The following is a 115,343-nucleotide window of genomic DNA, read 5'->3' on the forward strand; positions in this document are numbered from 1 at the left end:
CATGGTCTGCATCTGTTCCCGTTGTGCTGCGGTCATCTCCCCCTGACAGGTGCCGGTGAAAATCAGCACCTGTTTTGGGGTATTCAACAACATCATTAATTGATGTACCGGACCACTTGGGGCACGCCAGCGAAATTCGAAAATCTCGGTCTCAAAACCGTTCAGTTCACAGGATTCATGGGTTATCGCTTCATAATCTTTCAGTTGCTTGCTGATGGCGGTCATTTCCCGTTCGGCAAACTGACTGAATGCCAGCCCCCACGGCAGATTGTCACGGGAAATGGTGAAACTGGTGCCATTTTTTTCATCGGTACTGTTCAATACCAGAATACTGGCATCCTGCCAGCTGGCGGGCAGCATAATCGTGCCCTGATTGAAGTGGAAAGGCGCGAGATCAAGTTGGTTGTTCATGGAAGTTCCTTTTTACTTTCTGCAAGTTAAAAATCAAAATGCGTTATTTGTTGATGTTAACCTGACCGCCTAATACGGTGACCCCGCTGTCATTCAGCTCAATACTGGCGCCCCCGAACGAAATTTTAATGTTGGTTTTCGTCATTTGGATGGTACCGCTGGCGACTTTCAGCGTGATATCATCCTCGGCTTCATACAATTGCATCCCCGCCCCGGCTTTGCCCGCATTGGCTTTCACCTGCACCACATTGGCTTGTGTACTGCGTTTCTGGCAGATGTTCTCGGTCAGATTACCTTGCTGGACGGTTTTATGTTCATCCCCCGTCTGGATGAGCAGGCTCCGGTTACCGGCTTCCACGACCAGGCTCTGGTCATTTTTTACCGTCGTCTGCATATCCTTCTGCGCATGCAGGACCAGTCGCTCGCTGCCTTTGGCATCTTCAAACAGCAGTTCGTTGTAACCTTCGCCTTTGTGGGTTTTGGAGCGAAAGGCCATCTGGGTTTTGCTGCCCGGCAATCCGCCCGGCGGGATATTGCTGGCATGGTAGGTGCGTCCGGTGACGATGGGTTGGTCAGGGTCGCCGTGCAGAAAATCCACCACCACTTCCTGCCCGATACGCGGGATAGCGAGCATCCCCCAGCCCTGACCGGCCCACGGCTGGGTGACCCGTATCCAGCAAGAACTCTGGTCATCACTCTTGCCGTAGCGATCCCACGGGAACTGGAGGCGGATACGCCCGTACTGGTCACAGAAGATTTCTTCTCCCGCAGGTCCCACGACGTTGGCAATCTGTGGGCCGTCGATGACCGGTTTCGGTAACGGTGCCGGACGCCAGTGCTGGTTATGGCGGATAAAGTGGAACTGGCTGTTCAGGGTGGTGCCTGTGCCGCTGTTGGTAGTTTCGAGTGCCTGGGGCTGGCTACCGGCATGACTGGCGCCCACCACCTGCCAGGACTGGTTCAGATCTTCACGCGGGTGGTTGTACAGGGTGAATAACCGTCCCGGTTGGATCGCAATGGCATGACCACGGCCTTGTCCTGTCACGGCATTGTTGCGAAGTCCCTCCAGACGGTAGCGGGTAAAATCCTTACCGTGTGCCTCATCCTTAAAACGCCCCGGATAGTCGTAATGTTCGTAATACACCTGCTGGAGCGTGTCTTCCTTCATCTGCTGGCTGAATTCGGCCGGCCACGCCGGATTTTTGAAGGTGTAGTCTTTGAGCTGCACCTGAGCCGGGCGGACCTGTGCCCGGTGTGTCAGGTGGCTCACTGCCGGCTCGCCCAGCGTACTGGTGTCACCCGGCTGGTAGGGCAGGACAATGCCCGGCGGCACAGAGCCGGCATCATCGGCAAACACCAGCGTATTGCGCCCGTTGCCGCATTCAAAAAAGTAGAAGATACCTTCTTCTGCGGTCAGGCGTTGCAGGAAGGCAAAGTCACTTTCCTGATATTGCACACAAAATTCCCGTTCCGGGTGGGCATGGCGCAGGCTGAAGACCACATCGCGGATACCGTGCTCTTTCAGAATATTGGTGATAATGGATTCAATGTTCAGTTGCTGGAAAATACGCGAATTCTGACGCAGGGTGGTGCGCCACAGGTCCGGGCGAATACTCATCTGGTAGGTGGTCTGGTGCAACCCGGTATTGCCCTGTTCAAAGCCGGCAACGATACCGGTGATACTCCGGCTTTCAACCCCATCCTGTGTGATTGTCAGCGTGGCAGCGCGGTCGAGTACCGCAGGAAAGTCGATGGCAGGGTCAGCACTCGCCAGTCCGACTTCCAGCTGGAACGGCTGAGAAAAATGCTCATTCAGGGTAAAATCAGTGACGACAAAGGTTTCTGGTGCCAGACCGCCCGCCGTCAGGGTAAATTGCAGACCGCTGGGGGCACCATCACTGAGAAACTGACTGGCTTTTTGCAGGGCTTTGGTGGCGGCGCTGTGACCCCCGGCGGCTTTCTTTGCCAACCCCGGTTCGTGCCCAACGAAGCTCCCGGTTGTCTGCTGAGCCAGCCGGGTGGCTTGTTGCCCCTGCTCAAACAGGGCCTTTCCCTGCTGAAGTTTTGCGATGTGCTTTTTCACTGACATAGGTGTCTCCCTGAGGTGATGACGGATAACGTGATAACCATCGGCCATCACGTCCGGGCACAACATTGAAATTCGTCCGGCGTTGTCTCTGACAAATAGGATAATGAAAGGATCAACCGACTGTTTTTACACCGTGACCCTGAGATAATTTGAAGAAACTGTGATACCGGACTATTTTGGTTAATGCATGAAAAATAATAATGAGGAGAAATGATAAATAAGGGATAAGTGAAAACCAAATGGAATCAAGTGAAATAAAAAAACGCCCCCAACAATCACAGTGTAAAAAATTAAAATAATTGCGTCACTAGCGTAATACACTCTGCTTTTATCAATAGTGAATTCATTGTGTTGGGAGGGATCGCTGACAGATTGAGTATCGATTCGATAGTGATATGATTTATTTATAAAAATAAAATAGCAAGGGCTTTGGAAAGCATGATCATTTTCATTTTATGACTATGATCACAAAAGTCATTGTTTAAAATAATTCAGGCCGTTTTAACGCCAATATTAAGTAACACGCCATAATAAAAATAACTATTTCAGGCTTGTTAGAATACAGTACCAATAATTATTTTACAATTTTACATAGGCATCAATATCACAATGAGATAATTTTTATCTCAGCAATATGAAACGGTCTTTTTATTTATTTTAGAAAGATCCTGTTCACACAGGCTAAAAATATGCCGTGGAAAAGTGACCTAAAACACTGTTTGACCCCGCCTGAGACAATCGCTACTATCGTTCTGTTATCTGATGATCTTCCGCCTGTAAGGATCAGCGTGAAGCGGCGACATTAAAACTCCCGTAGCCTGCAAGGGAGAGCATACCATGCGGTACATCTGCGCACTTTTGGAAGCAGATATCCCCGGACACCTAACCCTCCGTCTGAGGATGAAAGTTTCCCGGTGTGATTCATCACCGGCTACTCACACAACAAAGCAAAACAGGCTCTGTCTTACGTCAAACGATACCGTTTTCACCGGTACAACATTCATTCACATTGTCTATTCATCACGATCAGCGTCCCGAATATTGCGCGGCGTCACTTGTGTTGAAGCGCAGCGATTACCAAGTGACGCCGCAAAGCGGCAAACGTCCATAGCCCATCCGGTCTGGTTTTACGACCGATTTGAACCCCGCATTACTCAGTGAAACCACGCAAAACAGACGATTAACCACCCTGTTAAACGATTGTCCTATCGGATTTTCAACCCACTGCCTGATTGCAGGCTGATGCAGTAAAGATTAAGGAGAATGAATCACGTCAAGATAATGAGGCGTTCATCCTGAGCTGATCAGGTACTGAACGGGGAGCATGTCATCGCAGTGCTGAGCACATCGCGAGCTCCTGCAATAACTCAACACAATCCCGCCCTGCTACACATTGTCTGACGCACCACGGAACGGTGAACCTGAACCGACACGCAGGGAATTGTTTTAAAAACGACTAAAAATGAATAAAACAAATGCAAAGTAGCAGAAGAGGCGAGAATGGCGCAGGGATCGACACGTTCAAAGGTTGAGCAGTTCAGAAAAGCCTTTATCACGCATGCCCGACAGGCGGGCGGAAGTTTTGTTACGGTGGCGGATCGTGAACGGATTGCCCGGTACTTCCTTGATTATTTGAAAAACAATGGCATCAAACTCCGGCAAGTGGATAGCCTGAAGGTGAAATATATTGAGCGCTACATCGCTGAACGCAAAGCCAACAATCTCAGTCACCGGACACTGCAAAATGAAATGTCGGTGCTGCGAGCCATTTTAGCGCAGGCGGGAAAGCATAAGTTGGCTGATCCCGATAATACCCGCCTGAGTAACCGGGCATTGGGTATCGCGGATACCAGCCGCATGGGAACGAAAATGGCGCTGGCTCCGGCTGCATTCCGGGACATTTTTCAGCAGGTGGAGCAAAAAGACCGGCGTGTCGCGGCTGTTATGCAACTGGCGTATGTGCTGGGACTGCGTACCAAAGAAGCGGTGGAAGCCTACAAATCGTTAGCGACCTGGAAGAAAGCACTGGAAAACGGGCATACGTCTGTGCGGGTGGTGTTCGGTACTAAAGGTGGACGCCCCAGACAGACGGTCATACTGGATCGGGAAGCCCTGCAACACGCGATTGCTTATGCTGAACGCGAGCAGGCCGGGCGTGGCGGCAAACTGATTGATAAGCCGACGATCACGCAGGCTATCGACCGTTACCGCTATATTGTCAGACGTGCAGGGCTGAGCGGCAATAAAGCGCCGCATAGTATGCGTTATCATTTTGCTCAGCAATCCGGGGAGCATTATATAGCGCAAGGATTCAGCGAGCGGGAAGCGCTGGCACTGGTCTCAATGGATTTAGGGCATGGCGATGGGCGAGGGCGTTATATTAAGCAGGTGTACTACCAGAATATTGAGGGCGAATAAGTTGTATTGGAGCACACATGCTCTGTTGCTCTGGTCATTGGAATATGAGCAAAGCAATCTTGAGTCTTAGGCGATTATTCCTATGTTATCGCTAACTCATTTTTGTCGGATAGACGGCATCTGTTACCAAGTGCCGTCCTCCTAATACTACAGCCGTGATCCGTATTGTGTCATGATGATTCTCTTCTTCCTAACACGAGGTCATGCTCCCAATAGTTAGATCTGTTATGTGACCACAAAATGGGCTTGTCTACAATAAAGAAGAACCCCGACTGACTTTCGAAGGCATTCTTTACCGGATGAGAACGGGTATCCCATTGAGTGCAGCATAAAACTGCGCCAATGACACCGTGCAAGTCATCTCCAGCGAGCGTTAATCACGCTCAGTCCAAACTTTCTCCATTTCAGCCAGATTCAGCATCAGCCTCTCTCCAGACATTAAACCGGAGGTACTGCTATTCCAGTCACTGCCGCGGATAAAGGTCAGCCCGTTATCACTCAGTTCGTGACGCAAGGATTCCTGAGCCATCAGACAGAATGATTGGGTAATATCGAAGAACTGATAGTAGATAGCGTTCAGCTTACCACGCATCCAGTTATACAATTCCCGATTGGTGAATTTACGCTGTAACAACTCCAGCTGTTCGCAGGTATGCTGGTGCTGAGTTTGCAACGAGTTGACCTGCATCACGGCCGCCTGCCGACGGATGCTCATGCCCTCAAGCCGTGCAGCAATCTGGTTGATTTCTCTCTGTGCACTGTCACGTTGGATTTCCCATTCCTGACGACGGCGGTACATCTCCGACCGGATGACTTTGTCATGGGCCTGACTTATGGCTGACGAATTCAGTGATATCTTAGCGGCGGAGGCATGGCTCTCTCCCCCCCAACGACTACCCCTATACGCAGGGCCGAAGATGTTCGGTGACCTATCAGCCCCCTCTTCGATCATTGACACCGTCTGGGCGGCCATTGAGAGACCGGCTGCATTGTCTGCCAGAGTCATGGCCTGACGTTCCCCGGCGGACTCATCCTCGTTATATAGAGCCGTATATTTATCCAGACGAGATTGCGCCCCTTGCAGCATTTCATTCAGTTCATCTGTGTCAGTGTCAATTTCCTCCACCGTCCGCTGCTGAATCGTAATACTCTGCAACATTAGCTCCATTCCCTGTTGTAGCAGAAGTGCATACAACTTGTCGGCATCAGCATGCTCGGCCATGTTTAGCAGTGATAACCCGAATTGGGTCAGTTGGCCCGTCAGGTTACGTGCCCGCTCCAGCATAACCGGGAAATGGTAAAGTCGCTGCGTGCTATAAGGCAGAGCGCGTTCCTCCGTAGAATTCTGCACTAAACTCACCTTCAAGGCTTCCGGGTCTGTCGGTTCGGCATAAATAGACAAGGACAGCGGCTGACCATCAATGCTGAGGTTGTGATGCAGGTTAAATAAGCGTTGGCGCAGCGTCGGGTTGAACTTAGGCAGAAAAAGATTAGTCTGTGAGTTGGCGGTACATTCTTGTCTTGAAGATATTTCTCCTTTATCAAGCTGGCTCAATGCAGTCTGCATTATCATCAGGAGCTCCTCGTCAGCAGCCTCTTCCAATGCTGGTACATTCCATAACGCTTCACCTGAGTCCTTTGATTCTTTGCTCATGGCTTCCAGCGCAAAGATATACCATATTTTGGCTTCGTTGAGCGCATCCGATGTCAGTTCGCGATAGCACATATCCCCTTGGGTGATCAACATCTCCACCAAGGTGGCAACTTTGTAGTGGCTCGGGTCATTCTGAGCAACTGCATCGGGATCAATGGAATCCAACGGGTTGGCGTTCAAGGAGGTGGTTTCTACGCTTTTTGTCAAGCCCTTTTTAATCGCGAAAGTTAACTGAGGATAGGTCTGAGTGGATACTCTGGCCTCAAGCAACAAATTGCGTTTCTTCTGTTCCTGCACCTTGCGATAAAGATATTGCAATTCTCCCTTGGAAAGCAGGTCTTCATACTGTGTATGTAGCTCAGAAAAAGAGAGGGGAATAAGTGAAGAAAGCGTGATAGTTGCTGGCGAGCGGGAATGAGAAAGCCGGCTCAATAACTCATCAATATTATACATTATGACCTCATAGCTATCGGTGGTTGGATCGACGCAGGTCTATCCCATGTGGTAAAGACGACCGAAAATCTAGCCGTTATTCACATCCTCATCATACAACTGGCTGTAACTGTCAAAGTGACTCTGTATGCCGAGGCCGCTTTTCTGCAATCTTTTTTCGGTTTATTCTCAGTAAGGAGTCATTTTCATTACCGATTGGATGATTATTACTTATATTTATTACTAATAATGATGATGAATAACTTTATTTTTCATTAAAATTAATTTCATAGTTGTGATTGACACTACAACCCAAGGTAATGATTCCAATATATGGATTTTCTCATAGTGGCAATGGTCGCGATCCAGCTACATGCAAGGAAACAACATGCATGGATTCAGGGTACAATCAACATGTAGGCAGCATCACCCAACCTAAAAATAATGATAACGAATAAACATGTCTAAAGAGAGGACATAACAGCCGGTGGGGTACTTATTATTTATTCCATTCAGTATGAAAATTATATCGAAGAAGAAGGGATAACAGCAGTTATTCCCTACTGAAAAAATAACTGAAGTTACATATGGAAATATAATATAAACACATTAATTAACAATTTATTTCTATCGAGAGTAAAACATGAATAAACAACAACTGACCGCCAAGATTTGGGAATCGACTAACCAAATGCATTCTAAAATCGAAGCAAACGACTACAAAGATTATATCTTAGTACTACAGTCGTAACTGTTCCGTGACCAAATGTCCTTCTCGGCGGCGGTAATGAAATTGTTGCGCACGGTATTGATGTCGTCGTCGCCAGTTTGACCAATAGAGGATCTGTTCTACGGTTTCCCCGGCCTTGACCATCAGTTTTGACAGCAGCTTACGCAGTTCCGACACACTCAGGGCTATCAGTCCCTGCGGTGTTTTTTTTCTCCTGTATCCGCAAAACTGCCAAGACCGCATGGGCCAGTAAAGACAGCGTAATATGCCGATACCCACTGTGCCACTGCCGCACTTCGTCATGATCGAGCCCACATTCCCCTTTGGTTTCGTCAAAGCCACTTTCAATTTCCCAGCGGTGTCCTGCTACCTGAACCAGCGTTTTCAGATCAGCCTCTTCTTTGTGCGCATACACCACATAATACGCGTGTTCTTGTTTATCATCCCGGCTACGCCGGACCAGCAGATAATGACCATAACGCCGTTCTTCTTTACTTATTTGCAAACGCCAGAGCGGGATCTGTGCCCAGTCATACCAACGCGCTCCTTTTGTTCCTAACCCCGCGGACTGGGTTTCCCAATCGTCAGGCATCAGACTGGCGGCAATCACGTCCGCCCTGATATCGTGCGGGCCTTGCCACCAAAGCCATTCATTCTTGGGGATCGCTAATACAAACGGTTGATGCCGGGACTCCAGCCAGCATCGCAGGCGGCGGTCATGCCCATACACGGCATCGGCAGTCACCCAGCGACAGGGCACGCCAGCATCCAATGCCCGCGCCAGCATGTGTCGGGCAAGTTGGGGTTTAGTGGCAAAGCTCACGGCGTCAGGGATGCCCGCAGCCGTACAGCGGGGCCGGTCCTCAGTCCACTGTTCGGGCAGGTATAAGGCCCTATCAAGAAAGGCATGGCCGCCTTTACCGGCGTAACACAGGAAAACACCTATCTGACTGTTTTCAATGCGTCCAGCGGTGCCGCTGTATTGACGCTGTACCCCGGCAGAGTGGGTTCCTTTTTTAATAAAACCGGTTTCATCAATAATGAGGATACCTTGCTCATCGCCGAGATGGTCAGTCACATAGTCGCGTAAGATATCGCGGGCCGCCTCCGCCTCCCAATGGGCGCGTTCCAGAAAATATTGAATGTCATCGGGCGAGTGTTCGCCCAGCCATTTTTGCGCTCTACATCACTGAGCAGTCCGCGAAGATAATCCAGACAACGGTGTTGAGAGCCGACAGAGTGAAACAGGAAAGCCAGACGGGAATGCACGCCCCGTAGCGCTTGTTCCCAGAGTTGACAGGTGAGGTCATAGGACACCTCCCTTGGTGTTAGGAAGATAGAGAGTCATCATGACACAATATGGATCACGGCTGTAGTACTAAGAACCGTACGTGCAACTTTCACTGCAACGGCTCAAGCCTTCACTAAGACATATTACGTTACCCAGCAACCTAAATTGTAGTCAGAACAGGGTCGTACCAAGAATGATGACTTTCCTTTTTCGATTTCCTCTTAACCAAATAGGTTTGGTATTGAGGATCGAATGGCGTAGCCACACTCCTAATCTTCACATGCCTTTTTATCAGCGTTTAAGCTATTTGAACCAGATTAAAATGGCAGTCCATATTGGCTATTTTCTGCCAGCCATGAAATTACCCTTCTCCTTGGTGGTTCATGTCGTATTTTCGACTTACCCAATTTTTAGATTTAGTTGGATGACGTTTGATCGCCCACTGCCATCATAACCAGAAGGCACTGTATAAGGTTTTCAGGCAACTCAACAAAGCGCGGGTGCGCTGAGTCAGATGAAAGTTCAAAGCTCTGAGCAGATATAAAACCCAAGACTCAAAACGTCTTCAAAGGATTGCAAAGGAGCATAGGGGGGGTTTGCCCATTGTCGGGCAGGAATGACAGGTGTGTTTACCTGAAGAGAGCGGTATGAGTCGAGAGGCTCACGTACTGTTCTGCGAGAGGCTGCGGGAGCAGTTCCCGTGGCCTACTCATCCGGTGAATGACGAATTGAAAAATATTTCTCAGATGGAACATTCAAAGCACTGAAGCGTAGTCGGCTTTTTACTGAAAATAGTCTCAGGACTGATTGCTTATATATTTCAGCCGAAAAAGCCGCGCTTAGGTTTACGTGACCATGAAATTGCGATGCTTAAGAAACGTTGAGATTAATTAAAACTCTCGCCTTATCTTTATCACTATTTCTTGTTATCGATTGTTTAATTTATTTCAAATTAATCATGGTTATTGTTTTTCGTTTTTTGATAAAAATAATTGCTGTAAGAATGTTCTGAATGTCATTTCACCGCTTTTTATTTTTTTACCTTTATTTGGATTATAATTTCATTATATGTGTGTTTATCTGTCAAAAGGCAGTTATTTACTTCAAATAAATTCATTTATTATTTTTTTAATCTAATCAGGTGGAATTTATTTTGCATTGTTGTTTGGTTGAAAAGTGATCAAATCTCCGCATAATTGCTCTTCACATATTTTTGTTAATTCTCGATTGAAAATAAAAATGCGCCAATTTTTATTGGAAAAAATATGCCAAATAAACTTTTCAGTAATCTATGCTTCGGGTTGGCCGGATCCAGTGTCTTGGCAATATTCCCTGCTCAGGCACAACCGGATGACCAGACCTTAATTCATCAACAACAGCAACAGCAGGCACAAGAACAACGGCTGGAAGCCCGGCCGCCTCGGGTCAATCTGGCTGAGGAGGCAACCACAGTTGCCGCGTCTCCTCTGGCGTTTCCCAACGAATCTCCCTGTTTTGATATTCGTAAAGTGACGCTATCGGGGAACGAGGCACTGCCGCATTGGGTGCCCTTGCAGCGTTTGGCGGATCAGGCCATTGGCCAGTGTCTGGGGGCACAGGGCATCGGATTGCTGATGAGCACGATGCAGAACCGGCTGATTTCACACGGTTGGGTAACAACACGGATACTGGCACCCGAACAAGATCTCCGTCAGGGAGACCTGAAATTGATGGTCGTCCCGGGAAAAATCCGCCAGATCCGGTATGCGGAGGGGGCGGACACCTACGCTTCTCTGTTGACAGCGATACCGGCTCGGGAAGGGGCGTTGTTAGACTTACGGGCGATTGAACAAGGCATGGAAAACCTCCAGCGTATACCTAATGTTCAAGCCTCCATGGAACTGGTGCCGGGAGACGCTCCCGGTGAAACGGATATCATGATTCAGCGCCAGCAGTCTCGTTTCTGGCATGTGGGGGCCTGGCTGGATAACAGCGGCACGAAAACCACCGGACAGAATCAGGGCGGACTGATGTTGGCGCTTGATAATCCTACCTCTCTGAGTGACCTGTTTTATGTGGCGGTGACCCGGGATTTGGCGTTTTCTGACCGAAAACAGTCGGCCAATTACACGGCGCATTATTCCGTGCCGTTTGGCTACTGGCTGTTTGCAGTTACCGGCAGTAAATACAATTATGCCCAAACGGTGCCTCATCGCACGGAAGCAGCGAAGTACCGGGGAAGAAGTCACAGCCTGAATGCGCAGTTAAGCCGTGTTCTGCACCGTAATGCCAATTCAAAGACAACGTTAACCTACGGGGTGAATGTACGTCAGACCCGGAACTTCATCAAACAAACGGAAATTACCGGACAAAAGCGCCGGACCAGCCACTGGCGATTGGCATTGGATCATCGCCATTATCTGGGGCCCGCTGTGTTGGATGCCGGGATCAGTTACCAGCACGGAACGCGCTGGTTTGGTGCACGGCCCGCACCGGAAGAGGAACTCAATCCACGGGGCAGTGAGCATTATGCCACCGCGCAAGCCCGCATCATTCAGGTGTCAGCATCACTGAACACCCCATTTTCATTGGTCGGGGAGGCATTCCAGCACCGGGTGGAATACCTGCGTCAGTGGAGCCAGACCCCGTTAACACCTCAGGATCGGTTCAGTATCGGCAGCCGCTGGACGGTACGGGGCTTTGACGGAGAGCGTTCACTGAGTGCGGATGCGGGCTGGACCTTGCGCAATACCCTGTCCTGGCAGACACCATTGCCGGAGCAGCAACTGTATCTGGGCGCGGATTATGGCCGGATAGGAGGCAATGGTGCGGACTTTAACGTCGGGCGCACACTGGCCGGGGGGGTAGTGGGGCTGAAAGGTCCGATCCGACCGGCAAATCTGGTTTACGACATCGCTGTGGGGACGCCTTTTTCGAAGCCGGACGGGTTTAAGACCGATCCGGTTTATGTGGCGTTCAGCCTGAACTGGCAGTACTGAGGGGAAACAGGATGCGGATTGGTGATTATGATGTTTATGCTCCGCTGATGTTAGGGGAGCCCGCCAACGCTATCGAAATGTTCGGGGCCGTGGCGCTCCTGTGGATGCAATCTGCCGAACAGCGGTCAGCCTATGTGGGAGAGCTGGAGACGCAGGTCTTACCTTTTCTCACCACCGAACAATATATTCTGGTGTATCACCAAGCCCGGCCCATTTTCTACCTCAGTTTTGCCCTGTTTAATGCCCAGACTGAATTACGGTATCTGACACTGGACTATGCCGGCTACGGTGACGATGGCCGGGCCTTGCCCCTGTGCAACGGTAACCGGTTCTGGATCCTGGACTGGCTGGCCCCGTTGGGGCACAGCCGTGAAATGGCGGCGCTAATGCAGCGTGAGGTTCTGCTCAACCATTGCTGTCGTGCCCTGTACCACAAAGGGGATCGGCTTGGCCCACAGGTGCTCCGGTTCAGAGGACGCGGGGTCAGCCGCCAACAGGCGGCTCAGTGGTGGCAGAAATATCCCCTTGTACGGGACTTACCTGAAAGAGGTTTCACACTATGAACAAACTTTGTTATCGCGTGATTTTCAGTAAAACCCGACAAATGTTAATGGTGGTTTCCGAACTGGCCAACAGCCATACCGCCGGAAAGGTGCGGGAAGAAAACTCGGCGCAGACTTCGCCTTCATCCCGCCGGGTTTCCCTGCTGCCGTTGATCCTGAGTGTGTCACTGGCCTTGGGGCTGGTCAGCCAGCCGGGCTATGCGAACATTGTGGCCGACCCTCATGCGCCCGGAAAAGAGCAGCCTACCGTGATTTCATCGGCTAACGGCGTGCCGCAGGTCAATATTCAGACTCCCAACCCGGATGGGGTCTCCCGTAACCAATACCGTCAGTTCGATGTAGAACAAAAGGGAGCCATTCTCAATAACAGTGCCGTGAATACCAAGACAGATCTGGCGGGACATATTACCGGTAACCCGTGGCTGGCTCAGGGGGAAGCGAAGATCATTCTCAATGAAGTGAACAGTCGTGATCCCAGCCAACTGAATGGATTCGTCGAAGTGGCCGGTAAACGCGCGGATGTGATCATTGCGAACCCCGCCGGGATCACCTGCCGAGGCTGTGGTTTTATCAATGCCCAGCAAACAACTCTGGCCGCCGGGCAGACCGTGCTGGAGAATGGCCGCCTGAAAGGCTTTGAGGTGAATAACGGCCGGATTACGGTGGACGGGAAAGGGCTGAATGATACCCAAAGTGATCATACCCGCCTGATCGCCCGGGCTGTAGATATGAACGCCAAACTGCACGCCCGGCACTTAACCGTGACAACCGGGAAAAATCGGGTGGATGCTCAGGGGAATGTGGTCCAGACACGAGGCAGCCCAGCACAGGAAAAACCTGAATTCAGTCTGGATGTGTCAGCGATTGGCGGGATGTACGCGAACAAAATCAAACTGGTGGGCACTGAACAAGGGGTTGGGGTGCGTAATGCCGGGCATTTGGGCGCACAGGCCGGGGAGCTGGTACTGGACAGCAACGGCAAACTCACTAACACCGGTTCAATCACTGCCGCTACCGCAGTCACGCTCCGCAATCAGGGCAATTTTGTCAATCAGGGTAAAGTTCAAGCCCACGATCTGGCGATCCACAGTGACGGGCACCTGACCAACAGTGGTGTGATGGGTGCCGAAAAAAGCATCAGCCTGACCAATCAGGGCCGGTTAGCGAATCAGGGTGAGATAAGTGCCGGACAGGATATGACGGTTCAGGCGCGTGATCAGCTCGATAATCAGGGCAAAATACTGTCAGGCCGTCATCTGGCTATCCAAAGTACCGCCTTTGATAGCGGAGAAAAAAGCGTCCTGATGGCTGGCGTGCATAAAGACGGTCGACTGGCTCAGCCGGGAAAATTGACTATAGACAGTCACGGCCCACTCACTAACAAAGGCGTAATGGCCGCTTCAGAAGACGCGACTTTCACAACGCAGGGAGACTGGCTCAATCAGGGACAGGTACAGGCTAAATCACTGACAGTCCGCAGTGACGGACACCTGACTAATCACGGCGTGATACATGCGAAAAAAGCGGTCAGTCTGACCAATCAGGGGCAGTTAGCGAATCAGGGCGACATCACGGCCGGAGAAGGTATGACCCTCACCGCCCGTGACTCACTCACCAATCAGGGCAAACTGCGGGCAGGGCATCGGCTGACGATCCAAAGTGCCGGAGTTGACAATCAGAAGAGCGGGGTACTGCGGGCGGGCGTCAATAAAGCCAGTCAGCTGACCATGGACAGCCGAGGTCGGTTCACCAATCAGGGGCGGATAACCGCGTCTGAGGATATCGACCTCCAGAGCCAGACGGAGGCGGACAATCAGGGGGAGATCACCGCTGACCGGGATATGACCCTCCGTACACCCGGGCAGGTTACCAATGCGGGCAAAATGTTGGCCGGCCGGCATCTGGCTGTCCACGGTAGCACCTTTGACAATCAGGTAGCCGGCGCATTGGCGGCGGGGGTCGATACAGCAGGCAAACTGACTCAGCCGGGTACACTGAATATCCAGACTGAGGGAGCGATTAACAATCAGGGGCTCGTAACGGCAGCAGAGGGTATTACCCTGCAAAACCACAACACCTTACACAATCAGGGTGAGATGACAGCCGGGCGTGACCTCTCAGTGAAGATCCGTGATCAGTTCAGTAATCAGGGAAAAATGCGGGCAGACCGGCACCTGACGGTCCACAGTGCCACACTGGATAACGGCAAAAAAGGGGTACTGGCCGCTGGCATGGATAAAAACGGCCCGCAGACTCAGTCGGGACAGCTGACTCTCAACAGTTTCGGTCCGTTCATCAACAAAGGTGTGATAGCGGCATCAGGGGCAGCCACCTTCACAACGCAGGGAGACTGGCTCAATCAGGGGCAGGTGCAGGCCACCGCGCTGACGGTGAGCAGTGACGGGCACCTGACTAATCACGGCGTGATAAACGCGAAAAAAGCGGTCAGTCTGACCAATCAGGGACGGTTGGCGAATCAGGGCGACATCACGGCCGGAGAAGACATGGCCCTCACCGCCCGTGATCAACTCACCAATCAGGGCAAACTGCGGGCAGGGCATCGGCTGACGATCCAAAGTGCCGGGGTTGACAATCAGCAGCACGGGGTACTGCGGGCGGGCGTCAATAAAGCCAGTCAGCTGACCATGGACAGCCGAGGTCGGTTCACCAATCAGGGGCGGATAACCGCGTCTGAGGATATCGACCTTCAGAGCCTGACAGAGGCGGACAATCAGGGGGAGATCACCGCTGACCGGGATATGACCCTCCGTACGCCCGGCCAGGTTGTCAATGCGGGCAAAATGTTGGCCGGCCGGCATCTGGCTGTCCACGGTAGCACCTTTGACAATCAGGTAGCCGGCGCATTGGCGGCGGGGGTCGATACAGCAGGCAAACTGACTCAACCGGGTACACTGAATATCCAGACTGAGGGAGCCATAAATAATGATGGGATATTAACGGCGTCAGAGGAAGTTGACCTCCTAAACAACAACAGCTTACACAATCAGGGCGATATCAGGGCCGGCCAAAACCTCGCGGTGACTATCCGGGATCAACTCGGTAATCAGGGGAAAATGCAGGCAGGTCGGCACCTGACAGTTCACAGTACCGCACTGGATAACGGCGAAAAAGGGATACTGGCCGCCGGGCTCGATAACGATGACAAACTGACCCAGCCGGGTAATCTGACTCTCAATAGTCGCGGCAAACTTACCAATCTGGGGATCATGGCGGCTTCAGAAGAGGCGACTTTCACCACACAGGGAGACTGGCTCAATCAGGGGCTGGTACAGGCCACCTCGCTGACGATCCGCAGTGACGGGCATCTGAGTAACCCCGGAAAGATCGCCGTGTCCAAGGATGCCACCTTCCAGAATCAGGGCAGTCTGACAAATCAGGGCAATATCGCCGCAGGCCGGGATATCACCATCACCACCCGTGAGCAGGTCAATAATCAGGGACACATGCTGTCTGGTCGTCACCTGACCAGCCAAAGTACCACCTTTATGAGCCAAACGGGCAGTACACTGGCCGCAGGGGTTGATGATGAAGGTAAACTGACCCGACCGGGACACCTGACAATCAGTGCCCACGATGCGGCATCATTACACGGTCAGCATCTGGCGCACAATGATTTGGCCGTCACTGCTCATGATATCGACATGTCGGGCAGTCAGGCAGGGGCAAAACACTTGCAATTGACCTCAGCAAAGCGACTGAACTTACAGGCGGCCACACTCAGTGCGCAACACAACCTGACGCTCACGGCCCCCGAATTGATTGACAATCAGCGGGGCGAACTGAGCGCAGACACACTGGTGCTGAACAGCCGACAATTAAAAAATACGCGGGGGAAAATCACCCAAACCGGCGACGCTTCGCTGGTACTGGATCATCAGGACGGCATTGACAATACCGGTGGGGTGATTACCGCCAACGGGCAGGATCTGGTCCTGAAAAGTCAAACTATTGCCAGTGAAAAAGGCACATTGCACCATGCTGGTGCTGGCGAGTTGTCCATTGAGACACCACAGTTTCAGGGGCGCGCCAGTCGCCTGCTTTCCGGGGGAAAACTGACGCTGACCGGCGGGGATTACGCGCTGGCGCAAAGTCAGACCTCAGCCCGACACATCACCGCTGACATTCAGTCACTGGATCACCGTCTGGGGGAGATGACGCAGCACGGTAATGCCTTACTGTCATTGAACGTGAAGCAGGGGCTGGATAATGCCAGCGGCCGGATTGCCGCCAACGGGTCGGTGGCACTCCGTGCGGATAGCCTGAATAACAGCACACTGACCGACAATCAACTGAGCCGCCAGAAACAAGGTTCACCGGGCAGCGGGCTGGAAAATCAGGCGCTGACGTACCAACCGGGTTATATCATCGCGGCTGAAGACGGCCAGCTGGATGTGACGGTGGCAAACCACCTGAACAATCAGACAGGACAGTTGCTGGCTTCCCACGATATCCACCTGTCGGGCCAGTCCATCGATAATCAGCAGGGACATATCACGTCCTCAACCGGCGGGATCCAACTGACTACATCTCAGTTGGACAACCAGTCTGGCCGGATTGTCGGCCAACACATACTGCGCCTGAAAACACAGGGAATTAATAATGAAAAAGGGCAGATCCAGGGCGGCACAGTCGATATTGAGACGGCACAACAGCGGCTGAATAATCAGTCGGGCCGGGTGGTGGCCGAGCACGATCTGGTTTTAAGCACGGGGGAGGTGTTGAATCGTCATGGCCTGATACAAAGCGGCCAGCATCTGCGTCTCAATACACACGGTCACACGCTGGATAACCGTGACAGCGGGCAAGCATCGGGCCTCATCAGCCGCCGGGGCGAGATGCTACTGACAACCGGTGACATCCATAACCAGTCCGGTTATATCGGCAGCCACGATCGCCTGAGCGTGACAGGAAACTATGTTACTAATCAGGACGGGCAGATACTGGGCGGAAAAGCCACCTCGCTCACTGCAACGGCACTGAATAATGAGCAGGGCCTGCTGCAAAGCGGCGGTACGCTGGCCCTGAACACTCAGTCACTCATTAATCGCCAGAGCGGCAGCCAGCACGGTATCACCAGTAAACAGGCCATGACGCTGGAAACCGACACGTTGGATAATTTGCAGGGTGTGATCGTGTCGGCAGACAGCCTGAACATCAAGGCCGGTCAGGTCAATAACTCACAAGGCCAGCTGGCGGCGAAAAAGGCGCTGGATCTGCACAGTCTGGCGCTGAATAACTCGTCCGGTCGTATTCAGGCCGATGAGGCCCTGTCGGTCGATACCGGCGGAAAGGGACTGAATAATACGGATGGGGTATTGGACAGCCAACAGACACTGACGGTCAGGAGTGGTGATCTGACGAATCATGGCGGGATGCTGCACGGAAAATCTGCCGTCCGGTTAGGTGCCACGCAACTGGATAACCGGCACGGCGGTAAAGTGCTGAGTGAACAGACGCTGGATATTGATGCCCAAACGCTGCGCAATACGCAGGGACATCTACTGGCCCTGCGTCATTTAAACGCCACTGCCACAGAGCAGATTGATAACACCGACGGATTGATACGCAGTGGTGGGGATATTCGCCTGAACGCGGCCAGAATAGAGAATGCCAATACCCGTCGGGCCGACAAAGGAATTGACGGCCAGCATGTCACGCTCACGGGACGCGGGCTGAACAACCGTCAGGGGCAACTCACGGCGCTGCGTAATGCGACACTGACACTGACGCATTCTCTGGATAACACCAGAGGGCAGTTACAGGCCCATCAGCACCTGAGCGCCCGGGGTGATAGGCTGGCTCTGACCAATACCGGAGGAGACATCCGGGCGGGTCAGACGTTGTCGGTCAGTGGGGTATCGGCCACCGGCGACGGCAAACTGCATTCACTGGGGGATATCACGTTAAACGTGCAGAACGGCTTTATCCACACCGGCGAAACCATTGCCAATGGGCGTCTGCAATTAGATACACAGGGCGACGTGGTTAACCACAGCCTGATCAGTGCGGATACCTTGCATGGTCGGGCGGCGAAGCTCACCAACCACGCCCCCGGGGAGATTTTAGCCAATCACCACCAATGGCTCGTCAAGGGGAATTTGTACAACGCTGGTTTGATGGACGGCACGAAAACTATCCTGAAAGCCGATACCCTGACCAATCAGGCCTCCGGGCGCATTTACGGGGATCAGGTGGCCATTGAGGCCAAGACGCTGAATAACTTGCCGGCGGCCGGGATCGTCGATGCGCTGGAAAAATGGAGAAACCAAAAAAACACCGGGAAAAAACCGGCAACCCGTTATGAAAACCTCGTTGCCAACAGCCAATCGGCCGTTATTGCGGCCCGTCAGCGGCTGGATATCGGGGTGGAGACCCTGAACAACCAGACACACAGTCTGATTTACAGTGACGGTGAGCTGGCCGTGGGCGGTGGGCTGGATAACCAGCAACGTCCAACAGGGCAAGGTCGGCTGTTAAATAATCTCAGTGCCAGTATCGAGTCCGCCGGGAATATGCGCTTAGCGATGAACACGATCAACAACGTGAATGATCACCAGGAAACCGAATTGGCGCTGGTGTCGCAAACCCCGGAAGTGATCTATCAGATGCGTGGCAATCGCTATAACCCCAAAGATTATCCGATGTATATCGGACGTGAGGAAGTGGCGCTGCTGTGTTTCAACGGTGAGCATTGCTCTACCGATAATGATGTGTTCCAGACGCTCAGCTATACCCGCACGGTACAGGAATCGCGGGTTACTGCCACCGATCCGGCGAAAATTCTGGCCGGCAAAAATTTAACCCTTGAAACCGCAAAAATACCGAATGGACAACCCCGCCTGAAAAATCACCACAGCCAGATTGTGGCCGGAGGTGCACTGACTGTCACCGGCGGTGAAGTGGAAAATACCCAAACGCCGGGTCAGCGGCATATCACCGATCAGGGACAGGTCGAATCGTTCTGGCGTATCAGGAAAAAGGGCCGCGATAAGCAGGGGTGGGAGGCCCAGCCGTATCAGCGTTCACAGGTACAGGATATTCAGTTAAAAACCAGTACCCTCGACGCCAATCAAGGGCAAATAGCGATGAACGGGCAGTCACCCGGGCACTATCAGGGACGCACTACGCAGATGGCCCCGGCCGATCAGCGCCAGATTGAGGCGTTCTTTGTCAGCGGAGAAGCCAAAACGCCGGAGATCGTTCAACGGCCGGGCCAGCAACTGGATGTGGTGAGCCAGCAGCCGGCTTCCGCCGGCGAAAAACCGTGGCGGGTACGCACGGAAACGCCGGATTACCGCTTGCCGAACAACAGCCTGTTTAAACTGAATCTATCATCCGACGGTCAGTCTTCAACCCTGACTCGAACCGCGCCGACAGATGAGACACAACCGGTGTTAGCACTGGATTTGTCATCGCTTACGCCACTGACCCGGACGCCGTCATCAGGTAGTCAACAGCCTGAACTGCCTCTGGCTCCGCCTTCAGGCCGTCATTCACTGACACCGCCTCCGGTTCCGGAGGCACAGGTACTGATTGAAACCGATCCCCGGTTCACGCAATACAAACGCTGGCTGGGCACGGACTATATGCAGAACAGTCTGCGCTGGGATCACAATAATATGCACAAGCGACTGGGCGATGGTTTTTATGAACAACGCCTGATCCGGGATCAAATCATCAATTTGACGGGGCAGCGTTACCTGTCGGGGTATCAGAACGATGAAGAGCAGTTTAAGGCGTTGATGAATGCTGGTATCCGTGCCCAGAAGGCGTTTAATCTGACTCCCGGTGTGGCGCTCAGCGCAGGCCAAATGGCCCGGTTAACGGAAAACATGGTGTGGCTGGTGAAAACCCCGGTGAGATTACCAGACGGCAGTCAGCAAATGGTGTTAGCCCCGCAGGTTTATGTGCGTACTCAGGGCAGCCAGCTGGATGGTAGCGGGGCATTAATGAGCGGTCAGCAGGTGAATATGCAGCTCAGCGGTAACTGGCTCAATCAGGGAAACGTGACCGGGCAGCAACTCCATGTGCTGGCTGACACTATCCGTCATCAGGGCGGGTCTCTGCAAGGCGATAAAGTGTCATTGCAGGCCCGTACGGATGTGATCCAGCGCGGCGGAGTGGTGACCGCCAATGACCTCCGTATACAGGCTAACCGCAATATTGATATTGCCAGTACGACCCGTTCGGGTGAGCAACGGGCCGGGAGCAGCCGGTATGGCGACACTTATGTCAATCATCAGGCCGGGATTTATGTGGAAGGGGCGGATGGCAAACTGCGCCTTCAGGCCGGACAGGATGTGAAACTGACGGCGGCGCAACTGACGGCACAGCATCAAAACAGCCAGATACAGCTGAACGCGGGCCGGGATATCGAACTGGGGGCCGTGAAAACCGCGCAGGATGAGCAGGTGATCTTCAGCAGCAATAACCGTATTACCCGACATGCATCACAGGATGTCGGTACCGTGATCGACGGTGCGGGACAGGTTGAGCTGCGTGCCGGGCGGGATATGTCGCTGAAAGCCGGGGAGGTCACCGCCGGTGATCGCTTACACGCCAACGCGGGCCGGGATATCCGTTTACTGGCGGGTGAGCAACAGCAGCGTCACGATGAATACCTGAAAGTAAAAGGCAGCAACAGCTGGCTGGCTTCCGGCACAACCACTACGCAACACCAGTTTGATCGCCAGCAGGCCCTGAGTAGCCAACTGAGCGGGGAGTCGGTGACTATGCAGGCCGGTCAGGATGTCCTGATTGGCGGCAGTAATGTGATCGGAACACAGGATGTGGACATCAGGACTGACCGCCATTTGACCGTCACAACCGCACAGGAGCATAACCGTGAACTGTCCCGTCAGGAAGAGAAAAAATCCGGTCTGATGGGCACGGGGGGAATTGGTTTTATGATCGGCAGCCAGTCAATGAAACAGTCCAGTGCCCGTGAAGATCTGTTACACAGGGGCAGCACCGTCGGCAGCAGTGATGGTCATGTGGATCTGAGGGCGAAAAAGCAGGTGACGATACAGGGTAGTGACATCGTTGCGGGGAAAAATCTGTCTGTTCAGGGTCAGGACGTGGCCATGACTGCCGTGCAGAACCGCCATACGGCGGTCAGTCAAACGGAACAGCAGCAAAGTGGCCTGACTGTTTCACTCGGCGGCACGGTGGGCAGCGCCTTGAATACCGCCGTCCAAACGGCCCAGGAGGCGCGGGACAGCAAGAATAATCAGGACCGCCGGCTACAGGCGCTGAAAAACACCCAAGCCACCTTATCCGGGGCACAGGCGCTTCAGGCGTGGCAGTTGAGCGAAGCGCAGTCTGCCAAAGCAGAGGCAATCAATCAGGCAGGCGGCAAGGCAGAGAAATCCACCGATGTGGTCGGGGTACAACTGTCGCTGGGCAGCCAGTCGTCGAAATCGGAAACCCAGCGAGCACAGACGGTGGCACAGGGCAGTACCCTGAATGCCGGGCAGGATATCCGTATCACGGCCACCGGCGAAACAGAAAAACCCCGCGCCAGCGGGGATATTCAGGCACAGGGCAGTACCCTGAACGCCGGGCAGGATATCACCCTGACAGCGAACCGGGACATCGCCCTGACCTCAGCGGAAAATACCCAGACGCTCCGGGGGCAGAACAGCAGTAAAGGCGGCAATATCGGGCTTGGCCTCACCGCCGGGCAGGGTGGCACCGGCCTGAAATTCTCGGCTGGGGTCAATACCGGTAAAGGACATGAAACCGGGGATACGCTCACCCATACGGAAACCCAGTTCACAGCGGGCAATCAGGTAGCCCTGAATGCCGGACAGGATACCTTGCTGAAAGGGGCGCAGGTGAGCGGTAATAAAGTCACGGCCAATGTGGGCCGTAACCTGCATCTGGCGAGTGAACAGGATAGGGACAACTACCACAGCAAACAGCAGAACGTCAGTGCCGGGGCGAGCTTCACCTACGGTTCGATGACAGGGTCTGCCAGTGCCAACGCCAGCCGGGAAAAAATGGACAGCGACTATCAATCCGTCAAAGAGCAGACTGGGATTTTTGCCGGGCAGGGCGGGTTTGATATTCAGGTGGGGAACCATACCCAGTTGGACGGGGCTGTGATGGCCAGCACGGCCGGCAAAGATAAGAACCGGCTGGAAACGGGCACACTGGGCTTTGGGGATATTCAGAATAAAGCAGCATTTAAGACCGAACAGCAAAGTACCGGGATGAGCACAGGCGGGGCCGTCGGCAACCAGTTGGTGTCGAACATGGCCTCGAATATGCTTTCCGGCACCGGCAATCAGGGCAGCAAAACGTCCACCACGCAGGCGGCGGTGAGTGAAGGCACGCTGATTGTCCGTGACAGCGGAAAACAGCACCAGGATGTGAACAGTCTCCGCCGTGACCCGGAAAACGCGGCCAACAGTCTCGCCCCCATTTTCGATAAGGAGAAAGAGCAGCAACGGCTGGCACAGGCGCAGGCCATCGCCAATATCGGCACACAGGTGCTGGATATTTACAATACTCAGGAAGCCATTGCAGCCACTCAAAAAGCCACCGCTGACTTGAAAAACCCGCAAAACCAGCAACACTGGAAAGCACAGGCCAGAAAACAACTGGAGCAGGAAAACGTGCCCGTCACCGCTGAGGCACTGGCAGACCGGACCTATCAACTGGCTTACAATGAGGCTCTCCAGAAACAGGGGGCCGATATTGGCGGTAATCGCCGTCAGGCGGTTTCGGCAGTTGTCTCGGTCCTTCAGGGACTGGCGGGGGGCGATATCAAGGCGGCGATGGCCGGCGGGGCCGCACCGTATCTGGCCAATGCGGTGAAAGCCGCGACCTACGGCAACACCGGGTATGAAAAACTCACGCCGGAGCAGAAAGCCACCAACCTATTGGCGCACGCGATACTGGGCGGTGTTATTGCTGAAATGAAAAGCGGTTCAGCCATAGCGGGCGCGACAGGGGCGGTCGGTGGTGAACTGGCGGCATCGGCAATCGCCCATGCCCTGTATCCGGGCAAGAAATTCAATGAACTGACCCCGGATGAAAAGGAAAAAATCAGTAACCTGTCTACCTTAGCCGGCGGGATCGCAGCAGGACTGGCCACGAACTCCACGGCAGGTGGGATTGATGGGGCGCAGACGGCGAAGAATGCGGTAGACAATAATAATTTACTCAGAGCGGCCTGGTGGTTAATCAGACCAAATACCATAGGTGCACCGGTTACCCTGACCGCACCTCAAATACTTATGAGTGAATTGAGATTAACTGAAGCGGAGGCACAAGGATTCTTGAATGGTTTGGATGAACAACAACGTAATGCTATTCGTCTTGCGATTGTTGATCCAGCGGGCAATGAAAACCTGATAAGGGCTGTATTGGAAACGTATCGACTGCATCATGCAGCAGTGAGTGCAGCCGGGAATTTAAACCTACCAACGAATACGGGGGGAAATCAGTTACCTGAAATCTTGCCACATCATACCGGTAATAACAGTGGCCAGGTGAATACGGGACCGAATCACACGGGTAACAATGATGGTCAAATTAATACTGGGGCCACTCATACAGGGAATAATGCAGGTAAACCCAATACTGGCGGTAATATATTAACAACGCCAGTACCTGAACAGCCCAGTATTGATGACTTAGCCTATCTGGCGGCGAAAGGTAAACAGCCTTATCAACCTAATCAGGGGGCTGTTGGAAATATGGGGGAGTTCTTTGGACAAGCAGGCTTTGGTAGCGAAACTAAGAAAAATTCGCAGAAAACCAACCAAATTTATCAAGGCCAAAGTGTGTATCAGGCCTCAGGTAAGGTTGGTGAATATATCAAAAAAGGCGATAAATTTTATTTAGATGGTGACCATAAAAATCACTTGGAGGTTTTTGATAGCAGAGGAAAAGCCAAGGTGGTGTTAAATCTTGATGGTTCATATAACCAATCAAAAACAGAAGCTGCTCTAAAAGAAGGCCGGAGATTGAAATGACGCATGATGAATTTTTGGATGATATGAAGGAAAACTTCATCTCCCTATTTGACGAAAAATCCACGGAACCTGTGGATTACGATAATTTATTTATCGATTATAAAGAATCACTTGAGCAGAATTTTGAAAGGTATTTGCAACTTTTTAAATCACAAGTGGTTATATTGTCACAAGCCAGAAAAAAAGGGGATGAGTTAGCGATGCAATCGGCATTGTTAATATTACGAACTCATGCAATGAGTTTAACGAGTTTCTTTGATGCTATTGTAGAAGATGCTGAGTCATTACTTCGGACAGGCGAATGGTCAAAAATACCAGAAGGTTACAAACTGCCTGAGTGCTATAACAAAGAGTAAGTAAAAGATCCCAGCCCAAGCGCTGGGATCTTACTTTTAGCCGTCAGTTTTTTTCAATCAGCCGTCCAGACAAGCTGGTCAGCGTTCTCCCATTGCCGAAAAAGGGGTCGTGCTTCCAATGGTTAGATACGTATTTTTTTGAAGAGGAACATTAGTTCGTAATTCACTAATTCATTTGCAGTTTGCTATCTTTTGAAAGCCATAGAGTATATGTCAATCTAACTATTGGAGTCATGACCCTCTCCCTGACGCCCCAAAAACTCCGTCGTGCTCCTGACATTATTTTTTGTCCCGGGAAATGAATTACCCATTGACCGGATGATTTCTGTTGATTAGCGTAGTCAGACTTATCCATGATCCGGTCGCTTGTGAGGATCACCTTCGGGCAGCGACAGCAACACTCCTGTAGCCTGCAAGGGAGTACACTACGGTGTGGTACATCTGCGCCCCTTTGGAAGCAGATATCGTCAGTCTGATGGCGATGAAGGTCGCTTAATCTTATTCATGATGGCCAACCGGCCAGTCACCTAACGGGGAACCCCTTTCCCGTTGGGTCAGGAGTTCTCCGTTGTTTTTATCAGGAGAATACCATGCAACAACCTACCCCCCCGGCCACAGTGCCCGCGGCGGAATCATCCCCTTTTGCTGACATTTTTCCGCACACCGGTTCACTGGAACTGATGCTGCTGGAGCACACGTTCATTAAAGCCGCTGCCGGGCTGTGTGACGATGACCGGTGTGACCGATGGCAGTACCGGAAGGTGTCAGACCGTATCGCCTATATCGTGCCGGTACTGTCGGATACGTCGGTGGTCAATGTGAGTACGACGGACTTTAAGGGCGACGTCTCCGCCGATGCCTTTGGACTGATGGTGACCCTGAACGTATTGGGTTATCTGACGGACCGGATGAAGCTGGACGGATATGCTGAGCGGTTTTGCGCCCTGCGTGAATATGCGCGGCAACATCCTCAGGCTCAGTGTATCCGGGCGGCTCTGGGCTTAAAGGGAGCACGTGATGCCGGATAATGAACTGATGCTGCTGGACAGTCTGTCCCTGTCGGTCGTGTTTCCCGACAAAACGCCACTGGAACGGTTGTTTCTGGGATTCCTGCTGGCGAATACCGCCTCACAGTTGTGTGGTGAATATCGTCCTGAGCAATGGCGCAGCCGGAACGTGTCTGATTCCCTGACGTATATGATCCCCACCGCGGCAAAAACCTATTCGGTTTATCTGCCGGAGACGACATTGACGGCCACGTTATCTGCGGATGCGTTTGGTCTGGCCGTCACCGCGATTGTGTTTGCCCGTATTGCTGAGTTGGATGAACCGAATGCCGATGCGTTCCGGTTCTGTGAACTGCGGGAATACGCGCTGCACCATCCGGAAACCGGGCTGCTACGTGCGGTACTGGCGATGCAGCCCAAAGAGGACATCATCAGCTTGTCACTTATCCATAACAACCATAATCACCACTGACGTTATCAGCCCATGAGGTTGTTAACCCTTTTCTTTAGCGCCTGACCGGGGAGCCGACAACACCTTCCCGTATTGGATGGGTGTTGTCTTTTATTGACATCCAATCAAGGAGAGCCACACCATGAACCCGATTTTTTTACCTGCGCCGGAGAGCACGACACCGGCGTCGCAGGAAGCTATTTTTACCGTGCAGGTCACCGGCCTGATACAGCATCCTCACCGACCGCAATCGCTGCAAGAGGAAATCCTGACCGTGTGTGAAACTGCCTCCATCACCGAAGCGGTACAACGATTGAAAGTCATCCATTTGCTGGGTGACTGGCCGATACCGGAAATCTCATCGGGTCAGTATCGACGCGCCTTTTTTCCCCTGACCGTGATGATATATGACGCCAAAGATAACAGTGTGCTCGGGGGGCGCTTTGATGACGAGATCGTCTGGGCACAGCCGGTTACACTGACGTCAGAACGTTTGTCACTGGAACGAAAACAACAGCAGTTATGTCAGGCGGCCACCGTTGAGCTGAGCTGGCAGGATCCGCAGGCAGCCCATGTTTTGTGGCAGGAGGCGAATTTATTGTCACTGCATATGATTTCACCCGATTACCACTATCATCACGAAGTGCAGGATATTCTCCGGCATAGCGCAACGGTCAGCGTTTGATGGTGTCACCCGGGAAGCCTGACGTTTAACCGTCTGGCAGATGATTGCCGCCGCGTTGCTGAAACGTCATTCTGGCCTGAGCCTGAATGATACGGCATTGTGTGAAACCGAAACGGTAACCGAATTTATCGCCAGTGGCATCCGGCCGTCTGATGCCATCAATGAACGGGGGATAAATACGATTTAACCCGCATGAATGCGTCTGAAATATCAGGCAGTACACCATCTCTGGGGATGCATGATGAACTGACGGTCATTGTCGACAGTCAGGTTGCCGGTATCTTCAGACGGGATTTCAACTGACACTTTTTTTCAATCACCCATCGGGGGAACTGACTCCCGTGGGGGAACAGTTTCGCCGGTTTTTAAACTTAAAAATCAAAGGAACTTAACCATGGCAGAATGGGTTACTAATCAACTGGAAATTACGGGAAAATCCGTGTGTCTCGATGTGATGCAACAATGGGTCTGCGGAGAAGAAGTTCCCCGTTACCGGCAGGCGGTCTTGCAGAGTCTGCGCCTGTTTCTGGCGGGCTGTGCGGGGATATTAAAACCCACCAAGCCCATCACTTACACCCCGTATCCGGAACTGATTCGGGGAACGGCAGCGCCGACCGCGCAGAATCTGGCGTTTGAACAGTGGCTGGCGTTGTTGCAGGACAATGTGCTGCTAACCACAGAAAACATGAAGCGGATTGACAGTATCTACCGCCAGTCGGGCTTAAGCCTGCTGCGCTGGGAGACTATACCGGCGTCAGCGCGTGACATGATTGCCCGCCTGCTGACCCGCCAGTACACCGACTGGTTTGGTGTGGTGGGCTGGTCAGACAACCTTGATATGGGCGTGTGCTGGGAGAAGCTGGCGGTTTACCCGACGGTCGCCCAGCCCTGCGATATGCTGATGATACGACCGACCCGGCTGGCTCCGGAGATTAACGGTAACAGTGGCTTATTAAAAGGGATGGCCACTACAGCGCAGTGCTACGATGAGCACTATGGGCTGGAGTGGCCGTTCGGTCATCATGTCCGCTGGGAACGGCGCCATGTCAGCAGCTTAACCGTGCATTTTGACACGCCGTGGGTACCGCCGTCGGCGGAACTGATGGGCGGGCTGTCATCAGTGTTTGACTGTGAAATCCGCCACTGGTACAGCGAACCGTCAGGCAGCCTCAAAGGCTATGACTGCTATGACCAGGGCGAGCATGTAGACAGCCACAACGGGCAGGTAGGGCACGAAAACCGTCCGGCCCTGTATCTGGTTAACGGCGATAAGCCCGAAACGGCACTGGCACTACCGGCGATGGCCGTCGGCCAGTAATTCTTTGTTCAACACAGTATCCACTTATCTTGACTTCAACCGAAAGGGGAAACACATTCGCCTTTCGGGGCGTGTTTTCCTTTTTTATCAGGAAAACATGCCATGGCTTCTTGTCCGGACTATCAAAAAGAGTTTATTTCGCTGTTTAAACAAACCGCCCGTTCTCGTCACCGTTATCGGGTTTTTCAGGATTTTTGCAACTGTGCAATGGCCGCCATTCACAATCAATACTGTTTCAGTGAGGAACTCGAGCAGTTCTATCTGAAAACCATCAACAAGTATGAACGGGAAGACATTGACCGGATTGTGAAACTGTTTTCGATTACCGTGCTGGGATTGTCGGAAGCACCCGGTGATTTTCTCGGCAGCGTGTTTATGCAACTGGAGCTGGGCAATAAGGAACTTCAGCAGTTCTTTACGCCCTGGAGTGTGGCCAGAGTCATGGCACAATTGCAGTTGAATGAGGTGTCTGACTTGTTGCAGACCCAACCCTTTGTCACCTTCCACGAACCTTGCTGTGGTGCAGCCTGTATGATGCTGGCAGCCGCAGAGGTATTAAGAGAGCAGGGACATGATCCGTTGTCCAGTATGTGGGTGTCTGCGATTGATATCGATCCGCTGGCAGCGGTGATGGCCTATATCCAGCTTTCCCTGGCCGGTATTCCGGCGGCGGTCACGATCGGTGATGTGCTGAATGATCCCGGCAGCCAACGAACACGCTATACACCGGCCCATTATCTGGGCAACTGGTCGCAACGTTTGCAGGCCTATGAACACGCGGCCTGATTTCTGTTTGCATCTTCTTTGTTTCACGACTGCGCCTTTCGGGGCGCTTTTTTACGTTTAAGGGTAAGTCATACAAATAATTTTCATTTTCGCAAAAAGAGTTTCGCCTTGTTTCAGCGTGGGATTGACCGACACTGGGCTAAATTTGAACCCAAAGAGGAAAAGCCCATGTTGGAACGTTTTAAATCCCATTTTGCCCGCCCGCCTGTGACATCATCAGAATCATCCGGACAACAAGCGGAAACCCTTCGCGACAACCGGGGGTATTTCCGGCCACAGTCAGCGGAAGCGCTGCTGGCAAACGCAGAACGTTGTCAGACTCTCCGGCAACTGTGGGAAAACAGCGCGCTGCCCGCCGGGTTGTATCAGCAGTTTTATCTGGATCCGCTCCGGCAATTATGCGCCCGTGTGCAGCATATCCCAGCCACACAGGAAGGCGTCTGGTCTTATCGTGGTGGGTTTATAGATCTGACCCTACAATTTACTGCCTGTGCTGTGAGGCTGGCGAAAGGACACATGCTGCCACCCGGCGTGGCACCGGAAACACAGGCCGCGCAGAGCTTGTTGTGGCAGGCAGTGGTATTCTGGGCCGCGTTGTTTTACCACCTGCCATTGTTGCGGCAACTGGAAGGTGAACTGGATGATGGACACCCCTGGCTGCCGGGGGTGTGGGTGCCAGCACGCCGTTTCCGCTTCCGGTTTCATGCCTCACTGTCTGAGCTGCCTGTTTCTCATAAAACGCTGCTGGCTGCCCGTTTGTTACCGGAGGAAGCGGTCACCTGGCTGTCTTTAGTGCCTGGTGCGTGGCAATGTCTGATGTTGCATCTTGGCGGGTCTCTTTCTTCTGTTCCGTTGACGGATTTACTGCTTCAGTCAGCGGCTGAGCAGGTTAAATCGCCATTGCTGAAGCCGGTTGAATCTGTTAAAGCGAGGGTGGATACCGCTCAGGCATCGCCCGATCCGATGACTCCGCTTGTCACACCGATGACCGTCCCAACACCTGACACCCGCGATGATACCCGGACATTACTGTCACTGTTTCAGACAGCGGAGTGAACTTTGGGTGGGAAATAATACAAATGATAACAATAACGATTTGAAATTGTTCAAACGCCCCGTATCAGCGTCAGAATGCCTTGTTTCAGCAATGTACAAAAGGTCATTATATGAAAAATAAAATAATTCAACGTGTTAATTAATTTTTAGTTTATTAACAGGACGTGGCTGTACCGGGACACAACTTGACACACTAAGGAAACAAAATGTTCAATAATGAGGAAAAAATGGGTTGGGATGAATTACTGGAAGAATACTTTTTCTCGCATATGCTGCGACCGGCTACGGAGTGGAGTTATCGCAAGGTGACCCGGGTTTTTATCGGGTTTATGGGCGATACGGTGTTGCCGGAACAGGTGACTCACCGCGATGTACTGCGGTGGCGACGCTATCTTCTGACCGAGAAAAAACAGTCGAGCTACACCTGGAACAATAAGGTAGCCCACCTGCGGGCGATTTTTAATTTCGTGATGGAAAGAAAACTTCTGCCGCTCACTGAAAACCCGTTTAACGAGGCAGCAGTGAAAAAAGAGAAGAAGACAAAGAAAATTCTGAGTAAATCCCAGATAACCCGCCTCTATCTGCTGATGGGACAGTATGAGGAAGAGGAGCGCAGGCAGGTGACTCCCCGGGGAGGGCGCTGTGCGTTGTACCCGACCGGCTATTGGCTGACGGTACTGGATACGTTCCGGTTAACGGGGATGCGCCAGAATCAGCTATTGCACCTGCGGTTGCGGGATATCAATCTGGACAGCAATTATATTGTTCTGCGGGTCGAAGGGAGTAAAAACCACAGTGAATGGCGGATACCGATGATCCGGCAGCTTAAACCCCGCTTGGCGAAACTGGTTGAACAGGCAAAAGCCTGCGGGGCGAAAGAGGATGATCCGCTGTTTGACTTAAGTCGTCTGGATTTCCATGCTCACGGGCGGATGAACCGTTACCGATATGATCACGATAAAGAAAGGCAGCATATCCGTTCGTTCTTCAACCGGTTGTCGAAAGAGTGTGGTTTTGCCGTCTCTCCTCACCGTTTTCGTCATACGCTGGCCACTGAGCTGATGAAAGCACCGGATCGTAATTTGCAGCTGGTCAGGTGTTTGCTGGGCCATCGTAGTCTGGCAACCACCCTGGAATATATTGATATCGATATGGAAATCGCGGGTAAAACGCTGGAGAATGAACTGGCAATCTATCTGGATATTGCGGTGTAAGGATAACCGGCAGTAAAAAAGACAGGGCAGGTCTCAGACAGGATCGAGGAGGTGGAGGAGTGAGTCACTGCCCTGCATCAACAGGGATGGTACGAAAAAATGGCTATTTGCGATCCCCTGTCCCGTAAAGTCTTTCCCTTACTTGACATCAGAATCAATTACTGAAATCATTACCTTGAACGAAAAAAGAGTGCTTGCAAATGCAGGCACTCTGTATTCTTTAATTTACGGCTTTTTTAAACATTGAACGTACAAACTAAGCGAACAATTGTTTAACATCTTCTTAACAGCCCTAAATTTTAACTTATTTGTTAATTACCTGATAGTATTCAACAAATTAGCTTTAAAATCGTGGTGCCCGGAGGCGGAATCGAACCACCGACACGGGGATTTTCAATCCCCTGCTCTACCGACTGAGCTATCCGGGCTAACGGGGACGCATTAAACAGTATTCACTCCAATCCGTCAACGACTTTTTCTATAAACTTATTCAAGCGATTTTTATTTGCACAATTGGTTGTAAATATAAACAAAAATGGAGAGGCACACACCTCTCCACCTCTTATTTGTGCCGATGGTTTATCGGCGATAGCTTTTTTGCGCGTTATTCACTTTCATCAAATAACGGCGTGACTCAGCAGATGGGTGTTTATTAGTCAGTATTTCATAAAAATCACCCGGTGCCATTGTATTGATAATTTGAGCTGCTTTTTTCTTATCGCTGGAAAATACCCTTAAGACACTGCCTGCACCACCGTTGTATGCGGTAATAACAGCATATCGGCGAGAGGTTGCGTTCTGGATTTCGCCCAAATAAACGTTCTGTAAAATCGCCAGATAAGCCGTACCTGCATCTATGTTGTTTTCAGGGTCAAAAAGATAATTACGGTCTGGCTGGCCCGATTTACCCTGCATCTTGAATACATCCCGTCCTGCAGTATGCTGCATTACCTGCATTAGTCCCAGAGCATCGGAACGACTGACTGCGTAAGGGTTAAAACTAGATTCTGTCTGCATAATGGCAAGGATCAGCGATTCATCAATACCATATTTAATCGCAGCTTTGCGGACAATAGGCAGATATTTATGAGCGCGTTTATCCAAGTGATTAGGAACTAATTGCATCGTGACAGACCAAATCACATGCAGTCCTGACTGACGGCGTTGTAATTTATTCTGGAGCAGGTAATCGGCAAAGTGGTTTGCGCGCCACTCCCAGCGAATTGGCTCGCCGGCATTATCCAGAACCTGCCCGTAAAGAAAGGGTTCTTTGCTTATTTGAATATCATTCGTGTCAGAGTAAAGGTCGACAGAACCCGGATCATCCCCCATCAATAAAGTGGTGACAATGGCCCTGCGTAAATGCTCATTTGGCTCAATGGGCGATATTGTTTCAATAGTAATGGTTCCAGCATCGAAATTAATATGGCTGCGGGTTTTATATTTATCTGTATATTTTACGTAATCTTTAGGGCCTGCAATTAAAACTTCACGTAATCCCCAGATATTTTCAATATCATGAGCGAATTGCCCCATTAAGATATCAAATCCGTTAGTGTCTTTTATGTATTCTTCTTTGTATTCAATATCTTTTTTGCTTGAGCAGGAAATCAGAAGTGGAGTGAGCAGGAGCAGTGCCAGCAGTTTTTTCATTTTATGATGCCGTTGAATATTAGGATAAATTCCCATTTATTGGGTGATTTTTAAATATCCTGATTCACCCAATAAATAGCAGATATTAAAAGTTATTTTTCTGGTGGGGTGTAACCGTCGATTTTAATATCTTTCCCTTCAAACAAGAATTTCACCATTTCCTGCTCGAGCAATTTGCGATCTTCCGGATTCATCGTATTCAGTTTCTTTTCGTTGATCAGCATAGTCTGTTTGCTCATCCATTTCTGCCAGGCTTCTTTAGAGATTTCATTGAAAATACGCTTACCCAGTTCTCCCGGATAGAACTGAAAATCCTGGCCTTCGGCTTCTTGTTGCAAAAAAGTACAAAAAATAGTTCTGCTCATGATAAATCCTCAAATGTCGTTATGGAGCAAAAAATAATGGCGCACAAAATATGGGTTAATTTTATCCCAACTGCTGCAAAAGGTACTCAACGGGAGTTGCCAGTCCAATAGTTGCTGGCTGGTGTAAGTTATACCAAAGTCCTTTACTTTCATCCATGCAGGAATCAAAAGATAATATGTTGATTTTAATGGGTACGATATCCAGATGGAAATGACTGAAAGTGTGGCGAAATGAGTTTAGTTGCTCAGGTTGGCTGTACGAGATCCCTGAATCTTCCAGCCACTGTTTGAGTGAATTTTCATCAGTAAATTGCGGGAATGCAAATAATCCGCCCCAGATACCGGAAAGCGGGCGTTGTTCCAGCCAGACAGTATCACCATGCTGCATCAATAAAAAATACGCGGTTTTTTCAGGGATGGTTTGTTTCGGTTTTTTACCCGGATAGTTGGCCCAGCTGTGATTAGCATACGCGATACAGCCTGTATTAAGCGGACAGATCTCACATTTTGGTTTGCTGCGGGTACATACCATTGCACCCAAATCCATCATTGCCTGATTAAAATATTCAACACCTTGCGCAGGGGTAACGCGGGTACTGATGCCCCATAGTCGATTTTCTACGTCTTTTTTACCCGGCCAGCCATCAATAGCATAGCAGCGGGCCAGAACGCGTTTTACATTACCATCAAGGATTGGGAAATGCTTGCCCTGAGAGAGAGAAAGAATAGCGCCTGCGGTAGAGCGGCCTACGCCGGGTAATGCGACTACTTCATCAAAGGTGGTCGGGAATTTTCCTCGATGTAATTCAACTACCTGCTGAGCGGCTTTGTGTAGATTACGGGCGCGTGCGTAATAGCCCAGACCAGTCCACAGATGAAGAACTTCATCCAATGGAGCCGCCGCCAGTGAGGTGACATCAGGAAAGCGTGAAATAAACTTCTGGAAATAAGGTATAACTGTCGCAACCTGAGTCTGTTGCAGCATCACTTCTGAAAGCCAGACGTGATAGGATGTTTTTTCCAGCTGCCACGGCAGGGTTTTACGACCATAACGGTGATACCACTCAAGTACCGCTTGTGAAAATTGCTCGGCTTCCATCATTAGAATAATTGTCTTTATATCTGATAATCGTTTCGTGAACAGGATTGCAACATAGTGTAACCTCAGTGTAAACCCGAACTTTGTTTCGAAGCACCACACAATTTAACATTAAAGTTGTGCTTATGGGCACTGAACTTGATAAACTCAGCCATCTTTGCATAATTGCGCTCTCTTTAGGCAATCCTGCGGCACATAACGTCCCGGAAGCCAGAGCAAAAGCCTTTAAAACTGATAGAAAGTATCAATAGACAGTACCATGATAAATAACGTAATTTCACCGGAATATGATGAAAATGGCAGGGCTTTGCGCCGTGTCCGCAGTTTTGTGCGTCGGCAGGGGCGGTTAACGGCTCGTCAGCAACATGCACTTGATAATGTGTGGCCAAATATGGGTGTGGATTATCAGCCTGCACTGCAAGATATGGCAGAATTGTTTGGCCGTGACGCACCTGTTGTGCTGGAAATTGGTTTTGGCATGGGGGCATCTCTGGTCACGATGGCAAGCCAGAATCCGGAGAAGAATTTTTTCGGAATTGAAGTCCATGCTCCGGGAGTGGGGGCATGTCTGGCTTCCGCTGAAGATGAAAATATCAGCAATCTGCGTGTGATGTGCCACGATGCGATTGAAGTACTGGAAAATATGATCCCTGAACAGGGGCTGGAAATGGTTCAGTTATTCTTCCCTGATCCATGGCATAAAGCGCGGCATAATAAGCGTCGGATTGTACAGCCTGCTTTTGCTCAGATGATCAGAAATAAACTGAAAATCGGTGGTGTATTCCATATGGCAACCGACTGGCAGCCATATGCTGAGCATATGTTGGAAGTGATGAGCGACGCTGAAGGGTATCGCAACATTTCAGAAAGCAATGATTACGTACCACGTCCTGATTCACGTCCTGTCACAAAATTTGAGATGCGCGGTCATCGTTTGGGGCATGGCGTATGGGATCTAATGTTTGAGAGGGTAAAATAATGGCTAAAAACCGTAGTCGCCGTCTGCGTAAAAAATTGCGTATTGATGAATTTCAGGAATTAGGTTTTTCCGTCAAGTGGAACTTTCCGGCTGATACATCCGTCGAAGTCGTAGACAGCACGGTTGATGCTCTGATTGAGGAATTAATCGAGCCAAATGGCCTTGCACTGGATGCCAGTGGTTATTTGCAGTGGGAAGGTCTTGTCTGTTTACAGAAAATCGGTAAATGCACTGAAGAACACCGCCAGCTGATTGATAAATGGCTGAAAGATCGCGGTATGGAAGAAGTTGCCACATCTGAATTATTTGATATGTGGTGGGATTGATTCGCTGTTGAATTAAGAATTATGTAGGGGCTCATTGAGAGCCCTTTTTTGTCTGGAGAAAAAGTGGTGAAAGTAAGGTTCTCTAATGCGTTATTGGCAGATATCTTAGATGAAGTACGCCCTTTGATTGGCCAAGGAAAAGTAGCAGATTACATTCCTGCTCTGGCGGAAGTTCCGATAAATAATCTGGCAATGGCTATCTGTACGGTAGATGGTCAGGTCTTTAAAGCGGGAGATGCGGAAAAACGTTTCTCCATTCAGTCTGTTTCTAAGGTATTGAGCCTGACACTGGCAATGACACGCTATAAAGAAGAGGATATCTGGCAGCGAGTAGGCACAGAGCCTTCGGGGCAACCATTTAACTCATTGGTGCAGTTGGAACTGGAAAAAGGTATTCCCCGTAATCCCTTTATTAATGCCGGAGCATTGGTTATCTGTGATATGTTGCAATCACGCCTGAGTGCGCCTAAGCATAGGATGCTGGAGTTTGTACGTAGTCTCACAGGGCAAAAAGATATTGGTTATGATGAAGTTGTTGCCCGTTCAGAAATGGAACATTCTAGCCGTAATGCGGCCATTGCTTATCTGATGAAGTCATTCGGTAATTTTGAAAATGATGTGCTTACAGTACTGCAAACTTATTTCCAGTATTGTGCTCTGAAAATGAATTGTGTTGAATTATCTCAATGCTTTATTTACTTGGCGAATAAGGGGCGGATGATCGATTCCGGTCAGCAAATTTTAAGTCTCCGACAAACCCGCCAGATCAATGCGCTAATGTTGACGTGTGGCATGTATGATGGTTCAGGAGAATTTGCTTTCAGGATTGGAATGCCCGGGAAATCAGGCGTTGGCGGAGGGATTGTCTGTGTTGTTCCGGGAGAGTTTACTGTAACAGTATGGTCTCCGGAACTGGATCGTGCGGGTAACTCTCTGGCTGGTTGTGCAGCATTGGAAAAATTAGCCGCCCGCATCGGACGTTCCATTTTTTAACTTGAAACATTAGCAGCTAATTGCAGTAGCTCTGAATAAAAGATAGAGGAGTGCAACGCTGAGGAGAACAGGAGAAGGTATGTTACGAAAAATTGTGGTTGCGGCATCACTGGTATTTGCTGTTCAGGCACAGGCTGGCTCAGAGTGCCGGACGACACTCAAAGATGACATTATTGTCACGGCCGACTCAGTTCAGATGATTGGTGAAAACAGGAGCCTGAAAATTATGCCAGATGGTTCTGTCTTTCGTAATGGTAAAGCACTATCGCTGAATGCCGATCAACGCAGCAAAGCAAAACAGTTTCAGCAACTTACCCGGCAGGATTTACCATGGGTGAAAAAAGAGGCTTTAAACCATCTCACTGACGCCCGTCAGGCGTTGGATAAAGTTGTCACTGAAACGATGGGAAAAGATAGCAATATCCGTGTTCGTTTGACTCAGCTGGAATCTGGCCTGAATAAGCAAATTGATAAAGTATTGGAAGCCCGTCCTGATGGTATTTTTTTCCATTACAAGGCAATCAAACAGATAGAAACGGAAGGAAAGGATCTTATCCAGCAGAGTTTGGGTGGAATATTGCAGGACAGTATTAACGAAATGAGCCGTAAAACAAGCAATCAAAATGGTGACGGCAAACAGATGTTAATGTCTCTTCTCGGCGGGCTGGGAGGTATGCAGAATGGCTTTGAGGCAGAATGGAAAAAGCAGGAAAAAGAGCTAAAACGCTTTAAAGGAGAAGTGTGCGATAAAGCCAATAAACTGGAACAGTTGCGCACCAGCTTTTTGAATTCCATTAACTAAATCACAGTATTTCATATCAAATAAGAATCATGATGAAATTGATTCTTATTTGATTGACATCCTACATTGGGCATCTAGAATGCAAATCACTTTTTATACACATGATTACTTCAGGTGCCCTAATGAAAAAAATCCTGCCGATTATTTTAGCCTCATTATTTTCTGTTACTAGTCATTCCGCATTCAGCCAGCAATCTACAACATTTACGCCAAATTCAGTCGTCACTCAGTCCGGGGATTATCTCACGGTAAAACATCATTCCGGAGAAACTAAGGTTAAGAAAAATCCTCAGCGAGTGGTTTTATTTGACTTCGGTACTTACGATTCAATGGCCAAATTAGGGCTATCTGAGCGTGTTATTGCACTGCCGAAAGAAAGTTTGCCTGAATATGTGAGTAGTCACGTATCTGAAAAGATGAATGATGCCGGCGGGATGAAATCTCCGGATTTAGAAAAACTGGCTGAAATAAAACCGGATTTGATTGTGATCACCGGGCGTCAGGATGATTTTTATGATCGTCTATCCCAAATTGCACCTACAGTGGATTTAAGCACGGATAATAAAAACTACCTGCCATCTGTTGAAAATAATCTGAAGCTATTAGGTGAACTGTTCGATAAACAAGATGCAGTAAAAGCACAGCAGGCTGATTTAGAAAAAACGATAACGACTGCGCAGGAAAAAGCAAAATCTTCAAATAACAAGGTGCTGGTTTTATTACATAATGCTGGCGAGTTATACCCGAATAATCAAACCGTTGTTTACAATGTGGTGAAAGCGCAGCGCGCTGAATTACCACCGAAATCAGATAACGATAAGAGTCGTCTTGTCACTGCGGAAATGATTGCTCAGGCAAATCCTGATGTCATCTTTATTATTGATCGCAGTAAAGCAATTGGAGCAGGGGAGTTAACAAAAGCTCAGTTTGAAACCGTTCAGGTGAAGTCAACCAACGCTTATAAAAATGGCAAGATAGTCTATCTGCAACCTGATTTATGGTATCTGTCTGGTGGCGGGGTAGAGAGCCTGACGCGTCAGGTGAATGCAATCGCTGATGCTTTGTAATCATACTGATTAAATGTGTTCATAAAATAAGGCTGCTCCTTGAGTTTCAAGGGCAGCCTTATTTTTGCAGAAGTCATTTTTACAGAAATAGCACCATAAAAACGTTCTACAAAAACATTTCTAATAACGAATTCAGGAATAATTTTCCGTGTTTCGTGATCTGCCAGTGTGTATCACTTTCAGTGATATAACCTTTTGCCAGCGCCGCGTCGATTTGCTGCCGAATAGTGCTTTCCGGTAATCCGGTAAAATCACTGAAATCCTTTCGTGGCATTGCTTCCAGCAAACGAAAACGGTTCATGAAAAATTCAAATGGACGATCATCGTGATCCACTTGATGTTGCTTATCCAAATAACGCCCTTGCATATAACCGCGCGGATGTTTGGTTTTCACTGTGCGCAGAATACGCCCGTCTTCAAACGATATTTTTCCGTGGGCACCGCAGCCAATTCCCAGATAATCACCAAACCGCCAGTAGTTCAGATTATGCTGACATTGATAATCCTGTTTGGCATAGGCTGAGGTTTCGTACTGTTGATAGCCAGCTTCTGTCAATAACTTATGCCCTTGAGAGAAAATGTCCCATAGCGCATCATCATCTGGCAGGACTGGCGGACGTGAGCCAAAACTGGTATTGGGTTCAATCGTCAGCTGATACCACGACAAATGAGGTGGTGAGAGTTCAATAGCCTGACGTAAATCGTTCAGAGCTTCATCCAGTGTCTGGTTAGGCAGGCCATGCATCAAATCAAGGTTGAAACTGCGCAGACCAAGGCCATCCGCCAGCCGCGCAGCTCGTTTCGCTTCTTCCGGGCCATGAATGCGCCCTAAGCGGATAAGCTTATCTGAGCCAAAGCTTTGTACGCCGATTGAAATCCGGTTAATACCAGCCTGTTGATAGGCACTGAAACGGTCAGCTTCAACCGTTCCCGGATTCGCTTCCATGGTAATTTCTGCCTGCGGGGAGAGGGGCAGTAGCTCCCTGACACCATCAAGCAACCGTTGCATTCCTTCCGCACTGAGCAAACTGGGCGTACCTCCACCGATAAAGATAGTGGAAATTTCCCGCCCCTCAACCATTGGCAAATCATGACGTAAATCTGCCAGCAGATGTTCGACATATTCTTGATGTGGTACATCCCCCTTTAATGCATGTGAATTGAAATCACAATAAGGGCACTTTTGCACACACCATGGAATATGAATATAAAGACTTAATGGTGGTAATTTAAGCATTACGCATGGCTTCCAACAGCATTTTTAAGGCTTGTCCACGATGTGAAACAGCACTTTTTTGTTCACGGCTTAATTCTGCTGCTGTACAGCCAAATTCCGGTGCGTAGAAAACCGGATCATAACCAAAACCGCCATTACCGGCTGGTTCACGGGTAATGAAACCAGACCAGCGACCGTGGAAGACCAGAGGGGTCGGATCTTCTGCATGGCGTAAATAAACCAGAACACAATTGAATTGTGCCTGACGTTGGTCATCAGGAACATCGCTCATGGCTTCCAGTAGTTTTTCCAGATTCTCCTGATCGGAGGCATCGGCTCCCGCATAACGAGCCGAATAAATACCGGGGGCACCACCGAGAGCATTGACGGATAGCCCTGAATCGTCAGCAATCGCAGGTAAACCGGTGACTGCCGCAGCATGACGGGCTTTAATGATAGCATTTTCAATAAAGGTTAAACCGGTTTCATCTGCGGAATCTACACCCAATTCAGTCTGAGCGACGATATCCAAACCAAAGTCAGCCAGTAAATCAGCCAGCTCCCGTACTTTGCCAGCATTTCCTGTGGCAAGAACAACTTTCTGCATTGTTTCTATCCAATTAACTTATTATTTATTAACCAATTAAGCTCGGAATTAACCACGCTAAAACATCAGCACGGAGAGCATTTAGCGCATACAGGATCAGAATCACAATCATGGCTGAGAAATCTAATCCTCCCATAGAAGGGAGAATCCGACGGATAGGAGCCATCAGTGGTTCTGTTAATTGGAGCAGAACGTAATCCACAGGGTTACGTCCCTGACTGATCCAGCTCAATAATGCGCGGGCAATCACAAGCCAGAATACCAGTTTTCCTGCGGCAGTCAGCAGTTCAATTATTCCAAGAGGGAATAGCTGGACAAGAAATTGTCCTGTTGCTAACCAGTAAGGCAGCATCAGTTTGAGCATGACGAGGATGTAAGCAAAAACAACCGATGCTGTATCAATAGGGCCAATAGCGGGAAGAACCCTACGTAATGGGCGTACCACGGGTTGGGTGATTTTGACGATAAATTGTGAGAACGGATTGTAAAAATCACAACGTACCCATTGCATCCAGACTCGAAGCAGTAAAACTGCGGTATATAAATCCAGAACTGTAAAAAAGAGAAAGTTTAAGAATTGCATGTAGCAGCCCTGATCAAATTATATTGGTTGTTTAAAATAATTTTTCCATTTCCTGTGCCCGGCGTATTGCTCCCTGCATAGCTTGGGATACAACTTCCGGCAGATGGTTTTCATAAAAAACGCGTAATGCCTCGGCAGTTGTACCACCTTTAGATGTTACCTGTTCACGCAGGATAGCAAAAGGAAGTTCTGCCTGTGATTCAGCAAGTTTAGCTGAACCCATAGCCGTTTGCAGAACCAGTTCTCTGGCTGTTTGGCTGTCGAAGCCCAGACGTTCTGCTTCCTGTTGCATCGATTCCATAAACAGGAAGAAATAAGCCGGAGCACTCCCGGCAACGGCAATAATATCATTGATGCCTTTTTCATCGTTTACCCAGCAGACTTTGCCGACACTGTTCATTAATACTTCAGCAAACTGGCGATCAGATTGATTGACCTGTTCAGGTGCGAACATGCCGCTGATCCCTTGCCCGATAAGCGAGGGCGTATTTGGCATGATGCGGATAATATTAAGGTTTTCCTGCAATAATGAGTAAAAACGGGAAAGAGGAATACCGGCGGCAATAGAAAGCACAAGTTTTTGCTCGAAATTGACTTGTGCACGTAAGGAGCCACAGACTTCTTCCATCATTTGGGGCTTAACCGCTAAAACAATAACATCAGCTTCCTGAGCATAGCGAATATTGTCACTCTGGCTGTTGATGCCATATTTTTCTGCCAGAACATCACGACGAATTGTGTTGGGCGAGCAGACAGTGATTTGTTTGGCCGGATAGCCTTTGTTGATCAGACCCGCGATGATGGCATGAGCCATATTCCCCGCGCCGATAAACGTGATTTTTCTATTTTCCATGAAGAAATCGTCTCGAATATTAATGAGTTAATGTTGAGCTGTTAATTAACTTGCTGTAGACCCATATTCGCGGGCACCAAAAATGGCGGTTCCTATGCGAACTAAGGTTGAGCCACAGGCGATAGCGGCTTCCATATCATCAGTCATCCCCATAGAAAGTGTATCTATCCGTGGGTATTGTGCCTTTAATTTAATAAAAGCCTGTTCCATCCGACGAAAAATAGCGGTTTGCCGTTCATAATCTTCTTCTGGCGCAGGGATGGCCATCAGACCACGTAATACCAGATTAGGTAGTAAATCAACTGTTGCAGCCAGTTCCTCAAGTTCTTCCAGAAGAATACCTGACTTACTGTTTTCCCCACTGATATTAATCTGAATGAGGATATTGAGCGGAGCCATGCTTTCAGGGCGTTGCTCACTTAAACGCTGGGCGATTTTTAACCGGTCGATAGTATGGCACCAGTCGAAATGTTCAGCCACCAAACGACTTTTATTAGACTGTAAAGGGCCGATAAAGTGCCACACCAAATCGTTGTGGTTAGCGAACAGTTGAATTTTTTCAACCCCTTCCTGAACGTAATTCTCGCCAAATTCCCTCTGGCCTGTGGTTATCGCTTTTGCGATGGCTTCCGCAGGTTTGGTTTTACTGACTGCAAGTAACGTAATTTCTTCTGGAGAGCGCCCGCATTTCTGAGCTGCAAGGGCGATGTTGTTCCTGACATCGTGAAGATTTTGTTCGATATTGTGCATAAGAAACTCAGGAGATTAAAAAATGAATATGGAAAAGTTAGTGGCCCTTAGTGTAAAGCATAATGCCTCTGATCTGCATCTTTGTGTCGGGAAAGTACCAATTTTGCGCATCAACGATGTGTTATATCCTCAGACACATTTGGCAGAGATTGATAATGACTTCATTAATACATGGAGCAACGGAATATTATCTGAAGAACAACAGCGGCAATTGAGGAGCACAGGGCATGTTGATTTTGTCGTAGAAATGCCGAATAAAAGAAGACTCAGAGGGAATTTATTCTATCAGCAGGAGCACCTTTCATTGGTATTACGGTTAATTTCTGACAAGTGCCCGACTCTGGAACAGCTATATGCACCAGATATTATTCAGCGCCTTGTTTTACCGGAGGAAAAGGGACTGGCAGAAAATGGGTTGATATTAGTAACAGGTGCAACCGGAAGCGGTAAATCAACAACATTATCAGCGATGATTAACACTCTTAATAATCATGTCAGAAAACATATCATTACACTGGAAGACCCGATAGAGTTTGTTCACCTAAGCAGGAATTGTCTGATACAGCAAAGGCAAATCGGGGAAAATGTGCCGGATTATCAGACTGCGCTGAAAGGGGCACTAAGACAGGATCCTGATGTCATTCTGTTGGGTGAGTTGCGTGATAAAGAAACGATCCGGTTGGCGCTGACTGCCGCTGAAACGGGTCATTTGGTTTTATCAACACTACATACCCGTGGAGCAATTCAGGCCATAGATCGGCTGGTGGATGTATTTCCCGCAGATGAGAAAGGATGGATATGTGCTCAGCTGGCAGGCAGTTTAAAAGCAGTTATTGCCCAGCAACTGCTTCCTGCTAAGGATGGAGGGAGAGTGGCTATTTATGAAATTTTAGTCGTCAATCAGGCTGTCAGCCATTTGATCAGGGAAGGGAAAAACCATCAGATAGCAACGTTAATGCAAACCGGAGCCGCTTGCGGAATGCAAACCTACGAACAGAGCCGCCAACAACGCAGATTATCAGGATTGCTGGCGGAATAGCTGGCAAAATAGTGGAACAAATTCCTATGATTATAACTTCACTGTATTATTGGTTTACGATAATAATCTATTAATTATAAATAGCTTTTTATTATCAACAATGTTGCTCAAACCAGCTTTCCAAAATGACGACAGCAGAAGTGGAATCAACTTTGCCTTTATCAAGAGCACGATATCCGCCATAAGCAAATAGATGAGAGCGCGCTTCTACCGTTGTTAATCGTTCATCGTGCAGTTCAACCTGAACACCAAAGCGGCCATGGATACGATTAGCAAATTTTTTGGCCTGTGCAGTGACTGGCTGTTCGGTGCCATCCATATTGAGTGGCAGACCAACAATGACTAAATCTGGCTGCCATTCTTTGAGGAGCTTCTCAATCAGATCCCAATTAGGAGAACCCTCTTTGGCCTTGAAAGAATCTAGTGCTCTGGCTGTGCCGGTTATTTCTTGTCCTATAGCAGCACCAATACTGCGGGTACCGAAATCGAATGCGATCACTGTGCGGTTTTTCATCAGGCATGTCCTGCTTGTAATGCGAGATTGTGGATATTAATTCCCAATAAGGATGCAGCTTCACGCCAGCGATCAGCAACGGGGGTATTGAAAATAATTGAGGGATCAGCACTGACAGTCAGCCAGCTATTTTCCATAACTTCTTTTTCCAGCTGACCTTTTTCCCAGCCGGCATACCCCAGTGTCATTAAAATATTTTTCGGCTGACGTGGAGTGCCTAATGCTTCGAGCATATCTTTGGAGGTCGTTACCATCGTCTCATCAGAGATTCGTATACTGGAACTAAATCCGGACAGTGGCGTATGTAAAATAAAACCATGTTCTTCAGATAACGGTCCACCCGCCATAACCGGGCTGTTCAGATTGATGTTATCGTCTCTGTCTTCGGCAGAGATTTCTAATTTCTCAAGGATCCCCTGAATAGAAACCTGAGCTATTGGCTTATTGATAATTAACCCCATCGCACCGTTTTGATCATGTTCGCAGATATAAACTACGGAACGGTTGAAATAAGGATCAGTGAGCGAAGGCATAGCAATAAGGAAATGGTGCTGTAAGTTCATGTTTTTTGATGATGATTTTTACGATAAATGAATAAAGTGGCTCACACAGCATGTGAGCCTATATAATAAATGGCAAATGCTACCAGGAAATGGCGCCAGTTTAGCCTATTATACCGTTTGTTTACCCAATCGTTTTTCAATTGCATTCATCAGCATACCCGTAACAGAGACCTCAGGGAAAGCCGCTTCTATTTCACGTGCACACGTTGGGCTAGTAACGTTGATTTCTGTCAGACGATCTCCAATGATATCAAGCCCGACAAAAATTAATCCTTTTTCTTTCAGTACAGGTGCGACAGCGCGCGCTATTGCCCAGTCACTTTCTGACAGAGGTCGGGCTTCACCGCGTCCGCCTGCTGCGAGGTTTCCTCGTGTCTCACCTTGTGCCGGAATACGGGCGAGACAATAAGGGACAGGTTCACCATCCACAACAAGAACTCGCTTATCTCCATCCTTAATAGCGGGCAGGAAGTTTTGTGCCATACAGAAACGGCTGCCATGATTTGTCAGTGTTTCAATAATCACACCGACATTAGGGTCATCCTGTTTCAGACGGAAAATAGAAGCGCCACCCATGCCATCTAGTGGTTTAAAAATAACATCACCATGTTTTTGATGGAATTCACGCAGTGTACTGGCGTTGCGTGTTACCAGCGTATCCGGTGTCAGTTCAGGGAACCATGCAGTAAACAGTTTTTCATTACAGTCACGCAGGCTCTGTGGCTTGTTGACGATCAGGCTTCCTTTAACCTCAGCCCGTTCCAGAATATAAGTGGCGTAGATGAACTCAGTATCAAAAGGTGGGTCTTTGCGCATCAGGATAACATTCAGTGTATCAAGGGCAATATCCTGTTCATGACCAAACTGATACCACTGCTGAGGGTTTTCTTCCACAGTCAGCAAACGGGTGCGCGCACGGCCTTCCCCCTGATGCAGATAGAGATCATTCATCTCCATGTAATGGACTTCCCATCCACGTTTCTGTGCTTCCAGCAGCATGGCAAAACTAGTGTCTTTCTTAATATTGATGGATGAAATTGGATCCATCACTATACCGAGCTTGATCATTCTTTCTCCTTAACCCAGATCACCAAAACGAACTTGTAGTGCTGTAATTGCAGTGAGTGCCGTAGTTTCTGTCCGCAGGACACGAGGACCTAACAGGATATCAGTAAACTGGTGATTTGCCGTCATTTCTATTTCTTCGGCGGATAATCCCCCTTCCGGGCCAATCAGCAGGCGTACCTTTTCCACTGGCAACGGTAGAGTATTGATACTTTGGCTGGCACGAGGGTGCAGATTTAATTTTAGGCTGTTATCGGTTTCTGCACACCACGCTTCGAGTGACATAACCGGTCGGATCTCAGGGATCTGATTACGTCCGCATTGTTCACAGGCAGAAATTGCTATTTTTTTCCACTGTTGCAGTTTTTTTTCCAGCCTTTCCGCATCCAGTTTTACACCACAGCGTTCAGAAAGTAGTGGCGTGATAGTGTTAACACCCAGCTCCACCGATTTTTGGATGGTGAATTCCATTTTTTCACCGCGGGACATAACTTGCCCCAGATGCAGATCTAATGGTGATTCGTGATCAGCCAACTCCCCTGTATGGATATATACTTTGACCGTCTTTTTACTGGCTTCTGTAATTTCTGCATTAAAAACCTGATTGCTTCCATCAAAGAGCTGCAACCGTTGACCGTTACTCATTCTAAGTACACGGCCAACATGGTTGGCGGCATCATCACTAAGGCTAATTTCAGTTCCTACAGTGAGAGGGGCAGGGTGATAGATGCGGGGAATTCGCATATTTTTCTTTCCTTTTTTCTCCGGATAACCCCGGTATGGCATATGCTGCCATGATAAAGGAGCGCTGGTAGCCTAATCAAGTTGTCTATCAGACAAAAAGACCTTGCGAGCTGGCTCGCATATTTATTTCATAATGGCAGTTTTAATAGATTTTTCATTGCTAATGACCTGTGGGAAAATTTAATATTCACCGTGTTCTGATTAACGTCAGGAAATAAATAAGGGATATCATTACAGGGATGTTATTTATGGAAGCTGTATTGAGTATTTTCATGGATGGAAAAAATCAGTGGTTCAATAATCCAGTTAATCTGAATGATATAATAATTTCGTTTTTTTGCATTACTTTAGTTTTCTTAGCCATTATTGATATAAAGACTTATCAGTTACCAGATGTTTTCACTCAGCCTTTATTATGGTTCGGATTGGTGTTTAATAGCGGTGATAATTTAATTCCGATTAAGAGTGCGATATATGGCGCCATATCAGGGTATTTATTTTTGTGGATATTATATTGGTTATGTCGGTGTATTTTTAAGAAAGAGGGGGTTGGCTATGGTGATTTAAAGCTGGCTGCTGCAATAGGAGCATGGATTGGTATAGAGATGATCCCTGTGTTGATGCTTCTGTCTTCAATCTCCGGACTGTTAGGGTTTGCGATTATCTGGCTGAAAAGGAAAAGTTATCCAGGGTTTATTGCTTTTGGGCCTTATCTTTGTTTTTCTGCCATACTTTTGATGTTTTTTTATCTATCTGGGATTAATATTATCGAGCTTGCTCAAGTTTAGATAACTCAGCATATTGGATATAGTCAGAAAACTATAGAAATATCAAAGCTTAAAAGAGTGTACTATGACACTAAAAATAACAGCATTATTAGAAAATCAGGTTTTTGCACCCTACAAAGGAAGCTTAATCAATAAGCAGGGGTTAAGCTTATTAATTCAGAATCAGGAAAATACAATTCTTTTTGATACTGGTCCAGATGGCAGTTTTATCGATAACGCAAAGAAATTAAATATAGATTTATCGAAGGTTTCTACAGTTATTGTTTCTCATGGTCATTTTGACCACTGTGGAGGTCTACCTTTTTTTTCTACGAACGCTAAAGTTATTTGTCATCCGGAGGTGAAAAATGAAAGATATTATGGTTGGTTAATAACGAAAAATAATGCTATGAAATTTAAAAAATTATCCAGACAGGTTAATTATTCCAATTTCGACACTTTTTTTTCAAAAGATGAAACTCACATTAATGATAGCTTTATTTATTCAGGTGAGATTAAAAAAGAAGAAAGTAAAAGTTATGGTGTGATTGCAGGTGAGAATTATTCTCCTGATTTTGTCAAAGATGAAGGTGCTTTAATTTATAAATCCCAACACGGATTAATTATTTTTATTGGCTGTGGGCATCGTGGTGTTATCGATATGGTTGAATTTTGTAAATCTATAACGGGTATCGATAAAGTCTATGCCATTATTGGCGGTTTACATTTACGTTATGCTTCTCCCTTGAAGCTATTGCGTATCAGACGATATATTAAAAAAGAAAATATACAGCATATTTATGCTTGTCACTGTAGTGGTAGATGGGGAAGATTATGGTTATCAAATGCGAAGAATCTTTCTACTGGGCAATCTATTGAACTTGGTTAGTATTAATTGGGAAATGAATGTGAGAATTGAAAATATGGGAGAGAGCAGGATTAGAGCCTATAGTACACATTAATTACATGGTAGATGTTAAAAGCATCTAATGTATTGGGCTACTTTCTGCATACAATAGATGTTAAAAGCATCTAGTAGGCTGGGTAGCTCCTGTATACGCTAGACGTTGGAAGCATCTAGCTGGTTTAGGCTGTTCATCCTGCTTGCGCTAGACGTTGGAAGCATCTAGTTGGCCTTAAGCTGCCTACCTTACATAACCTAGACGTTAGAAGCATCTAATTATCTTAGGTTGGCTTGCTTATCTCTCCGTTGAAACCAAATCTAAATAAAATGGGTTTTTTATTCAAGTTGATTTATTGCAGTATGGCTCATTGGTCACAACTTCAGTTTATTATGAGTTATAAAAATAAAATAATGACAAATGTCACTTAATTTAGGAATTGTTTGTGTTTAATTGGTGGGTTTGTTTTTTATATTTTTATTATAAGTTTTGTTTGTGTTTAAATATAAAGTATTAACGGGATTTTGGAAATGATAATTTTATTTTTTGTTATGGTGTTTTTTTGGGGGAATAACTATTTGAATAAAATACGGGTGCTACTATTCGTAACACCCATGATAATTTTAATTTATTGAGGCCACGTCATTTCGCCTTTCAGAACTTTTGCACTTAATTCAAGGCTGGATTCTTCCGCAAGGTTTGGATAATGTTTTTTCATAACTGAGATTAATGCTGTGGAATCTTTTGCTTTTGGTAATTCTTTCTCCAGTGTAGCCAGGTAATTTTGAGTAAAATTCACTGACTCGAGTGTCATGGCTGTATGACCGATATAATGACCTGGCACCACAGTTTCAGGTTGCAGGTTTTTAATTTGGTCTAATGTTTGCATCCAGTTCTGACGAGATGATTTAGTCTGAGTGTCCGCAATCCATACATGAATATTTTCAGATACAGTAACACCACCAACAACAGCTTTTAATTTAGGAACCCATACGAAAGTACGATCTGCTGCCGGGCCATTCAAACCTTCAACAATCAATTTTTCACCGTCTACAGTGAAAGTATTTCCTTTCAATGGCTCAGGGACAATAATTTTTTTCGGAGCCTGATCTTGCAGAACGCCACCCCAGTATGCCAGCTTGCCATCTTTGGTTTCATTGATAGCTTTAATCGTTTCTGGTGAAGCGATCACTTTGGCTTCAGGGAAGGCTTCAGTGATCACATCAAGGCCAAAGTAATAATCTGGATCAGATTGGCTGATGTAGATCGTCGTCAGTTTTTTCCCCGTCTTCTGGATCATTTTGACCAATTCCTGAGCATCGCTTTTTCTGAACTGTGCATCAATCAGTACAACTTCATGTTCACCACTGATAACTTCAGAAGAGACAGGAAAAATGCTTTCTTCACCCGGATTGTAAATATCCATTTTAAGTTCAGCGGCCTGAGCGAATGCCCCCATTCCTAATGAGAGTGCTGTGACCAGAGCTGTATTTAATATTGTTTTATGTACTGTAGTCTTGTTAGCCATCATCGAATTCCTAAATGCTTATCTGCTTGAATGGCGCCTATAATAGATTGCATACTCCGATTGAAAAATCCCATAATTGGCAACTGTTTGTTGCATAAATCAATCGAATCAGCGTGGGGATACAGAAAAATAGATGGACAGGATCACAGCAGCACAGGTTTTTGTCACAATTGTTGAACAGGGTAGTTTGAGTGCGGCAGCAGAACGGCTTGATATGTCACGGGCAATGGTGTCACGTTATTTGTCTGAAATGGAACGATGGTCAGAAATTCGTCTTTTACATCGTACAACTCGCCAAATCAGCCTGACATCAGCGGGAGAACAGGCTTATCAGCGAAGCCTCAAGCTGATAGAACTGGCGGAAGCAATGCCGGTTCAACAATCGACAGAAGCTAAAACTCTGAAAGGGCAGTTGAGAGTAAGCTGTTGTCAGGCACTGGGAATGAGTGCACTGTCTGTGGCTATCCCCGAATTTATGCGCAAGTATCCGCAAATTGGGGTTAGTCTGGAAATCAGTAATAAAGCGACTAAGTTGGTTGAAGAGCGTATTGATTTGGCCATTCGTATTACTAATAATCTGGGACTGAATTTAATCGCCCGTCCGCTATCGACTTGCCGTTCTGTTATTTGTGCCGCTCCTTCTTATTTAGCCGGAAAAAGGCTTCCCCAGAAACCCGATGATTTGGCGATATATAATTGCCTGACTTATAACCTTTTTGACAAAAATTTATGGTTATTTGAACAACAGGATGAACAGTATTCGGTTCCTGTCAGCGGTACGTTAAGTGCTAATGAATCAACGGTTCTGATGGAAGCGGCTTTACAAGGAGCAGGTATTTCTATGCAGCCTTATTATTCCGTCTCACCCTATTTAAAATCAGGGCAATTAATTGAGTTATTACCTGATTATCAGCCTCAGACGATGGGGATCTACGGTATTTATGTCAGCCGTCAAAATATGCCCGCTACCTTACGGGCCTTATTGGATTTTCTGGTGGAGTGGTTTGATTCATCCTCTCACTGGCAGCAATTAACGTTGAAAAGCTGATGCTAATTTTTGAGGAAATAGCTTAGCCTGTTGTTTTAAATGGCTAATAAATATTTCAACCGGCTCGGAAGATGGGCGATGGAGCGGCTTAATTAAGCTAACGATAAAAGGAATTTCTATACTGAACGGCCGTATACAGAACCCCGTGTTTTTATGCTGTGCTTTTTTATTCAGATAATCGAGAGCGGTCAGAGGATTGACAATCGATACTCCGATACCTTCACTAACCATAGCACATACTGATGATGCACTGTGGGTCTCCATAATCATCCTGCGTGAAACCTGATGTTCGTTAAATATCGCATCGATAAGCTTTCTGTAGCTGTCAGTAATAGAAAGACTGATAAAGGGCTGATCATGAAAATCTTCTGGTGTCAGTTGTGGTTTTTGTGCAAGTGGATGGCTCTCCGGCAGAACGCAGACTTCATTCAATGTCAGTAAAGTTTCACGTTCAGTTCCGGCAGGTGTCTGCATATGTTCGGTTAAACCGATATCGTGGCGTTGTGCCGAAAGCCACTCTTCCAGTAGTGGAGACTCCTGTGGAATGATGGTCAGTTGTGCATCAGGATAGGATTGAATGAATCTGCGGCAGACTGAGGGTAATAAAGATTGTGAGAATACCGGTAAACAGGCGATAGATAGTTGCGCATACTCAAATTGGCGAATACTGTCCGCTGCATTGAGAATCCTTTCCAGCCCATAATAGGATCGCTGGACTTCTTCAAATAACCTCAGCCCTTGCGCGGTCGGGAATAAACGCCCTTTTATCCGATCAAACAATTTAAATTTCAACAACTGTTCTAGACGCGCCAGTTCACGGCTTACTGTTGGTTGTGAAGTTTTCAGCAAAACCGCAGCATCAGTCAGGTTCCTTGTGGTCATTACGGCATGAAAAATCTCTATATGTCGCCATGAGCAGGTGTGCATAGTGCTCTCCTTTAGACTTCACTTCGAGACTGTTTCACAAAGAAAATAGTCTGTTAGTGTGTACCATACAACGACGTGTTTAAAAATAAAGCAAAACAATATCAGAAATGAATAGCCTTTAGCAAAATAGATATTTTTCTTCCCGCCTTTTTGCTGGCAATAATGAAGTATCTGCTGATTTTGTGAGAACGCTCCAATGACAATACCCACTATGACTGTTAATTCAGGTACTGATAATTCAGGCAATAATTTTACGCCAGAAAACCTTCTTGCTTTGCCCGAGGTTTACGGAACGCCATTATGGGTTTATGACAGCGATATTATTAGCAGACAAATTGGGAAGCTAAAGCAGTTTGATGTTATCCGTTTTGCACAGAAAGCCTGTTCTAATACCCATATCCTACGCTTGATGAGAGAACAGGGTATTAAAGTGGATTCGGTATCACTGGGCGAAATTGAACGTGCTCTTCATGCCGGGTTTCAGCCCGGACGTGATAAATCTGAGATTGTATTCACCGCCGATCTTATTGATGAAGAGACACTGGATCGTGTCATTGAGCTAGATATTCCTGTCAATGCTGGTTCCATTGATATGCTGGAACAGATTGGTCAGCGTCAGCCAGCACATCCGGTTTGGCTGAGAATTAACCCCGGATTCGGGCATGGTCATAGCCAGAAGACCAATACGGGTGGTGAAAATAGCAAACATGGGATCTGGTTTCAGGATTTGCCTTTAGCTCTTGAGAAAATTCATCAATACAACCTGCATCTGGTTGGTTTGCATATGCATATTGGTTCCGGTGTTGACTACCAGCATCTGGCTAATGTTTGTAATGCGATGGTGGAACAGGTTGTATCGTGTGGAGTAGATATTCAGGCAATTTCAGCAGGCGGAGGGTTATCCATTCCCTATAAAAACGGCGAGGAAGCCGTGGATACTTGCCATTATTACAATTTATGGCATGAAGCCCGCCAGCGTATAGAGCAGCACTTGGGACATCATATTAAGCTGGAGATTGAGCCCGGTCGTTTTCTGGTTGCTGAAGCCGGGGTTTTGATGGCAGAAGTGAGAGCGGTAAAGTCAATGGGAAACCGTCATTATGTGCTGGCGGATGCCGGTTTTAATGATTTGATGCGCCCAGCGATGTATGGCAGCTATCACCATATTTCTGTTTTGCCTGATAATCGTGACGGAAAGCATAGTGATATTGGGAAATACAGCAGTGGTTCTGACTTGAGAGAAACCTTAGTGGCAGGGCCATTATGTGAATCGGGCGATGTTTTTACCCAGCTGGAAGGAGGGGAGGTCATCCCGCGTATGCTGCCTGATATTTCTGTTGGTGATTATCTGATTTTTCATGATACCGGTGCTTATGGTGCATCGATGTCTTCAAACTATAATAGCCGCCCTTTGATTCCGGAAATATTGCTTGTTGAGGGACAGCCTCGTTTAATTCGTCGTCGACAGACAATACAGGAATTGTTATCACTGGAAGAAGTGTAAAAAAACGGGGCTGTGATGTGCCCCGCTTTGTTTACTATTTACTTATCACTTGTATCAGCATTAAGCCGCTTTGATTTGCTTATTCGCTTTTTTTGTTGCATTAGGTACAGAGAGTGCGTCTGTTTCAAATTCATCAACATTGATTGAACGCAGTCTGCTGGCTTCCGCTCGTTTCAGAATATCCGCTTCTTCTTTGGTGATCTTATTATCAGATAATGCTTTTTCAGCTAACTGATCCAGACGTGTAAAGCCCAGATTTTTGCCTGCTTCACGGCTCAGGCGGGCATGAATAGGCTCTGCGGCAATAACGTCATGCAGGGCTTCTTCCAGTAATCCATGAGGATTATGCTCGCTTGGTGTCAGATACTGACCACGACCAATCCGATCACGGGTTGCAGAAGGAGTCTGTAATATCTGAGCCAGTTTGTGATCCAGTTTATCCGCTGGAGCGGTGCGTGAACGACCCAGAGGGAAGACAATTCCTCGCATTAAACCAGCCACCAGACGGTTAGGGAAGTTACGCAGTAAATCATGCAGAGCCAGTTCCGCCTGATACAGAGCATCTTCTACCGCCCATTGTACCAATGGTAAGTCTTCTTTCTGGCGTCCTTCATCTTCATAGCGTTTTAAAGTGGCACTTGCCAGGAAGATTTGGCTCAGAATATCACCCAGACGGGCTGAGATACGTTCACGACGTTTCAGGCTGCCACCCAATACGCCCATGGAAACATCAGACATCAGGGCAAGGTTGGCACTCAGGCGATTGATGAGCTGATAGTAACGGCGGGTCCCATCATTAACAGGTGTGCTACTCGTTCTGCCATTAGTAATACCTAACCAGAGGCTACGCAGGGTATTGCTGGCAACATGCCCGAGGTGACCAAACAGCGCTTTATCAAATGCTTTGACATCATTTTTCTCAGCCGCAGCTATTTCAGCCAGTACATAAGGATGGCAGCGAATGGCGCCCTGACCAAAGATAATCATGCTACGGGTCAGGATATTCGCACCTTCTACAGTGATGGCGATAGGTGCGCCCTGATAAGAACGGGCCAAAAAGTTAGATGGGCCAAGGCAGATACCTTTACCACCAGCGATATCCATTGCATCAATGACTGCACGCTGGCCTCTGTGGGTACAATGATATTTCACGATAGCCGACAGAACGGCAGGTTTTTCACCCATCATAATGCCGCTTGTGATCATCGTTGCTGCTGCATCCATCAGATAAGAGTTACCGGCAATTCGGGCCAGTGGTTCTTCAATACCTTCCATTTTACCGATAGGCAATTTGAACTGACGGCGAATGTAGGAGTAAGCACCGATAGCCATAGCGATACTTTTCAGTCCGCCAGTTGCGTTGGACGGCAGAGTGATACCACGGCCAACTGACAGACATTCAACCAGCATACGCCAGCCTTGCCCAGCCATTTTCGGCCCACCAATAATGTAATCGATAGGAACGAAAATATCCTGACCACGGGTTGGCCCGTTCTGGAATGGAATATTCAGTGGGAAGTGGCGATGACCGATTTCAACACCCGGGGTATTGGTTGGGATAAGAGCACAGGTAATGCCCAGAGATTCAGTCTCACCCAGTAAATGGTCCGGATCATACAATTTGAATGCCAGCCCCAGTACAGTCGCGATAGGTGCAAGAGTGATGTAGCGTTTATTCCAGTTCAGGCGCATACCAAGAACTTGTTCTCCCTGCCATTCGCCCATACAGACGACACCAGTATCCGGAATTGCACCTGCATCAGAACCGGCTTCCGGGCTGGTCAGAGCAAAACAGGGAATTTCTTCACCACGGGCAAGACCGGGCAGGTAATGTTTTTTCTGCTCATCGGTACCATAGTGCTGCAATAATTCACCCGGGCCTAACGAGTTAGGTACGCCGACAGTGATCGCCAGAATACCGGAGACACCAGACAGTTTTTGCAGCACTTGTGATTGGGCGTAAGCTGAGAATTCCAGACCGCCATATTCTTTCTTGATGATCATCGCAAAGAAGCGATGCTCTTTCAGGTAAGCCCACAGCTCCGGAGGCAAGTCAGCTAATTCATGGCTGATTTGGAAATCATTTGCCATACGGCAGGCTTCTTCCACAGGGCCATCAATGAATGCCTGTTCTTCAGCAGTGAGTTGTGGTTTAGGGTAATTGTGCAATTTTTTCCAGTCAGGATTGCCACGGAACAAATCACCTTCCCACCATGTTGTACCTGCATCAATAGCTTCTTTCTCTGTTCTGGACATGCTTGGCATAACTTTACGGAATGCTTTCAGGCCGGGAGCGGAGAATAAAGAGATTCGGGTCGGGGTGAAAACAAGAGGGAACAGGATAATAGCGAGTGGTAGTAGTAGCCAGTAGCTCCATAAGCCGGTAACACCCATAATGAATGTATAGGCAATAAGCAGCAGGCTGCTAACAGTCAGGCTGACTTTGCGGTAACAAAGCCCGCCAATTAAGGCTAAAAATAAGATGATACTGAGGACGGTCATAGTAAAACTCCTGTAAATCTCAGGTTGAGTTGTCAGAGGTCTGACCTGTTGTGATGTTCTTCTTTTTTAGATGAGGAAAAGGCTTTTATCAATATATTTACATCTTAATTACAATCTAGCTCACAAAGTGATTGCTGTTTTTGCTGTGATAGTTTCGTCAGGGTGTAATGAAATCTTCTTTCAGGAGGGGGAATCCGTTACACTGAATAGCTGTTGTTATTAATCCCGAAGACCTTTCCTTTCAGGAGTATGAGCCCCATGTATCAAGATCTGATCCGCAGTGAATTATCTGAAGCCGTAGAGACACTGACCAACTTTCTCAACGATAATGCCAATATTGATGCTATTCAAAAAGCGGCGGTTTTGTTGGCAGATTCATTCAAGGCGGGAGGAAAAGTACTTTCTTGCGGCAATGGTGGTTCACATTGTGATGCCATGCATTTTGCGGAAGAGTTGACAGGCCGTTATCGTGAAAACCGTCCGGGATACCCTGGTATCGCTATTTCTGATCCCAGCCACCTGTCCTGCGTGAGTAATGATTTTGGCTATGATTATGTGTTTTCCCGCTATATCGAAGCTGTTGGCCAACAAGGTGATGTTCTGCTCGGAATCTCAACCTCAGGTAATTCCGGTAATATTATTAAGGCAATTGAAGCTGCCCGTGCGAAAGGGATGAAGGTGATCACCCTGACCGGTAAAGATGGCGGCAAAATGGCCGGAACAGCGGATGTTGAAATTCGTGTGCCTCATTTCGGTTACGCGGATCGTATTCAGGAAATTCATATCAAAGTAATCCATATTTTGATTCAGTTAATTGAAAAAGAGATGGTAAAAGCCTGATTGCAGCGTATTAATAGAAACCAGTGTTAACAGAAATCAGCGTTAACAGGTATCAGGTTCAGGTTAGAGGTAGGCAATGTGTGAATTACTTGGCATGAGTGCCAATGTGCCAACGGATATCATTTTCAGTTTGAGTGGTCTTATCCAGCGAGGCGGGAATACAGGCCCTCACAGGGACGGCTGGGGAATTACTTTCTATGAAGGTCTTGGGTATCGAACCTTCAAAGATCACCAGCCCTGTTATCATTCTCCTGTTGCCCGTTTTATTCAGGGCTATCCGATTAAATCAGAGGCTATTATTGCCCATATTCGTCAGGCTAACCGTGGCAATGTATCCCTTGTGAATACTCATCCGTTTACCCGTGAATTATGGGGAAGGTACTGGACTTATGCCCATAATGGTCAATTGAAAGGGCATCGTAACCTGAAAACGGGAAATTATCGTCCGGTTGGTGAAACTGACAGTGAATGGGCATTTTGCTGGATACTGCATCAGTTATCGGTGAAATATCCTAAACGGCCTTCCAACTGGCCAGCGGTATTCCGTTTCATCGCATCACTGGCAGATGAACTTCGGGAAAAAGGTGTGTTCAATATGCTGCTATCTGACGGGCGATTTATGCTGGCTTATTGCTCGACACAATTGCACTGGATTACCCGCCGTTCTCCTTTCGGTAAAGCAAAATTGCTTGATCAGGATATTGAAATTGATTTTCAGGAACATACGCAGCCTGATGATGTGGTATCCGTGATTGCAACTTTACCTTTAACGCATAACGAAGAGTGGCATAAAATTGAACCGGGAAGTTATGCATTATTTCACCTTGGTGAACGCATAGTCTGACGGAGTTTGGCTATCTGGTTGAGCTACCTGATTTAAAACATATTGTCCTCTGATGACTTTAACAGTTGCAGGTGTGCTATGTTGAACGAAATATTCATAAGCAGGCTGCAACTGTTTCCAAAATGGGTAATTGACGTTATTGTGATGGCGTTTCATATTTGATGACGTCATCCTGAAGGGGTAAATGTCAATTTTAATTTCTCGTTGCCCACGATGAAGCGCACTTTCTGCATATCGGTATATTTCATCCATATAAAGATTGGTCATGGCATAGCAGCCAATAGATTTACATGCACCATGAATCATTAAATTCTTGCCGGAATACCCCCGGTATTTATCGAATTGATTGGGAAAGCCTATATTAATGGCTCGGTAGTAGCTGCTGTTGGGTTTTAACTGTTTAAGGCTGACGTGGTAAAAACCTTCCGGGCTTTTTAAGTCCCCTTTCAGGGTCTTAGGGCCAAGCCCTCCGGAGTAATTACAGATAGGATATTGCCGGATTAATTGATAATGGCCTGTGCTGTTTTTGGTGTAGAGTTCAAGTATTTTTTCTTCTTTGAATATTTGAATGAAGACATCAGAGCCGAGCTGTTTTAATGGTGATTTTTCACTTAATTGTTTACTGCCTGATAATAAGCCCTGAGCCTGAGTAAATGCTGGTACACTAACGAGAAACCAGCTCAGCGAAAAATAAAGAATACTTTTTTTCATAATATAACCACCTAAGAAGGTAATAACTTAATGACATCCTGCGATTGAGGTTATCATGTCGTGGCAATATGCTGAGTAAATATAACAACGATATTTTGTACCCATAAAAAGACAGTCTGGTTAAAAAGCCCTCCGTAGTAGGGAAAAGTGATGATTGTGCTCGGCTTTATCGAGTAGTTAACGGTTCAGCAGAGAAATTATTCTTATTTGCTTGAGCTAAATCACTCGATTAGTCAGACAGCGTTTGGGGGAAATGTTAGAATCGTTGCCGGCGAAACTTAAGAGAATATTGTAACGATTATCGGCATGAATAACTTGAGATATATGCCGCTCAAGCTGTTTTTTATTACTGAAGTCGCTGCCTCACCCCGCGGAAATACCACTGGGTGAGCTGTAGCATATGATTTAACTGATAAACTTGTGCAAATCTTATGATTAAAATTAAAAAAGGACTCGACCTCCCGATAGCAGGAGCGCCTGCCCAAGTTATAGAAGATGGTCCGACAATTCGCCATGTCGCCTTATTAGGCGAAGAATATGTTGGAATGCGTCCTTCTATGCTGGTTAAGGAAGGTGAGCATGTTAAAAAAGGGCAAATTCTTTTTGAAGATAAAAAGAATCCAGGGGTAGTATTTACCAGTCCCGCAAGTGGGAAAGTTGTAACCATTGGACGTGGAGAGCGCCGTGTACTGCAATCTGTTGTGATTGAGGTTAATGGTGACGAACAAATAACGTTTGATCGTTATGAGCGTACAGAACTTGCAGGGCTGACCCGTGAACAGGTAGAAAAAAACCTGCTTTCATCAGGAATGTGGACGGCATTACGTACACGTCCTTTCAGTCGTTCTCCTGCTCCAGGCTCCACACCAAAGGCAATCTTTGTTACGGCAATTGATACTCAGCCACTGGCGGCTGATCCGTCCGTTGTTATTGCAACACAAGAAGAGGCTTTTGTTGATGGTCTGAATGTTCTGTCAAAACTGACAGAAGGAAAAATCCACGTTTGCCACGGCGCGGGGAAAATTCCGGCATCGGGGAACAATCCTCAAATTACTTACAGCCAGTTTGCCGGGCCGCATCCCGCTGGATTGGTTGGAACACATATTCATTTCATTGAACCGGTCAGTGCTCAGAAAGCAGTATGGCATCTTGGATATCAGGATGTTATTGCTATCGGTAAGCTATTCACAACCGGTGAATTGTATACTGATCGCGTCATTTCTCTGGCGGGGCCGCAGGTTAAAACACCGCGTCTGGTTCGTTCCCGTCTGGGTGCTGACTTGCTGGAAGTGACTCACGGGCAGCTGAAAGAGGGTGAAAACCGTATTATTTCCGGTTCAGTACTGTGTGGCGCTAAATCAGATGAAGCTCATCATTATCTGGGCCGTTTCCATACTCTGGTATCTGTTCTGTCTGAAGGCCGTGAGAAAGAATTATTTGGCTGGATAGCCCCCGGTACGAATAAATTCTCCATTACCCGCACCACCATCGGTCATTTCCTGAAAAAGAAGCGGTTTGCTTTCTCAACTTCCACAAATGGCGGAGATCGCTCCATGGTGCCAATCGGCAACTACGAGCGAGTAATGCCACTGGATATCATGGCTACTCACTTGCTTCGTGATCTGCTGGCTGGGGACACTGATGGTTCTCAGGCTCTGGGTTGTCTGGAGTTAGATGAAGAAGATTTGGCACTGTGTACTTATGTTTGCCCGGGTAAATATGAGTATGGTCCGGTACTGCGTGAAGTGCTGACTAAGATTGAGCAGGAAGGGTAATTCATGGGCCTGAAAAATTATTTTGAAAAAGTAGAACATCACTTTGAGGCCGGTGGCAAGCTGGAAAAATATTATCCTCTCTATGAGGCAGTGAGCACCGTCTTTTACACGCCGGGCACGGTGACAAAAGGGAAAACTCACGTCCGTGATGCCATCGATCTCAAGCGTATGATGATTCTGGTATGGATGTCTGTTTTTCCGGCGATGTTCTGGGGAATGTATAACGTCGGGAATCAGGCGATACCAGCCCTGACCCATCTATACAGCGGAGAGGCATTACAGCAGGTTCTGTCTTCAGACTGGCATTATATGCTGGCTCAGTATCTTGGTGCATCACTGACACCGGATGCAGGGTGGGGCAGCAAAATGCTGTTGGGCGCAACCTATTTCCTGCCAATTTATGCGGTTGTTTTTGTTGTTGGGGGTTTTTGGGAAGTTTTATTTTCCATTATCCGTAAACATGAAATCAACGAAGGCTTTTTTGTCAGCTCGATTCTGTTCGCACTGATTGTTCCGCCAACGCTGCCATTATGGCAGGCGGCACTGGGTATTACGTTTGGTATTGTTGTCGCAAAAGAAATCTTTGGTGGAACCGGGCGTAACTTCCTTAACCCAGCGCTGGCAGGCCGTGCTTTCCTGTTCTTTGCTTATCCTGCGCAAATCTCAGGTGATCTGGTCTGGACTGCGGCTGACGGCTTTTCTGGTGCGACTCCGCTGTCTCAGTGGGCGAATGCAGGCCAGCACGCTCTGATGAACACCATTTCAGGACAGCCTGTAACATGGATGGATGCTTTCCTTGGTAACATCCCGGGTTCAGTGGGTGAAGTTTCCACTCTGATGATTTTCATCGGTGGTGCCATTATTCTGTTTTCCCGTATCGCTTCATGGCGCATCGTTGCTGGTGTCATGGCCGGTATGATTGCCATGTCCTATCTGTTCAATGCAATTGGTTCAGATACTAACCCGATGTTTGCTATGCCTTGGTACTGGCACATGGTTCTGGGCGGTTTCGCATTTGGCATGATCTTTATGGCTACAGACCCGGTATCTGCTGCATTTACGGATAAAGGTAAGTGGGCATACGGTATTCTGATCGGGGTCATGTGTATTCTGATCCGGGTTGTGAACCCAGCTTACCCAGAAGGGATGATGTTGGCGATTCTGTTCGCTAACCTGTTCGCGCCACTGTTCGATTATCTGGTCGTGCAGGCCAATATTAAGCGGAGAAAAGCCCGTGGCTAATGATAAACCAAAAAATAATGACAGCATCGGCAGAACGTTTCTCGTTGTTTTTGTGCTGTGCCTTGTATGTTCGATTGTCGTTGCTGGTTCAGCCGTAGGTTTGAAAGCGCAGCAGCAGGAACAGAAACTGCTGGATAAGCAGCGCAATATTCTGGATGTTGCCGGTTTGCTCAAGCCAGACATGACAACAGCAGAAATTAAAGAAGTGTATGACAGTCGTATTCAACCTGAATTGCTTAATTTGAAAACGGCAGCACTTGAAAAAAGTGATGGTAAGTTTGACCTGAATAATGCTCTGCGCAGTGATGAAACCAGTATCGCTTTATCATCGAAACAGGATTTGGCAAAAATCCGTCGTCGCGCTGATATGGCAGAAATCTATCTGGTAAAAGATGATCACGGAAAAACAACTGAGCTGGTATTGCCAATCTACGGTTCAGGTTTGTGGTCAATGATGTATGCGTTTATTTCTATTGATGTGGATGGCGTAACATCTCGCGGCATTACTTACTATTCTCACGGCGAAACGCCGGGTCTGGGTGGTGAAGTTGATAACCCACAATGGCGTAAGCAATGGGTTGGTAAAAAACTGTATAACCCGGAAGGTGCTCCGGCGATTAAGATCGTTCGTGGTGGAGCCGGTGATAATCCTTACGGTGTTGATGGTTTATCCGGAGCGACTCTGACTTCCAACGGTGTTCAGCATATGTTTGATTTCTGGTTGGGTGATAACGGTTTTGGTCCGTTCCTGAAAAAAGTACGCGAGGGAGCCCTGAAAGATGGCTGATAGCAAAGAGATAAAACGCGTCCTGCTTGGGCCGTTGTTTGATAATAACCCGATAGCATTGCAGGTTCTGGGGGTATGTTCAGCATTGGCTGTAACAACCAAACTGGAAACTGCTCTGGTAATGACGATTGCTGTAACACTGGTCACAGCATTCTCTAACTTCTTTATTTCATTGATTCGTAACTACATTCCTGGCAGCGTGCGAATAATCGTACAGATGGCGATTATCGCATCGCTGGTTATTGTGGTAGACCAGATTTTACAGGCGTATGCCTATGAAATCTCAAAACAGTTATCCGTGTTTGTTGGCCTTATCATCACTAACTGTATCGTAATGGGCCGCGCAGAAGCCTATGCTATGAAAGCACCACCGGTGGAAAGCTTTATGGATGGTATCGGTAACGGCTTGGGCTACGGTGTTATTCTGTTGCTGGTGGGTTTTTTGCGCGAGCTGTTTGGCTCAGGAAAACTGTTGGGCATTACAGTGATGGAATCCATCAAGAATGGCGGTTGGTATCAGCCTAATGGCTTGTTCCTGCTGGCACCAAGTGCATTCTTCATCATTGGTATGCTGATTTGGGGTCTGCGGACTCTGAAGCCTGAGCAGGTTGATAAGGAGTAACAGGCAACATGGAACATTATATTAGTTTGTTTGTCCGTGCCGTCTTTATCGAGAATATGGCGTTATCCTTCTTTCTCGGTATGTGTACTTTTCTGGCGGTATCCAAAAACGTAAAAACCGCTTTTGGTTTGGGCGTTGCCGTAACGGTTGTTCTGGGAATTTCGGTTCCTGCCAACAACCTTGTTTACAATCTGGTACTCCGTGATGGTGCCCTGATTGATGGCGTTGATCTGAGCTTCCTGAACTTCATTACCTTTATCGGTGTGATTGCCGCACTGGTACAGATACTGGAAATGATCCTTGACCGCTACGTTCCCGCCCTGTACAACGCATTGGGGATTTTCCTGCCGTTGATTACGGTAAACTGTGCGATTTTTGGTGGTGTTTCTTTCATGGCCCAGCGCGACTATAACTTCAGCGAATCCATCGTATATGGTTTCGGTTCAGGTATGGGCTGGATGCTGGCAATTGTTCTGATGGCCGCAATCCGTGAAAAAATGAAATATGCGGATGTTCCGGCAGGTTTGAAAGGACTGGGGATCACCTTTATTACCACCGGGCTGATGGCATTGGGCTTTATGTCCTTCTCCGGCGTGCAGCTCTAAAGGCGGGAAGAATTCATGGATATAATCATTCTAGGCGTAGTAATGTTTACCCTGATTGTGTTGGCACTGACAGCAATGATTTTGTTCGCAAAATCGAAGCTGGTGAACACCGGGGATATTAAAGTTGAAGTCAACGGCGATGAGGATAAAAGTTTTACTGCTCCTGCCGGTGACAAGTTATTGGGTATGCTGGCTAATCAGGGGATTTTTGTTTCCTCTGCTTGTGGTGGCGGCGGTTCTTGTGGTCAGTGCCGTGTAAAAATCAAGGACGGTGGCGGTGACATCCTGCCTACCGAACTGTCTCACATTAACAAGCGCGAAGCGAAAGAAGGCTGCCGTCTGGCATGTCAGGTTAATGTTAAGCAGGACCTGAAAATTGAATTGCCGGAAGAAATATTCGGCGTTAAAAAGTGGGAATGTGAAGTTATCTCTAACGATAATAAAGCAACTTTCATTAAGGAATTAAAACTGAAAATTCCTGATGGGGAAGTTGTACCATTCCGCGCGGGTGGTTACATTCAGATTGAATGTCCGCCACATGTTGCCCGTTATTCTGATTTTGATGTACCGGATGAATACCGTGAGGACTGGGATAAATTTAACCTGTTCCGCTATGTTTCTGAAGTGACTGAACCAACTGTTCGTGCCTATTCTATGGCGAACTATCCGGAAGAACACGGCGTAATTATGCTGAACGTGCGTATTGCAACACCGCCGCCAAGAAATCCTGACGTGACACCGGGTATCATGTCTTCCTATATCTGGTCACTGAAAGCGGGTGATAAAGTTACTATTTCCGGCCCATTCGGTGAATTCTTTGCGAAAGATACTGATGCAGAGATGGTCTTTATCGGTGGTGGTGCAGGTATGGCACCAATGCGTTCGCATATCTTTGATCAGCTGAGAAGACTGAGCTCCAAGCGTAAGATTACTTTCTGGTACGGTGCTCGTTCTAAGCGCGAAATGTTCTATACCGAAGATTTTGATCAGCTGGCGGCAGAGAATGAAAACTTCACATGGCATGTGGCATTGTCTGATGCGCTGCCGGAAGATAACTGGGATGGTTACACAGGCTTTATTCACAATGTCCTGTATGAAAACTATCTGAAAGACCATCCGGCACCGGAAGATTGTGAGTTCTATATGTGTGGGCCTCCGGTGATGAACGCAGCAGTCATTAAGATGCTGAAAGATCTTGGTGTAGAAGATGAAAACATCCTGTTGGATGATTTCGGTGGCTGATGATTTGAATCAGGCCATGATATATATCCCCACAACGGTAGTAAATTGTGCGGGTATATAACACTTTGATTTAACGATAAGCGCCCACATTTTGTGGGCGCTGACGATTCAGAAAGAGTAAGTTATGTTGAATAAAAAAATTATCAACTGGGGTGTAATGCTACTGGCGGCTATGCTGTTGTCAGCATGTGGTGGCCCTGAACAGCAGAATCTGAGTGGGCAAACGATGGGGACTTATTACTCCGTCAAATATGTTGCTGATTCATCAGTTCCCACTCCGGAAAATATGCAAAAAGAGATTGATCGTTTACTGGAGGAAGTAAACGACCAGATGTCCACTTACCGACCAAATTCTGAATTGAGTCGTTTTAATCAAAGCCGTGAAGTGAATACGCCTTTTCCGGTATCCGCAGCTACTGCTAAGGTTGTTAAAGAAGCCATCCGTATTAATAAGCTGACGGATGGTGCGCTGGATGTCACTGTCGGGCCATTAGTGAATTTGTGGGGTTTCGGGCCGGAAGGGCGCGTAACGAAGACACCAACAGAGGACGAGCTGGCAACACGCCGCGCATGGATTGGCATCGATAATCTATCTGTTGAAGGTAATAGCCTGATTAAATCCATTCCTGAGTTGTATGTTGATCTTTCTTCCATTGCCAAAGGCTATGGCGTTGATGTCGTCGCAGAATATCTGGCTTCTCAGAATATCGGTAATTACATGGTTGATATTGGTGGTGAAGTCCGCACTGCAGGCAATAATGGAAAAGGGACACCTTGGCGAATTGCGATTGAAAAACCCTCCGATAGCGGAATGACGCAAAGTGCTCAGGAAATTATTGCGCCGGGTAATATGGCTGTAGCAACATCGGGTGATTATCGTAACTACTTTGAACAGAATGGTGTGCGTTATTCTCACACGATTAACCCTAAAACAGGCCGACCCATCGCACACAATCTGGTTTCAATCACGGTTATTGCTCCGAGCTGTATGAGTGCCGATGGTTTTTCTACCGGGATAGATGTTCTGGGGCCGGAAAAGGGTATGGAAATGGCTGAGAAGCTGAACATTCCGGTCTTTATGATTGTCAAAACTAAAGATGGTTTTGAAGAACGTTATAGCCCGGCCTTTAAGCACTATTTACAACAGAAAGACGATTTACAACAGAAGAAATAAGAGGGAAGGTTATGGAAGTCTTTATCGCAGCCTTTATCTTTTTCCTGCTGGCCTTTGCGGGAATGGCGTTAGGTTATATTGTTAAACGCAAAAGCATTCAGGGAAGTTGCGGCGGTTTGGGAAGCATTGGTGTTGAGAAAGTTTGTGATTGCCCTGAACCCTGTGATGCCCGTAAAAAGCGCGAAGCAAGAGAAGCTGCTCGCCTTGCTCAGTTAGAGAAAAACCGCATTCTTTGATGTATTTTCGTTTTTCAAATCAATTGAGAAATGGGATCTGAAGTCGTTAAAAATAGCCCGCTGCCAGAAAAAGCAGCGGGCTTTATATTTATGGTGTATTAAGAGAGTGACACCTTTTATGCGCCTGTTGTAAGTAACTTTTTACCGAACTCATGGAGATCCCAAGATCTTCTGCTACTTCTTTATAGCGCATCCCTTGCAGCTGAGTCAGCAGAAATGCCTGCCTGACTTTTATCGGTAGCTTATCAAGAGTGCTATCTATCTTTTCTAACTGCTCCAGCAGCACAAGCTGATGTTCTGTTGGATAGGACGTGTTTTTCGGCACTGTACTGATATAGTCCAAATAATTCTCTTCGAGCTTTTTCCGGCGGTAATAATTAGCGATGGTTCTGCGAGCGATGATAATTAAAAAAGCTTTGGGATAACGGATCTCAGCGATATCCGGATATTGCATCAATTTGATAAAAACATCATGGGTGAGATCTTCCGCATGGTTGAGACTGGCACAGTTCTGTTTGATCCAGCTCAGCAGCCATTCGTGATATTCGTTATAAAGCTGATGGGCTATTTCATTGTGTCCGAATGTGCTTTTTTGCACAGCCATGTGATATTGCCTGAATGAATAAATTTGATAATGATTATTATTTTTATTTATTAATAGAAGTCAATAGCAGATTGTATTAATAACCCTCTTAAAAATTAAGAGGGTATATTGCATGAGGGTTTAATACTAGTTAGAACTGCTGTGAAATGCTGAGTTTATAGTTGCGGCCAATACCTGCCCCCGCTTCCCCTAAGTACGAGCGGTAATCACGATTGAACAGGTTATCGACAGTAATGCGAGCTTCAAAACCTTGTATGAAATGTGGCTGCCAGCTGGCAAATAAGCCGTGTAGGGCATAACCTGCGGTTTTTTCCAGTGACCACTCTTTCGCTTTTGGATCGCCATCTGCAGGTGAACGGTCTTGTTTGCGGATGAAGTCGCCTTTCCAGCCCATCTTCATTTGTAAGAGTGGTATTTTAAACCCGAGCGTAGAGCGTAATGAAGTTGGAGGTATTTGATCCCACCAGGTTTTATGTCCTATCCATGGGTCGCGGGGTGAAGTATCGCGCTGTCCACGCATAGTGGAGTAAGATAGTTTACCAAACAGGAATTTGCTGTTGTAGAACGTTTCTATTTCCAATCCTTCAATGGTATAACCGGGTAGATTGCGATGATTAGCTAATGGCTTTCCACATGTATCACGTAAACCATTTTTGCCGTGTTCTTCACAATAAATTCCACGTCTTTTGAAAATTTCATCTTTTCCCCGATTACGGAATAGCGTAGTACGGATTTGTAAGCTGTCATTCTCAAACATCAGATTATCGTAATCAAATATGGCCCCAAGTCTTATTCCGGTCATTTTTTCAGTATCTAGGTTGCGGCTGGAGCCAGGGACGCTGGAATCATTTGATTGAACTTCATATTGTTCATCTACCAGTGGCGCTCTCCATGTGTGGCTGATATCTGCAAACAGTGAGAGATTCTGACTGGTTTTCCACATTAAGCCCAGATGAGGTGTCCAGCCAGTATAAGTGACACTGCTGTAGTCATGGTTGGCTTCGGGAGATTTATTATTAAAACGGGGAGCCTTATTTTCTTCTCCGGTATTTTTCACATGGTCATAACGCACTCCTGGTGTAACTGTAACACTACCCAGTTTCAGAGAGTCCTGCATATACAGGCTGTAGGTATGCTGAGTACCTGCTGGCATATAGTACGGCTGATAATAGCCGTAATTATATTCAGCATTTTCTTGTATATTTTTACTTTTGCTTTTATTGAACATTAGCACGTTGCGTTGATTTTTATGCCATTTGGCTCCAATCATGAGTTCATGTTCAATATTTCCGGTTGAGAATATGCTTTTATTGTTGATATCAGAGAGAATATCTGTGTAATCAACCCAGCTTTTCTGTCCCATAGAAGAGGCATAATTACCGGAGACATCTGCCGGACGGCGATCATTTTGTTTAGTCTTCGAATAGGTGTTAGTTAGCGTCAGATTCAGCCAAAGGTTTTCTTCCGGTGCAATATTCCATTTGACGCTATAATTTTGATCTGTCTGATCACGAAAGACCAGTTTTCTTTGCCATGCACCATCCCAGCCATATTTTTCTACTTCCCATTCTGACGGAACATTCATTTTATCCCGCTTCGCAGCCCACGGTTTCCAGCCATCCGACTCAGTGCGCATAGCTGATAAACTAATAGTATTTGAATCATTAGGGTAGAAATTGGTTTTCAATAAATAGGAAGTTTGATTGTTTTGAGAAAACTCAAAACGTGTCCCATCGGGGCGTTTAATATTATGACCATCACGTTTGCTGAAATACAGCAAGCCATCTGCGTAGCCATTGGGATCTCTGCCATATAAAGCAGCACTATTGATCCATTGTCTGTCATTGGTATGGAAGCTTTGCTTAATAAAACCACCCCAATCTTCATCAGGGCGCAATAAGTCATTGGCATCTTTAGTCACAACTTTAATTGAGCCACCAAATCCACCATTGCCGTTCAATATATTGTGCGGCCCTTTATCAACATCAATGCGTTTGATTAATTCCGGCTCAATGAAGATAGATCCCTGACGATATTTCTCAAACCCTTTTGGGGCATCATCCAGTGTCACTTTGACATCTTCTTGCTCCCCCATTCCCCAAATATTTAATGTTTGTCCTCCGGGGCGTACTGAACCGGACATCGAAACGCCGGGCAGCTGTCCGAGCAGCTCAGCAATATTATCCGCCTGAGTACGGTCAATATCTTCCTTTTTGAGTGCTGAGCTACCCGCACTGGTACTGTTGCGGGTACTTCCCACAACAGAAAGCGTGGATAGCTGCATCACCTCATTTTTCTTTTCTGGCTTTTGGTCAGAAGGATTTTCAGCAGCTGAAACTGAGCTGGAAAATGCTGTTCCCAGCACCAGAGTGCCAGAAAATGTTCCGTTTAAAATTTTTCGGATAAAAGTTGCGATTGGGCGTTTTCCTAAATTTTGACTATTATTTGCCATAAATTTCCCGAAATATGTCTGTATGAAATATTGCATTGCTATAAGTCACCTAAGAGAGCAAATCGGGCAGATAAAAATGAGAATTATTTTTATCAGCAAGGTTTACGACAAAGAGCTTATGGATGTTATGGCATAGAAAGCCAGGACACCCATTTGCAAGGTTATTTCCGTAAGTGCAAGGGGTTAGTCAATGAAGAAGATTCTTAGTGCTCTGTTTCTGGTTGGAATTGTGGCATTCATTGCGGGCTGTGATGATGCAGCCAAAAAAGCGGAAGATTCAACCAAACCAGTTGAAGATAGTGCAACGCAAATGAAGACGGATTCAGAGCAGAACAGCTTGGATACAAAGGAAAAGCCACAGGGAATGCAAGACAATGCTAATCATGAAGACCAGAAAGCGGTAGATAATTCGAAGGAAGTCCAGAGTAGTACGGGGAGTTCGACTGAGAAAACCATAAGCCAACTGCCATCCAAAACGGAAGATTTAAAGAATGACATCACTAAATCTGTCAATGACGCAGCGGATCAGCTGAAAAATAAAACAGGGGAAATACAGCAGCAGGCTACGGATAAAATTAATCAGCTTACAGATGATGCAAAATCGAAATCGAAAGAAATAAAATCCGAGGCCGATAAAAAAACGGATGATTTAATTAATAAACTTAAAGGTGATGATGGTAAGAAAGAAGAAGGCTAATACCTTTCCTCTTTTGAGGTTCTTCTAGAAATCAGTTGAATATACGTTGAATATAGTTTGTTAGTTGAGATCAGAAGGGCGCTCTGGTAAAGAGTGCCCTTGTTTTTTTACATTCTTGTCACTATTTTTACTATTCCATTCTTCTGTACGTCATTATTTTTAGGATATAACAATGAAAATAAAACACAGTTTAGGAAGACAAGACCCTGAATTAATTCAGCATGCTTTCAATGTCCGCAAGTATGTTTTTACGGATGAGCAAGGATTTGCTGATGAAATTGATATTGATGAATATGATGATATTGCCCTGCATGTCGTGGTATTTGATGCTGAAAACCCTATTGCCGTCTTAAGAGCTGTTCCACAGCACAACGATATGCTCAAAGTGGGGCGTGTTGCTGTTTTGAAAGCCTATCGGGGTCAAGGAATCGGTCGTCTGGTGATGGAATTTGTTGAGAATTATGCCCGCCAAAATGGGGTGGCGACGATTGGTTTATCCTCACAATGTCATGCTCAGCCATTTTATGAAAGCCTGGGTTATCAAACCAAAGGTGAAATTTATATGGAAGACGGAGCAGAGCATATTTTTATGGAATTAGATTTGTTGTAACCAGCATATGTAATACGGGAAAAGTAGCTAATAAATAACTACGTTATTTCCCGTATTAATAATCGACTTTTCAATATACCCGTCGTCTTTCAAGCTGCCTCTTTGTTGGCTACGCTCACACCCCCCAGTCACATAGTTTTCTATGCTCCCGGGGATGTGTTCCCTCGCCGCCGCGATGCAACTCGAAATCCATAGAGTATAAGTATTAATTTGTAGACGAACTGCTTAGCCCTGATTTTCGGACGGGAGCGCCATTGGCGACATAGTATTTTGCCTGACTGCGGGGCAGAGGTGCATTTCCCCGAATGTTATCCGCAATTTTCTCTGCCATCATAATCGTTGTAGCGTTCAGATTACCGGTAATGATTTCCGGCATAATAGAAGCGTCAATGACCCGTAAATTCTCAACGCCATGTACACGACCCTGACCATCAACCACCGCCATCTCATCAAGCCCCATTTTGCAGCTACAGGATGGGTGAAAAGCGGTTTCAGCACGTTCACGAATAAAAGCATCCAGTTGATCATCTGTCTGGATATCCGCTCCGGGGCTTATCTCCCGGCCACAATAGGGCGCGAGAGCAGGTTGTGCCATAATTTCTCTCGTGATACGGATAGCATCGCGGAATTCTTGCCAGTCCTGTTCGGTAGACATGTAGTTAAACAGAATACTCGGGTGCTGGCGTGGGTCACGTGATTTTATTTTCACGTGACCGCGGCTCGGGGAACGCATCGAACCAACATGAGCCTGAAAACCATGCTCGTTGACTGCGTTGCTGCCATTGTAATTGATGGCGACCGGCAGGAAATGAAACTGAATATTGGGCCAGTCAAATTTTTCACTGGTACGGATAAAACCACCGGCTTCAAACTGATTGCTGGCACCCACTCCCGTCCCCTTAAATAACCACTCTGCACCAATCATGGGCTGGTTGTACCATTTGAGGGAAGGATAGAGCGAAACAGGTTTGAGGCATTCGTATTGCAGATACATCTCAAGGTGATCCTGAAGATTTTGCCCGACTCCCGGCAGGATATGCACCGCAGGAATCGACAATTCTTGCAGAACTTCCTCAGGGCCAACCCCTGAACGCTGTAAAATCTGGGGGGAAGCTATTGCTCCGGCACAAAGTAACACTTCTTTTTGTGCTGTGGCCTGCGTTAGTGTGGAATTATTACCCTGATAAAAAGTAACGCCAACCGCGGTTTTACCTTCAAATGTGATTGTATCCGTTAAGGCATGGGTAATGATGGTCAGGTTAGCCCTCTGTCTGGCCTGATCCAGATAACCACGGGCAGTGCTGGAACGACGGCCTTTGGGCGTAACAGTCCGATCCATTGGACCGAAGCCTTCCTGCTGGTAACCATTCAGATCATCCGTAGCCGGATAACCCGCCTGAATACCCGCTTCCACCATTGCATGGAAAAGTTCATTATTACCGGCTTTTGGCGTTGTCACGCTGACGGGGCCATCTCCGCCATGATAATCGTTCTGACCGATATCCCGTGATTCAGCCTTGCGGAAATAAGGCAGGCAATCAAGGTATGACCAGTCTTCCAGACCCGGCTGTTTTGCCCAGTGATCAAAATCCAGCGCATTACCACGGATATAACACATGCCGTTGATCAGTGATGAGCCTCCTAACCCTTTGCCTCGTCCACATTCCATACGACGGTTATTCATATAGGGTTCAGGATCGGTTTCATACGCCCAGTTATAACGGGTTCCCTGCAAGGGATATGCCAGCGCCGCTGGCATTTGAGTGCGAAAATCAAATCGATAATCAGGCCCGCCAGCTTCCAGCAGCAGGACAGTGATATTCGGATCTTCCGTTAAACGAGTTGCAAGCACATTACCCGCTGAACCAGCACCGATAATAATGTAGTCAAATACCATTGTTATCTCCTCTGTTTCAGTCATTGTTTAAAATAGTGATTCAAAATTACCCAGCTCAACCTGTACAGATTTAGTCTGTGTGTAATGTTGCAGTGTGACCAATCCGTTTTCACGACCGACACCGGAATGTTTATAGCCGCCGACAGGCATCAAAGCCGGTGATTCCCCCCAAGTGTTGATCCAGCAGATCCCTGCTTCGAGCTGGTGGATTACGCGATGGGCGCGGGAGAGATCGTTTGTCACCACTCCGGCGGCAAGGCCGTAATCCGTATTGTTCGCACGGGCAATGACTTCATCTTCCGTTTTATAGGTCAGAATAGACATCACCGGGCCGAAAATTTCTTCCTGTGCAATAAGCATGTCATCTGTGCAGTCTGTGAAGACGGTTGGTGCAACAAATGCCCCTTTCGCCAGCTCACCGTCCATAAGGCGTTTACCGCCATACAGCAATCGTGCACCCGCATTTTTACCGCTTTCTATATAGCGCAGAACTGATTCCATATGGGGGAAACTCACCAGAGGGCCGAAATTGGTATTCAGATCGAGAGGTGAACCAATGCGGATCCGTTTAACGCGCTCCATTATTTTATTTTCAAAATCAGGAAGCAGTGTTTTCGGGACAAAAACGCGTGTGCCGTTGGTACAGACCTGACCAGAGCTGAAATAGTTTGCCATCATGGCAATATCGGCAGCCCGATCCAGATTAGCATCATCAAAAATAATCAGCGGAGATTTTCCACCCAGTTCCATCGTGACTTCTTTCAGTGTTGAACCGGATGCATTAGCCATCACTTTTTTACCGGTGGTGATTCCGCCGGTAAAAGACATTTTGGCAATTTTCGGATGGACAGCCAGATAATGGCCTGCTTCATGTCCCATGCCTGTCAGTACGTTAAATACACCATCAGGCAGACCCGCTTCGGTATAAATTTCAGCAAGTTTCAGGGCGGTGAGGGATGTCACTTCACTGGGTTTGAAAATCATGGCATTACCCGCTGCCAGTGCGGGAGCTGATTTCCACAGAGCAATCTGGATTGGGTAGTTCCACGCCCCAATGCCTGCGACGATACCCAGCGGTTCTCGCCGTGTATAGACAAAAGAGGATTCACGCAATGGCATTTGCTGGCCTTCGAGTGCCGGGATCAGACCTGCATAATATTCCAGAACATCGGCACCGGTAACGATGTCAACCTGCTGGGTTTCGGAGAGGGGTTTACCGGTATCCAGAGTTTCCAGTTCAGCCAGTTCATTATTGCGTTCACGCAGAATATCAACGGCTTTAAGCAGGATGCGGGAACGTTCTGTCGCCGTCATAGCTGCCCAGATTTTCTGCCCTTTTTGTGCACTTTCCACTGCCAGTTGAACATCTTGTTCAGTTGCAGATTGTAACTGTGCAATGATTTCACCATTAGCCGGATTGACAGCATCAAAAATATTTTTATCAGGATGGGTACTGTCAACATAAGCACCGTGAATATAAAGTTTCTGTAAACCAAAACGGGTCATGGGTTCTCCTTAGGTCAGAATTCAGGAAGAGTGGTCATCTGAGTTTCTGTTCGATGTAATCGAAAGTAATAGTGAATGCACTTTCTACGTCAAAAGGTTTGCTACTTAAGGCACTTCTCAGCCAGATGCCGTCAATCAGAGCTGCCAGCCCCTGTGCTGCAAGCTGTGCTTCTCTTCTGGGCAAAGCCCTGCTGAATTCGACACAGATATTGGAATATAGCCGACGTTCGTTGACTTGCTGTAAGCGGTATAAGCTGGGTTGATGCATACTGCTTGCCCAAAAAGCCAGCCAGGTTTTCATGGCTGCACTATTAATCTGACTGGTGTCAAAATTTCCTTCAATGATGGCTTTTAGCCTGTGAAGAGGGGTTGCGTTGTCGAGCAGCCTTAATCGTCGAGCCACCGCCATCTGGAGTTGATGCAATAAGTGCCGCATGGCCGCTTCAAGCAACTTATTCTTATCTTTGAAGTAATGGCTGATGATACCGTTAGAAACGCCCGCTTTTTTGGCTATTTGCGCAATACTTGCTTCCTGCATTCCAACTTCATTGATGACAGCTAATGTAGCATCAATAAGTTGCTGTTTTCTTATTGACTGTATTCCAACTTTGGGCATGACTTTACGCTCAGCAATCAATGATTCGATGGCTATTAAACTTTTTTTTGATTGAATGTTCAATCAAAATTAAATATGTTTTATTACAATATTTTTACAAAAATTAGTTGAGGTTATAGAAGATGTTTTAATTTTTATTATTTTATTCAACATGTTATGGATATTACTCTTTTTTGTTTTTTCTTTTTCACTTACTTCAGGAACTGCCTATGAATACCGGAGACAGTCCAAAAAATACTCAGAAGGATTCACTAAACTCTGTCGTTTTTTTTACCTCAGCCGCATTAATTATTCTCTTTTCGCTTTTCACGCTCTTCTTTACGGATGCAACAAGCATCTGGATAAAAAACACCCTTAACTGGGTTTCGAAAACATTTGGTTGGTACTACTTGCTGGCAGCCACGCTTTACATTGTCTTTGTCATTTTTGTGGCAGCTTCCCGCTTTGGCGCTATTAAGCTGGGTCCGGAACAATCCAAACCTGAGTTCAGTTTGCTCAGTTGGGCGGCAATGTTGTTTGCGGCTGGCATAGGCATTGATTTGATGTTTTTCTCCGTGGCTGAGCCGATTACTCAATATATGCGTCCGCCAACGGGTGAAGGGGAAACAATTGAAGCAGCTCGTCAGGCGATGGTGTGGACACTGTTTCACTATGGCCTGACGGGCTGGTCTATGTATGCTTTGATGGGGATTGCACTGGGCTATTTCAGCTATCGTTACAATCTGCCATTAACTATCCGCTCGGCGCTTTACCCTATTTTCGGGAACCGTATTAAAGGGCCGATTGGTCATACTGTGGATATTGCCGCAGTGATAGGGACGATTTTCGGCATCGCGACAACACTTGGGATCGGGGTTGTACAGTTAAACTACGGACTAAAAGTGTTGTTTGGACTGCCGCAGGGGTTGGGTGTTCAGGGCGGGCTGATATTGCTGTCGGTTATCGTGGCAACAGTGTCTGTAACCTCTGGTGTCAACAAAGGTATTCGGTTTCTGTCTGAGCTGAATGTACTGCTGGCGTTAGGATTAGTGCTGTTTATTCTGTTTGTAGGAGATACAGAGTTTTTGCTTAATGGGCTGGTACAGAATGTGGGTGATTACATCAGCCGGTTTATGGGCATGACTCTCAATAGCTTCGCGTTTGAGCGCCCGACGGAGTGGATGAATAGCTGGACGTTGTTCTTCTGGGCGTGGTGGGTTGCCTGGTCACCGTTTGTCGGATTATTTCTTGCCCGTATTTCCCGAGGCCGAACGATCCGCCAGTTTGTGATGGGCACACTGATCATTCCATTTGTGTTTACCCTGATTTGGCTGTCTGTTTTTGGCAATAGCGCGTTATACGAAATTCTTCACGGCAACCACGAATTAGCGGAAACGGTGTTAGTCCATCCTGAGCGGGGGTTTTATAACCTGCTGGCACTTTATCCGGCTTTCACGTTCAGTGCTTCAGTTGCCACAATTACAGGGCTGTTGTTTTATGTTACTTCGGCAGATTCTGGCTCACTGGTTCTAGGCAATTTCACTTCTAATCTCAGTGACATTAATAACGATGCACCGAACTGGCTGAGGATATTCTGGTCTGTGGCGATTGGTGTACTGACGCTGGGTATTTTGATGACTGACGGCATCTCAGCGTTACAGAATATGACGGTAATTATGGGACTGCCTTTTAGTTTTGTGATCTTTTTTATCATGGCGGGGGTGTATAAGTCGTTACGGGTTGAGGATTTTCGCAAAGCCAGCGCATTGCAGAATACATCTCCGACATTGGTGCATGATAATGGATCGCTGAACTGGAAACAGCGCCTGAGCCGTATGATGCATTTTCCGGGTACGAAAAGTACTCAGCGTATGCTGGATATGGTGTGTCGTCCTGCGATGCAGGAAGTTGCAAAAGAGCTGGAGTTACGTGGTGCAAGTGTGCAGTTTAATATGCTGCCGTCAGAAGAAGATAAACGCCTTACTCCAATTGAGTTGATTGTCGATCTGGGAGATGAACAGAATTTTATCTATCAGATTTGGCCTCAGCGTTATTCTGTTCCAGGGTTTACTTACCGTGCAAGATTAGGCAAATCTTATTATTTCCGGCTGGAAACTTTCTTAATAGAAGGAACGCAGGGTAATGATTTGATGGGGTATACAAAAGAACAGATTATTAGTGATATTCTCGACCATTATGAGAAGCATCTGAATTTTATTCATCTAAATCGTGAATCTCCGGGGCAGACGTTAATTTTTCCTAACGGGGTGTAAATCAGAGGTGGCCTGCAATAATATTGCAGGCCAATTTAATAATTTATTTTTTAGTATAAAATGCCTCAGGATAGATTTTTTCATAGTATCCATTTAATTGGCTTTCTGACATTTTTGATATCTCAATATATTTCGGTGAAGAGAGAATCAATAATGAGATTAATGCCATGAAGAAAGAAAATCCGAGTAATAATATTTTAATATCATAACTCTCAATAATATAAGTGGCTGTCAGCATACCCAGAGGAATGGATGCCATACAAATAGCAGTAAATTTAGACTCCATTGAATTACGATAGTTTTCTGGTGTTGCAAGGCAACGAATGGAGGTGGTATTTATATTGTAAATTACTAATCCTATTCCACAGATCAACATGTAACAACATAATTCAGTAAAAGAGTCGGCATGAGATATACCAGCAATACAGAGCGCCATAGTCAATGCAGCAATAAAAGCAGTATGAGCCTTACAGAAAATCTTATTTATCTGATTGATAATAACAAGGCTGCCTAGCATCATGCCAATCCCAAAGGTTGCCTCAGCAATACCAACATGCAAGGCACTTAGTTTAAACTGATTCAAAATGATAATAGGCAGGATGTACATGATTAATGGTGTAATCGCAAAATTAAAAAAAGCCGCAACAAATGAGAGCCTTATCTCTGTTGAATTTTTGGTAATGATTCTAATACTTTTTTGCCCGCGATGCCCGGCTTTCTCTGGCGTTTTTTCTGAATTTGTTTTGATAAAATAAAACCCAATCAGTGGCAGTAATGACATTACGGCGATAAAAATCAATGAACCATCAATATTAAAGTAATGAATAATTAATCCGGAAATTGCCGGGCCAAGCATGGTATTAATGGAGTTTACCAGACCTCGATATTTAAATGCCTTGTCTAGTTTTTTGTTATCCATTATTTCAGGGATAATACTTATTCCTATAGGCTGAATGATAGCCGTGGCAACTGATGTTGCAATATATATCAGGCCTAATGATAAATAAAAATTGTTGTCTAATAGGTTAGAGATGACAAAAAGAATAAAAGAAGGGATAGTACAGTACAGCACAACACTTCTCTTATTTATTTTGTCACCTATTTCTCCAAATTTAATTAAGAATAAAATCTGAAATAGCCAACAAAAAAAGATAAACCAGCCGAGTTTTAATTCTAGCTTTAGTATTTCAATCATCCACCAGGAAAATAGCATACCAAATGCTCTTGTTGACGAAGTAAACAGAATATCAGATATCTGATATAAATAAAAAGAACGATTATTGCTCATCAGAGTCCTTACTTTGGAGTCAAATTTAACAGGGTTTGAGAATGTTAGGGTGATATTTGTGCAAGAGGTTTCTCATTTTGTGTGATTTGTAATAGTTTATTGTTTGCTGTTAGTTTTAGTTAAATCTGTCTGCCATGAATTGCACAAAACTGCAGTTTATTTTTTATGTTAATAAAAATAAATAATAAATTTTGATAGTTTTATTATTTTAAATGTTACTAGACTAGTTAATAAATTATCGTGAGGTGATAATTTTTATCTTAACAAAGGTTAAATATTGTTCAGATAGTGAGAGACGATAGTAAAATGAAAGTTGTGCAGTAACAGATTAAAAAAAGTAGCATATCATGAATTTATTCTGTATATTTATACAGTATTTTTGTCGTGGAGAGTTCAGATGCGCAAAATTATTCATATCGATATGGACTGCTTTTTTGCTGCCATTGAAATGCGGGATAATCCGTCACTCCGCGATATCCCGATAGCTGTTGGTGGTAGCGCTGACAGGCGGGGAGTCATCAGTACTGCAAATTATTCTGCCCGCCGTTACGGTGTACACAGTGCTATGTCTACTTCAATGGCAATGAAGTTATGCCCCCAACTGAAAGTCCTTTCAGGGCGTATGGCCTACTATAAAGAAGTGTCTCAACATATCCGCCAGATTTTTGCCCGCTATACCGATCTGATCGAACCCTTGTCGCTGGATGAAGCCTATCTGGATGTTACCGATTGCCAGTATTGCCAAGGATCAGCAACATTAATTGCCAAAGAAATTCGACAGGTGATTTTTGATGAATTGCAGCTAACGGCTTCAGCAGGAATTGCCCCTGTTAAATTTCTGGCAAAAATAGCTTCTGATATCAATAAACCCAACGGTCAGTATTTGATTTCACCCACACAGGTTGACGATTTTGTGCAATCTCTGCCATTACGTAAAATTCCCGGAGTGGGGAAAGTCACCGCCGGGCGCTTGTCTGATATGGGGTTAGTACTTTGTTCCGATGTACAAAACTATGACAAGTTAGAATTAATAAAAAAACTGGGTAAATTTGGACTTGTGCTCTGGCAGCGTTGTCATGGTATTGATGAGCGCCTGATAAAACCTGATCGTTTACGTAAGTCTGTTGGGGTAGAAAAAACGCTGGCGAAGGATATTCATGACTGGCGTGATTGTGTTGAGTTGATTGAACAGCTTTATCCCGAGCTGGAAAAAAGGCTGGGAAAGGTCAAACCAAATCTTCGCATTGCTCGTCAGGGTATTAAATTAAAATTTGATGATTTTCAGCTAACCACACAGGAGCATACGCATCCGTTACTGGATAAACAGGATCTGCTGAAGGTTGCCCAACAGGCTTGGGAGACACGTCGGGAAGGTAGAGGAGTCCGGCTAGTTGGCCTGCATGTGACATTACAAAGCCCACAACTGGAACGACAACTATTGCTTGAGTTGTAATGCGGTTTGTTAGTGATCTTTTGTTTTACGAAAAAGATACTGTTAAGTAGTGTGTGGAATATGAAGAAGGAATATTCCCCTGTCCGTAGACAGGGGAGACTGTATTATTCTTTCACTGGGATAGCTTTCAGGATAGCTGTCAATAATTGCCAGTACTGGCCAACACTCTTAATGTGAACCCTTTCATCAGGTGAGTGGGCACCACGGATAGTTGGGCCAATGGAAACCATATCCATATCAGGGTAGGGTTTTTTAAATAATCCACATTCCAGACCTGCATGGATTACCATAATGTTTGGTGTGCTGTCGAACAGCTGGTGATAAGTTTCACGTACTAAGTGCATTACCGGGGAATCGGCATCCGGTTGCCAGCCAGGGTAGTCACCACTTGCTGTTGCTTCTGCGCTGGAAAGTTTGGCCAGAGAGTTGAGCATCCCGACAACATAAGCCTTACCACTTTCAATCAGTGAACGGATAAGGCAGATAACCTCGACGTGGTCTTCTTCCATATTGACAACACCCACATTCAGGGATGTTTCTACAACACCTTTTGCAACATCACTCATGCGAATAACACCATTAGGCATTGTATTCAGCATAGCGATAAAGCGGGACTGACAATCTGCCGTTAATGCCTGTGATGAGGTTTTGACGTCATCCAACAAAAGAGTCAGGTTAGTTTCAGCGACCGCATATTCGTTCTTCAGTATTTCCAGATAATTATCTTTTACCTGATGTAGTTTTGGCAGCTGAGCTGTTGGGACGGCAATGATAGTAGAACCTTCACGAGGGATTGCATTACGCAGAGTACCTCCCTGTAAATGGATCAGTTTCAGCTCCAGCTCATCACTGTATTCAGCAAGGAAACGGGCCAGTAATTTATTGGCATTACCTAATCCCAGATGGATATCACCACCGGAATGACCACCTTTTAATCCTTTAATGGTCAGTTGTAGTGTTTGATAGTTTGCAGGCAGAGGTTCGCGGGAAAGTGGCAGTGTTGAAACATAATCTACCCCACCGGCACAACCCATATAGATTTCGCCTTCTTCTTCTGAATCGGTGTTGATCAGAATATCAGCCTGTAACCAGCCCGGTTGAAGACCAAATGCGCCATCCATACCCGCTTCTTCAGTCATTGTCAGTAATACTTCCAGAGGGCCGTGCTTGACAGATTCATCGGCCAGTACTGCTAGCGCGGAAGCCATACCAATACCATTATCTGCGCCCAGTGTTGTACCTTCAGCGGTTATCCAGTCACCATCAATGTAAGGACGAATAGGATCTTTCGCGAAATCGTGCTGTGTATCATTGTTCTTTTGCGGAACCATATCAAGATGAGCCTGAAGTACGACCGTTTTACGGTCTTCCATGCCCTTTGTGGCCGGTTTTCTTATCAGGATATTACCGACTTCATCACGTTCAACATGGAGGTTTTTATCCTCAGCCCATTCAATGATGTGAGAAGCAAGTTCTTCCTCATGATAGGATGGATGTGGAATGGAGCAAATTTTAGCAAAAATATCCCATAATGGTTGGGGGGATAATGTTGATAATTCGGACACGGCGAATCTCCTGTAACTTCATCTTGATGAAATATAAGTGTAATGTTTGACATCTCGGGGGGCTTTATCATCTTGAGCTGCCCAGTGTCTATGTTATGCCTGAGAATACCATTTTCTGATTAGTAATGCGCTTTCAGGATCAGGATGTTCCTTGTTTTTGCTGGTTTTTGCGGGCTCAAATCACTATAATCCCGCGCAACCTTTATTCCGCAACAAACTCTTTTCTGAGAATATTCTTAGTTTCCAGGATCAAATTTTATGAGCGAAAAATATGTCGTAACGTGGGATATGTTGCAAATACATGCCCGTAAACTGGCGCAGCGTTTACTTCCTGTAGAGCAGTGGAAAGGCATTATTGCTGTAAGTCGTGGAGGCCTTGTGCCGGGTGCCTTGCTGGCCCGTGAGCTGGGTATCCGCCATGTTGATACAGTCTGTATTTCCAGCTATGACCACAATAATCAGCGTGAATTAACGGTACTCAAGAAAGCCGAAGGAGATGGAGAAGGCTTTATCGTTGTTGATGATTTGGTTGATACCGGCGGAACTGCTCAGGCAATTCGTGATATGTATCCAAAAGCGCATTTTGTGACGATCTTTGCCAAGCCAGCAGGTCGTCCGTTAGTAGATGATTATGTGATTGATATCCCCCAGAATACATGGATTGAACAGCCGTGGGATATGGGCGTAGTGTTCGTGCCACCTATTTGCGATCAGTAATTATTCCCTTCATTTTTCCAGTTATTTCTTTGCTGATTGCTTTGCTTTACATAATTACGCCCCAGTCACATAGTTATCTATGCCACTGGGGATTTTAATGAGAGAGGCCCTTGTTTCTCACCGGAGGCCAGTCTTTGGCTGAGTAAATACGTTCCGACGAATCTGGTATTCTTTTGTTATCGCAATGCAGCTCAGAACTTATTGGATATCTTGTAATAAGCAGTAATAAATTTCTTTGTCATGACTAAACAGAACCTTTCAGAATCACTGTTTAAACCGCAGGTTAAACAGCAGGAAACGTCTACATTGGTAAAATACGTTTTGCCATCATCAGCTCATGCTGATAATAAAATGCTCGGTGGCGAACATCAGGAACGCTGGTATCGCATGATTAACTGGCTCGCCTGGATCTGGAGGGGCATCGATCCGCTGGAGATTCAGGAGATCCTCAGCAGGATTGCTGTAACAGATGCTGAACGCAGTTATGATCATCTATTGGATACTGTAATTGGTTACCGCAAAGGGAACTGGGTATATGAATGGTCACAGCAGGCGATGCTCTGGCAACAGAAAGCACAACATGTTGAGCAGTCGTCTGAAGCCAGTCAGTGTTGGTTAAGAGCTTCAATGTTATACAGCATTGCTGCTTACCCTCATCTGCACGGTGATGAGCTGGCTGATCAGGCGGTTGTTCTGGCTAATAAAGCCTATGAAAATGCAGCACATTTCTCTGACTATCAACTGAAAAAACTGAAATTTCAGCTGGAAGATGGCAAAACTGTTACCGGTTTACTGCATATTCCTCCCGGAGTTCAGGAACCATGCCCAACAATACTGGTTTGCTCTGGTATTGATAGCCTGCAAAGTGATTGCTGGCGACTGTTTCGGGATCATTTCTCACCACAGGGCTTTGCGATGCTAACGGTGGATATGCCTTCCGTAGGTTATTCAGCGAGATTTACGCTGACACAGGATACCTGCGCTCTTCATCAGCAGGTATTGCAGCAATTGGATAGCATCCCGTGGATCGATCACACAAGAATAGGTATTTTTGGTTTCCGTTTCGGCGCCAATATTGCCGTTCGTCTTGCCTATCTGGAATCCAGTCTTATTAAGGGTGTGGCAGTGGTCAGCCCGGTTGTTCATGAATTGCTGCATAATGAGAGATTGCAGCAGAAAATTCCGTCAATGTATATCGATATACTCGCCAGTCGTTTGGGTATCTATCATGTGGATGAAGCAGTTTTGCGTTCAGAACTGAATTGTTATTCATTAAAAAATCAGGGATTACTGGGTCGTCGTTGTTCTGTGCCAATGTTCTCAGTGTATTGGAAAGATGACATTTTTAGCCCGGCGGAAGATTCAAAACTGATTGCCAGATCTTCGCTGGATGGCTCTTTATTAGCTATTCCTGCTATGCCTGCTTATAGTGGTTTCAGTAAGGCATTACACGCAGCAAGTGTATGGTTGAAAGATAAAGTTAACTAAACTGAAATTTAATCATTGATATTTTTTAATCATTTGATACAACTGTTCTTCTGTTTATAAAGGAGACCTTTGTATGACTGTACCCGTAAATTATTCCAGAAATAAGTTGTTGAAGAGTTTTTCTGCATTAGGGCCTTATTTACGCGAGTTAAAATGCCAAAATGACTATTTCTTCTTTGATTGTCTGGCGGTCTGCGTTAGTGCGAAAGCAGCGCCAGAAAAACGGGAGTTCTGGGGCTGGTGGTTAGAATTGGAACGACAGGAAAAAGGGTTCATTTATAATTATCAGATAGGTCTGTTTGATAAACATGGCGAGTGGCTGCCTATGAATATCAAAAAAGAAGCAGATCTCAGGCAGCTTGAATTGACATTACAGGCATTTCATCAACGCCTGTCTGATTCTTTGGGTAACCTTAAACTCACGCTTAGCCCATCTGAAAATACCTTCACCCCACAAAATTAAGTCTATTAACCGGGTTTATTTTATCCCTGCCAGATTTTAAGTTGCAGCCTTACTGGCTGCGCTGTTTTTTTGGATAGCTACACCCCCGGCTAGAGAGTTGTCTGTGTTGCCGGGGTGTGCTGATACTTTCCTGCCTATCACCAGAGGCCGGATTTTGGCTGTATCTTGAAACTGGCAGGGTATAAATCAACTTTTTTTGAATTTTGTGTTATGCCAGTTGGCATAATGCTTCTCTCCTGCTAAAACTGAGCACTGTTTTTTGAATGTGTTTTGAATTTATTGTTTTTTCAAATTAGCTTTTTCAAATTAATAATGGCAGAAATATGATGAATGGCCGACAAACATTGGTTGTGAAACTGGGAACGAGTGTACTGACAGGGGGTTCCCGCCGTTTGAATCGTGCTCACATAGTAGAGTTGGTTCGGCAATGTGCGCAGTTACATGAGAAAGGTCACCGTATTATTATTGTGACTTCCGGTGCAATTGCAGCAGGTCGGGAACACTTGGGTTATCCGGATCTTCCGGCAACCATTGCTTCAAAGCAATTGCTTGCAGCCGTAGGGCAAAGCCGCCTGATTCAGTTATGGGAGCAACTTTTCTCCATCTATGGCATCCATGTCGGGCAGATGTTACTGACTCGTGCCGATCTGGAAGATCGCGAACGTTTTCTGAATGCAAGGGATACGTTGCATGCACTGCTTGATAATCACATTATCCCGATTATCAATGAAAATGATGCGGTAGCAACGGCGGAAATTAAAGTCGGTGATAACGATAATCTTTCTGCACTGGCGGCAATTCTGGGCACTGCTGATAAGTTATTGCTCCTGACCGATATTGAAGGTCTGTATACTGCTGATCCCCGTAATAATCCTGATGCTAAACTTATCCGTGAAGTACACGATATTAGTGATGAACTCAAAATGATGGCCGGAGACAGCGTATCAGGTCTCGGAACCGGGGGAATGGCAACAAAACTTCAGGCGGCAGGAATTGCTGGTCGTGCCGGCATTGATGTCATCATCGCTGCTGGTAACAGAGAGAATGTGATTGCTGATGTGATTGAAGAAAAATCAGTGGGAACACGTTTTCATGGTTTGACCAGCCCGATGGAAAATCGCAAACGCTGGATTTTCGGGGCTCCTTCTGCGGGCGAAATTATTGTCGATGATGGCGCAGAAGCGGCTATTCTCGCAAAAGGCAGCTCTTTACTGCCGAAAGGCATTAAAAGTATTACAGGCGACTTTTCCCGTGGTGAAGTGGTTCGTATCTGTAGTTTATCCGGTAAGAAACTGGCTCACGGTGTATGCCGTTACAATAGTGATGCTTTACGCCTGATTGCAGGCCGTCACTCACAGGAAATCAGTCAGATATTAGGTTATGAATATGGTGCAGTTGCTGTGCATCGTGATGATATGATCGTAAGTTAAGGATTCCACCATGCTAGAGCAGATGGGAAAAGCAGCCAAGGCAGCATCATGGCAACTGGCTCAATTAAGTACTAGTCAGAAAAATCAGGCCCTAAGTCACATTGCTGATTTACTTGAAAAAGAAGCAGAAGTGATCCTCACCGCCAATCAGCAGGATATGGAACAAGCCCGTAAACAGGGTATAAATGAAGCATTACTTGATCGCTTATTACTGACTCCTGAGCGTTTGAGTGCGATTGCTAATGACGTCCGTCAGGTTTGTCGTCTGGCTGATCCTGTCGGTCAAGTGATGGACGGACAATTGTTGGATAGCGGACTGCAACTGAGTCGCCGCCGTGTTCCCCTTGGGGTAATTGGGGTAATTTATGAAGCCCGCCCTAACGTTACGATTGATGTCGCATCACTGTGCCTGAAAACAGGGAATGCAGTGATATTACGTGGTGGTAAGGAAACTCATCATACCAATCAGGCAATGGTTAAAGTCATTCAGCAGGCGCTGGAACAAAGTGGCTTGCCAGCCTCAGCAGTACAGGCAATTAATAAACCAGATCGTGAGCTGGTTGCTAAAATGCTGAAAATGGATCGCTATATCGATATGTTGATCCCGCGTGGTGGTGCCGGTTTGCATAAACTTTGCCGTGAGCAGTCCACTATCCCGGTAATCACCGGAGGAATTGGCGTTTGTCACACATTTGTGGATGAGCATGTGAATTTTGAAAAAGCACTGGAAGTTATCACTAATGCTAAAATACAGCGCCCAAGCGCATGTAATGCATTGGAAACTTTGCTAGTACATGAAAAAATAGCCGCTGATTTCCTGCCGGAACTGAGTGCCAGAATGAAAGAGCAGGGCGTAACACTGCATGCGGGTGCGTCAGCAATGGCATTGCTACAGAATGGCCCGGCAAAAGTGGTTGCCGTGACAGAAGAAGACTATTGTGATGAATGGCTTTCTTTGGATATGAATGTGGAAATTGTCAGCAATATTGATAAAGCGATTGAGCATATACGTCATTATGGCACAGCCCATTCGGATGCTATTCTGACGGAGTGTTTACAACATGCTGATTACTTTGTGCATCGTGTTGACTCTTCGGCGGTATATGTAAATGCAAGCACACGCTTTACTGATGGTGGTCAGTTTGGTTTAGGAGCTGAAGTTGCTGTCAGTACTCAGAAACTACACTCCAGAGGCCCAATGGGTCTGGATGCTCTGACGACTTACAAATGGATTGGTTACGGAGATTACCTTTCCCGTCGATAATGACAATATTCATTTTAAATAATATTTAATCAGAGTAAGTCACACTTAATGTAAAGTGTGGCTTTTTATATACAAGAACATATATTTTTTACATAGGTGTAAATGTTTAGTTACTATACTTTGTATTTAGGTTTAACAACACAAAACTTCAGGAAAGCAACGAAATGAAACAGACTCTATTTATCGTGGGTGCACGAGGTGCAGGGAAGACGACAATAGGTAATGTGTTGGCTGAAGTATTATCGTATCAATTTGTTGACACTGATGAAGATGTCCAGATTGCTTGTGGAATGACAATTGCGGAGCTTGTTGAGCAGCGTGGCTGGGATTATTTCAGAAAGCTGGAAAGCGACACACTGAAAGCGGTTAGTCAGCGAAACAGAGTTGTGTCTACCGGTGGTGGAATGGTGCTGGCAGCAGAAAATCGGCAGTATATGCGGCAAAACGGTATTGTAGTTTATTTGCAGGCACCCGCTTCTGTTTTGGTTGAGCGGCTCTCTCTTAATCCGGAGAATTCACAGCGTCCCAGCCTGACCGGAAAATCCATAACAGAAGAAATAACCGGAGTGTTGGCAGAGAGGGAACCACTCTATTGTGAATGTGCGCACCTCATTGTGGATGCTACCTTATCGATAGAAAATATCGTTCTTGAAATTCAAAGCTATATATTAAGTCAATATAAACAGATAATTTGATATATTTTTTTATTTTTACGCTTATTTATTATAAGACTAATAAATCCTGTATCTCAGATCATTTATACCTCTTATAGTATCATTCTACTCACTCACTTTAATTTTATTTAATTATTTATATTGAGATATATGGATTGAGATATGGATATACTCTTAAAGGTTCTGAGGTTACTTGTACGTGTACTCTTCAGAGTGACAGTCGAAGGTGACGATAAGCATTTAAAACACCCTAAATGTATTATTACACCCAATCATATTTCCTTTCTTGATGGGCTCCTGATAGGGCTTTTCCTGCCGGGAAAACCAGTATTTGCCATTTATTCCAATATTGCGACAAAGGGCTTTCTCAAATTTATTAAACCTTTTGCTGATGTTGTGCCGTTGGATCCAAACAATCCGATGGCAATCAGGACGCTGGTTAAGGAAATTGACAAAGGTCGCCCGATAGTGATTTTTCCTGAAGGTCGGATCACGGTAACGGGCTCCCTGATGAAAATCTACGATGGCGCAGCATTTATTGCGGCGAAGTCAGAGGCAAAAATTGTGCCTATCCGTATTGATGGAGCGGAACAAAGCGTGTTCGGGCGGTTAAGAGGCGTCATGAAGCAGCATTGGTTCCCTAAAGTCACCATCCGGATTTTACCTGCAATGGATTTCCCAATGCCAGATGCGCCGGATTCTAACAGTCGCCGCCGTCTGGCAGGAGAGAAACTGCATGCTGTTATGATGGATGTGAGGATGCAGACTCGTCCGAAAGAAACGTTATTCAGTGCGTATCTCGCAGCCCAAAAGCGTTTCGGGCGTTTTAAACCCTGTATTGAAGATATTGCACTGAAAGAAGATAGCTACCATACATTTCTGAAAAAGATATTGGGCTTTAGCCGGATTTTAGAGCGCTTTACTCAAGAAGGTGAAAGAGTCGGGCTTTTATTACCTAATGCCACAGCTATGGCGACCACAATATACGGTACGTCACTGAGAGGGCGAGTACCTGCTTTGCTGAACTACACGGCAGGCAGCAATGGCATTAAAAATGCGATACAAGCAGCAACTATCAAAACAATCATCACTTCCCGCCAGTTTCTTGAGAAAAGTCAGCTGACGCATCTACCAGATCAGGTAACAGAAGCAAATTGGGTATATCTTGAAGATTTGAAAGAAACTATTACGTGGGAAGATAAATTGTGGGTGCTTTGGCATTTGATTTTTCCCGCAAAAGCGGCTTTACCTTCACAGAAACCAGAGGATGATGCACTCATCCTGTTCACTTCTGGGTCTGAAGGGGCACCGAAAGGCGTTGTTCACAGCCATGCCAGCTTACTGGCAAATGTTGAGCAAATTAAAACGATAGCTGATTTTACTCCACAGGATCGTTTTATGTCGTCTTTACCTTTGTTCCATGCATTTGGGCTGACCGTTGGGTTATTCACTCCCCTGATGTCAGGAAGCCGTGTATTCCTGTACCCGAACCCGCTGCATTACCGTGTTGTTCCTGAAGTTGTTTATGATCAGAACTGTACTGTTCTGTTCGGAACCTCAACTTTTCTGGGTAATTATGCCCGCTACGCTCATCCTTATGACTTCTCCCGCTTGCGCTATGTCGTTGCTGGTGCAGAAAAACTGTCGGAAGAAACTAAGCGTGTCTGGCAGGATAAATTTGGTATCAGGATCCTGGAAGGCTATGGCGTAACTGAATGCGCTCCTGTTGTCGCCATCAATGTCCCAATGGCAGCCAAAGTAGGCACAGTCGGAAGAATTTTGCCGGGTATGGAAACACGTTTATTACCTGTGCCGGGTATTGAAGTGGGCGGACGTCTGCAAGTACGTGGGCCAAATCTGATGAAAGGCTATTTGCGGGTTGAAGCTCCGGAGCGTCTAGAACCGCCGACGGCAGAAGATGCGGAAGGCAATATCCAGACAGGCTGGTATGACACAGGTGATATTGTATCCATTGATGAAGAAGGTTTCTGTACGATCAAAGGACGGGTAAAGCGTTTTGCCAAACTGGCAGGTGAAATGGTTTCTCTTGAGGCCGTAGAGCAAATCGCTTCACGTGTTTCGCCTGAAGCTCTGCATGCAGTAACAGCAAAAGGTGACCGTAGCAAGGGAGAGGCACTGGTGTTGTTTACAACAGATACCGTTTTGAACAGAAGTGTGATGTTGCTTACCGCCCGTCAAATTGGGTTACCTGAACTGGCAGTTCCACGTGATATTCGTTATGTGAAGCAATTACCTTTACTGGGCAGTGGCAAACCTGATTTTGTCACATTAAGAAAAATGGCAGAACAGGAGTAAAAAATGAATGGTACTGTGGAAACACAACCATTGCTCAACCGGGGAATGAAGGCTGTTTTACTATCCCAGTTTCTCTCCGCTTTTGCCGACAACGCCTTATTCTTTGCGATATTGGCTCAATTGAAAGCTGAATCTTATCCGGGATGGAGCCTGCCGGCTCTGCAAATGGTTTTTGTGCTGACCTATATCGTATGTGCCCCTTTTGTGGGGCAAATTGCTGATCGGTTCCCGAAAGGCAGGGTTATGCTCTTTTCCAATGGCATCAAATTGCTGGGAGCCATCAGCATCTGCATTGATATGAATCCTTTCCTGGGATATACCCTTGTAGGGATCGGGGCGGCAGCTTATTCTCCGGCCAAGTATGGTATTTTAGGGGAATTGACAGACGGCAGCCACTTGGTCAAAGCCAATGGATTGATGGAAGCTTCGACGATTGCAGCCATTCTGATTGGTTCTGTGGTGGGTGGTTTTCTTTCTGATATAAACCTATTTCTTGCATTAGGAATATGTGCCCTGATGTATAGCGCGGCAGTAATAGCCAATTTGTATATACCCCGTTTAGCGGCAGCCCGGCTGGGAAAAGGCTGGGATCTTAAAGCAATGCTACAGGATTTTATTTCGGTAATTTCTTCCCTTTGGAATAACTCAGAAACCCGCTTTTCTTTGGTCGGAACCAGCCTGTTTTGGGGAGCGGGTGTTACTCTGCGCTTTTTGCTGGTTGCGTGGGTTCCTGTTGTTCTGGGCGTTGAGGGTAATACAACGCCAACCTTGATGAACGCCGTAGTCGCTATCGGCATTATTGCGGGGGCGGGATTAGCAGCACGGTTTATTACACTGAGTACGGTGCGCCGCTGTATGCCAGCCGGAATACTTATTGGTGTGATTGTTATCATGTTTGTCTTGCAACACTCAATATGGCATTCGTACCTATTCCTGATTACGATTGGTTTGTGTGGTGGTCTTTTTGTTGTGCCATTAAATGCGCTGTTACAGGAACATGGGAAGCATGAAATGGGCGCTGGTAAAGCTGTAGCAGTACAGAATTTTGGTGAAAACAGCGCAATGTTGATCATGCTGGGGTTATACTTAATTTCCACCATGCTACAAATATCCGTTATTACTATAGGTATTGGCTTTGGGATACTATTCTCTTTAGCAATCGGTGGATTATGGATTTGGGATCTGCTTCGGAAAAATTAATTTCTTATAGAGTTAAAGGCGTACTATGGATGAAAAAATCCTGAATCAGCTTAGTATTGAACTAGGGAAAAGGTTACGCCAGAAAAATCTGTCTATTACCTGTGCAGAATCCTGCACAGGAGGATGGATTGCCAAGGTAATCACAGATGTTGCGGGAAGCTCTGCCTATTTTGATCGTGGCTTCGTGACTTACAGTAATGATTCAAAATGTGAAATGCTGGGTGTTTCACCGATATCATTAGTCGAGTCAGGAGCCGTCAGCGAGCAGGTTGTGAAAGAAATGGCTTTGGGAGCATTAGATGCCGCTAAGGCTGATTTTGCGGTTTCAGTCAGTGGTATCGCCGGGCCGGATGGTGGCAGCAAAGAGAAACCCGTTGGCACTGTTTGCTTTGGATTTGCTGTCCGTGATGGCACAAAGAGATATACAAAATCATATCGCCGACTTTTCACTGGTGACCGTAATGCTGTTCGTCTCCAGTCTGTTATTTTTTCTTTAAAAACATTGCTGGAAGAAATCATAAAAAATTAACTTGATGCTGTATGATTATACAGTATAATTAGTTCCAGTATTTTGGTCGTATAAACCATATTGATCTTATAAAGCACATCGGCTTTATAAAGTGATTTACGAAACGTGGACTTATAAACATTGTTTTTTAAATAAATTTTTATTAAACAACGAGTCTTATTAGGCATAGCATCAGAAACGGTTTATCAGCAGTGGGGCAGCCCCCTTCACTTCATTGCTTACGAGGGAGTAAACATGGCTAACGATGAAAACAAACAAAAGGCACTAGCAGCGGCACTGGGCCAGATTGAAAAACAATTTGGTAAAGGTTCAATTATGCGTTTGGGCGAAAACCGCTCAATGGATGTTGAAACCATTTCCACTGGCTCACTGTCTCTCGATATTGCTTTGGGGGCAGGTGGTTTGCCAATGGGGCGTATTGTTGAGATATACGGACCTGAGTCTTCCGGTAAGACAACGCTGACTCTTCAGGTTATTGCTGCTGCTCAGCGCGAAGGCAGAACATGTGCTTTTATCGATGCTGAACACGCCCTCGATCCGGTTTATGCTAAAAAACTGGGTGTAGATATTGATAACTTACTGTGTTCTCAGCCTGATACCGGTGAACAGGCACTGGAAATCTGTGATGCCTTGTCACGTTCTGGTGCGGTTGATGTTATTGTTGTTGACTCCGTTGCTGCATTGACACCAAAAGCAGAAATCGAAGGTGAAATCGGTGATTCACATATGGGGCTGGCGGCTCGTATGATGAGTCAGGCAATGCGTAAACTGGCAGGAAACCTGAAAAACTCGAATACTCTGCTTATCTTTATCAACCAGATCCGTATGAAAATTGGGGTTATGTTTGGTAACCCAGAAACGACGACTGGTGGTAATGCACTGAAATTCTATGCATCTGTTCGTTTGGACATCCGCCGTACCGGTTCAGTGAAAAACAGTGATGAAGTTGTTGGCAGCGAAACCCGCGTGAAGGTAGTCAAAAACAAAGTTGCAGCACCATTTAAACAAGCTGAATTCCAGATTTTGTATGGAGAAGGCATCAATACTTATGGTGAGCTTATCGACCTGGGTGTTAAACACAAAATGGTGGAAAAAGCAGGTGCATGGTACAGCTATAACGGCGATAAAATCGGTCAGGGTAAAGCCAATGCGACAAATTATCTGAAAGAGCACCCGGAAATCGCATCTGAGCTGGATAAAAAACTGCGCGAGTTATTGCTGAATAATGCTGGTGGGTTCAGTAGCGCGGCTGAAGATTATGTCACTGATTATGAAGACAATGCAGAAGAAGTAAATAACGAAGAGTTTTGATTGTTATTTCTTCTGTGCCGCAGTCTTGTGGTCAGAAAGAGTTCTGAAAAAACCACATCCTTTAAGGGTGTGGTTTTTTCTTTTATGGAGAGAATAAATACCTGTGTAATAGGTGCGTCGGAACTGGTCTGACAAACAGACTTTCAGAAAATGCTCAGACGAATTACAATGCTGAAAAGCGAATAGATTTATATGGAATTTTACTTCTTATGGAAGAGACTCTATCTTAACCCTGTTCGTGAGTTGAAATAGTGATAAAACTTGTCACTTCAACCATCCATGATTCTGTTTTTCAGCTTGATTTCGGGACAATTATGAGCAAAAGCACCGCTGAGATCCGTCAAGCGTTTCTTGACTTTTTTCAAACTAAAGGGCACCAGATAGTACCAAGCAGTTCATTGGTGCCGACTAATGATCCAACATTGTTGTTCACCAACGCAGGAATGAACCAGTTCAAAGATGTTTTCCTTGGATTGGATAAAAGGCCTTATACCCGAGCAACAACGGCTCAGCGCTGTGTTCGTGCTGGTGGTAAGCATAACGATTTAGAAAATGTTGGTTACACAGCCCGCCATCATACTTTCTTTGAAATGTTGGGTAATTTCAGTTTTGGCGATTACTTTAAACAGGATGCAATTAATTATGCATGGGAATTGCTGACTGGGGCTGAGTGGTTCAACCTGCCAAAAGAAAAACTGTGGGTAACTGTCTATGAGACAGATGATGAAGCCTACGAGCTCTGGAGCAAAGAGGTCGGCGTTCCTACAGAAAGAATTATTCGCATTGGTGATAATAAAGGTGCCCCTTACGCGTCAGATAATTTCTGGCAAATGGGAGACACAGGTCCTTGCGGTCCTTGTACCGAAATCTTCTATGACCACGGTGAACATATTTGGGGTGGTCCTCCGGGTAGCCCGGAAGAAGACGGTGACAGGTATATTGAAATCTGGAATATCGTTTTCATGCAGTTTAACCGCCATGCTGATGGCACAATGGAGCCACTGCCAAAACCTTCCGTTGATACAGGAATGGGATTGGAACGTCTCGCTGCGGTACTGCAACATGTAAATTCCAACTATGAAATTGATGCATTCCGTGATCTGATTGCCTCAGTAGCAGAAGTCACAGGTGCTACTGACCTCACTAACAAATCTCTGCGTGTTATTGCCGACCATATTCGTTCATGCTCATTTTTGATTTGCGATGGTGTTATTCCGTCGAATGAGAACCGGGGTTATGTGCTCCGTCGTATTATTCGTCGTGCTATCCGTCATGGGAATATGCTGGGCGCTAAAGAAACATTCTTCTATAAGCTGGTTGCTCCGTTGATCAAAATTATGGGAGCCGCAGGCGAGGAACTTCAGCGCCAGCAAGCATTGGTTGAGCAGGTACTGAAAACAGAGGAAGAGCAGTTTGCTCGTACTTTGGAGCGAGGTCTGCAATTACTGGATGAAGAGCTGGCCAAACTGTCCGGTAATACTTTAGATGGCGAAACCGCTTTCCGTCTTTATGATACCTATGGATTCCCTCTTGATCTGACTGCTGACGTCTGTCGTGAGCGTGATATCAAAGTTGATGAAAAAGGTTTTGAATCTGCGATGGAGAATCAACGCCGTCGTGCTCGCGAATCCAGTGGATTTTGTACTGACTATAATGACGTCATTAAAGTTGATGGGCAAAGCGAATTTTCTGGTTATGACCATGATTCTCAGCAAGCCTCTGTAACTGCCATTTTCCGCAATGGAGAGGAAGTCGATCATCTGAATGCAGGTGATGAAGCGATCATTATTCTTGATAAAACTGCTTTTTACGCTGAATCCGGTGGACAAGTCGGTGATACAGGCAAATTGTCAGGTACTGAAGGTGTATTTGAAGTTACTGATACACAAAAATACGGTCAGGCAATTGGTCATGTTGGTAAATTGATAAGTGGCAGCCTGACTGTAAATACAGCAGTTAACGCTGAAGTTGATGTGGCACGCAGAAATAACATTCGTCTGAATCACTCAGCAACTCACCTGCTACATTCAGCACTGCGCCAAATTCTTGGAGAACATGTCTCTCAGAAAGGCTCTCTGGTCAATGACAAATATTTGCGCTTTGACTTCTCCCATTTTGAAGCAATGAAGCCAGAGCAAATTCGTCTGGTAGAAAATTTGGTGAATGAAGAAGTCCGTAAAAACTCATCAATTATTACAGATGTAATGGATTTGGAAGAGGCGAAGACCAAGGGTGCTATGGCACTATTTGGCGAAAAGTACGATGAGAAAGTGCGTGTATTGAGCATGGGAGAGTTCTCCACTGAGTTATGTGGTGGTACTCATGCGAGCCATACCGGCGATATCGGATTATTCCGTATAACCAGTGAATCAGGTACAGCTGCAGGTATCCGCCGTATTGAAGCTGTAACAGGGCAAACCGCACTTAATTCTATTTATCAGCAGACTGATTTATTGCAAGATATAGCTTATTTGGTGAAGGGCGATATCAATAGCCTGAACGAGAAAGTTAAAGCCACGCTGGATAGAACGAAGCAGCTGGAAAAAGAATTGCAACAGCTGAAATCTCAGCAGGCAGCTCAGGAAAGCTCTTCTTTGGCTAATAAGGCAAAAGATATTCAGGGTGTGCGCCTGCTGGTAACTCAGTTGGGTGATGTGGAACCAAAAATGCTCAGAACAATGGTTGATGATCTGAAAAATCAACTAGGATCAGCAATTATTGTGCTTTCTACTGTGACTGGTGATAAAGTCACCCTAATTGTTGGTATAACGAAGGATTTGACTGCTAGAATAAAAGCGGGCGATTTAATCTCTTTCGTTGCCCAACAAGTTGGAGGTAAAGGAGGAGGTCGTCCTGATCTTGCTCAGGCTGGCGGGACAGATGTAGCAGCTCTTCCTTCCGCATTGGACAGTGTAGAAGAGTGGGTCACATTGCGGTTGTAGTTGGTATTGCAGTGATAGTAGTGGCACCATGGAAGCAATCTTTTTATGGTGCCAAATGTTTTTCGTTGTGAAATTGTTGAAATGTTGTGCACATACTTATATTTTAGCTATCCTATAGATATAGGAAATGTGTTCAAAACTGCTTATACTTTAAGTAGATATCATAGCTTTACGTTTTCACGGTGTTTGATGGATAATAGCGGGGAAACCTAGAGACCCGACTCTTTTAAATTTTCAAGGAGCAAAGAATGCTTATTCTGACTCGTCGAGTTGGTGAAACGCTCATGATAGGCGATGAGGTAACAGTTACAGTACTGGGAGTTAAAGGCAACCAAGTTCGTATTGGTGTAAATGCGCCCAAGGAAGTTTCTGTTCACCGTGAAGAAATTTATCAACGGATTCAGGCAGAGAAGTCTCAGCCTACAACTTTTTAATTCAAGAATGGCGTCCATGCTTTTTTAAAACTTGGGCGCTACTCTACTTCCCTTCTTTATAAACCACGTCGATTTATCTCTCTTTGTTACCTTAATTCTATTCTCTCACGTCTTTTCATTTTCTATCTGTCGAAAAGGCCTCATTCATGATGTCATAGCGATGAATAATTTTTTCGATAAATCTTCACAGGGATTCGGTGATTTTGCTGTTGATAAAACAGCCTTTTAGACGTTAAATCAAACGTTTTGTGCGCAAAGTATTCAAACGGAAAAAAGTTGTGAGAAATTGTTTGACTTATCAGGCTGGGAAAGTAATATGTGCGCCATCGCAACGACGAACGGCTTTAAGAAAAGCTTCTGAGTGAGTCTCAGGGGTGAAGCTTAAAAGAGTTATTAAGTGAAAGCTTAAAAACGAAAACCTGAGTCAAGAGTTTTAAAGCGTATGGTGAGGTGGCCGAGAGGCTGAAGGCGCTCCCCTGCTAAGGGAGTATGTGGTTAAGAGCTGCATCGAGGGTTCGAATCCCTCCCTCACCGCCATTTTAAAAGCCGCGATTTACTAGGTATCTCAATTCTGAACAGTTAGGCAATCAACAGCGCCTGAACAGAACACTGAAAACCGACAATGCATCCGTAGCTCAGCTGGATAGAGTACTCGGCTACGAACCGAGCGGTCGGAGGTTCGAATCCTCCCGGATGCACCATATTAAATATATCTGATTTATCGGGTATTCAATTCTGGAAAATCGGGTAAGCGACAGCACCTGAACAGAACATAGAAAATTGAAGATGCATCCGTAGCTCAGCTGGATAGAGTACTCGGCTACGAACCGAGCGGTCGGAGGTTCGAATCCTCCCGGATGCACCATATTAAAAATATCTGATTTATCGGGTATTTAATTCTGAAAAATCGGGTAAGCGACAGCACCTGAACAGAACATAAAAAATTGACGATGCATCCGTAGCTCAGCTGGATAGAGTACTCGGCTACGAACCGAGCGGTCGGAGGTTCGAATCCTCCCGGATGCACCATATTAAATATATCTGATTTATCGGGTATTTAATTCTGAAAAATCGGGTAAGCGACAGCACCTGAACAGAACATAAAAAATTGAAGATGCATCCGTAGCTCAGCTGGATAGAGTACTCGGCTACGAACCGAGCGGTCGGAGGTTCGAATCCTCCCGGATGCACCATATTAGATAAACCCCTGCCTTAATAGGCGGGGGTTTTTCGTTTTGTTTTTTATACATTATATTTATTTTACCATTTAGTATTTGTGTTTTGTTCAATAACATATTTTCATCGCTATGTAGTCAGCGACAATTTGGCTTGTTTGATATAAAGTAAGTGCTCAATAATCATCTTATTAAAACTCCACGGGAGGTCAAATTGATCCCGGATGTATCAAAAGCATTGTCATGGTTAGAGGCAAATCCGGCCGTGTTAGATGGCATTTGTCGCGGTATTGAACGTGAAACATTGCGTGTTACTCCAGACGGTCATTTAGCTATGACAAAGCATCCAGAATCGCTAGGTGCTTCTTTAACACATAAATGGATTACAACTGATTTTGCTGAATCTTTGTTGGAGTTTATCACCCCTGTTGATAGTGATATAAAAAGAACTATAGATTTTCTTAAAGACTTACACCGATACACTGCTAAGAATCTGGTTAATGAAAAAAACTGGCCTTTAAGTATGCCATGCTTCATTGGTAAGGAAGATGACATTACGCTGGCACAGTATGGTCAATCCAATATCGGACGTTTTAAGACCCTGTATAGGGAGGGGTTGAAAAATCGTTATGGCGCATTGATGCAGACTATCTCTGGCGTGCACTATAATTTTTCACTACCAATCAGCTTCTGGCAGGCATGGTTAGGTGTAAAAGATGCAGAAAGTGGTAAAGAGCAAATTTCAGCAGGATATTTTAAACTGATCCGCAATTACTATCGGTTCGGTTGGGTAATCCCATACCTGTTTGGTGCATCACCGGCAATTTGTTCCTCGTTTTTACGCGGGAGAGATACTGCGTTATCCTTTGAGCAGACTGAAAAAGGAACTTGTTATTTACCTTATGCGACTTCTTTGAGAATGAGTGACTTAGGGTATACCAACAAATCGCAGAGTGACTTGAATATTACTTTTAATAGCCTTCATACATATGTAGAAGGTCTTAAAAAAGCAATTCACAAGCCGTCGGATGAGTTCGCAGCACTGGGAATTAAAAAAGACGGTAAGTATCTACAGCTGAATACGAATGTTCTTCAGATAGAGAATGAACTATATGCACCTATACGTCCTAAACGAGTTGTTGAAGAAGGAGAAACGCCTTCTGATGCTTTACTTCGTGGAGGGGTGGAATATATTGAAGTTCGTTCTCTAGATATCAATCCATTCACATCGATCGGCGTCGATGAAACTCAGATCCGTTTTCTGGATTTATTTCTGATATGGTGTGCAGTGGCTGATTCGCCTGAAATGAGCAGTGAAGAATTGGATTGTTGCCGTAAAAACTGGAATAAAGTGATCCTTGAAGGGCGTAGACCGGATCTTCATGTTGGTATCGGTCATGGAATTGAACTGCAACCGCTCAAGGTAGTCGGTCTGGAATTATTTGCAGATCTGGAACGTGTTGCTGAGGTCTTGGATAGTTGCTCCGGGTCACAATATCAGTCGGTCTGTAAGGAACTGGTTGGTATGTTTGAAGATCCATCGCTGACATTTTCTGCACGTGTATTAGAACGGATGAAAACTCAGGGGATTGATGGTTTTGGGCTGGAACTGGCTAATAAATATTATCTGGAACTAGTCAATGAGCCGTATAGTATACTCAATGATGACCATTTTTCTACGGAACGTGAAGCTTCAGTAGAACGACAACGTAATTTGGAACAGCAAGACAACATGAGTTTTGATGATTATCTAAAATTACATGCAGGGTCTTAAAAAATAAAAATGGCCACCGAGTGGTGGCCGAATTAAAAAAAGTCTCTTAGAAAAATAAGGATGATAACAATTTTGCGCGTCTTCATTAATTAAGACCTGCTGTAATTAAAAAGGTTTCATTTATCTGAAAAAATTTTTTTCGTAAAAAAATCTGATGTCTGAGGAGATTAAGATCATGCCTTTATTGGACAGTTTTACCGTTGACCATACGCGTATGTCTGCACCAGCCGTTAGAGTTGCCAAGATGATGAAAACACCTCACGGTGATACTATCACAGTATTTGACCTACGTTTTTGTATTCCTAACAAAGAAGTCATGCCAGAAAAAGGCATTCACACACTTGAACACTTGTTTGCCGGTTTTATGCGCAACCACCTGAATGGCGCTGGAGTTGAAATTATCGATATTTCTCCAATGGGGTGTCGTACCGGTTTTTACATGAGCTTAATTGGTGCTCCAGATGAATCGAGAGTCGCTGAAGCATGGAAAGGTGCGATGGCCGATGTACTGAAAGTCCAGGATCAGAAACAAATTCCTGAATTGAATGTTTACCAGTGTGGTACTTATGAAATGCATTCTTTGCAGGAAGCACAGGATATTGCCCGCCACATTCTGAATGCAGATGTTCGTGTTAATAAAAATGATGAACTGGCTTTACCGGAAGAAAAACTGGTTGAACTGCAAGTGTAGTATGAGTTGAATTAAGCTGAATATAGTAAGATTTGTTATTCTGGCCGTAAAGACACTGTTCTACGGCCAGATTTGATATGTTATCAATCAGCTACTGGCTTTAGTATTTTTAGCAGCTCCCTGCTTCATCGGTGTTACACGTACTTTTTTGATAACATTGTCATTGACAGAAAGAATTTCAAAATTGTAATCGTTGATCTGCACTTGAACATTCAACTCCGGAATTTCGCCTAACTCTTCCAGAATCATACCGTTCATTGTGCGTGGTCCGTCAGCCGGCAGTGTCCAGTCAAATGCTTTATTTAATTCACGGATATTGGCTGTACCGTCAACCAGAACCGTGCCATCACTTTGAGGTAAGACTTCTTCTGCCAGAGAAGGAGACATCGAAGTGGTAAAATCGCCAACGATTTCTTCCAGAATGTCTTCTACAGTCACTAGCCCTTGAATGTCCCCATACTCATCAACAGCCAGACTCGCTTTTTGCTTATTACGCTGGAAGTTAACCAACTGAGCATTTAATGGTGTACTGACAGGAATGAAATAAATTTTATCCGCAGCTCTGATCAGATTTTTTTTCGTAAATTCTTTTTTCTCCATCATGAGACGGTAGGCTTCACGTACACGCAGCATGCCAATGGCATCATCCAGCGAATTCCGGTACAACACAATTCTGCCATGTGGCGAATGCGTCAACTGACGTATAACGGATTTCCAGTCATCATTAATATCAATACCGACAATTTCATTACGGGGAACCATTATGTCACCAACAGTGACTTTCTCAAGATCCAGTATCGAGATCAGCATATCCTGATTACGGCGTGAGAGGTTGGTGTTTGATTCATTAACAATCGTTCTCAGTTCATCTTTACTGACTGAATCATTGCGGATGCCAGAAACTTTGATCCCCAGACAGCGCATAAACAGTAAAGTAATCTTATTAAATGCCCACACAATCGGCAGCATGATTTTCTGTAGTGGGCGCAGTAATAAACTGCTTGGAAAGGCAACTTTTTCCGGGTATAGCGCTGCGATAGTTTTAGGCATAACTTCCGCGAAAACCAGAATCACAAAAGTCAGTATCCCGGTTGCGATCGCAACTCCGGCATCACCATAAAGACGCATACCCACAATGGTAGCCAGTGAGGATGCCAGAATATTGACAAGGTTATTACCGATCAGGATCAGGCTGATGAGCCTGTCAGGGTGGCGGAGCAGCGATTCCACTCTCCGTGCAGGATTGCTACCTTGTTTAGCTAAATGACGTAAGCGATAACGGTTTATTGTCATCATGCCGGTTTCTGAGGCAGAAAAGTAGGCAGAAATGATAACCATGATGACAAGAACAATAATTAATGTGCCTGTTGAGACATGCTCCAAAGCAGAGTTCCTTCCTAATGTTTATATAAGCTGGCAGCGGGTTTAATAAGTCATGAATTGTTGCAATAACCTGCTACCAAAAAAAGCAAGTGTCAGGATAAATGCACCAATCAAATTAAACCAAATAACACGTTTACCGCGCCATCCTTCACGATAATGTCCCCAAAGCAACATGATATAGATAAACCATGCGAGGAGGGACAAAACCGATTTATGGATATTTTCTTTATTGAAAACATTATCCATATACATGATGCCTGTACATAACGTCAATGTTAGTAAAACTACGCCAACCTGGATAATGTGAAACATTTTGCGTTCAATAGTCATTAATGGGGGCATTCCCGGCGAGAAAGTGAGCTTTTTCTTTTTCAGACGATTATCCAGCCAGCTAATCTGTAGCGCATAAAGTGCTGCAATCAGTAACGTGGCATACCCCAGTAATGCCAGTCCAATATGTATAAATAGGCCAATGCTTCCTTCAAGATGAGTAATGAATTCACCGGGTACCATGCTTGCCAGTATCAAATTTATCACGGCAAAGCTGTAAACAATCGGCAGTAAAAACCAGGCACGACCACGAAAGGCAACAATCGTCATGATGATACAGACCAGTAAGCTGACCATAGAACCTAAATTCAGCAAGGTCAGATTTTGGCCACTACTGACATGGAACACCTGATATTTTAGGGATATCCCATGATTGAAGAGAGCGACAATTGCGAAAAGCAGAGCCAGTTTTTGATAACTGTTTTGTTGCCGCAATAAGCCCGGCACAACGAGTGTCAGGCTAATGAGATAAGCAAGTGAGGCAATGATTGAAAATACTGGCATAAAGTTTTTCGTTTTCGCAATAGTATTAGAGTTAACTTAAAATTTAAGTATACCGTCAGCGAGGATAGCCTCCAACCGTTGTTAATCATACTTGGGAATCTCTTTGCAGAGATTACATAATCATCGTGTTATAATTCACTAAATTTGCCTTACAGGTAGACCCACTTGTAGATATCTGAGCTGAGACAATGTTTGATAATTTAACTGACAGACTATCGCGCACATTGCGCAATATCAGCGGTCGTGGACGGCTGACTGAAGACAATATTAAAGATACGCTGCGCGAAGTTCGCATGGCTTTACTTGAAGCAGATGTTGCGTTACCTGTAGTGCGTGATTTCATTTCAAGAGTCAAAGAAAGCGCGGTAGGGCATGAAGTTAACAAAAGTCTAACCCCCGGGCAGGAATTCGTCAAAATTGTTCAAAATGAACTGGTAAAGGCGATGGGAGAGGTGAACAGCGAATTGAATCTTGCTGTTCAGCCCCCGGCAGTCATTCTGATGGCGGGTTTGCAGGGTGCCGGTAAGACAACCAGCGTTGCAAAACTGGGTAAACTGCTGAAAGAAAAAAGTAAGAAAAAAGTACTGGTTGTTTCTGCTGACGTATATCGCCCGGCAGCGATCAAGCAGCTGGAAACGTTGTCAGAAACTGTTGGAATTGATTTTTTCCCGTCAGACCCACAAGAAAAACCGGTTGATATTGTTAATAAAGCCACCCAGCATGCCAAACTGAAATTCTATGATGTGCTTTTGGTCGATACAGCAGGGCGTCTGCATGTCGATGAAGCCATGATGGATGAAATTAAAGACGTTCATGCGGCAATCAAACCTATTGAAACCCTGTTCGTTGTCGATGCAATGACGGGGCAGGATGCTGCAAACACGGCCAAAGCATTTAATGAAGCGTTACCACTGACAGGGGTTGTACTGACTAAAGTCGATGGTGATGCTCGTGGCGGTGCTGCACTTTCTATCCGGCATATTACGGGTAAGCCAATTAAATTCCTTGGTGTTGGTGAAAAGACGGATGCTCTGGAACCTTTCCATCCTGACCGCATTGCATCGCGGATCTTAGGTATGGGGGATATGCTTTCTTTAATCGAAGAGATTGAAAGCAAAGTTGACCGGAGTCAGGCAGAAAAACTGGCATCAAAACTGAAAAAAGGTGATGGGTTTGATCTAACTGATTTTCTTGATCAGCTTAAGCAAATGCGCAACATGGGCGGTATGGCAAGTATGTTGAGCAAGATGCCGGGCATGTCTCAGGTTCCTGATGCTGTCAAATCTCAAATGGATGACAAAGTTCTGGTTAAGATGGAAGCCATCATCAATTCAATGACCCGCAAGGAACGTGAAAAACCAGAAATTATCAAAGGATCGCGCAAACGCCGTATTGCAATGGGTTCCGGTACCCAGGTGCAGGATGTTAACCGTTTACTGAAACAGTTTGATGAAATGCAGCGCATGATGAAAAAAATGAAGAAGGGTGGAATGGCAAAAATGATGCGGAGCATGAAAGGCATGCTGCCACCTGGTTTCATGGGGCGATAATCAACAAATTTCGAAAGAAAATGCTCTTTGGATTGCTTTTTGCGCCAAAGTGAGTAAAATTTTCGGGCTTTTTCATGGACAGCCGGACTCCGTTCCTCGATGGAGTCTGGTTGTTTTGATAACTAATGAGGATGTTATGGTAACAATTCGTTTAGCTCGTGGTGGCGCTAAAAAGCGTCCGTTTTATCAAGTAGTAGTGACCGACAGCCGCAATGCGCGTGATGGTCGCTTCATTGAGCGCGTTGGTTTCTTCAACCCTATCGCATCAGGGAATGCTGAAGCTCTGCGTTTAGATCTGGACCGTATCGAACATTGGGTTGGTCTGGGTGCATCTGTGTCTGATCGTGTTGCGGCACTGATCAAAGACGCTAAAAAAGCAGCTTAATCTGTCGCGGTGGTAACAATGAGCAAACAATCTGGCCTGGAGCACCCTGTTGATCCAATCGTGTTGGGGAAATTAGGGTCAGCGTACGGCATACGTGGTTGGCTCAGAGTTTTTTCCTCCACCGAACAAGCCGAAGACATCTTTGAATATCAACCGTGGTTTATTCAGCGTTCCGGTCAGTGGCAACACGTTGAGCTGGAAACATGGAAATATCACAATCAGGATTTGATCATCAAAATTAAAGGTGTTGATGATCGGGATGCCGCTAATCTGTTCACCAACAGTGAAATAGTGGTGGATTCATCCCAATTACCAGAACTGGAAGACGGTGATTATTACTGGAAAGACCTCACAGGTTGCCAGGTAATCAATACGGCGGGTTATAACCTTGGCATTGTCCAGGATATGATGGAAACCGGGTCTAACGATGTGATGGTAATCAAGGCAAACCTGAAAGATGCATTCGGTATCAAGGAGCGGTTGATTCCGTTTCTTGATGGGCAGGTTATCAAGAAAGTTGATCTCGCTACCAAAACTATTGAAGTAGATTGGGATCCTAGTTTTTAATCTCCGGTAAACCGGTTGAGAAGTGGGACGCTATATGTGGATTGGGGTAATTAGCCTGTTTCCTGAAATGTTCCGCGCAATAACCGATTACGGGGTAACTGGTCGGGCAGTGAAAAATGGCCTGCTCAGTATCGATTGCTGGAGTCCGCGGGATTTTACCTACGACAGGCATCGTACTGTGGATGATCGCCCTTATGGTGGTGGTCCTGGCATGCTGATGATGGTGCAACCATTACGGGAAGCCATTCAGGCAGCTAAAGCAGCGGCTGGTGTTGGTGCAAAGGTGATATATCTTTCACCTCAGGGACGTAAACTCGACCAACAGGGAGTTTGCGAACTGGCAGCAAATGAGAAATTAATTCTGGTTTGCGGTCGTTATGAAGGTATTGATGAGCGCGTTATCCAAACCGAAATTGACGAAGAATGGTCTATCGGGGATTACGTTCTCAGCGGGGGAGAACTTCCTGCTATGACAATGATTGATTCCATATCCCGGTTTATCCCAGGGGTGTTGGGGCGTCAGGCATCGGCAGAAGAGGACTCGTTTGCTGACGGGCTGTTGGATTGCCCGCATTATACCCGCCCTGAAGTGTTGGATGGGATGGAAGTCCCGGCAGTTTTACTGTCAGGAAATCATGCCCAAATTGATCGCTGGCGCTTGAAACAATCACTGGGTCGTACTTGGCTAAGAAGGCCCGAACTTCTAGAAAGCCTAGCTCTGACTGACGAGCAAAGGATGTTGCTGGCTGAATTCCAACAGGAATATCAGGATCAGGCAACGAATTAATCTAGACATGTCCAATAAAGGAATGTCTCTGATATATCAGTTTACCTAGGGTAAGAGAGTTATTATGAGCAACATTATTAAACAACTTGAACAAGAGCAGATGAAGCAAGACGTACCTTCATTCCGTCCGGGTGACACCGTGGAAGTTAAGGTATGGGTCGTTGAAGGTTCTAAAAAGCGTCTGCAGACATTCGAGGGCGTGGTTATCGCGATTCGTAACCGCGGTCTGCACTCTGCATTCACTGTTCGTAAGATTTCTAACGGCGAAGGCGTTGAGCGTGTATTCCAGACTCACTCCCCAGTCGTAGACAGCATCCATGTTAAACGTCGTGGTGCTGTTCGCAGAGCTAAACTGTACTACCTGCGTGAGCGTTCTGGTAAGGCAGCTCGTATTAAAGAGCGTCTGGGCGCTAAATAATACGCTTTTGCTACATCCGAAAGTTATAGGCCAGCAATTTGCTGGCCTTTTTAATAATATACTTATTACATAACGTTAATCGCCATCCAGCCCACAAATCACCATATTATAACCATTCTTCATACTCTTCCTTCTCCAGCTTAATTCACCGAATACTGTTACGAACAATTGTGTGTTTTTTAATTCATTAAAAATTATTAATGAATATCATTGATACATTTATTGTTAATGGAGAAAAGAAAATGGAGTCAGGAGTACCCAGCGAAAATATTCAAAATAATAATGAGCCCGTGAGACCTGTAAGTAACTGGCCTGTATGGGGTATTGTGGCTTTGCCTATCGTGGGTTCGATAGTAGAAGTGTTGGCTGATACAGAATTTGATTGGTGGATATATGCAGGGCTTAATATTTCTCTTTGGCTTGCAGATGATATTTTACTGAAGAGTCAAAATCGGAAAATACCAAAAGGTTTTTTATATTTTATTCTTTTAACGCCATTATATTTATGGAAAAGAGCAACATTTCTAAAGACCGATAAAGGTTATTTTATTGGATGGTTACTCACATTTGTATTATCAATCATTATTTCTTTCAAACATGTTTCTAGCCAAATGGTGGCTGAAACAGCATGTTCTGTTGTTACTGATATTTATAGCCAAGAGTATAATAATAATGCGATGCAGTTACATTTGTATAATATGCTTCGTGAACCGAATAACTTTCATTACATGAATAACGTCAATAACATTAAATGTCAAAATGTTAATATTGATGAGAAACTATCTGATGGAGTTTATAATGCGCACGCAATGCTCAATAATGGAGATTCAGTAAATATACATATCGAAGTAAAATCTGATGAAGTTCATGTAAAGATTTTGGATAAGTAGAAAAGGTTAAGAACTTTATCAAAAATAACACCGTCTACTGCTAAATATTTTTAGTAAACGGTGTTACTTGTTGTGAAATCACATAAAAGTGCTGACTAAAACATACCCTACCGTACAGGCACTACTAACACCAATCAGGCCCGGCACAAGAAAGCTATGGTTGATGATAAATTTCCCGATTTTTGTTGTACCTGAGCGGTCAAAACCGATGCAGGCCAAATCACTTGGATAGGTAGGCAAAACAAAATAACCATAAGCCGCCGGGAAGAAGGCAATCAAAAGTTTAGGGTCAACACCAAGCTGTAATCCCATTGGAGCAATTGCGGTCAAAGCTGCGGCCTGGCTGTTAACTAATTTTGACACCAGAAACAGCACTAATGCATAAGTCCAGGGTTTTGCCTGAACAATATCTTCCAATACCAGTTTCAAATCACCTAAATGTGCATGAAAGAAGGTATCACTCATCCATGCAACACCAAAAACAGAAAAGATAGCAACCATTCCGGCTTTGAATACGGCACTATTAGCTATTTCGCTGGTTTTGACTTTACAGGTCATCAAAATGATTGAACCCGCGATCAGCATCATCATCTGGATAACCAGATTCATAGAGAGTGGCTTTAATTCCCCTTTTACTTCAAAAACAGGACGTAATTCAGTACATGCACCGAACATCACCACGACTGCAATGGCAGCGAAAAAGATCCAGGTGGCTCTGTATGCCTGTTTAGGAAAGACCTGATCTAACAGAGTTTCTGAATTACCGTAGATAAATTCTCGTTGTTTAGGATCTTTAATTTTTTCCTGAAATTCTTCGTCTTTATCTAAGTCCTTGCCTCGACGTAAACTCCATAATGCAGCAAGTACAACCCCGGTCAGTGATGCAGGAATTGAAATGGTCAGGATTTCTAAGATCCCGTAGGCATGGCCGATACCATGACTGGCCGCGATAATTGATACTAAAGAAACGACGGCAACAGAAACAGGAGAGGCTGTAATTGCCATTTGTGAGGCAACAGATGCGACTGCCATCGGACGTTCAGGGCGAATGCCTTTTTTTAAGGCGATATCACCGATGATAGGGAACATGGTATAAACCACATGGCCTGTGCCACAAAGGAAAGTTAACATCCATGTAGTGAGTGGCGCTAAAATAGTAATGTGTTGTGGATGGCGGCGTAGAAGGCGTTCAGCACACTGCATCATCACATTCAGGCCACCTGCAGTTTGTAAAACAGATGCGCAGCCGATCACTGCAAGAATAGTTAGCATTACATCAACTGGTGGCTTACCTGGCTCTAATCCAAAAATAAATGTCAGTATAAAAAGCCCGATGCCACTGATCAGCCCCAATCCCATGCCCGCATAACGCGTACCTATCAATAAGCATATAATTATTATGGCAAATTGCAGCGTTATCATATCTATCCTTAATGAATGAGTAAAAAATGAACGTTGATAACCCACTTCTTTTAGACAGAGTTATTCAACCATTCTTCATAAATGTTTTTTTATAGTTTCTAATTAACATTAAAAACACATGTTAATATTATTAAAATAAAAATATAAAAACGGGATTAAGATCTTGTTTTTATCAACTGATTTTTAAAGGTAATTAACTTTTTTATAAATAATTAATCAATGGTTAATAAAATATTGCTATTGGAGGTTTAATTGTTAAATATATTATTCAGTCATTAACGTTCAGTCTGTTTAATATATTTCTATTGATAATTAGAATATATGTGAATTATTTATGCATTGATTAATATCAATTACCAGGAAGGTTTGATGTAAAGTAAAATTTACACTTTCGTAAAAAAATATAAACAATCGGATTGTATTCTTTACGGAGCATGGTATGTTATTCGGCAGATGCTAAAAACTTAAACAGACAAATAAAGCAGGTATGAAAAATGATCATGCAAAAAGATGCGCTTAATAACATTCACATTCTCGATGAACAAGTTCTGATTACACCGGAAGAGCTGAAACTAAAATATCCATTGAGTAGCAGTGACTTGAATGCGATTACAAACGCGCGTAATACTATTGCAGATATCATCCATCATGATGATCCCCGTTTGTTGGTAGTATGTGGTCCATGTTCTATTCATGATGTGGATGCCGCTCTTGATTATGCCCAACGCCTGAAATCACTTTCTGCCGAACTGAGCGATTGTCTGTATATTGTTATGCGTGTCTATTTCGAAAAACCTCGTACTACTGTTGGCTGGAAAGGCTTGATCAGTGATCCTTATATGGATGGGTCGTTTGATATGGATGGCGGATTACATATTGCCCGTCGTTTATTACTGAATCTGGTAGAAATGGGTTTGCCACTGGCAAATGAAGCACTTGACCCTAACAACCCTCAATATTTGGGCGATCTTTTTAGTTGGTCAGCGATTGGAGCAAGAACGACTGAGTCTCAGACTCACCGTGAGATGGCTTCAGGCTTATCAGTATCAGTTGGTTTTAAAAATGGTACGGATGGTAATCTAAATACAGCGATTAATGCGATGAAAGCTGCCTCAATGCCACATCGCTTTATGGGAATAAATCAGTCTGGTCAGGTGTGCCTGCTGCAAACCCGGGGTAATCCAAACGGCCATATAATATTACGTGGTGGAGCGGAGCCTAATTATAGTGCTGAGCATGTGCGTGACTGTGAAAATCAGATGGTTAAGGCAGGTTTAGTCCCATCACTGATGATTGATTGTAGTCACGGTAACTCTAATAAAGATTTTCGCCGTCAAAGTGTTGTTGTGGATTCTGTCGCTGAGCAAATTATGCAAGGGAATCAATCCATCATTGGTATCATGTTAGAAAGTCATATTAATGAAGGAAACCAGTCTTCCGAGCTAACCCGTTCTGAAATGCAATATGGTGTTTCTGTCACTGATGCTTGTATTAGCTGGGAAACGACGGAGCAGGTATTAAGAAAATTACATCAGCAAATCAAGCCGCACTTATCAAAACGAAACATAACGATGAAACAGGCAGGGTAATTGACATGGCAGCAGAATTATCGCAATTGCGGGAAAAAATTGATGAGGTAGACAAAGCTCTGCTCAATTTACTTTCCAGACGAATGGATTTGGTTGCTGAAGTCGGTGAGGTGAAGAGTCAGCTTGGTTTACCGATTTATGCACCCGAAAGGGAGGCCAGTATGCTGGCTTCTCGCCGCCAGGAGGCAGAAATACTGGGGATTTCTCCGGATTTAATTGAAGATATTCTGCGCCGTATTATGCGTGAGTCTTATGCCAGTGAAAATGATAAAGGCTTCAAAAAGCTCAATGCTGATATAGGACCTATTGTCATTGTTGGTGGTTCTGGAAAAATGGGCCGGTTATTTAGCAGATTGTTGACTTTATCAGATTACGAAGTCAGGGTCCTTGAGGCGAATGACTGGGAACAGGCTGAAACTATTTTAGCTGGTGCTGGTATGGTCATTATCAGCGTACCTATCCATTTAACTGAAGATATTATCCACCGTTTACCCCCTTTGCCTGAAGAGTGCATTCTGGTGGATTTGGCTTCTATCAAACAAAAGCCACTTCAGGCTATGCTTGATGTACACAAAGGGCCTGTTCTGGGATTACACCCGATGTTTGGGCCGGACGTGGGGAGTTTTGCTAAGCAAGTAGTTGTTTTTTGTGATGGCCGACAGCCCGAATCATACCAGTGGTTTCTGGAACAAATATCAGTCTGGGGCGCTCGACTACATAAAATCGATGCAGAGCAACATGATAAAAATATGAGTTTTATTCAGGCACTACGTCATTTCACCACTTTTTCTTATGGACGGCATCTGTTAAAAGAAGATATCGACCTACAGCAACTATTAGCGCTGTCTTCACCCATTTATCGTCTGGAACTGGCTATGGTTGGCCGATTATTTGCTCAGGACCCACAATTGTATGCAGATATTATTATGTCCAGTCCTGAAAATCTCGAACTGATTCGTCGTTATCATCAGAGCTTCGGTCAGGCTTTGGCGCTTTTGGAAAATCAGGATAAAAAAGCATTTATTGCAAGCTTTAATCAAGTGAGCGAATGGTTTGGTGATGAGGCAAACCGGTTTATGAAAGAGAGCCGGGCACTCTTACAGCAGGCTAATGATAATCGAGTATAAGTGAATCGGTTGCTATGAAGGAAAAGCCGGATGTTGCCATCCGGTTTACTATTCAGAATGGATCGGCCGAGGGGACATTTTCTGAGGGATAACATCCTAATATTTTCAAAAAGTGGGTGATTCCAGACAATTCCTTAAGAGCCTGTTGCATTTTCATGGAACGAATATTGGCCTGAACATCAATATAAAACATCTCTTCCCATGGCTTACCGTTTATCGGGCGTGATTCCAGTTTGCTCATAATAATATTGTGCTTTTTTAAGATAATGAGTGCGTCAACCAGAGCGCCGGCCTGCTGTCCCGTGGACATAATAAAAGTCGTTTTTGCCGGAACCTGATCTGATACTTCAATCGGTTTCTGGGCGACAACAATAAAACGGGTGCTATTATTTTGTTGGTTTGCCAGATTATTTTCTAAAACCTTCAGTCCATAAAGTGCGCCTCCGGCTTCACTTCCTAATACCGCCACATCCGGTGAATCTATTTCAGTTACCTTTTGCATGGCAACGGCAGTACTTTCACAATAGATGATATTCCAGTGCGGGAACTGATTAAGATATTGGCTGCATTGCTGGAATGGCTGAGGGTGACTGTAGACTGTTTTTATCTTAGAAATATCACTCTCTTTGCTAACCAATAAGCAGTGATTGATCGGCAGAGTAATTTCTCCTACCAAAGATAATGGAGTGTGCTGCAACAGGTCATAAACATCATTTATTGCTCCGGAACTGGTATTTTCCAGTGGCAGGATACCGTAATCAGCCTGACCAATTTCCACTAATGAAAAGATATCAGGAAATTTATGACAGCTACATTCAATTAACTGATTGAAATGTCGTGCCGAAAACTGGCGGGCTGCAAGATGAGAATAAGAACCTTTTGGGCCAAGAAAGGCAATTCGTGCCGTATCATAAGGTGTCTGGTTCAGATGTTGCTGTAGCAGGGCTTGCTGTGTCAGTACTGAATCTTCAATGATCATTTGGAACAGGCGGGTAATGTAAAACCCATCCAACCCACGAGATTTACCTTTATCAATTAACACATCCAGTAATTCTCGTTCCCGATTTTTATCCCGTATCGGGCGATTATCATGAAGTTTTGTCTGTGCAACATCACAGGCTAATTGCCGGCGTTGTGCTAGAAGATCCAGTAAATCAGCATCAATGCTGCTGATTTTTTTACGAATGTTAATTAAATCTCGTTCCATAGTACATTCCTGACATTTTTATTATAAAAGTAATTTGTATCTTTCAAATTGCAACCCGTAATCTAGCGGGGCTATACACTTCGTCTTTCAAGTTGCCTCTTTGTTGGCTGCGCTCGCTCACCCCAGTCACCGTTTTTATAAACATAAGGTTATCTATGCTCCTGAGGATGAACTCTCTTGCCGCCGTGACGCATCTTGAAATCCATTGTGTATATAAATTATGGTCTGTAAAAAAAAACCTCCCGTTGGTAGGGAGGTTTTCTGGTTCGTCTTCTTTTTATCTTTTAAAAACGAGAAACCTCCTCATAGGAAGGTAAAAAAGAAAAAGAAGAAAAACAGTTTAATATTCATGTCATTTATATCTTAATTTTTGCAGAATCAAATAGTGTACTTTAATTAACCTATTTACTCAGGTATGTCAATAGATGGGGAAAAGGGATACAGGAATAAAAGAACAATAAAACGCGCCCATTGAGCGCGTTGAGAAAACAAAACAGGTTATATTTCCAGATTAAGATTGGATTCTTTCACACTATGCTCTGCTCTGCGGGCTTCTCCTTTATGCTGAACTTTATTAAGTTGGCGTTCTAATTTCATCAGCAATTCATTGATAGCAGCATACATATCTTCATGTTTGGCACTTGCAACCAGCGTAGCATTTGGCGTGCCAATCGTGGCATCGACCAAAAATCCTTGTGGCTCTTTTGAAAGTACAATATGTGGATTGATTAGATTGACTTGCCATTTGTTCAACTTATTTAGACGGTCTTCCACATGACTACGAATCGCGGGGGTAATTTCCATTTGTTTGCTGGTTATGTTTACTAACATATAGTTACCTCTTTCTTCTGTTGCTCCGTCTTTGATGGCTCCAGCATAACTCGCTTTTGGAGAAAAAGAATGATCTAAATCACTTTTATTCGGGGATGCTGACGTGGATAAGCGAAATTGTGATTAATGATGAAGATATGGACAATATTTGTTGCTAAGAGAGAAGTAATGCGTCATTATCGATCAGTTATGGTATTATCAACTTAAGAAATAATTCTGGAATTTAAATAGATTTCTGTCCGGTTATAATGTTCTCCCCTAAAAAAATAGCAGCCACATAGCTGCTATTTTTATGACGTTCTTTTGAAACGATGTGCTTTCGAAATTCTAGACTGGATTGGCAGCAATTAATGCCGCAACTTTATGTGATTCGGTTTCAAGCCCCAGAGCTTTGTATGCCTTTTCCATATAAGGCAGCGCTTCTCTGGTTGATTGGGTATCCGGATAATTCTGTAGCATTTGCTCTGTACGGTTGACGACTGCGACGTAAGCGCCACGTTTAGTGTAATATTGAACAACGGCAAGCTCATGTTTAGCTAAACGATCTTTCAGAAAGACTAAACGTTTGTAGGCATCGGCTACATACTGGCTGTTAGGGTAATACCGTACCAATTGACTGAAATCGCGGAATGCGGCACGGGCATTTTCAGGATCACGGTCTGAGCGGTCAAGGCCCAAAAAGTCCTGCAGAAGGTTATCATCCATCGCCTGTAATACCAGACCACGCATATACATTACATAGTCAATATGCGGGTGGGTTGGGTTCAGGCGCATGAAACGTTCAATGGATGCAAGAGCGAGAGGAAATTCTGCTGACTTATAATAAGCATAAATTAAATCCAGCTGAACCTGCTGAGAATAGGGGCCGAAAGGATAACGGTTATCCAGGGATTCCAATTGCTTGATAGCCGCTTTATAGTTACCGTCTTGCAGTTTTTCCTGCCCGTTTGAATAAATTTGAGATGGCGGGATATCAGGAACAGCCTCTTTATTGCTGGAGCACCCAGATAAAACCAGGCTCAATGTGGTCGCTGCCACCAGATATTTCATGCGAATCATCACGTGTTGATTACCCTCTGATTGTTTTCTGGGAGACTATCCGCGAAGCTCCCGGCGAAAGATAGAGTACAATAGCACACTATTTTAAATGAAACGGCCTCGCCGTCAAAACTCAACGTAAAATATAGAAGTTATATATGGCACAACAAATACGACTTAATACGACAGTCGCTGAATCTCAGCTCGGTCAGCGTTTAGATCAAGCTTTGGCTGAATTGTTACCTGATTATTCCCGCTCACGTATAAAAGAGTGGATCTTGAATGATAAAGTTCAGGTTAATGGCAAAATAATTAATAAGCCAAAGGAAAAAGTACTGGGCGGAGAAGAAATTTCTATTGATGCTATCATTGAAGAAGATGCCCGTTGGGAACCGCAGGATATAGAACTGAACGTTGTCTATGAAGATGACGATATTCTGGTTATTAATAAACCCCGTGATTTAGTTGTACATCCGGGAGCCGGAAACCCTGATGGCACGATACTGAATGCTCTGCTATATCGTTATCCGGAGATTGCAGATGTTCCCCGGGCAGGCATTGTTCATCGTCTTGATAAGGATACGACAGGCCTGATGGTAGTTGCAAAAACAGTTCCGGCACAGACTCGTCTGGTCGAATCCCTGCAATTACGTGAAATTACCCGTGAATATGAAGCCATTGCGCTGGGGCATATGACAGCAGGTGGGATCGTAGAAGAACCGATATCTCGCCATCCGACAAAGCGGACACATATGGCTGTTCATCCGATGGGTAAACCTGCAGTGACTCACTATCGGGTTATGGAACATTTCCGGGCACATACCCGTCTTCGTTTACGTCTGGAGACGGGCAGAACACACCAAATTCGTGTGCATATGTCACATATTAAACATCCATTGGTTGGAGATCAGCTTTACGGTGGTCGTCCTCGTCCTCTGAAAGGAGCTTCTGAGGAATTTCGCGAAGTGATGCGCAACTTTGACCGTCAGGCGTTGCACGCGACTATGCTGCGTCTTTATCATCCGATCACAGGTATTGAGATGGAATGGCACGCGCCATTACCTGACGATATGGTGAAGCTGATTGATGTGATGAAAGCGGATGCTGAAATTTTTAAAGATGAAATGGATTGGTAGTTAAATGACACCACTGATTTTTCCTGACTGGCCACAGCCTAAGGGTGTTGGCGCGTGTAGTACGACCCGGGCGGGGGGGATGAGTCTCCCTCCCTATGAGAGCCTGAATTTAGGCCTTCACGTTGGCGATGATCCTCTATACGTGGAGCGAAACCGTGAACGGTTGATGGAATATGCACGATTGCCACATCAGCCTGTCTGGTTGGAACAAGTACATGGAACACGGGTTATCAGGCTAGAAGGGCAGTCAGTGGAAAATAATCAGGCTGATGCAGTTTATACCAATCAAGTTGGGCAGGTATGTGCTGTAATGACAGCAGATTGCCTGCCTGTACTTTTTTGTTCCGTCGAAGGTGATGAAGTCGCAGCAGCTCATGCGGGATGGCGTGGATTATGTGCCGGTGTGTTGGAAAATACGGTGGCTCAATTTACGACAAAACCCGATATGATTCAGGCATGGCTGGGGCCGGCTATTGGCCCTGAAAAGTTTGAGGTTGGGCGTGAGGTTATGGAAGCCTTTCTGGCAACAGATCCTAATCTGGAGCAGGCTTTTACACCTTATGGGATGAAATTTCTGGCAAATATCTATTTACTGGCTAGATTAAAGTTGAAGTCTATTGGGATAAAAAACGTTTTTGGAGGCGCGGCTTGCACGGTCTCAGAAGAAAAGACTTTTTTTTCTTATCGTCGTGATGGTGTTACCGGACGTATGGCAACTTTAATCTGGTTGAAATGATCTATCGCGCAGGGCGGTCTTTGGTGCATATCGCAGTTTCCAATTTACTTTTCAGAGAACCTTGAATATTTAAGGAATGACCTTATTTAATCTCCAGTAGCAAATTCTGACCAGTATTGGAGGTGTTATGCGTCTGGATCGTCTTACTAATAAATTCCAGCTTGCTCTCGCTGACGC

The 115,343-nt window shown here is 45.8% G+C and carries 96 protein-coding genes, 6 tRNA genes, 2 pseudogenes and 1 other annotated feature (1 of these 105 running past the window's edge); of the genes and pseudogenes, 69 read left to right on the forward strand and 35 right to left on the reverse strand.

Annotated features, from left to right (window positions below; genetic code table 11):
- Together AACS90_RS00005 and AACS90_RS00010 are read right to left on the reverse strand one after the other, a co-directional pair.
- On the reverse strand, positions 1-411 hold a 411-nt coding region (locus tag AACS90_RS00005; RefSeq protein WP_099119845.1), incomplete at its 3' end, for a DcrB-related protein.
- A 43-nt stretch (positions 412-454) separates the two neighbouring features.
- The gene (locus tag AACS90_RS00010; RefSeq protein ID WP_099119846.1) at positions 455-2,500 is read right to left on the reverse strand and encodes a type VI secretion system Vgr family protein; all 2,046 of its coding nucleotides are present in this window, start codon (positions 2,498-2,500) and stop codon (positions 455-457) included.
- An 837-nt stretch (positions 2,501-3,337) separates the two neighbouring features.
- On the opposite strand from AACS90_RS00010, the gene AACS90_RS00015 reads away from it, so the two are divergent.
- Both AACS90_RS00015 and AACS90_RS00020 read left to right on the forward strand, forming a co-directional pair.
- A complete protein-coding gene (locus AACS90_RS00015) occupies positions 3,338-3,661 on the forward strand; it encodes a hypothetical protein (RefSeq protein ID WP_153043623.1) in 324 nt (107 codons plus the stop codon).
- Between the two features lie 339 nt (positions 3,662-4,000).
- Positions 4,001-4,918 (forward strand): integrase domain-containing protein, encoded by a 918-nt coding sequence (locus AACS90_RS00020; protein WP_099119847.1) that lies wholly within the window; start codon positions 4,001-4,003, stop codon positions 4,916-4,918.
- 373 nt (positions 4,919-5,291) lie between these two features.
- Here AACS90_RS00020 and AACS90_RS00025 read toward each other — a convergent pair whose 3' ends face one another.
- The 3 genes and pseudogenes from AACS90_RS00025 to AACS90_RS00035 all read right to left on the reverse strand — a co-directional run bounded on the left by AACS90_RS00025 (position 5,292) and on the right by AACS90_RS00035 (position 9,051).
- The gene (locus AACS90_RS00025) at positions 5,292-7,025 is read right to left on the reverse strand and encodes a Tc toxin subunit A-related protein (RefSeq protein WP_099119848.1); all 1,734 of its coding nucleotides are present in this window, start codon (positions 7,023-7,025) and stop codon (positions 5,292-5,294) included.
- Between the two features lie 718 nt (positions 7,026-7,743).
- Positions 7,744-7,911 (reverse strand): hypothetical protein, encoded by a 168-nt coding sequence (locus tag AACS90_RS00030; RefSeq protein ID WP_206601817.1) that lies wholly within the window; start codon positions 7,909-7,911, stop codon positions 7,744-7,746.
- A pseudogene (locus AACS90_RS00035) lies at positions 7,895-9,051 on the reverse strand (IS701 family transposase). The gene AACS90_RS00030 and the pseudogene AACS90_RS00035 overlap by 17 nt, the downstream one beginning before the upstream one ends.
- Before the next feature lie 690 nt (positions 9,052-9,741).
- On the opposite strand from AACS90_RS00035, the pseudogene AACS90_RS22680 reads away from it, so the two are divergent.
- The 13 genes and pseudogenes from AACS90_RS22680 to AACS90_RS00100 form a co-directional block, all read left to right on the forward strand.
- Positions 9,742-9,909, forward strand: a pseudogene (locus AACS90_RS22680) (IS982 family transposase); the annotation flags it as partial.
- A 381-nt stretch (positions 9,910-10,290) separates the two neighbouring features.
- Positions 10,291-12,003, forward strand: a complete 1,713-nt coding sequence (locus AACS90_RS00045; protein WP_099119849.1) for a ShlB/FhaC/HecB family hemolysin secretion/activation protein — start codon at positions 10,291-10,293, stop codon at positions 12,001-12,003.
- Positions 12,004-12,014: 11 nt separating this feature from the next.
- Complete coding sequence (locus tag AACS90_RS00050) at positions 12,015-12,566, forward strand: toxin-activating lysine-acyltransferase (RefSeq protein ID WP_099119850.1); 552 nt, start codon at positions 12,015-12,017, stop codon at positions 12,564-12,566.
- Complete coding sequence (locus tag AACS90_RS00055) at positions 12,563-24,571, forward strand: hemagglutinin repeat-containing protein (protein WP_099119851.1); 12,009 nt, start codon at positions 12,563-12,565, stop codon at positions 24,569-24,571. Before AACS90_RS00050 ends, AACS90_RS00055 begins: the two co-directional genes overlap by 4 nt.
- The gene (locus AACS90_RS00060; RefSeq protein WP_099119852.1) at positions 24,568-24,927 is read left to right on the forward strand and encodes a hypothetical protein; all 360 of its coding nucleotides are present in this window, start codon (positions 24,568-24,570) and stop codon (positions 24,925-24,927) included. Before AACS90_RS00055 ends, AACS90_RS00060 begins: the two co-directional genes overlap by 4 nt.
- A 590-nt stretch (positions 24,928-25,517) precedes the next feature.
- The gene (locus tag AACS90_RS00065) at positions 25,518-25,955 is read left to right on the forward strand and encodes an antirestriction protein (protein ID WP_099119854.1); all 438 of its coding nucleotides are present in this window, start codon (positions 25,518-25,520) and stop codon (positions 25,953-25,955) included.
- Complete coding sequence (locus AACS90_RS00070) at positions 25,945-26,406, forward strand: antirestriction protein (RefSeq protein WP_099119855.1); 462 nt, start codon at positions 25,945-25,947, stop codon at positions 26,404-26,406. Before AACS90_RS00065 ends, AACS90_RS00070 begins: the two co-directional genes overlap by 11 nt.
- Positions 26,407-26,527: 121 nt before the next feature.
- Complete coding sequence (locus AACS90_RS00075; RefSeq protein WP_099119856.1) at positions 26,528-27,070, forward strand: hypothetical protein; 543 nt, start codon at positions 26,528-26,530, stop codon at positions 27,068-27,070.
- Positions 27,071-27,110: 40 nt separating this feature from the next.
- On the forward strand, positions 27,111-27,257 hold the full coding sequence (locus tag AACS90_RS00080; protein ID WP_241538150.1) for a TA system toxin CbtA family protein: 147 nt from the start codon (positions 27,111-27,113) through the stop codon (positions 27,255-27,257).
- 207 nt (positions 27,258-27,464) lie between these two features.
- On the forward strand, positions 27,465-28,388 hold the full coding sequence (locus tag AACS90_RS00085) for a DUF1281 domain-containing protein (protein WP_099119857.1): 924 nt from the start codon (positions 27,465-27,467) through the stop codon (positions 28,386-28,388).
- A 102-nt stretch (positions 28,389-28,490) separates the two neighbouring features.
- Entirely contained in the window at positions 28,491-29,174 is a 684-nt protein-coding gene (locus tag AACS90_RS00090) for an N-6 DNA methylase (RefSeq protein ID WP_099119858.1), read from the forward strand.
- Between the two features lie 168 nt (positions 29,175-29,342).
- Positions 29,343-30,230 (forward strand): TraI domain-containing protein, encoded by an 888-nt coding sequence (locus AACS90_RS00095; RefSeq protein WP_099119859.1) that lies wholly within the window; start codon positions 29,343-29,345, stop codon positions 30,228-30,230.
- Between the two features lie 206 nt (positions 30,231-30,436).
- Positions 30,437-31,444 carry a tyrosine-type recombinase/integrase gene (locus tag AACS90_RS00100; RefSeq protein ID WP_099119860.1) on the forward strand — a complete coding sequence of 336 codons (1,008 nt, stop codon included), beginning with the start codon at positions 30,437-30,439 and terminating at the stop codon, positions 31,442-31,444.
- A 352-nt stretch (positions 31,445-31,796) separates the two neighbouring features.
- On the opposite strand, the gene AACS90_RS00105 is transcribed toward AACS90_RS00100, so the two are convergent.
- From AACS90_RS00105 to mutY, 4 genes are all read right to left on the reverse strand, one after another.
- Positions 31,797-31,872 (reverse strand) — tRNA-Phe (locus AACS90_RS00105).
- Between the two features lie 151 nt (positions 31,873-32,023).
- Positions 32,024-33,097: a membrane-bound lytic murein transglycosylase MltC gene (gene mltC / locus AACS90_RS00110; protein ID WP_099120187.1), complete on the reverse strand. Its 1,074-nt coding sequence runs from the start codon at positions 33,095-33,097 to the stop codon at positions 32,024-32,026.
- Positions 33,098-33,189: 92 nt separating this feature from the next.
- The gene (locus AACS90_RS00115; RefSeq protein ID WP_099119861.1) at positions 33,190-33,462 is read right to left on the reverse strand and encodes an oxidative damage protection protein; all 273 of its coding nucleotides are present in this window, start codon (positions 33,460-33,462) and stop codon (positions 33,190-33,192) included.
- 61 nt (positions 33,463-33,523) lie between these two features.
- Positions 33,524-34,561 carry an A/G-specific adenine glycosylase gene (mutY, locus tag AACS90_RS00120; RefSeq protein WP_193757105.1) on the reverse strand — a complete coding sequence of 346 codons (1,038 nt, stop codon included), beginning with the start codon at positions 34,559-34,561 and terminating at the stop codon, positions 33,524-33,526.
- Between the two features lie 259 nt (positions 34,562-34,820).
- Between mutY and trmB the strand changes: the two genes are divergently transcribed.
- The 5 genes from trmB (at position 34,821) to AACS90_RS00145 (ending at position 38,728) form a co-directional block, all read left to right on the forward strand.
- Positions 34,821-35,540, forward strand: a complete 720-nt coding sequence (trmB, locus tag AACS90_RS00125; RefSeq protein WP_099119863.1) for a tRNA (guanosine(46)-N7)-methyltransferase TrmB — start codon at positions 34,821-34,823, stop codon at positions 35,538-35,540.
- Positions 35,540-35,866 carry a YggL family protein gene (locus AACS90_RS00130; protein WP_099110798.1) on the forward strand — a complete coding sequence of 109 codons (327 nt, stop codon included), beginning with the start codon at positions 35,540-35,542 and terminating at the stop codon, positions 35,864-35,866. Before trmB ends, AACS90_RS00130 begins: the two co-directional genes overlap by 1 nt.
- A gap of 66 nt (positions 35,867-35,932) precedes the next feature.
- Positions 35,933-36,859 carry a glutaminase B gene (gene glsB, locus AACS90_RS00135; RefSeq protein WP_099110808.1) on the forward strand — a complete coding sequence of 309 codons (927 nt, stop codon included), beginning with the start codon at positions 35,933-35,935 and terminating at the stop codon, positions 36,857-36,859.
- A gap of 79 nt (positions 36,860-36,938) precedes the next feature.
- Positions 36,939-37,661, forward strand: a complete 723-nt coding sequence (locus tag AACS90_RS00140; RefSeq protein WP_099119864.1) for a DUF2884 family protein — start codon at positions 36,939-36,941, stop codon at positions 37,659-37,661.
- Positions 37,662-37,783: 122 nt separating this feature from the next.
- Entirely contained in the window at positions 37,784-38,728 is a 945-nt protein-coding gene (locus AACS90_RS00145) for a siderophore ABC transporter substrate-binding protein (protein WP_099119865.1), read from the forward strand.
- 106 nt (positions 38,729-38,834) lie between these two features.
- On the opposite strand, the gene hemW is transcribed toward AACS90_RS00145, so the two are convergent.
- From hemW to AACS90_RS00170, 5 genes are read right to left on the reverse strand one after another with little or no spacing between them, the layout of a single operon-like run.
- Positions 38,835-39,965: a radical SAM family heme chaperone HemW gene (gene hemW, locus AACS90_RS00150; protein ID WP_099119866.1), complete on the reverse strand. Its 1,131-nt coding sequence runs from the start codon at positions 39,963-39,965 to the stop codon at positions 38,835-38,837.
- A complete protein-coding gene (locus tag AACS90_RS00155) occupies positions 39,958-40,551 on the reverse strand; it encodes an XTP/dITP diphosphatase (RefSeq protein ID WP_099119867.1) in 594 nt (197 codons plus the stop codon). Before AACS90_RS00155 ends, hemW begins: the two co-directional genes overlap by 8 nt.
- 28 nt (positions 40,552-40,579) lie before the next feature.
- Positions 40,580-41,134 (reverse strand): YggT family protein, encoded by a 555-nt coding sequence (locus AACS90_RS00160; RefSeq protein ID WP_099119868.1) that lies wholly within the window; start codon positions 41,132-41,134, stop codon positions 40,580-40,582.
- Between the two features lie 31 nt (positions 41,135-41,165).
- Entirely contained in the window at positions 41,166-41,987 is an 822-nt protein-coding gene (gene proC, locus AACS90_RS00165; protein ID WP_099119869.1) for a pyrroline-5-carboxylate reductase, read from the reverse strand.
- A 45-nt stretch (positions 41,988-42,032) separates the two neighbouring features.
- Positions 42,033-42,737, reverse strand: coding sequence for a YggS family pyridoxal phosphate-dependent enzyme (locus AACS90_RS00170; RefSeq protein WP_099119870.1), 705 nt, complete (start codon positions 42,735-42,737; stop codon positions 42,033-42,035).
- 22 nt (positions 42,738-42,759) lie between these two features.
- Here AACS90_RS00170 and AACS90_RS00175 point away from each other — a divergent pair, with 22 nt between their 5' ends.
- A complete protein-coding gene (locus tag AACS90_RS00175; RefSeq protein ID WP_099119871.1) occupies positions 42,760-43,776 on the forward strand; it encodes a type IV pilus twitching motility protein PilT in 1,017 nt (338 codons plus the stop codon).
- A 94-nt stretch (positions 43,777-43,870) separates the two neighbouring features.
- Here the strand turns inward: AACS90_RS00175 and ruvX are convergent, their stop codons facing one another.
- From ruvX to rsmE, 4 genes are all read right to left on the reverse strand, one after another.
- Complete coding sequence (gene ruvX / locus AACS90_RS00180) at positions 43,871-44,290, reverse strand: Holliday junction resolvase RuvX (RefSeq protein WP_099119872.1); 420 nt, start codon at positions 44,288-44,290, stop codon at positions 43,871-43,873.
- On the reverse strand, positions 44,290-44,853 hold the full coding sequence (locus AACS90_RS00185; protein WP_099119873.1) for a YqgE/AlgH family protein: 564 nt from the start codon (positions 44,851-44,853) through the stop codon (positions 44,290-44,292). The genes ruvX and AACS90_RS00185 overlap by 1 nt, the downstream gene beginning before the upstream one ends.
- Positions 44,854-44,961: 108 nt before the next feature.
- Entirely contained in the window at positions 44,962-45,921 is a 960-nt protein-coding gene (gshB, locus tag AACS90_RS00190; protein WP_099119874.1) for a glutathione synthase, read from the reverse strand.
- A gap of 9 nt (positions 45,922-45,930) precedes the next feature.
- The gene (gene rsmE / locus AACS90_RS00195; protein WP_099119875.1) at positions 45,931-46,662 is read right to left on the reverse strand and encodes a 16S rRNA (uracil(1498)-N(3))-methyltransferase; all 732 of its coding nucleotides are present in this window, start codon (positions 46,660-46,662) and stop codon (positions 45,931-45,933) included.
- A 248-nt stretch (positions 46,663-46,910) separates the two neighbouring features.
- Here rsmE and AACS90_RS00200 point away from each other — a divergent pair, with 248 nt between their 5' ends.
- Both AACS90_RS00200 and AACS90_RS00205 read left to right on the forward strand, forming a co-directional pair.
- Positions 46,911-47,450: a prepilin peptidase gene (locus tag AACS90_RS00200; RefSeq protein ID WP_241538151.1), complete on the forward strand. Its 540-nt coding sequence runs from the start codon at positions 46,911-46,913 to the stop codon at positions 47,448-47,450.
- Positions 47,451-47,514: 64 nt separating this feature from the next.
- Complete coding sequence (locus tag AACS90_RS00205; protein ID WP_099119876.1) at positions 47,515-48,318, forward strand: MBL fold metallo-hydrolase; 804 nt, start codon at positions 47,515-47,517, stop codon at positions 48,316-48,318.
- Between the two features lie 641 nt (positions 48,319-48,959).
- On the opposite strand, the gene AACS90_RS00210 is transcribed toward AACS90_RS00205, so the two are convergent.
- Positions 48,960-49,859: an MBL fold metallo-hydrolase gene (locus tag AACS90_RS00210; RefSeq protein WP_099119877.1), complete on the reverse strand. Its 900-nt coding sequence runs from the start codon at positions 49,857-49,859 to the stop codon at positions 48,960-48,962.
- 133 nt (positions 49,860-49,992) lie between these two features.
- Here AACS90_RS00210 and AACS90_RS00215 point away from each other — a divergent pair, with 133 nt between their 5' ends.
- The gene (locus AACS90_RS00215) at positions 49,993-50,907 is read left to right on the forward strand and encodes a LysR family transcriptional regulator (protein WP_099119878.1); all 915 of its coding nucleotides are present in this window, start codon (positions 49,993-49,995) and stop codon (positions 50,905-50,907) included.
- Here the strand turns inward: AACS90_RS00215 and AACS90_RS00220 are convergent.
- Positions 50,890-51,834, reverse strand: a complete 945-nt coding sequence (locus AACS90_RS00220) for a LysR family transcriptional regulator (protein WP_099119879.1) — start codon at positions 51,832-51,834, stop codon at positions 50,890-50,892. The genes AACS90_RS00215 and AACS90_RS00220 overlap by 18 nt on opposite strands.
- Positions 51,835-52,045: 211 nt before the next feature.
- On the opposite strand from AACS90_RS00220, the gene lysA reads away from it, so the two are divergent.
- Positions 52,046-53,338 (forward strand): diaminopimelate decarboxylase, encoded by a 1,293-nt coding sequence (gene lysA, locus AACS90_RS00225; RefSeq protein ID WP_099119880.1) that lies wholly within the window; start codon positions 52,046-52,048, stop codon positions 53,336-53,338.
- A 60-nt stretch (positions 53,339-53,398) separates the two neighbouring features.
- Here lysA and fadE read toward each other — a convergent pair whose 3' ends face one another.
- Entirely contained in the window at positions 53,399-55,840 is a 2,442-nt protein-coding gene (gene fadE / locus AACS90_RS00230; protein ID WP_099119881.1) for an acyl-CoA dehydrogenase FadE, read from the reverse strand.
- Positions 55,841-56,098: 258 nt separating this feature from the next.
- Between fadE and lpcA the strand changes: the two genes are divergently transcribed.
- Entirely contained in the window at positions 56,099-56,680 is a 582-nt protein-coding gene (gene lpcA / locus AACS90_RS00235) for a D-sedoheptulose 7-phosphate isomerase (RefSeq protein WP_099119882.1), read from the forward strand.
- Positions 56,681-56,756: 76 nt separating this feature from the next.
- Positions 56,757-57,524: a class II glutamine amidotransferase gene (locus tag AACS90_RS00240; protein ID WP_099119883.1), complete on the forward strand. Its 768-nt coding sequence runs from the start codon at positions 56,757-56,759 to the stop codon at positions 57,522-57,524.
- Here AACS90_RS00240 and AACS90_RS00245 read toward each other — a convergent pair.
- The gene (locus AACS90_RS00245; protein ID WP_099119884.1) at positions 57,495-58,235 is read right to left on the reverse strand and encodes a L,D-transpeptidase family protein; all 741 of its coding nucleotides are present in this window, start codon (positions 58,233-58,235) and stop codon (positions 57,495-57,497) included. The genes AACS90_RS00240 and AACS90_RS00245 overlap by 30 nt on opposite strands.
- Before the next feature lie 431 nt (positions 58,236-58,666).
- On the opposite strand from AACS90_RS00245, the gene AACS90_RS00250 reads away from it, so the two are divergent.
- The 8 genes from AACS90_RS00250 (at position 58,667) to nqrM (ending at position 65,918) form a co-directional block, all read left to right on the forward strand.
- A complete protein-coding gene (locus tag AACS90_RS00250) occupies positions 58,667-60,010 on the forward strand; it encodes a Na(+)-translocating NADH-quinone reductase subunit A (RefSeq protein WP_099119885.1) in 1,344 nt (447 codons plus the stop codon).
- Positions 60,011-60,013: 3 nt separating this feature from the next.
- Positions 60,014-61,252, forward strand: coding sequence for an NADH:ubiquinone reductase (Na(+)-transporting) subunit B (locus AACS90_RS00255; protein WP_099119886.1), 1,239 nt, complete (start codon positions 60,014-60,016; stop codon positions 61,250-61,252).
- A complete protein-coding gene (locus AACS90_RS00260) occupies positions 61,245-62,039 on the forward strand; it encodes a Na(+)-translocating NADH-quinone reductase subunit C (protein ID WP_099119887.1) in 795 nt (264 codons plus the stop codon). The genes AACS90_RS00255 and AACS90_RS00260 overlap by 8 nt, the downstream gene beginning before the upstream one ends.
- Positions 62,032-62,661 (forward strand): NADH:ubiquinone reductase (Na(+)-transporting) subunit D, encoded by a 630-nt coding sequence (locus tag AACS90_RS00265; protein WP_099110775.1) that lies wholly within the window; start codon positions 62,032-62,034, stop codon positions 62,659-62,661. Before AACS90_RS00260 ends, AACS90_RS00265 begins: the two co-directional genes overlap by 8 nt.
- 8 nt (positions 62,662-62,669) lie before the next feature.
- Positions 62,670-63,266 (forward strand): NADH:ubiquinone reductase (Na(+)-transporting) subunit E, encoded by a 597-nt coding sequence (gene nqrE / locus AACS90_RS00270; protein ID WP_099110774.1) that lies wholly within the window; start codon positions 62,670-62,672, stop codon positions 63,264-63,266.
- Positions 63,267-63,281: 15 nt separating this feature from the next.
- The gene (nqrF, locus tag AACS90_RS00275) at positions 63,282-64,508 is read left to right on the forward strand and encodes an NADH:ubiquinone reductase (Na(+)-transporting) subunit F (RefSeq protein WP_099119888.1); all 1,227 of its coding nucleotides are present in this window, start codon (positions 63,282-63,284) and stop codon (positions 64,506-64,508) included.
- 124 nt (positions 64,509-64,632) lie between these two features.
- Positions 64,633-65,682 (forward strand): FAD:protein FMN transferase, encoded by a 1,050-nt coding sequence (locus AACS90_RS00280; protein ID WP_099119889.1) that lies wholly within the window; start codon positions 64,633-64,635, stop codon positions 65,680-65,682.
- 11 nt (positions 65,683-65,693) lie between these two features.
- Positions 65,694-65,918 (forward strand): (Na+)-NQR maturation NqrM, encoded by a 225-nt coding sequence (nqrM, locus tag AACS90_RS00285; RefSeq protein WP_092511537.1) that lies wholly within the window; start codon positions 65,694-65,696, stop codon positions 65,916-65,918.
- 88 nt (positions 65,919-66,006) lie between these two features.
- Here the strand turns inward: nqrM and AACS90_RS00290 are convergent, their stop codons facing one another.
- Positions 66,007-66,522: a sigma-70 family RNA polymerase sigma factor gene (locus AACS90_RS00290; RefSeq protein ID WP_099119890.1), complete on the reverse strand. Its 516-nt coding sequence runs from the start codon at positions 66,520-66,522 to the stop codon at positions 66,007-66,009.
- 130 nt (positions 66,523-66,652) lie between these two features.
- Positions 66,653-68,974: a TonB-dependent hemoglobin/transferrin/lactoferrin family receptor gene (locus tag AACS90_RS00295; protein ID WP_241538152.1), complete on the reverse strand. Its 2,322-nt coding sequence runs from the start codon at positions 68,972-68,974 to the stop codon at positions 66,653-66,655.
- Positions 68,975-69,164: 190 nt separating this feature from the next.
- Here AACS90_RS00295 and AACS90_RS00300 point away from each other — a divergent pair, with 190 nt between their 5' ends.
- Together AACS90_RS00300 and AACS90_RS00305 are read left to right on the forward strand one after the other, a co-directional pair.
- A complete protein-coding gene (locus tag AACS90_RS00300; protein WP_099119892.1) occupies positions 69,165-69,671 on the forward strand; it encodes a hypothetical protein in 507 nt (168 codons plus the stop codon).
- Between the two features lie 172 nt (positions 69,672-69,843).
- Positions 69,844-70,281: a GNAT family N-acetyltransferase gene (locus AACS90_RS00305; protein WP_099119893.1), complete on the forward strand. Its 438-nt coding sequence runs from the start codon at positions 69,844-69,846 to the stop codon at positions 70,279-70,281.
- Between the two features lie 205 nt (positions 70,282-70,486).
- Here AACS90_RS00305 and betA read toward each other — a convergent pair whose 3' ends face one another.
- Genes betA through betI form a run of 3 tightly spaced genes read right to left on the reverse strand, consistent with a single transcriptional unit; the run spans position 70,487 to position 74,300 of the window.
- A complete protein-coding gene (gene betA, locus AACS90_RS00310; RefSeq protein ID WP_099119894.1) occupies positions 70,487-72,178 on the reverse strand; it encodes a choline dehydrogenase in 1,692 nt (563 codons plus the stop codon).
- Between the two features lie 27 nt (positions 72,179-72,205).
- Complete coding sequence (betB, locus tag AACS90_RS00315; protein ID WP_099119895.1) at positions 72,206-73,684, reverse strand: betaine-aldehyde dehydrogenase; 1,479 nt, start codon at positions 73,682-73,684, stop codon at positions 72,206-72,208.
- A 34-nt stretch (positions 73,685-73,718) separates the two neighbouring features.
- Complete coding sequence (gene betI, locus AACS90_RS00320; protein WP_099110763.1) at positions 73,719-74,300, reverse strand: transcriptional regulator BetI; 582 nt, start codon at positions 74,298-74,300, stop codon at positions 73,719-73,721.
- Positions 74,301-74,509: 209 nt separating this feature from the next.
- Here betI and AACS90_RS00325 point away from each other — a divergent pair, with 209 nt between their 5' ends.
- The gene (locus AACS90_RS00325) at positions 74,510-76,552 is read left to right on the forward strand and encodes a choline transporter (RefSeq protein WP_099119896.1); all 2,043 of its coding nucleotides are present in this window, start codon (positions 74,510-74,512) and stop codon (positions 76,550-76,552) included.
- 43 nt (positions 76,553-76,595) lie between these two features.
- On the opposite strand, the gene AACS90_RS00330 is transcribed toward AACS90_RS00325, so the two are convergent.
- Positions 76,596-77,840: an MFS transporter gene (locus tag AACS90_RS00330; RefSeq protein WP_099119897.1), complete on the reverse strand. Its 1,245-nt coding sequence runs from the start codon at positions 77,838-77,840 to the stop codon at positions 76,596-76,598.
- Positions 77,841-78,237: 397 nt separating this feature from the next.
- Here AACS90_RS00330 and dinB point away from each other — a divergent pair, with 397 nt between their 5' ends.
- Entirely contained in the window at positions 78,238-79,293 is a 1,056-nt protein-coding gene (gene dinB / locus AACS90_RS00335; protein WP_099119898.1) for a DNA polymerase IV, read from the forward strand.
- 104 nt (positions 79,294-79,397) lie between these two features.
- Here dinB and pepD read toward each other — a convergent pair whose 3' ends face one another.
- On the reverse strand, positions 79,398-80,858 hold the full coding sequence (gene pepD / locus AACS90_RS00340; RefSeq protein WP_099119899.1) for a beta-Ala-His dipeptidase: 1,461 nt from the start codon (positions 80,856-80,858) through the stop codon (positions 79,398-79,400).
- 258 nt (positions 80,859-81,116) lie between these two features.
- Between pepD and gpt the strand changes: the two genes are divergently transcribed.
- From gpt to luxS, 19 genes are all read left to right on the forward strand, one after another.
- The gene (gene gpt / locus AACS90_RS00345; protein ID WP_099119900.1) at positions 81,117-81,575 is read left to right on the forward strand and encodes a xanthine phosphoribosyltransferase; all 459 of its coding nucleotides are present in this window, start codon (positions 81,117-81,119) and stop codon (positions 81,573-81,575) included.
- Between the two features lie 240 nt (positions 81,576-81,815).
- Positions 81,816-83,063: an esterase FrsA gene (frsA, locus tag AACS90_RS00350; protein WP_099119901.1), complete on the forward strand. Its 1,248-nt coding sequence runs from the start codon at positions 81,816-81,818 to the stop codon at positions 83,061-83,063.
- Positions 83,064-83,136: 73 nt separating this feature from the next.
- Entirely contained in the window at positions 83,137-83,526 is a 390-nt protein-coding gene (gene crl, locus AACS90_RS00355) for a sigma factor-binding protein Crl (RefSeq protein ID WP_099119902.1), read from the forward strand.
- A 326-nt stretch (positions 83,527-83,852) separates the two neighbouring features.
- Positions 83,853-84,956, forward strand: a complete 1,104-nt coding sequence (proB, locus tag AACS90_RS00360) for a glutamate 5-kinase (RefSeq protein ID WP_099120189.1) — start codon at positions 83,853-83,855, stop codon at positions 84,954-84,956.
- 10 nt (positions 84,957-84,966) lie between these two features.
- Complete coding sequence (gene proA / locus AACS90_RS00365; RefSeq protein ID WP_099119903.1) at positions 84,967-86,220, forward strand: glutamate-5-semialdehyde dehydrogenase; 1,254 nt, start codon at positions 84,967-84,969, stop codon at positions 86,218-86,220.
- Positions 86,221-86,384: 164 nt separating this feature from the next.
- The gene (gene aroL / locus AACS90_RS00370) at positions 86,385-86,915 is read left to right on the forward strand and encodes a shikimate kinase AroL (protein ID WP_099119904.1); all 531 of its coding nucleotides are present in this window, start codon (positions 86,385-86,387) and stop codon (positions 86,913-86,915) included.
- Positions 86,916-87,062: 147 nt separating this feature from the next.
- Positions 87,063-89,210 (forward strand): bifunctional acyl-ACP--phospholipid O-acyltransferase/long-chain-fatty-acid--ACP ligase, encoded by a 2,148-nt coding sequence (gene aas, locus AACS90_RS00375; RefSeq protein WP_099120190.1) that lies wholly within the window; start codon positions 87,063-87,065, stop codon positions 89,208-89,210.
- Between the two features lie 3 nt (positions 89,211-89,213).
- The gene (gene lplT, locus AACS90_RS00380) at positions 89,214-90,410 is read left to right on the forward strand and encodes a lysophospholipid transporter LplT (RefSeq protein WP_099119905.1); all 1,197 of its coding nucleotides are present in this window, start codon (positions 89,214-89,216) and stop codon (positions 90,408-90,410) included.
- Between the two features lie 25 nt (positions 90,411-90,435).
- The gene (pncC, locus tag AACS90_RS00385; RefSeq protein WP_099119906.1) at positions 90,436-90,939 is read left to right on the forward strand and encodes a nicotinamide-nucleotide amidase; all 504 of its coding nucleotides are present in this window, start codon (positions 90,436-90,438) and stop codon (positions 90,937-90,939) included.
- Between the two features lie 234 nt (positions 90,940-91,173).
- Positions 91,174-92,250, forward strand: a complete 1,077-nt coding sequence (gene recA, locus AACS90_RS00390; RefSeq protein ID WP_099110751.1) for a recombinase RecA — start codon at positions 91,174-91,176, stop codon at positions 92,248-92,250.
- A gap of 314 nt (positions 92,251-92,564) precedes the next feature.
- Positions 92,565-95,192, forward strand: a complete 2,628-nt coding sequence (alaS, locus tag AACS90_RS00395) for an alanine--tRNA ligase (RefSeq protein WP_099119907.1) — start codon at positions 92,565-92,567, stop codon at positions 95,190-95,192.
- Positions 95,193-95,440: 248 nt separating this feature from the next.
- On the forward strand, positions 95,441-95,626 hold the full coding sequence (gene csrA, locus AACS90_RS00400) for a carbon storage regulator CsrA (protein WP_010845367.1): 186 nt from the start codon (positions 95,441-95,443) through the stop codon (positions 95,624-95,626).
- Between the two features lie 444 nt (positions 95,627-96,070).
- Positions 96,071-96,163: transfer RNA gene (locus AACS90_RS00405), tRNA-Ser, on the forward strand.
- An 87-nt stretch (positions 96,164-96,250) separates the two neighbouring features.
- A tRNA-Arg gene (locus AACS90_RS00410) sits at positions 96,251-96,327 on the forward strand.
- Between the two features lie 87 nt (positions 96,328-96,414).
- Positions 96,415-96,491, forward strand: a tRNA-Arg gene (locus tag AACS90_RS00415).
- Between the two features lie 87 nt (positions 96,492-96,578).
- Positions 96,579-96,655: transfer RNA gene (locus AACS90_RS00420), tRNA-Arg, on the forward strand.
- An 87-nt stretch (positions 96,656-96,742) separates the two neighbouring features.
- Positions 96,743-96,819 (forward strand) — tRNA-Arg (locus AACS90_RS00425).
- Positions 96,820-97,015: 196 nt separating this feature from the next.
- On the forward strand, positions 97,016-98,575 hold the full coding sequence (gshA, locus tag AACS90_RS00430) for a glutamate--cysteine ligase (RefSeq protein WP_099119908.1): 1,560 nt from the start codon (positions 97,016-97,018) through the stop codon (positions 98,573-98,575).
- Between the two features lie 175 nt (positions 98,576-98,750).
- A complete protein-coding gene (gene luxS / locus AACS90_RS00435; protein ID WP_099119909.1) occupies positions 98,751-99,266 on the forward strand; it encodes an S-ribosylhomocysteine lyase in 516 nt (171 codons plus the stop codon).
- Positions 99,267-99,353: 87 nt separating this feature from the next.
- Here the strand turns inward: luxS and AACS90_RS00440 are convergent, their stop codons facing one another.
- The gene (locus AACS90_RS00440; RefSeq protein ID WP_153043624.1) at positions 99,354-100,649 is read right to left on the reverse strand and encodes an HlyC/CorC family transporter; all 1,296 of its coding nucleotides are present in this window, start codon (positions 100,647-100,649) and stop codon (positions 99,354-99,356) included.
- Positions 100,650-100,691: 42 nt separating this feature from the next.
- Entirely contained in the window at positions 100,692-101,483 is a 792-nt protein-coding gene (locus AACS90_RS00445; protein ID WP_099119910.1) for a cytochrome C assembly family protein, read from the reverse strand.
- Between the two features lie 188 nt (positions 101,484-101,671).
- On the opposite strand from AACS90_RS00445, the gene ffh reads away from it, so the two are divergent.
- The 6 genes from ffh to AACS90_RS00475 all read left to right on the forward strand — a co-directional run bounded on the left by ffh (position 101,672) and on the right by AACS90_RS00475 (position 106,080).
- On the forward strand, positions 101,672-103,033 hold the full coding sequence (gene ffh, locus AACS90_RS00450) for a signal recognition particle protein (protein WP_099119911.1): 1,362 nt from the start codon (positions 101,672-101,674) through the stop codon (positions 103,031-103,033).
- Positions 103,034-103,169: 136 nt separating this feature from the next.
- Positions 103,170-103,418 carry a 30S ribosomal protein S16 gene (rpsP, locus tag AACS90_RS00455; RefSeq protein WP_010845359.1) on the forward strand — a complete coding sequence of 83 codons (249 nt, stop codon included), beginning with the start codon at positions 103,170-103,172 and terminating at the stop codon, positions 103,416-103,418.
- Positions 103,419-103,436: 18 nt separating this feature from the next.
- Positions 103,437-103,985 (forward strand): ribosome maturation factor RimM, encoded by a 549-nt coding sequence (rimM, locus tag AACS90_RS00460; RefSeq protein ID WP_099119912.1) that lies wholly within the window; start codon positions 103,437-103,439, stop codon positions 103,983-103,985.
- 34 nt (positions 103,986-104,019) lie between these two features.
- Positions 104,020-104,772 carry a tRNA (guanosine(37)-N1)-methyltransferase TrmD gene (gene trmD / locus AACS90_RS00465; RefSeq protein ID WP_099110744.1) on the forward strand — a complete coding sequence of 251 codons (753 nt, stop codon included), beginning with the start codon at positions 104,020-104,022 and terminating at the stop codon, positions 104,770-104,772.
- 64 nt (positions 104,773-104,836) lie between these two features.
- Positions 104,837-105,190 carry a 50S ribosomal protein L19 gene (gene rplS, locus AACS90_RS00470; RefSeq protein ID WP_099110743.1) on the forward strand — a complete coding sequence of 118 codons (354 nt, stop codon included), beginning with the start codon at positions 104,837-104,839 and terminating at the stop codon, positions 105,188-105,190.
- A 200-nt stretch (positions 105,191-105,390) separates the two neighbouring features.
- Positions 105,391-106,080: a hypothetical protein gene (locus tag AACS90_RS00475; RefSeq protein ID WP_153043625.1), complete on the forward strand. Its 690-nt coding sequence runs from the start codon at positions 105,391-105,393 to the stop codon at positions 106,078-106,080.
- Positions 106,081-106,158: 78 nt separating this feature from the next.
- Here AACS90_RS00475 and AACS90_RS00480 read toward each other — a convergent pair whose 3' ends face one another.
- A complete protein-coding gene (locus tag AACS90_RS00480; RefSeq protein WP_099119914.1) occupies positions 106,159-107,502 on the reverse strand; it encodes an anaerobic C4-dicarboxylate transporter in 1,344 nt (447 codons plus the stop codon).
- Positions 107,503-107,996: 494 nt separating this feature from the next.
- On the opposite strand from AACS90_RS00480, the gene AACS90_RS00485 reads away from it, so the two are divergent.
- Complete coding sequence (locus AACS90_RS00485; protein ID WP_099119915.1) at positions 107,997-109,091, forward strand: 3-deoxy-7-phosphoheptulonate synthase; 1,095 nt, start codon at positions 107,997-107,999, stop codon at positions 109,089-109,091.
- A 5-nt stretch (positions 109,092-109,096) separates the two neighbouring features.
- Positions 109,097-110,218: a bifunctional chorismate mutase/prephenate dehydrogenase gene (gene tyrA, locus AACS90_RS00490; protein WP_099119916.1), complete on the forward strand. Its 1,122-nt coding sequence runs from the start codon at positions 109,097-109,099 to the stop codon at positions 110,216-110,218.
- A gap of 52 nt (positions 110,219-110,270) precedes the next feature.
- Here tyrA and pheA read toward each other — a convergent pair whose 3' ends face one another.
- The 3 genes from pheA to bamD form a co-directional block, all read right to left on the reverse strand.
- Positions 110,271-111,425 carry a bifunctional chorismate mutase/prephenate dehydratase gene (gene pheA / locus AACS90_RS00495; protein ID WP_099119917.1) on the reverse strand — a complete coding sequence of 385 codons (1,155 nt, stop codon included), beginning with the start codon at positions 111,423-111,425 and terminating at the stop codon, positions 110,271-110,273.
- A 228-nt stretch (positions 111,426-111,653) separates the two neighbouring features.
- Positions 111,654-111,777 (reverse strand) — a sequence feature (Phe leader region).
- Positions 111,778-111,923: 146 nt separating this feature from the next.
- Positions 111,924-112,256 carry a ribosome-associated translation inhibitor RaiA gene (raiA, locus tag AACS90_RS00500; protein ID WP_099110738.1) on the reverse strand — a complete coding sequence of 111 codons (333 nt, stop codon included), beginning with the start codon at positions 112,254-112,256 and terminating at the stop codon, positions 111,924-111,926.
- 327 nt (positions 112,257-112,583) lie between these two features.
- Positions 112,584-113,306 (reverse strand): outer membrane protein assembly factor BamD, encoded by a 723-nt coding sequence (bamD, locus tag AACS90_RS00505; RefSeq protein ID WP_193757107.1) that lies wholly within the window; start codon positions 113,304-113,306, stop codon positions 112,584-112,586.
- 146 nt (positions 113,307-113,452) lie between these two features.
- On the opposite strand from bamD, the gene rluD reads away from it, so the two are divergent.
- From rluD to clpB, 3 genes are all read left to right on the forward strand, one after another.
- Positions 113,453-114,430 carry a 23S rRNA pseudouridine(1911/1915/1917) synthase RluD gene (gene rluD, locus AACS90_RS00510; RefSeq protein WP_099119919.1) on the forward strand — a complete coding sequence of 326 codons (978 nt, stop codon included), beginning with the start codon at positions 113,453-113,455 and terminating at the stop codon, positions 114,428-114,430.
- A gap of 4 nt (positions 114,431-114,434) precedes the next feature.
- Positions 114,435-115,166, forward strand: a complete 732-nt coding sequence (yfiH, locus tag AACS90_RS00515) for a purine nucleoside phosphorylase YfiH (RefSeq protein ID WP_099119920.1) — start codon at positions 114,435-114,437, stop codon at positions 115,164-115,166.
- A gap of 127 nt (positions 115,167-115,293) precedes the next feature.
- Positions 115,294-115,343, forward strand: partial view of an ATP-dependent chaperone ClpB gene (clpB, locus tag AACS90_RS00520; RefSeq protein ID WP_099119921.1) — the 5' end (the start) only. It continues 2,524 nt past the right edge of the window; 50 of the gene's 2,574 nt are visible here — the first part of the coding sequence; its start codon is at positions 115,294-115,296; its stop codon lies off the right edge, out of view.

The organism is Xenorhabdus sp. KK7.4 (genome assembly GCF_963876465.1).
In the GTDB taxonomy this organism is placed as follows: Bacteria; Pseudomonadota; Gammaproteobacteria; order Enterobacterales; family Enterobacteriaceae; genus Xenorhabdus; species Xenorhabdus stockiae.

What these genes read in the sequence shown, in the direction of transcription:
- trmD (WP_099110744.1), top strand. Translation starts at nt 104,020, where the DNA reads ATGTGGATTGGGGTAATTAGCCTGTTTCCTGAAATGTTCCGCGCAATA.
- betI (WP_099110763.1), bottom strand. Translation starts at nt 74,300, where the DNA reads ATGCCCAAAGTTGGAATACAGTCAATAAGAAAACAGCAACTTATTGAT.
- proA (WP_099119903.1), top strand. Translation starts at nt 84,967, where the DNA reads ATGCTAGAGCAGATGGGAAAAGCAGCCAAGGCAGCATCATGGCAACTG.
- betA (WP_099119894.1), bottom strand. Translation starts at nt 72,178, where the DNA reads ATGGTATTTGACTACATTATTATCGGTGCTGGTTCAGCGGGTAATGTG.
- hemW (WP_099119866.1), bottom strand. Translation starts at nt 39,965, where the DNA reads ATGCTTAAATTACCACCATTAAGTCTTTATATTCATATTCCATGGTGT.
- AACS90_RS00010 (WP_099119846.1), bottom strand. Translation starts at nt 2,500, where the DNA reads ATGTCAGTGAAAAAGCACATCGCAAAACTTCAGCAGGGAAAGGCCCTG.
- rimM (WP_099119912.1), top strand. Translation starts at nt 103,437, where the DNA reads ATGAGCAAACAATCTGGCCTGGAGCACCCTGTTGATCCAATCGTGTTG.
- trmB (WP_099119863.1), top strand. Translation starts at nt 34,821, where the DNA reads ATGATAAATAACGTAATTTCACCGGAATATGATGAAAATGGCAGGGCT.
- fadE (WP_099119881.1), bottom strand. Translation starts at nt 55,840, where the DNA reads ATGACCGTCCTCAGTATCATCTTATTTTTAGCCTTAATTGGCGGGCTT.
- AACS90_RS00055 (WP_099119851.1), top strand. Translation starts at nt 12,563, where the DNA reads ATGAACAAACTTTGTTATCGCGTGATTTTCAGTAAAACCCGACAAATG.
- rplS (WP_099110743.1), top strand. Translation starts at nt 104,837, where the DNA reads ATGAGCAACATTATTAAACAACTTGAACAAGAGCAGATGAAGCAAGAC.
- crl (WP_099119902.1), top strand. Translation starts at nt 83,137, where the DNA reads ATGACTGTACCCGTAAATTATTCCAGAAATAAGTTGTTGAAGAGTTTT.
- AACS90_RS00445 (WP_099119910.1), bottom strand. Translation starts at nt 101,483, where the DNA reads ATGCCAGTATTTTCAATCATTGCCTCACTTGCTTATCTCATTAGCCTG.
- AACS90_RS00210 (WP_099119877.1), bottom strand. Translation starts at nt 49,859, where the DNA reads ATGGCTAACAAGACTACAGTACATAAAACAATATTAAATACAGCTCTG.
- AACS90_RS00250 (WP_099119885.1), top strand. Translation starts at nt 58,667, where the DNA reads ATGATTAAAATTAAAAAAGGACTCGACCTCCCGATAGCAGGAGCGCCT.
- AACS90_RS00300 (WP_099119892.1), top strand. Translation starts at nt 69,165, where the DNA reads ATGAAGAAGATTCTTAGTGCTCTGTTTCTGGTTGGAATTGTGGCATTC.
- mltC (WP_099120187.1), bottom strand. Translation starts at nt 33,097, where the DNA reads ATGAAAAAACTGCTGGCACTGCTCCTGCTCACTCCACTTCTGATTTCC.
- AACS90_RS00070 (WP_099119855.1), top strand. Translation starts at nt 25,945, where the DNA reads ATGCCGGATAATGAACTGATGCTGCTGGACAGTCTGTCCCTGTCGGTC.
- frsA (WP_099119901.1), top strand. Translation starts at nt 81,816, where the DNA reads ATGACTAAACAGAACCTTTCAGAATCACTGTTTAAACCGCAGGTTAAA.
- AACS90_RS00145 (WP_099119865.1), top strand. Translation starts at nt 37,784, where the DNA reads ATGAAAAAAATCCTGCCGATTATTTTAGCCTCATTATTTTCTGTTACT.
- AACS90_RS00095 (WP_099119859.1), top strand. Translation starts at nt 29,343, where the DNA reads ATGTTGGAACGTTTTAAATCCCATTTTGCCCGCCCGCCTGTGACATCA.
- AACS90_RS00050 (WP_099119850.1), top strand. Translation starts at nt 12,015, where the DNA reads ATGCGGATTGGTGATTATGATGTTTATGCTCCGCTGATGTTAGGGGAG.
- AACS90_RS00080 (WP_241538150.1), top strand. Translation starts at nt 27,111, where the DNA reads ATGATTGCCGCCGCGTTGCTGAAACGTCATTCTGGCCTGAGCCTGAAT.
- AACS90_RS00160 (WP_099119868.1), bottom strand. Translation starts at nt 41,134, where the DNA reads ATGCAATTCTTAAACTTTCTCTTTTTTACAGTTCTGGATTTATATACC.
- dinB (WP_099119898.1), top strand. Translation starts at nt 78,238, where the DNA reads ATGCGCAAAATTATTCATATCGATATGGACTGCTTTTTTGCTGCCATT.
- gshB (WP_099119874.1), bottom strand. Translation starts at nt 45,921, where the DNA reads ATGATCAAGCTCGGTATAGTGATGGATCCAATTTCATCCATCAATATT.
- proC (WP_099119869.1), bottom strand. Translation starts at nt 41,987, where the DNA reads ATGGAAAATAGAAAAATCACGTTTATCGGCGCGGGGAATATGGCTCAT.
- lpcA (WP_099119882.1), top strand. Translation starts at nt 56,099, where the DNA reads ATGTATCAAGATCTGATCCGCAGTGAATTATCTGAAGCCGTAGAGACA.
- AACS90_RS00205 (WP_099119876.1), top strand. Translation starts at nt 47,515, where the DNA reads ATGACACTAAAAATAACAGCATTATTAGAAAATCAGGTTTTTGCACCC.
- aroL (WP_099119904.1), top strand. Translation starts at nt 86,385, where the DNA reads ATGAAACAGACTCTATTTATCGTGGGTGCACGAGGTGCAGGGAAGACG.
- lysA (WP_099119880.1), top strand. Translation starts at nt 52,046, where the DNA reads ATGACTGTTAATTCAGGTACTGATAATTCAGGCAATAATTTTACGCCA.
- AACS90_RS00140 (WP_099119864.1), top strand. Translation starts at nt 36,939, where the DNA reads ATGTTACGAAAAATTGTGGTTGCGGCATCACTGGTATTTGCTGTTCAG.
- proB (WP_099120189.1), top strand. Translation starts at nt 83,853, where the DNA reads ATGAATGGCCGACAAACATTGGTTGTGAAACTGGGAACGAGTGTACTG.
- AACS90_RS00280 (WP_099119889.1), top strand. Translation starts at nt 64,633, where the DNA reads ATGTTGAATAAAAAAATTATCAACTGGGGTGTAATGCTACTGGCGGCT.
- alaS (WP_099119907.1), top strand. Translation starts at nt 92,565, where the DNA reads ATGAGCAAAAGCACCGCTGAGATCCGTCAAGCGTTTCTTGACTTTTTT.
- AACS90_RS00185 (WP_099119873.1), bottom strand. Translation starts at nt 44,853, where the DNA reads ATGAACTTACAGCACCATTTCCTTATTGCTATGCCTTCGCTCACTGAT.
- AACS90_RS00240 (WP_099119883.1), top strand. Translation starts at nt 56,757, where the DNA reads ATGTGTGAATTACTTGGCATGAGTGCCAATGTGCCAACGGATATCATT.
- AACS90_RS00265 (WP_099110775.1), top strand. Translation starts at nt 62,032, where the DNA reads ATGGCTGATAGCAAAGAGATAAAACGCGTCCTGCTTGGGCCGTTGTTT.
- AACS90_RS00115 (WP_099119861.1), bottom strand. Translation starts at nt 33,462, where the DNA reads ATGAGCAGAACTATTTTTTGTACTTTTTTGCAACAAGAAGCCGAAGGC.
- luxS (WP_099119909.1), top strand. Translation starts at nt 98,751, where the DNA reads ATGCCTTTATTGGACAGTTTTACCGTTGACCATACGCGTATGTCTGCA.
- AACS90_RS00085 (WP_099119857.1), top strand. Translation starts at nt 27,465, where the DNA reads ATGGCAGAATGGGTTACTAATCAACTGGAAATTACGGGAAAATCCGTG.
- gpt (WP_099119900.1), top strand. Translation starts at nt 81,117, where the DNA reads ATGAGCGAAAAATATGTCGTAACGTGGGATATGTTGCAAATACATGCC.
- AACS90_RS00075 (WP_099119856.1), top strand. Translation starts at nt 26,528, where the DNA reads ATGAACCCGATTTTTTTACCTGCGCCGGAGAGCACGACACCGGCGTCG.
- pheA (WP_099119917.1), bottom strand. Translation starts at nt 111,425, where the DNA reads ATGGAACGAGATTTAATTAACATTCGTAAAAAAATCAGCAGCATTGAT.
- AACS90_RS00245 (WP_099119884.1), bottom strand. Translation starts at nt 58,235, where the DNA reads ATGAAAAAAAGTATTCTTTATTTTTCGCTGAGCTGGTTTCTCGTTAGT.
- rsmE (WP_099119875.1), bottom strand. Translation starts at nt 46,662, where the DNA reads ATGCGAATTCCCCGCATCTATCACCCTGCCCCTCTCACTGTAGGAACT.
- AACS90_RS00475 (WP_153043625.1), top strand. Translation starts at nt 105,391, where the DNA reads ATGAATATCATTGATACATTTATTGTTAATGGAGAAAAGAAAATGGAG.
- pncC (WP_099119906.1), top strand. Translation starts at nt 90,436, where the DNA reads ATGGATGAAAAAATCCTGAATCAGCTTAGTATTGAACTAGGGAAAAGG.
- AACS90_RS00025 (WP_099119848.1), bottom strand. Translation starts at nt 7,025, where the DNA reads ATGTATAATATTGATGAGTTATTGAGCCGGCTTTCTCATTCCCGCTCG.
- mutY (WP_193757105.1), bottom strand. Translation starts at nt 34,561, where the DNA reads ATGGAAGCCGAGCAATTTTCACAAGCGGTACTTGAGTGGTATCACCGT.
- ffh (WP_099119911.1), top strand. Translation starts at nt 101,672, where the DNA reads ATGTTTGATAATTTAACTGACAGACTATCGCGCACATTGCGCAATATC.
- AACS90_RS00215 (WP_099119878.1), top strand. Translation starts at nt 49,993, where the DNA reads ATGGACAGGATCACAGCAGCACAGGTTTTTGTCACAATTGTTGAACAG.
- AACS90_RS00020 (WP_099119847.1), top strand. Translation starts at nt 4,001, where the DNA reads ATGGCGCAGGGATCGACACGTTCAAAGGTTGAGCAGTTCAGAAAAGCC.
- AACS90_RS00065 (WP_099119854.1), top strand. Translation starts at nt 25,518, where the DNA reads ATGCAACAACCTACCCCCCCGGCCACAGTGCCCGCGGCGGAATCATCC.
- AACS90_RS00155 (WP_099119867.1), bottom strand. Translation starts at nt 40,551, where the DNA reads ATGCAGAAAGTTGTTCTTGCCACAGGAAATGCTGGCAAAGTACGGGAG.
- AACS90_RS00060 (WP_099119852.1), top strand. Translation starts at nt 24,568, where the DNA reads ATGACGCATGATGAATTTTTGGATGATATGAAGGAAAACTTCATCTCC.
- AACS90_RS00090 (WP_099119858.1), top strand. Translation starts at nt 28,491, where the DNA reads ATGGCTTCTTGTCCGGACTATCAAAAAGAGTTTATTTCGCTGTTTAAA.
- AACS90_RS00045 (WP_099119849.1), top strand. Translation starts at nt 10,291, where the DNA reads ATGCCAAATAAACTTTTCAGTAATCTATGCTTCGGGTTGGCCGGATCC.
- AACS90_RS00255 (WP_099119886.1), top strand. Translation starts at nt 60,014, where the DNA reads ATGGGCCTGAAAAATTATTTTGAAAAAGTAGAACATCACTTTGAGGCC.
- AACS90_RS00175 (WP_099119871.1), top strand. Translation starts at nt 42,760, where the DNA reads ATGAATATGGAAAAGTTAGTGGCCCTTAGTGTAAAGCATAATGCCTCT.
- nqrE (WP_099110774.1), top strand. Translation starts at nt 62,670, where the DNA reads ATGGAACATTATATTAGTTTGTTTGTCCGTGCCGTCTTTATCGAGAAT.
- nqrF (WP_099119888.1), top strand. Translation starts at nt 63,282, where the DNA reads ATGGATATAATCATTCTAGGCGTAGTAATGTTTACCCTGATTGTGTTG.
- betB (WP_099119895.1), bottom strand. Translation starts at nt 73,684, where the DNA reads ATGACCCGTTTTGGTTTACAGAAACTTTATATTCACGGTGCTTATGTT.
- yfiH (WP_099119920.1), top strand. Translation starts at nt 114,435, where the DNA reads ATGACACCACTGATTTTTCCTGACTGGCCACAGCCTAAGGGTGTTGGC.
- ruvX (WP_099119872.1), bottom strand. Translation starts at nt 44,290, where the DNA reads ATGAAAAACCGCACAGTGATCGCATTCGATTTCGGTACCCGCAGTATT.
- AACS90_RS00330 (WP_099119897.1), bottom strand. Translation starts at nt 77,840, where the DNA reads ATGAGCAATAATCGTTCTTTTTATTTATATCAGATATCTGATATTCTG.
- AACS90_RS00015 (WP_153043623.1), top strand. Translation starts at nt 3,338, where the DNA reads ATGCGGTACATCTGCGCACTTTTGGAAGCAGATATCCCCGGACACCTA.
- AACS90_RS00480 (WP_099119914.1), bottom strand. Translation starts at nt 107,502, where the DNA reads ATGATAACGCTGCAATTTGCCATAATAATTATATGCTTATTGATAGGT.
- AACS90_RS00290 (WP_099119890.1), bottom strand. Translation starts at nt 66,522, where the DNA reads ATGGCTGTGCAAAAAAGCACATTCGGACACAATGAAATAGCCCATCAG.
- AACS90_RS00325 (WP_099119896.1), top strand. Translation starts at nt 74,510, where the DNA reads ATGAATACCGGAGACAGTCCAAAAAATACTCAGAAGGATTCACTAAAC.
- AACS90_RS00485 (WP_099119915.1), top strand. Translation starts at nt 107,997, where the DNA reads ATGATCATGCAAAAAGATGCGCTTAATAACATTCACATTCTCGATGAA.
- rluD (WP_099119919.1), top strand. Translation starts at nt 113,453, where the DNA reads ATGGCACAACAAATACGACTTAATACGACAGTCGCTGAATCTCAGCTC.
- AACS90_RS00130 (WP_099110798.1), top strand. Translation starts at nt 35,540, where the DNA reads ATGGCTAAAAACCGTAGTCGCCGTCTGCGTAAAAAATTGCGTATTGAT.
- AACS90_RS00295 (WP_241538152.1), bottom strand. Translation starts at nt 68,974, where the DNA reads ATGGCAAATAATAGTCAAAATTTAGGAAAACGCCCAATCGCAACTTTT.
- bamD (WP_193757107.1), bottom strand. Translation starts at nt 113,306, where the DNA reads ATGAAATATCTGGTGGCAGCGACCACATTGAGCCTGGTTTTATCTGGG.
- tyrA (WP_099119916.1), top strand. Translation starts at nt 109,097, where the DNA reads ATGGCAGCAGAATTATCGCAATTGCGGGAAAAAATTGATGAGGTAGAC.
- recA (WP_099110751.1), top strand. Translation starts at nt 91,174, where the DNA reads ATGGCTAACGATGAAAACAAACAAAAGGCACTAGCAGCGGCACTGGGC.
- AACS90_RS00100 (WP_099119860.1), top strand. Translation starts at nt 30,437, where the DNA reads ATGTTCAATAATGAGGAAAAAATGGGTTGGGATGAATTACTGGAAGAA.
- lplT (WP_099119905.1), top strand. Translation starts at nt 89,214, where the DNA reads ATGAATGGTACTGTGGAAACACAACCATTGCTCAACCGGGGAATGAAG.
- AACS90_RS00220 (WP_099119879.1), bottom strand. Translation starts at nt 51,834, where the DNA reads ATGCACACCTGCTCATGGCGACATATAGAGATTTTTCATGCCGTAATG.
- AACS90_RS00305 (WP_099119893.1), top strand. Translation starts at nt 69,844, where the DNA reads ATGAAAATAAAACACAGTTTAGGAAGACAAGACCCTGAATTAATTCAG.
- raiA (WP_099110738.1), bottom strand. Translation starts at nt 112,256, where the DNA reads ATGTTAGTAAACATAACCAGCAAACAAATGGAAATTACCCCCGCGATT.
- AACS90_RS00170 (WP_099119870.1), bottom strand. Translation starts at nt 42,737, where the DNA reads ATGCACAATATCGAACAAAATCTTCACGATGTCAGGAACAACATCGCC.
- csrA (WP_010845367.1), top strand. Translation starts at nt 95,441, where the DNA reads ATGCTTATTCTGACTCGTCGAGTTGGTGAAACGCTCATGATAGGCGAT.
- rpsP (WP_010845359.1), top strand. Translation starts at nt 103,170, where the DNA reads ATGGTAACAATTCGTTTAGCTCGTGGTGGCGCTAAAAAGCGTCCGTTT.
- nqrM (WP_092511537.1), top strand. Translation starts at nt 65,694, where the DNA reads ATGGAAGTCTTTATCGCAGCCTTTATCTTTTTCCTGCTGGCCTTTGCG.
- AACS90_RS00200 (WP_241538151.1), top strand. Translation starts at nt 46,911, where the DNA reads ATGGAAGCTGTATTGAGTATTTTCATGGATGGAAAAAATCAGTGGTTC.